General features: G+C 61.5%; 104 protein-coding genes and 2 pseudogenes (2 of these 106 only partly in view). 52 read left to right on the top strand and 54 right to left on the bottom strand.

Annotated elements, in window-relative coordinates:
• From BM132_RS01785 to BM132_RS01770, 4 genes are all read right to left on the bottom strand, one after another.
• Positions 1 to 831, bottom strand: partial view of an MFS transporter gene (locus BM132_RS01785; protein ID WP_092452699.1) — the 5' portion only. The gene continues 372 nt to the left of window position 1, outside the view; the window shows 831 of its 1,203 coding nt (coding positions 1–831); the start codon lies at positions 829 to 831; the stop codon falls past the left edge of the window.
• Positions 824 to 1,777, bottom strand: coding sequence for a diiron oxygenase (locus BM132_RS01780; protein ID WP_092452693.1), 954 nt, complete (start codon positions 1,775 to 1,777; stop codon positions 824 to 826). Before BM132_RS01780 ends, BM132_RS01785 begins: the two co-directional genes overlap by 8 nt.
• Entirely contained in the window at positions 1,774 to 2,856 is a 1,083-nt protein-coding gene (locus BM132_RS01775; protein WP_092452690.1) for a SagB family peptide dehydrogenase, read from the bottom strand. The genes BM132_RS01780 and BM132_RS01775 overlap by 4 nt, the downstream gene beginning before the upstream one ends.
• Positions 2,857 to 3,295: 439 nt before the next feature.
• Positions 3,296 to 4,492, bottom strand: coding sequence for a class I SAM-dependent rRNA methyltransferase (locus tag BM132_RS01770; protein WP_092395418.1), 1,197 nt, complete (start codon positions 4,490 to 4,492; stop codon positions 3,296 to 3,298).
• A gap of 199 nt (positions 4,493 to 4,691) precedes the next feature.
• On the opposite strand from BM132_RS01770, the gene BM132_RS01765 reads away from it, so the two are divergent.
• Genes BM132_RS01765 through BM132_RS01755 form a run of 3 tightly spaced genes read left to right on the top strand, consistent with a single transcriptional unit; the run spans position 4,692 to position 6,736 of the window.
• Positions 4,692 to 5,507 carry an HDOD domain-containing protein gene (locus BM132_RS01765; protein ID WP_177193308.1) on the top strand — a complete coding sequence of 272 codons (816 nt, stop codon included), beginning with the start codon at positions 4,692 to 4,694 and terminating at the stop codon, positions 5,505 to 5,507.
• A gap of 44 nt (positions 5,508 to 5,551) precedes the next feature.
• The gene (gene mutM, locus BM132_RS01760; RefSeq protein WP_047226033.1) at positions 5,552 to 6,364 is read left to right on the top strand and encodes a bifunctional DNA-formamidopyrimidine glycosylase/DNA-(apurinic or apyrimidinic site) lyase; all 813 of its coding nucleotides are present in this window, start codon (positions 5,552 to 5,554) and stop codon (positions 6,362 to 6,364) included.
• Between the two features lie 54 nt (positions 6,365 to 6,418).
• On the top strand, positions 6,419 to 6,736 hold the full coding sequence (locus tag BM132_RS01755) for a multidrug transporter (protein ID WP_092452687.1): 318 nt from the start codon (positions 6,419 to 6,421) through the stop codon (positions 6,734 to 6,736).
• Positions 6,737 to 6,882: 146 nt separating this feature from the next.
• Here BM132_RS01755 and BM132_RS01750 read toward each other — a convergent pair whose 3' ends face one another.
• From BM132_RS01750 to BM132_RS01730, 5 genes are all read right to left on the bottom strand, one after another.
• A complete protein-coding gene (locus tag BM132_RS01750; protein ID WP_003206534.1) occupies positions 6,883 to 7,134 on the bottom strand; it encodes a YfhL family 4Fe-4S dicluster ferredoxin in 252 nt (83 codons plus the stop codon).
• Positions 7,135 to 7,266: 132 nt separating this feature from the next.
• Positions 7,267 to 7,746: a pantetheine-phosphate adenylyltransferase gene (gene coaD / locus BM132_RS01745; protein WP_007897855.1), complete on the bottom strand. Its 480-nt coding sequence runs from the start codon at positions 7,744 to 7,746 to the stop codon at positions 7,267 to 7,269.
• A 115-nt stretch (positions 7,747 to 7,861) separates the two neighbouring features.
• A complete protein-coding gene (locus BM132_RS01740; RefSeq protein ID WP_092452685.1) occupies positions 7,862 to 9,457 on the bottom strand; it encodes a GMC family oxidoreductase in 1,596 nt (531 codons plus the stop codon).
• 144 nt (positions 9,458 to 9,601) lie between these two features.
• Positions 9,602 to 10,147, bottom strand: coding sequence for a twin-arginine translocation pathway signal protein (locus BM132_RS01735; RefSeq protein WP_092452682.1), 546 nt, complete (start codon positions 10,145 to 10,147; stop codon positions 9,602 to 9,604).
• A gap of 27 nt (positions 10,148 to 10,174) precedes the next feature.
• Positions 10,175 to 11,605, bottom strand: coding sequence for a coniferyl aldehyde dehydrogenase (locus BM132_RS01730; RefSeq protein ID WP_092452679.1), 1,431 nt, complete (start codon positions 11,603 to 11,605; stop codon positions 10,175 to 10,177).
• Positions 11,606 to 11,753: 148 nt separating this feature from the next.
• Between BM132_RS01730 and BM132_RS01725 the strand changes: the two genes are divergently transcribed.
• Both BM132_RS01725 and BM132_RS01720 read left to right on the top strand, forming a co-directional pair.
• Positions 11,754 to 12,425: a TetR/AcrR family transcriptional regulator gene (locus BM132_RS01725; protein WP_047226027.1), complete on the top strand. Its 672-nt coding sequence runs from the start codon at positions 11,754 to 11,756 to the stop codon at positions 12,423 to 12,425.
• Positions 12,426 to 12,458: 33 nt separating this feature from the next.
• Positions 12,459 to 13,313: a sulfurtransferase gene (locus tag BM132_RS01720; protein ID WP_092452676.1), complete on the top strand. Its 855-nt coding sequence runs from the start codon at positions 12,459 to 12,461 to the stop codon at positions 13,311 to 13,313.
• A 130-nt stretch (positions 13,314 to 13,443) separates the two neighbouring features.
• Here the strand turns inward: BM132_RS01720 and BM132_RS01715 are convergent, their stop codons facing one another.
• Genes BM132_RS01715 through BM132_RS01700 form a run of 4 tightly spaced genes read right to left on the bottom strand, consistent with a single transcriptional unit; the run spans position 13,444 to position 17,921 of the window.
• Positions 13,444 to 14,442, bottom strand: coding sequence for a hydrolase (locus BM132_RS01715; RefSeq protein ID WP_092453079.1), 999 nt, complete (start codon positions 14,440 to 14,442; stop codon positions 13,444 to 13,446).
• A 29-nt stretch (positions 14,443 to 14,471) separates the two neighbouring features.
• The gene (gene rsmD / locus BM132_RS01710; protein WP_092395432.1) at positions 14,472 to 15,083 is read right to left on the bottom strand and encodes a 16S rRNA (guanine(966)-N(2))-methyltransferase RsmD; all 612 of its coding nucleotides are present in this window, start codon (positions 15,081 to 15,083) and stop codon (positions 14,472 to 14,474) included.
• Positions 15,083 to 16,573, bottom strand: coding sequence for a M16 family metallopeptidase (locus BM132_RS01705; protein ID WP_092452673.1), 1,491 nt, complete (start codon positions 16,571 to 16,573; stop codon positions 15,083 to 15,085). Before BM132_RS01705 ends, rsmD begins: the two co-directional genes overlap by 1 nt.
• The gene (locus BM132_RS01700) at positions 16,566 to 17,921 is read right to left on the bottom strand and encodes a M16 family metallopeptidase (RefSeq protein ID WP_092395436.1); all 1,356 of its coding nucleotides are present in this window, start codon (positions 17,919 to 17,921) and stop codon (positions 16,566 to 16,568) included. The genes BM132_RS01705 and BM132_RS01700 overlap by 8 nt, the downstream gene beginning before the upstream one ends.
• Before the next feature lie 344 nt (positions 17,922 to 18,265).
• On the opposite strand from BM132_RS01700, the gene ftsY reads away from it, so the two are divergent.
• The 4 genes from ftsY to rpoH all read left to right on the top strand — a co-directional run bounded on the left by ftsY (position 18,266) and on the right by rpoH (position 22,363).
• Complete coding sequence (gene ftsY, locus BM132_RS01695; protein ID WP_092452670.1) at positions 18,266 to 19,708, top strand: signal recognition particle-docking protein FtsY; 1,443 nt, start codon at positions 18,266 to 18,268, stop codon at positions 19,706 to 19,708.
• On the top strand, positions 19,705 to 20,376 hold the full coding sequence (gene ftsE, locus BM132_RS01690) for a cell division ATP-binding protein FtsE (RefSeq protein WP_030137923.1): 672 nt from the start codon (positions 19,705 to 19,707) through the stop codon (positions 20,374 to 20,376). Before ftsY ends, ftsE begins: the two co-directional genes overlap by 4 nt.
• Positions 20,373 to 21,395: a permease-like cell division protein FtsX gene (gene ftsX / locus BM132_RS01685; protein ID WP_092395440.1), complete on the top strand. Its 1,023-nt coding sequence runs from the start codon at positions 20,373 to 20,375 to the stop codon at positions 21,393 to 21,395. Before ftsE ends, ftsX begins: the two co-directional genes overlap by 4 nt.
• 113 nt (positions 21,396 to 21,508) lie before the next feature.
• Entirely contained in the window at positions 21,509 to 22,363 is an 855-nt protein-coding gene (gene rpoH / locus BM132_RS01680; protein ID WP_092395442.1) for an RNA polymerase sigma factor RpoH, read from the top strand.
• Between the two features lie 182 nt (positions 22,364 to 22,545).
• On the opposite strand, the gene mtgA is transcribed toward rpoH, so the two are convergent.
• Entirely contained in the window at positions 22,546 to 23,268 is a 723-nt protein-coding gene (gene mtgA / locus BM132_RS01675) for a monofunctional biosynthetic peptidoglycan transglycosylase (RefSeq protein ID WP_092452667.1), read from the bottom strand.
• A gap of 73 nt (positions 23,269 to 23,341) precedes the next feature.
• Here mtgA and BM132_RS01670 point away from each other — a divergent pair, with 73 nt between their 5' ends.
• From BM132_RS01670 to trmB, 4 genes are all read left to right on the top strand, one after another.
• On the top strand, positions 23,342 to 23,713 hold the full coding sequence (locus BM132_RS01670; RefSeq protein WP_047226019.1) for a DUF423 domain-containing protein: 372 nt from the start codon (positions 23,342 to 23,344) through the stop codon (positions 23,711 to 23,713).
• Positions 23,714 to 23,803: 90 nt separating this feature from the next.
• A complete protein-coding gene (gene thiS / locus BM132_RS01665; RefSeq protein ID WP_160893822.1) occupies positions 23,804 to 24,004 on the top strand; it encodes a sulfur carrier protein ThiS in 201 nt (66 codons plus the stop codon).
• Between the two features lie 54 nt (positions 24,005 to 24,058).
• Positions 24,059 to 24,853, top strand: a complete 795-nt coding sequence (locus BM132_RS01660; RefSeq protein ID WP_003177480.1) for a thiazole synthase — start codon at positions 24,059 to 24,061, stop codon at positions 24,851 to 24,853.
• A 9-nt stretch (positions 24,854 to 24,862) separates the two neighbouring features.
• Positions 24,863 to 25,588 carry a tRNA (guanosine(46)-N7)-methyltransferase TrmB gene (gene trmB, locus BM132_RS01655; RefSeq protein ID WP_092452664.1) on the top strand — a complete coding sequence of 242 codons (726 nt, stop codon included), beginning with the start codon at positions 24,863 to 24,865 and terminating at the stop codon, positions 25,586 to 25,588.
• 144 nt (positions 25,589 to 25,732) lie between these two features.
• Here trmB and BM132_RS01650 read toward each other — a convergent pair whose 3' ends face one another.
• The 9 genes from BM132_RS01650 to BM132_RS01610 all read right to left on the bottom strand — a co-directional run bounded on the left by BM132_RS01650 (position 25,733) and on the right by BM132_RS01610 (position 32,477).
• On the bottom strand, positions 25,733 to 26,056 hold the full coding sequence (locus BM132_RS01650; RefSeq protein WP_092395450.1) for a DUF3392 domain-containing protein: 324 nt from the start codon (positions 26,054 to 26,056) through the stop codon (positions 25,733 to 25,735).
• Positions 26,057 to 26,073: 17 nt separating this feature from the next.
• Positions 26,074 to 27,273 carry a radical SAM family heme chaperone HemW gene (hemW, locus tag BM132_RS01645; RefSeq protein ID WP_092452660.1) on the bottom strand — a complete coding sequence of 400 codons (1,200 nt, stop codon included), beginning with the start codon at positions 27,271 to 27,273 and terminating at the stop codon, positions 26,074 to 26,076.
• A complete protein-coding gene (rdgB, locus tag BM132_RS01640) occupies positions 27,270 to 27,866 on the bottom strand; it encodes an RdgB/HAM1 family non-canonical purine NTP pyrophosphatase (protein ID WP_092452656.1) in 597 nt (198 codons plus the stop codon). The genes hemW and rdgB overlap by 4 nt, the downstream gene beginning before the upstream one ends.
• Entirely contained in the window at positions 27,863 to 28,297 is a 435-nt protein-coding gene (locus BM132_RS01635) for a DUF4426 domain-containing protein (protein ID WP_092452653.1), read from the bottom strand. The genes rdgB and BM132_RS01635 overlap by 4 nt, the downstream gene beginning before the upstream one ends.
• 25 nt (positions 28,298 to 28,322) lie before the next feature.
• Positions 28,323 to 28,943, bottom strand: coding sequence for a methionine biosynthesis protein MetW (gene metW, locus BM132_RS01630; protein WP_047226012.1), 621 nt, complete (start codon positions 28,941 to 28,943; stop codon positions 28,323 to 28,325).
• Between the two features lie 7 nt (positions 28,944 to 28,950).
• Positions 28,951 to 30,090 (bottom strand): homoserine O-succinyltransferase MetX, encoded by a 1,140-nt coding sequence (locus BM132_RS01625; protein ID WP_092452650.1) that lies wholly within the window; start codon positions 30,088 to 30,090, stop codon positions 28,951 to 28,953.
• A 238-nt stretch (positions 30,091 to 30,328) separates the two neighbouring features.
• Complete coding sequence (locus tag BM132_RS01620) at positions 30,329 to 30,919, bottom strand: YggT family protein (RefSeq protein ID WP_047226010.1); 591 nt, start codon at positions 30,917 to 30,919, stop codon at positions 30,329 to 30,331.
• A 10-nt stretch (positions 30,920 to 30,929) separates the two neighbouring features.
• On the bottom strand, positions 30,930 to 31,748 hold the full coding sequence (proC, locus tag BM132_RS01615; protein ID WP_092452647.1) for a pyrroline-5-carboxylate reductase: 819 nt from the start codon (positions 31,746 to 31,748) through the stop codon (positions 30,930 to 30,932).
• 42 nt (positions 31,749 to 31,790) lie between these two features.
• Complete coding sequence (locus tag BM132_RS01610; RefSeq protein WP_047226008.1) at positions 31,791 to 32,477, bottom strand: YggS family pyridoxal phosphate-dependent enzyme; 687 nt, start codon at positions 32,475 to 32,477, stop codon at positions 31,791 to 31,793.
• A 53-nt stretch (positions 32,478 to 32,530) separates the two neighbouring features.
• On the opposite strand from BM132_RS01610, the gene BM132_RS01605 reads away from it, so the two are divergent.
• Complete coding sequence (locus BM132_RS01605) at positions 32,531 to 33,565, top strand: type IV pilus twitching motility protein PilT (protein ID WP_092395464.1); 1,035 nt, start codon at positions 32,531 to 32,533, stop codon at positions 33,563 to 33,565.
• 155 nt (positions 33,566 to 33,720) lie between these two features.
• Here the strand turns inward: BM132_RS01605 and BM132_RS01600 are convergent, their stop codons facing one another.
• The gene (locus BM132_RS01600; RefSeq protein WP_092395466.1) at positions 33,721 to 34,332 is read right to left on the bottom strand and encodes a C40 family peptidase; all 612 of its coding nucleotides are present in this window, start codon (positions 34,330 to 34,332) and stop codon (positions 33,721 to 33,723) included.
• Positions 34,333 to 34,581: 249 nt separating this feature from the next.
• Here BM132_RS01600 and BM132_RS01595 point away from each other — a divergent pair, with 249 nt between their 5' ends.
• Positions 34,582 to 35,010: an NINE protein gene (locus BM132_RS01595; RefSeq protein WP_047226005.1), complete on the top strand. Its 429-nt coding sequence runs from the start codon at positions 34,582 to 34,584 to the stop codon at positions 35,008 to 35,010.
• A gap of 129 nt (positions 35,011 to 35,139) precedes the next feature.
• On the opposite strand, the gene BM132_RS01590 is transcribed toward BM132_RS01595, so the two are convergent.
• From BM132_RS01590 to gshB, 7 genes are all read right to left on the bottom strand, one after another.
• Positions 35,140 to 36,411 carry a dihydroorotase gene (locus BM132_RS01590; protein WP_092452644.1) on the bottom strand — a complete coding sequence of 424 codons (1,272 nt, stop codon included), beginning with the start codon at positions 36,409 to 36,411 and terminating at the stop codon, positions 35,140 to 35,142.
• Positions 36,408 to 37,412: an aspartate carbamoyltransferase catalytic subunit gene (locus tag BM132_RS01585; protein ID WP_092452641.1), complete on the bottom strand. Its 1,005-nt coding sequence runs from the start codon at positions 37,410 to 37,412 to the stop codon at positions 36,408 to 36,410. Before BM132_RS01585 ends, BM132_RS01590 begins: the two co-directional genes overlap by 4 nt.
• Before the next feature lie 24 nt (positions 37,413 to 37,436).
• Positions 37,437 to 37,943, bottom strand: coding sequence for a bifunctional pyr operon transcriptional regulator/uracil phosphoribosyltransferase PyrR (gene pyrR, locus BM132_RS01580; protein WP_047226002.1), 507 nt, complete (start codon positions 37,941 to 37,943; stop codon positions 37,437 to 37,439).
• Positions 37,944 to 38,028: 85 nt separating this feature from the next.
• Positions 38,029 to 38,466, bottom strand: a complete 438-nt coding sequence (gene ruvX / locus BM132_RS01575; protein WP_092395470.1) for a Holliday junction resolvase RuvX — start codon at positions 38,464 to 38,466, stop codon at positions 38,029 to 38,031.
• Positions 38,466 to 39,035: a YqgE/AlgH family protein gene (locus BM132_RS01570; protein ID WP_047226000.1), complete on the bottom strand. Its 570-nt coding sequence runs from the start codon at positions 39,033 to 39,035 to the stop codon at positions 38,466 to 38,468. Before BM132_RS01570 ends, ruvX begins: the two co-directional genes overlap by 1 nt.
• A 196-nt stretch (positions 39,036 to 39,231) precedes the next feature.
• Complete coding sequence (locus BM132_RS01565) at positions 39,232 to 40,128, bottom strand: energy transducer TonB (protein WP_047225999.1); 897 nt, start codon at positions 40,126 to 40,128, stop codon at positions 39,232 to 39,234.
• Between the two features lie 77 nt (positions 40,129 to 40,205).
• Positions 40,206 to 41,159, bottom strand: coding sequence for a glutathione synthase (gene gshB, locus BM132_RS01560; RefSeq protein WP_092452638.1), 954 nt, complete (start codon positions 41,157 to 41,159; stop codon positions 40,206 to 40,208).
• Between the two features lie 223 nt (positions 41,160 to 41,382).
• Here gshB and BM132_RS01555 point away from each other — a divergent pair, with 223 nt between their 5' ends.
• From BM132_RS01555 to BM132_RS01530, 6 genes are all read left to right on the top strand, one after another.
• A complete protein-coding gene (locus tag BM132_RS01555) occupies positions 41,383 to 41,811 on the top strand; it encodes a response regulator (RefSeq protein WP_092452635.1) in 429 nt (142 codons plus the stop codon).
• A 48-nt stretch (positions 41,812 to 41,859) separates the two neighbouring features.
• Entirely contained in the window at positions 41,860 to 42,225 is a 366-nt protein-coding gene (gene pilH / locus BM132_RS01550; RefSeq protein ID WP_047226188.1) for a twitching motility response regulator PilH, read from the top strand.
• 10 nt (positions 42,226 to 42,235) lie between these two features.
• On the top strand, positions 42,236 to 42,775 hold the full coding sequence (locus BM132_RS01545) for a chemotaxis protein CheW (protein WP_092452632.1): 540 nt from the start codon (positions 42,236 to 42,238) through the stop codon (positions 42,773 to 42,775).
• A 170-nt stretch (positions 42,776 to 42,945) separates the two neighbouring features.
• Complete coding sequence (locus BM132_RS01540; protein WP_092452629.1) at positions 42,946 to 45,006, top strand: methyl-accepting chemotaxis protein; 2,061 nt, start codon at positions 42,946 to 42,948, stop codon at positions 45,004 to 45,006.
• Between the two features lie 177 nt (positions 45,007 to 45,183).
• Positions 45,184 to 51,102, top strand: a complete 5,919-nt coding sequence (locus BM132_RS01535) for an Hpt domain-containing protein (protein ID WP_092452627.1) — start codon at positions 45,184 to 45,186, stop codon at positions 51,100 to 51,102.
• Positions 51,095 to 51,562 (top strand): chemotaxis protein CheW, encoded by a 468-nt coding sequence (locus BM132_RS01530; RefSeq protein WP_092452624.1) that lies wholly within the window; start codon positions 51,095 to 51,097, stop codon positions 51,560 to 51,562. Before BM132_RS01535 ends, BM132_RS01530 begins: the two co-directional genes overlap by 8 nt.
• A gap of 162 nt (positions 51,563 to 51,724) precedes the next feature.
• On the opposite strand, the gene BM132_RS01525 is transcribed toward BM132_RS01530, so the two are convergent.
• From BM132_RS01525 to ubiE, 10 genes and pseudogenes are all read right to left on the bottom strand, one after another.
• Positions 51,725 to 53,632 carry a methyl-accepting chemotaxis protein gene (locus BM132_RS01525; protein WP_371264089.1) on the bottom strand — a complete coding sequence of 636 codons (1,908 nt, stop codon included), beginning with the start codon at positions 53,630 to 53,632 and terminating at the stop codon, positions 51,725 to 51,727.
• 269 nt (positions 53,633 to 53,901) lie between these two features.
• A complete protein-coding gene (locus BM132_RS01520; RefSeq protein WP_092452622.1) occupies positions 53,902 to 54,609 on the bottom strand; it encodes a 16S rRNA (uracil(1498)-N(3))-methyltransferase in 708 nt (235 codons plus the stop codon).
• On the bottom strand, positions 54,606 to 55,400 hold the full coding sequence (gene tatC, locus BM132_RS01515) for a twin-arginine translocase subunit TatC (RefSeq protein WP_092395486.1): 795 nt from the start codon (positions 55,398 to 55,400) through the stop codon (positions 54,606 to 54,608). The genes BM132_RS01520 and tatC overlap by 4 nt, the downstream gene beginning before the upstream one ends.
• Entirely contained in the window at positions 55,397 to 55,816 is a 420-nt protein-coding gene (gene tatB / locus BM132_RS01510; RefSeq protein ID WP_092452619.1) for a Sec-independent protein translocase protein TatB, read from the bottom strand. Before tatB ends, tatC begins: the two co-directional genes overlap by 4 nt.
• Before the next feature lie 10 nt (positions 55,817 to 55,826).
• Entirely contained in the window at positions 55,827 to 56,114 is a 288-nt protein-coding gene (locus tag BM132_RS01505) for a twin-arginine translocase TatA/TatE family subunit (protein WP_047225988.1), read from the bottom strand.
• Positions 56,115 to 56,138: 24 nt separating this feature from the next.
• Positions 56,139 to 56,471, bottom strand: coding sequence for a phosphoribosyl-ATP diphosphatase (locus BM132_RS01500; RefSeq protein ID WP_003186671.1), 333 nt, complete (start codon positions 56,469 to 56,471; stop codon positions 56,139 to 56,141).
• Complete coding sequence (gene hisI, locus BM132_RS01495; protein WP_003196931.1) at positions 56,464 to 56,862, bottom strand: phosphoribosyl-AMP cyclohydrolase; 399 nt, start codon at positions 56,860 to 56,862, stop codon at positions 56,464 to 56,466. The genes BM132_RS01500 and hisI overlap by 8 nt, the downstream gene beginning before the upstream one ends.
• A 131-nt stretch (positions 56,863 to 56,993) precedes the next feature.
• Positions 56,994 to 58,598 (bottom strand): ubiquinone biosynthesis regulatory protein kinase UbiB, encoded by a 1,605-nt coding sequence (gene ubiB / locus BM132_RS01490; RefSeq protein ID WP_092452617.1) that lies wholly within the window; start codon positions 58,596 to 58,598, stop codon positions 56,994 to 56,996.
• A pseudogene (locus BM132_RS01485) lies at positions 58,595 to 59,219 on the bottom strand (SCP2 domain-containing protein). Before BM132_RS01485 ends, ubiB begins: the two are co-directional and overlap by 4 nt.
• Positions 59,219 to 59,989, bottom strand: coding sequence for a bifunctional demethylmenaquinone methyltransferase/2-methoxy-6-polyprenyl-1,4-benzoquinol methylase UbiE (ubiE, locus tag BM132_RS01480; RefSeq protein ID WP_047225985.1), 771 nt, complete (start codon positions 59,987 to 59,989; stop codon positions 59,219 to 59,221). Before ubiE ends, BM132_RS01485 begins: the two are co-directional and overlap by 1 nt.
• A gap of 155 nt (positions 59,990 to 60,144) precedes the next feature.
• On the opposite strand from ubiE, the gene BM132_RS01475 reads away from it, so the two are divergent.
• From BM132_RS01475 to BM132_RS01465, 3 genes are all read left to right on the top strand, one after another.
• Positions 60,145 to 60,420: a polyhydroxyalkanoic acid system family protein gene (locus BM132_RS01475; protein ID WP_092395494.1), complete on the top strand. Its 276-nt coding sequence runs from the start codon at positions 60,145 to 60,147 to the stop codon at positions 60,418 to 60,420.
• A gap of 203 nt (positions 60,421 to 60,623) precedes the next feature.
• Positions 60,624 to 61,046, top strand: coding sequence for a phasin family protein (locus BM132_RS01470; RefSeq protein ID WP_092395496.1), 423 nt, complete (start codon positions 60,624 to 60,626; stop codon positions 61,044 to 61,046).
• A gap of 10 nt (positions 61,047 to 61,056) precedes the next feature.
• Complete coding sequence (locus BM132_RS01465; protein ID WP_092452611.1) at positions 61,057 to 61,929, top strand: phasin family protein; 873 nt, start codon at positions 61,057 to 61,059, stop codon at positions 61,927 to 61,929.
• 142 nt (positions 61,930 to 62,071) lie between these two features.
• Here the strand turns inward: BM132_RS01465 and BM132_RS01460 are convergent, their stop codons facing one another.
• The 10 genes from BM132_RS01460 to BM132_RS01410 all read right to left on the bottom strand — a co-directional run bounded on the left by BM132_RS01460 (position 62,072) and on the right by BM132_RS01410 (position 75,275).
• Positions 62,072 to 62,689, bottom strand: coding sequence for a TetR/AcrR family transcriptional regulator (locus BM132_RS01460; RefSeq protein ID WP_092452608.1), 618 nt, complete (start codon positions 62,687 to 62,689; stop codon positions 62,072 to 62,074).
• A gap of 60 nt (positions 62,690 to 62,749) precedes the next feature.
• Positions 62,750 to 64,432, bottom strand: coding sequence for a class II poly(R)-hydroxyalkanoic acid synthase (gene phaC / locus BM132_RS01455; protein WP_092452605.1), 1,683 nt, complete (start codon positions 64,430 to 64,432; stop codon positions 62,750 to 62,752).
• Between the two features lie 112 nt (positions 64,433 to 64,544).
• Positions 64,545 to 65,402 carry a poly(3-hydroxyalkanoate) depolymerase gene (phaZ, locus tag BM132_RS01450; protein WP_092452602.1) on the bottom strand — a complete coding sequence of 286 codons (858 nt, stop codon included), beginning with the start codon at positions 65,400 to 65,402 and terminating at the stop codon, positions 64,545 to 64,547.
• Positions 65,403 to 65,660: 258 nt separating this feature from the next.
• Positions 65,661 to 67,340 carry a class II poly(R)-hydroxyalkanoic acid synthase gene (phaC, locus tag BM132_RS01440; protein ID WP_092452596.1) on the bottom strand — a complete coding sequence of 560 codons (1,680 nt, stop codon included), beginning with the start codon at positions 67,338 to 67,340 and terminating at the stop codon, positions 65,661 to 65,663.
• A 275-nt stretch (positions 67,341 to 67,615) separates the two neighbouring features.
• Positions 67,616 to 67,993, bottom strand: a complete 378-nt coding sequence (locus BM132_RS01435; RefSeq protein ID WP_092395506.1) for a gamma-butyrobetaine hydroxylase family protein — start codon at positions 67,991 to 67,993, stop codon at positions 67,616 to 67,618.
• Between the two features lie 228 nt (positions 67,994 to 68,221).
• Entirely contained in the window at positions 68,222 to 69,559 is a 1,338-nt protein-coding gene (hslU, locus tag BM132_RS01430) for an ATP-dependent protease ATPase subunit HslU (RefSeq protein ID WP_092395508.1), read from the bottom strand.
• A gap of 37 nt (positions 69,560 to 69,596) precedes the next feature.
• Positions 69,597 to 70,127, bottom strand: a complete 531-nt coding sequence (gene hslV / locus BM132_RS01425; RefSeq protein WP_003186641.1) for an ATP-dependent protease subunit HslV — start codon at positions 70,125 to 70,127, stop codon at positions 69,597 to 69,599.
• A 285-nt stretch (positions 70,128 to 70,412) separates the two neighbouring features.
• Positions 70,413 to 71,108 carry an SPOR domain-containing protein gene (locus tag BM132_RS01420; RefSeq protein WP_092395510.1) on the bottom strand — a complete coding sequence of 232 codons (696 nt, stop codon included), beginning with the start codon at positions 71,106 to 71,108 and terminating at the stop codon, positions 70,413 to 70,415.
• A gap of 1 nt (position 71,109) precedes the next feature.
• Positions 71,110 to 72,846, bottom strand: coding sequence for an arginine--tRNA ligase (gene argS / locus BM132_RS01415; RefSeq protein WP_092453076.1), 1,737 nt, complete (start codon positions 72,844 to 72,846; stop codon positions 71,110 to 71,112).
• Between the two features lie 209 nt (positions 72,847 to 73,055).
• Positions 73,056 to 75,275, bottom strand: coding sequence for a primosomal protein N' (locus BM132_RS01410; protein ID WP_092452593.1), 2,220 nt, complete (start codon positions 75,273 to 75,275; stop codon positions 73,056 to 73,058).
• Positions 75,276 to 75,564: 289 nt separating this feature from the next.
• On the opposite strand from BM132_RS01410, the gene rpmE reads away from it, so the two are divergent.
• From rpmE to BM132_RS01395, 3 genes and pseudogenes are all read left to right on the top strand, one after another.
• Positions 75,565 to 75,786 carry a 50S ribosomal protein L31 gene (gene rpmE / locus BM132_RS01405; RefSeq protein ID WP_092395516.1) on the top strand — a complete coding sequence of 74 codons (222 nt, stop codon included), beginning with the start codon at positions 75,565 to 75,567 and terminating at the stop codon, positions 75,784 to 75,786.
• Between the two features lie 41 nt (positions 75,787 to 75,827).
• Positions 75,828 to 76,612: pseudogene (locus BM132_RS01400) on the top strand (thermonuclease family protein).
• Positions 76,613 to 76,793: 181 nt separating this feature from the next.
• On the top strand, positions 76,794 to 78,062 hold the full coding sequence (locus BM132_RS01395; RefSeq protein WP_092395520.1) for a malic enzyme-like NAD(P)-binding protein: 1,269 nt from the start codon (positions 76,794 to 76,796) through the stop codon (positions 78,060 to 78,062).
• A 258-nt stretch (positions 78,063 to 78,320) separates the two neighbouring features.
• On the opposite strand, the gene BM132_RS01390 is transcribed toward BM132_RS01395, so the two are convergent.
• The gene (locus tag BM132_RS01390) at positions 78,321 to 80,765 is read right to left on the bottom strand and encodes a penicillin-binding protein 1A (protein ID WP_177218130.1); all 2,445 of its coding nucleotides are present in this window, start codon (positions 80,763 to 80,765) and stop codon (positions 78,321 to 78,323) included.
• A gap of 207 nt (positions 80,766 to 80,972) precedes the next feature.
• Here BM132_RS01390 and BM132_RS01385 point away from each other — a divergent pair, with 207 nt between their 5' ends.
• The 23 genes from BM132_RS01385 to gspM all read left to right on the top strand — a co-directional run bounded on the left by BM132_RS01385 (position 80,973) and on the right by gspM (position 107,974).
• Positions 80,973 to 82,037: a pilus assembly protein PilM gene (locus BM132_RS01385; protein WP_047225968.1), complete on the top strand. Its 1,065-nt coding sequence runs from the start codon at positions 80,973 to 80,975 to the stop codon at positions 82,035 to 82,037.
• Positions 82,037 to 82,603, top strand: coding sequence for a PilN domain-containing protein (locus tag BM132_RS01380; protein WP_092395524.1), 567 nt, complete (start codon positions 82,037 to 82,039; stop codon positions 82,601 to 82,603). Before BM132_RS01385 ends, BM132_RS01380 begins: the two co-directional genes overlap by 1 nt.
• Entirely contained in the window at positions 82,600 to 83,223 is a 624-nt protein-coding gene (gene pilO / locus BM132_RS01375; RefSeq protein WP_092395526.1) for a type 4a pilus biogenesis protein PilO, read from the top strand. Before BM132_RS01380 ends, pilO begins: the two co-directional genes overlap by 4 nt.
• Positions 83,220 to 83,765: a pilus assembly protein PilP gene (locus BM132_RS01370; RefSeq protein WP_092452587.1), complete on the top strand. Its 546-nt coding sequence runs from the start codon at positions 83,220 to 83,222 to the stop codon at positions 83,763 to 83,765. Before pilO ends, BM132_RS01370 begins: the two co-directional genes overlap by 4 nt.
• On the top strand, positions 83,762 to 85,831 hold the full coding sequence (gene pilQ, locus BM132_RS01365; protein ID WP_092452584.1) for a type IV pilus secretin PilQ: 2,070 nt from the start codon (positions 83,762 to 83,764) through the stop codon (positions 85,829 to 85,831). The genes BM132_RS01370 and pilQ overlap by 4 nt, the downstream gene beginning before the upstream one ends.
• A 4-nt stretch (positions 85,832 to 85,835) precedes the next feature.
• Positions 85,836 to 86,354 carry a shikimate kinase AroK gene (aroK, locus tag BM132_RS01360; protein ID WP_003196983.1) on the top strand — a complete coding sequence of 173 codons (519 nt, stop codon included), beginning with the start codon at positions 85,836 to 85,838 and terminating at the stop codon, positions 86,352 to 86,354.
• A gap of 147 nt (positions 86,355 to 86,501) precedes the next feature.
• The gene (gene aroB, locus BM132_RS01355) at positions 86,502 to 87,602 is read left to right on the top strand and encodes a 3-dehydroquinate synthase (RefSeq protein ID WP_092395532.1); all 1,101 of its coding nucleotides are present in this window, start codon (positions 86,502 to 86,504) and stop codon (positions 87,600 to 87,602) included.
• Positions 87,603 to 87,612: 10 nt separating this feature from the next.
• Positions 87,613 to 89,169 (top strand): AAA family ATPase, encoded by a 1,557-nt coding sequence (locus BM132_RS01350; protein WP_092395534.1) that lies wholly within the window; start codon positions 87,613 to 87,615, stop codon positions 89,167 to 89,169.
• 349 nt (positions 89,170 to 89,518) lie between these two features.
• Entirely contained in the window at positions 89,519 to 93,967 is a 4,449-nt protein-coding gene (gene gltB, locus BM132_RS01340) for a glutamate synthase large subunit (protein WP_092452581.1), read from the top strand.
• 33 nt (positions 93,968 to 94,000) lie between these two features.
• Positions 94,001 to 95,419: an FAD-dependent oxidoreductase gene (locus BM132_RS01335; RefSeq protein ID WP_092452578.1), complete on the top strand. Its 1,419-nt coding sequence runs from the start codon at positions 94,001 to 94,003 to the stop codon at positions 95,417 to 95,419.
• A gap of 277 nt (positions 95,420 to 95,696) precedes the next feature.
• Positions 95,697 to 96,764 carry a uroporphyrinogen decarboxylase gene (hemE, locus tag BM132_RS01330; RefSeq protein WP_092395540.1) on the top strand — a complete coding sequence of 356 codons (1,068 nt, stop codon included), beginning with the start codon at positions 95,697 to 95,699 and terminating at the stop codon, positions 96,762 to 96,764.
• Positions 96,765 to 97,099: 335 nt separating this feature from the next.
• Entirely contained in the window at positions 97,100 to 98,566 is a 1,467-nt protein-coding gene (gene gbpA, locus BM132_RS01325) for an N-acetylglucosamine-binding protein GbpA (protein WP_092452575.1), read from the top strand.
• 56 nt (positions 98,567 to 98,622) lie between these two features.
• Positions 98,623 to 99,150 (top strand): type II secretion system protein N, encoded by a 528-nt coding sequence (locus BM132_RS01320; RefSeq protein WP_092452572.1) that lies wholly within the window; start codon positions 98,623 to 98,625, stop codon positions 99,148 to 99,150.
• Between the two features lie 9 nt (positions 99,151 to 99,159).
• Positions 99,160 to 101,079, top strand: coding sequence for a type II secretion system secretin GspD (gene gspD, locus BM132_RS01315; RefSeq protein WP_092452569.1), 1,920 nt, complete (start codon positions 99,160 to 99,162; stop codon positions 101,077 to 101,079).
• On the top strand, positions 101,076 to 102,548 hold the full coding sequence (gspE, locus tag BM132_RS01310; protein WP_092452566.1) for a type II secretion system ATPase GspE: 1,473 nt from the start codon (positions 101,076 to 101,078) through the stop codon (positions 102,546 to 102,548). The genes gspD and gspE overlap by 4 nt, the downstream gene beginning before the upstream one ends.
• 4 nt (positions 102,549 to 102,552) lie before the next feature.
• Positions 102,553 to 103,761 carry a type II secretion system inner membrane protein GspF gene (gene gspF, locus BM132_RS01305; RefSeq protein WP_092452563.1) on the top strand — a complete coding sequence of 403 codons (1,209 nt, stop codon included), beginning with the start codon at positions 102,553 to 102,555 and terminating at the stop codon, positions 103,759 to 103,761.
• A gap of 3 nt (positions 103,762 to 103,764) precedes the next feature.
• Positions 103,765 to 104,220, top strand: a complete 456-nt coding sequence (gene gspG / locus BM132_RS01300; protein ID WP_092452560.1) for a type II secretion system major pseudopilin GspG — start codon at positions 103,765 to 103,767, stop codon at positions 104,218 to 104,220.
• Positions 104,217 to 104,690 (top strand): type II secretion system minor pseudopilin GspH, encoded by a 474-nt coding sequence (gene gspH, locus BM132_RS01295; RefSeq protein WP_371264086.1) that lies wholly within the window; start codon positions 104,217 to 104,219, stop codon positions 104,688 to 104,690. Before gspG ends, gspH begins: the two co-directional genes overlap by 4 nt.
• The gene (gspI, locus tag BM132_RS01290) at positions 104,683 to 105,054 is read left to right on the top strand and encodes a type II secretion system minor pseudopilin GspI (protein ID WP_092395556.1); all 372 of its coding nucleotides are present in this window, start codon (positions 104,683 to 104,685) and stop codon (positions 105,052 to 105,054) included. Before gspH ends, gspI begins: the two co-directional genes overlap by 8 nt.
• Positions 105,047 to 105,580, top strand: a complete 534-nt coding sequence (locus tag BM132_RS01285) for a type II secretion system protein GspJ (protein ID WP_092395558.1) — start codon at positions 105,047 to 105,049, stop codon at positions 105,578 to 105,580. Before gspI ends, BM132_RS01285 begins: the two co-directional genes overlap by 8 nt.
• Positions 105,577 to 106,419, top strand: coding sequence for a type II secretion system protein GspK (locus BM132_RS01280; RefSeq protein WP_092452554.1), 843 nt, complete (start codon positions 105,577 to 105,579; stop codon positions 106,417 to 106,419). The genes BM132_RS01285 and BM132_RS01280 overlap by 4 nt, the downstream gene beginning before the upstream one ends.
• Entirely contained in the window at positions 106,419 to 107,522 is a 1,104-nt protein-coding gene (gene gspL / locus BM132_RS01275) for a type II secretion system protein GspL (RefSeq protein ID WP_092452551.1), read from the top strand. Before BM132_RS01280 ends, gspL begins: the two co-directional genes overlap by 1 nt.
• Positions 107,522 to 107,974, top strand: a complete 453-nt coding sequence (gspM, locus tag BM132_RS01270; protein WP_092452548.1) for a type II secretion system protein GspM — start codon at positions 107,522 to 107,524, stop codon at positions 107,972 to 107,974. Before gspL ends, gspM begins: the two co-directional genes overlap by 1 nt.
• Before the next feature lie 35 nt (positions 107,975 to 108,009).
• Here gspM and BM132_RS01265 read toward each other — a convergent pair whose 3' ends face one another.
• The gene (locus BM132_RS01265) at positions 108,010 to 109,284 is read right to left on the bottom strand and encodes an MFS transporter (protein WP_092452545.1); all 1,275 of its coding nucleotides are present in this window, start codon (positions 109,282 to 109,284) and stop codon (positions 108,010 to 108,012) included.
• A 119-nt stretch (positions 109,285 to 109,403) separates the two neighbouring features.
• Here BM132_RS01265 and BM132_RS01260 point away from each other — a divergent pair, with 119 nt between their 5' ends.
• Entirely contained in the window at positions 109,404 to 110,315 is a 912-nt protein-coding gene (locus tag BM132_RS01260) for a LysR family transcriptional regulator (RefSeq protein ID WP_092452542.1), read from the top strand.
• Positions 110,316 to 110,374: 59 nt separating this feature from the next.
• The gene (locus BM132_RS01255; RefSeq protein WP_092452539.1) at positions 110,375 to 110,818 is read left to right on the top strand and encodes a DUF2846 domain-containing protein; all 444 of its coding nucleotides are present in this window, start codon (positions 110,375 to 110,377) and stop codon (positions 110,816 to 110,818) included.
• Between the two features lie 120 nt (positions 110,819 to 110,938).
• Here BM132_RS01255 and BM132_RS01250 read toward each other — a convergent pair whose 3' ends face one another.
• Positions 110,939 to 113,256 carry the 3' portion of a dermonecrotic toxin domain-containing protein gene (locus tag BM132_RS01250; protein ID WP_092452536.1) on the bottom strand. 1,750 nt of this gene lie beyond the right edge of the window, so the window shows 2,318 of its 4,068 coding nt (coding positions 1,751–4,068); the start codon falls outside the window, past its right edge; the stop codon is at positions 110,939 to 110,941.

Raw genomic sequence — 113,256 nt, 5'->3', positions numbered from 1 at the left:
TGGGTCGATCCTGTTGCTCAGCACGGTCGCGACCGCGCCACCGCCGATATAGGCCAGCCCGTAACCGAGCATCGACAGCGCAAATGCCTCGGGCGACAGCTGCAACTGATCGATGAGAACCAGCGGCGAGATGACGATGAAAGAAAAATGGCAGGAAAAAGCCAGCGCCGACGTCAGCCAGTACGCCATGAAGTTGAAGTCACTGCATACCTTCCGGTAGGACGCAATGAAGTCCGGGCGCCTGGGTTGGCTATCCGCTGGCAAAGGCTTGAGTAGAAGGCTGGCGCTCAAGAACACACTGACAGCCAGGGCAATGAATACCAGGAAGCTGCCGCGCCAGCCCATCCAGCTTTGCAGGCCGGTGCCGGCCAAGGGCGAAACGGAAATGAAAATGCCGCCGCAGGTGACCAGGAAAATTCGTAATCGCTGCTGCTCCTGACCTGTAAACAGGTCTTGGATCAGTGCCTGAGAGAGCACGAAACAGCCGCATCCCACGGCTTGGATGACCCGGAAAAGCAGGAAGGACCAGTAATCATTGGCAATGACGCACCCGGTTGCGCCAATGGCCGAGACGATGATTCCGATCAGCAGCAGGTTCTTTCGGCCCATGGCGTCGGAAAGCGGGCCGACCAGCAGTTGGGATACTGCGATCCCCACTGCGAACAGGCTGATGGACAAGGCAATATCGGACGAAGGACGCTCGAAGTGTTCGGACATTGCCGGAAACGAGGGAAGCACCACATCGATGGGAAATACGCCGAGCAAGGTCAGCGTCAACAGTAAACCGACAGTGGCCGCTTTGCGTGTGGCGAGATCGTGAGTGTCAGTCATCGATAAACCCTGCCTGAAAGAACATCTGCCGATTGGCGCCGTCGTCGAAGAAACCTGCCTGCTGCATGGCCGTGAAGGTCGATACTGCCCCCGAGCGAACCCGTCGGGCGTGAGCGTCCGGTTGCAGGAGGTTTGCAACGATCTTCAAAGCGTCCTGTTCGTCGAAGCTGACGCTGGCGAGGCTGCGCATTAACCAGGGGATGTCGGGCTCGAAGTAAAGGCCGATGATGTCCAGCAGCAACCTTGCGGCCAGGGCGCGCTGCTCAGGGGCCAGGGCGGACCACAGATACTGGAACACCTCGCTGAAGTAGCGACTATGGCGTGCCTCATCCTCGAGATGATTCCTGAGCATCTGGTAAACCGTAGAAACCAGGGTCTCGCGGGTAATGGACAGCAGCTCCTTGGCGATGATCGTTTCGGAGACGAACCCCAGCAGAAACCAGGCCAGGGGGCGATCCGCAAGGCTTGTGGCGTCGATCACGCCCAGTAGTCGGTCGATGCGCCTGGGCAGCGACCGGTCGCGGATGTCGTACAGGACGACGATCTGTTCGGCCACTTCATTGGAAAACAGCGCGTGATAACCCTCGTCGGTGTAGAGCTGCAGGGCGGCGGTTTTCATCTGGCCGGGGATGGGGACGGCCAATTCGCCATGGACGATGGTTTCCACTGCGCGATTGACCACTTGGTGTTCGAGCAAGGTGGTGTAGTCGAGGAAGTACACCAGGTGATTGGCCGCCAGGCGTTGGGCAATGGCGCGCCCCGCCTTATCGATCAGTGGATGTTCGATATAGGGTATGAAGGCTGGCGCAAACCAGTTCCGAGTGGCGAGTTGCTGCTCCAGATCGTCGGGTAGGCGGTAGTCGTTTTTGCGCACGCGCACCGCAGCTTTGTTATCCCAGTCGCCCAAGGTGTAGCGAGGCCTCTGAGTGAAGGTCGGGCCGGTCATGGTGCAGAGTCCTGGCCATTGACCAGCGCCATCAGTTCCTGGCAGTGAACCTGCCCATCGCCATGACCGCAGCCGACAAAAAACAATGGCTGTTCGGGAGTGTCTTCAAGGTCAAGCAGCCGTTCTACCTGGCGGTCGCTCAATGCCCCGGTCAGCCAGGTCTTGAGGCCCAGCGCAGTCGCCACCATTAAAAAGGTCTGGGACACGTGGCCTGTTTCGACAAAAGCCATTCGATAGGCGCGCGAGTGTTCGTACTTCCACCAGAGCTTGTCGAAGCGCGAAGTGATGAATAGCCCGAACGGCAACGGATTGATGAAATGCTGTCCGGCTAGCAATTGGCCCAGGGGTTCATCCGGAAGCGACCGGATCAGGCTCAAGGCATGTTCGGCCGGATGGTAGGCGTAGATTCCCGGTTCCAGCCCGGCAACGTGACGCACGTACAGGTAGCCTTCGCAGGCATTCAGGCCGCCGCCCGAGGGGCTACTGCGTCGCGCGCCCAGCGTATCGGGATGACCGGTCTCGTGAGTCAAAGGGCGCTCGTTCAGGTAACCCAGGGTCAGGTAGAGGAGGGTGCTGACCTGCTCGATTGAAATGGCTCGTTCGCTGAATGAGCGAGAGGTGCTTCGACTCACAAGCGCCTGTCCCAGCGAAACGTCCTCGATGTCGACCAGGGCGCAGGGCGTCAAGGCAATCCGATCAACCGGGCACGGTTTTATGCGGCAGGCCGGCGGCGGTGATGATAGAACCTCTTGGCAATGCTGCAGATACAGGGTTGCCCATTCATCAACATCTTGGGGAACACTTTCGCAAGGAATATTTTTTGTGCCGATGTGAAATATTCTGGATAACTCGTCCCACCGCCATTCGAGGGCTTTTTTGGGTTCTGCAGTCAATATGCCGGCATTCAGGAATTCAATGTCGATGGGGTTGCAAGTGTCGAAGTGTGAAGGGTTGTGAATAAGTTGTGCCAGTCGCGTTGAATAATGTAGGTCGAGCTCGAACTGCGTGTGCTGCTCATAGTTCCATACAATCTGGTGCGGCGGGCGCGCAAGTATGAAAACGCACGGATTTATATGCATTAAGGTTTTTCCGCTGAAGGGGCGAGCATGGATGGGCTGAGGCGCCGGCACTCCTCAGCACCACCCTTTACTTACTTAGCGGCCTGTTGGAACGATCAGACCGGCCAGGTTTGCGATTTTGTTTGCTTCCAGATGGATTGCTTTCATGATGCAGCTCCTTTGCTTGAACAGTTGGATTGAGTAAGTGTTGTATTTTTCGATAATCATCACTTGCGAAGTGACAGTTCAATCATAGTTTTTAATGAGTGCTTGGCAAGAGGATATTGAGTAGGAAAGTTCCAGTAATAATGTGGGATGGCTCATACAAAAAAGTTGTTTTGTAGGCTTTTGCTTAAGCGTTTGGTAACTTTTCGCACGTGCAAAAAAAACGCAGCCAGGGCTGCGTTTAATAAAGGTCCGTGTGCGGGGCAGGAGCCTTGGCTCCAGCCCTGCAAATGATTCAGCTGTTGGGCAACAACCGGCAGGTGATGCTCTTGATATAGCGGGTTTCGGCGATGGCAGGGTGTACCGGATGATCCGGTCCCTGGCCCCCGCGTTCGAGCAGCTGGATGTTGCGGTCCAGGTGCCGGGCGCTGGTCAGCAGGATGTTTTGCAGGTCGTCTTCGGGCAGGTGCATCGAGCACGAAGCGCTGACCAGGATGCCATCCTTGCTGAGCAGGCGCATGGCCTGTTCGTTGAGGCGGCGATAGGCGCCTTCACCGTTTTTCAGGTCTTTCTTGCGTTTGATGAACGCTGGCGGGTCAGCAACGATGACATCGAAACGTTCCTCGCTGGCCTTGAGTTCTTTCAGGGCTTCGAACACGTCGCCTTCAATGCAGGTCAGCTTTTCAGCAAAGCCATTCAGCGCCGCGTTGCGCTCTACGCCATCGAGGGCGAAGGCGGAGGCGTCGACGCAGAATACTTCGCTGGCACCGAACGCCGCGGCTTGCACGCCCCAACCGCCGATGTAGCTGAACAGGTCCAGTACGCGCTTGCCCTTGGCATACGGCGCCAGGCGTGCGCGGTTCATGCGGTGGTCGTAGAACCAGCCGGTTTTCTGACCGGCCATGACTGGAGCTTCGAACTTCACGCCGTTCTCTTCCAGGGCGACCCACTCCGGTACGAGGCCGAACACCGTCTCGACGTAGCGGTTCAGGCCCTCGGCGTCGCGGGCGGCGGAATCGTTCTTGAACAGAATGCCGCTGGGCTTGAGGACCTGGGTCAGGGCGGCGATCACGTCTTCTTTATGGGCTTCCATGGTGGCGGAGGCGATCTGCACCACCAGAATGTCGCCAAAACGGTCGACCACCAGGCCGGGCAACAGGTCGGAGTCGCCGTAGACCAGGCGATAGAACGGCTTGTCGAACAGGCGTTCACGCAACGACAACGCCACGTTGAGACGATGCACCAGCAGGGATTTGTCCAATGGCAGCTTCACGTCACGGGACAACAGGCGGGCGCAGATCAGGTTGTTGGGGCTCATCGCGACGATGCCCAACGGCTTGCCGCCAGCGGCTTCGAGGATGGCCTGGTCGCCGGCCTTGAAGCCGTGCAGCGGGGTAGCGGCTACATCGATTTCGTTGCTGTAGACCCACAGGTGGCCGGCGCGCAGGCGACGGTCGGCGTTGGCTTTGAGGCGCAGGCTGGGCAGGGACATGACGTCGCTCCGGAAAAAAGAGCGGGAGTATAGCGTGTTGCAGCCCGTGCGGGGCTTGTGATGGACATGTGGCGTGATTTGCCCAACGGTGTATCGGATCCATCTTTAAGGGTTAGAATCGCCGCCTGACCCAGAGTGTATGCCCATGTCCCAAGAGCTTTCCGCCGAACAGATCCAACAGTCCCTGCAAGGCATCAGTGTGCCGCCCCAGCCGCAGATCATGGTGGATCTGCAGATGGAGCAGTACATGCCTGATCCGGACCTGGAGACCATTGCCAAGCTGATCTCCCATGACCCGGGCCTCTCGGGTGCGCTGCTCAAGATCGTCAATTCGCCGTACTACGGCCTGCGCAACAAGATCACTTCGATCCAGCGCGCGGTGAACCTGCTGGGCAGCCGTTCGATCATCAACCTGATCAACGCGCAGTCGATCAAGGGCGAGTTGCACGATGATGCCATCGTCACCCTCAATCGCTTCTGGGATACGGCCCAGGACGTGGCGATGACCTGCCTGACCCTGGCCAAGCGTGTCGGCCTGGAAAACGGTGATGAAGCCTACGCTTTGGGGCTGTTCCACGATTGTGGCGTGCCGTTGATGCTCAAGCAGTTCCCCAACTACATGAGTGTGCTGGAGCAGGCCTACGCCAATGCCAGCGCCGAGTGCCGGGTGGTGGACACCGAGAACCGCGAATTCAACACCAACCATGCGGTGGTCGGGTATTACACTTCAAAATCCTGGCGCCTGCCGGACCATGTCAGTCAGGCCATTGCCAACCACCACAACGCCCTGGCGATTTTCAGCGATGAGACGTCACGCAACAACAGTCAGTTGAAGAACCTGCTGGCGATCCTGAAGATGTCCGAAAACATCTGCGCATCGCACCGGGTCCTGGGCAATCAGCCGATCGATCATGAGTGGGCCTGTGTCGGCGCTCTGGTGCTCGATTACATCGGTTTGTCGGAATACGATTTCCAGACCCAGAAACAGGAAATTCGCGACCTCGCCACGCGCTAGGCATCGAAAACCAGCACCAGGCCTTCACCTTATTCGAGAACCCCATGCCAGAACTGCCGGAAGTCGAAACCACCCGCCGCGGAATTGCGCCCCACTTGGAAGGGCAGCGTGTCAGCCGCGTGGTCGTGCGCGACCGGCGCTTGCGCTGGCCGATTCCCGAAGACCTTGACGTGCGACTGTCGGGGCAGCGGATCGTGTTGGTGGAACGACGGGCCAAGTACCTGCTGATCAACGCCGAAGTCGGCACCTTGATCAGCCACTTGGGTATGTCCGGTAACCTGCGCTTGGTGGAAGTCGGCATGCCCGCCGCCAAACATGAGCATGTGGACATCGAGCTGGAATCCGGCCTGGCCTTGCGCTACACCGACCCGCGCCGCTTCGGGGCGATGCTCTGGAGCCTCGACCCGCTCAACCACGAACTGCTGATTCGCCTCGGGCCGGAACCGTTGACCGATCTCTTCGATGGCGAGCGTCTGTTCCAGCTTTCGCGAGGGCGCAGCATGGCGGTCAAGCCGTTCATCATGGATAACGCGGTGGTGGTCGGGGTGGGCAATATTTATGCGACCGAAGCGCTGTTCGCTGCCGGGATCGACCCGCGTCGCGAGGCCGGGGGCATTTCCCGGGCGCGCTACCTGAAACTGGCGATCGAGATCAAACGCATCCTTGCCCATGCCATCGAGCGCGGCGGTACAACGCTGCGTGATTTCATCGGGGGAGACGGTCAGCCGGGTTACTTCCAGCAGGAACTGTTCGTGTATGGCCGGGGCGGTGAGTCCTGTAAGGTCTGCGGCACGGGGCTGCGGGAAATCCGCCTGGGTCAGCGAGCCAGCGTCTGGTGCCCACGCTGCCAGAGCTGATCCGTCCTACGGTCTATAGTCAGTAGTCATACTGCTAGCCCGAAGGATCGCCCCATGAATCTGCTTCGACCTGTCGTCCTCGCGCTGCTGTTGTGTCTCGGTTTGCCTGCCCAGGCAAACAGCGGCAGCGGCGACCCGCGCTACACCATCCAGAATCCGCCTGCCTACGCCATGATCGGCGACCTGCTGATCGCCCGCCCATTGCTGCTCGCCGCCACGGTGATCGGTACCGGGGCATTTGTGCTGTCGTTACCCTTCACTGCGTTGGGCGGTGGCGTCGGTGATGCGGGGAAGGCGTTGGTGGTGGACCCGGCGAAGGCCACGTTTGTGCGGTGCCTGGGATGCGTTGGCGAGGGGTTTGAGCAGGAGTGATTTCGCTGTAGCTGGTGGCCTCATCGCGAGCAGGCTCGCTCCCACAGAGATCTGTTGTGACTACAAAATTTGTGTCCTAAGCAGATCCCTGTGGGAGCGAGCCTGCTCGCGATGAGGTCGGCACAGGCGCGACAAAACCCTCTGGCTCAAGCCTTGCCAGTAATCTTGCGATACTTCGCCATCAACTGTTCTTCCGTTTCCGGATGGGCCTCGTCCAGCGGAATGCAATCCACCGGGCAGACCTGCTGGCACTGGGGTTCGTCGTAGTGGCCGACGCACTGGGTGCACAGGTTCGGGTCGATAACGTAGATCTCTTCGCCTTGGGAGATGGCCTCGTTCGGGCACTCAGGTTCGCAGACGTCGCAATTGATGCAGTCGTCGGTGATGATCAGGGACATGCAGGCTCCTGCCGGGGCATTGAGCCCGGGCATCTGAAAACGAATGCGCAATTGTGCCGCATTGGCGAGCGCAGTGCACGCGGGTGCGATGGACTGCGCCTGTGTCAGCTGCGACGGATCGCAGCCGGCGGGTTATTTCTTGAAGCGTAGGGTCAAGGCATCGGCCACGGCTGGGTGGACGAACTTGGTGATATCACCGCCCAGGGCGGCAATTTCCCGCACCAGGGTCGAGGAAATGAAGGAGTAGCGCTCCGATGGCGTCAGGAACAGGCTCTCGACGTCCGGCGCCAACTGGCGGTTCATGTTGGCCAGTTGGAACTCGTATTCGAAGTCCGAGACCGCACGCAGGCCACGCAGGAACACATTGGCGTTCTTTTCCTTGGCAAAGTGCGCCAGCAGCGTCGAAAAGCCGACCACTTCCACGTTGGGCAGATGTTTGGTGACCTCGCGGGCCAGCTCAACACGTTGCTCCAGCGGGAACAGCGGGTTTTTCTTCGGGCTGGCGGCGACGGCGATGATCACATGGTCGAACAGGCGCGAGGCGCGTTCGACCAGATCGCCATGGCCCTTGGTAATAGGGTCGAAGGTACCTGGGTACAACACTCGGTTCATCGCGTCGTCCTGGCGGGTGTCCGTTGGGGAGTCGGATGGTATCGCAGCCTACTCGGTCGGCCAAGTCGGCTGTAAGGTAAGTAAGCACTATAGACAGTGCGAATAATCCATATCTTCATGATTTTTTCAGACGTTCGGCCAGCGCTGTCGCCAGTTGAGCGGTCAGGCCGTACACCGATAACTGGGGGTTGGCGCCGATGCTGGTGGGAAACAGCGAGCCGTCATGGATGGAAAGATTGCTCAATTGATGATGGCGCCCAAGGCTGTCGGTGACGGCGCTTTTCGGATCTTCGCCCATGGCGCAACCACCCATCACGTGGGCGCTGCCCAGGCGTGTGCGGTACAGGGCGAGGTCCAGGCCGTCGATCAGCGTACGGGCCTGGGCCAGGGTTTTCACGTAACCGGCGTCGCTGTGCATCGGCATGACCGCTCTGGCGCCGCCAGCAAACTGAATCTCGGCCATGCTGTGAAACGCTCGGCGCAAACCGTCCCAGGCGTAGGGCGACACTGCGTAGTCGAGCACAGGCGTGCCGTCGCTGCGCAACTGAACGTTGCCGCCGCTGCTGTCCGGGTGAAAACCGTCACGCATCAGCGCCAGCATGGCGTGGGTGTGGGGCAGTTGCGCCATATGTTCGGCATTCTCGCTGCCAAACCCGCCCAGTAGCGCGGCGGCGAGGGCCGGGTGCAGGGGTGGGACTTCCAGTTTGTAGGACATCTTGCCGGTGGCACCGTCCTGCCACTGGAAATGATCTGAATAAATCGATTGTGGTGCGCCGTAGAACGGATTGATCACTTCGTCGAATTGCCCGGCCGACATGTTCACCAGGTGCAGGAAGGTGCGTTTCCCCAGGCGCTCGTGCGGGTCCGGCGCTTCGGAGCGCAACAGCAAGGCCGGGCTGTTGATGCCGCCGCCGGCCAGCACGTAATGCCGCGCCTTGACTGTGACGTGTCGCCCTGTCGGCGCCACGCAGCGCTCGTCCATGGCCAGGCATTCCAGGCTGACAACCGCATCGTTTTTGATCATTAACCGTTCGGCCCGTGCCAGGTAAAGCAGCGCGCCGCCCTTGTCCAACGTGGTCGGAATGGTGGTGACCAGCATCGACTGCTTGGCGTTGGTCGGGCAGCCCATGCCGCAATAGCCCAGGTTCCAGCAACCGCGCACATTGCGCGGGATGACGTGCCAGCTATAGCCCAACTGTTCGCAGCCTTTGCGGATCACGTCGTTGTTGGCATTGGGCGGGACCAGCCAGGGCGCCACACCCAGGCGTCGCTCCATCTGTTCAAACCAAGGCGCCATTTCTGCGGGGCTGTGACCCTTGACGTTGTGCTCGGTCGCCCAGTGGTCGAGGGTCTGGTTGGGCGTGCGGAAGCAGGAGGTCCAGTTGATCAATGTCGTGCCACCCACCGCGCGACCCTGGAGAATGGTGATGGCACCGTCCTTGCTCATGCGTCCGAGGCCTTCCTGGTACAGGCTGGTATAGGCCTGGTCCTCAAGCAGCTTGAAGTCATGGCTGGTCTTGAGCGGACCCTCCTCGATCAACACCACCTTGTAGCCGGCGGCGCTGAGGATTTCGGCCGTGGTGCCCCCGCCGGCGCCGCTGCCGATGATCGCAACGTCCGCTTCCAGGGTCAGGTCCTGGGTCAACTGCGCACCGTTGTAGGTGGTCCAGCCGCGGGCCAGGCCTTCGCGGAAGGGGTCGAGTACGGGCATGTTCGGGTTCTCTTGTTGTTATGAGTATGTGATGCCCCCCGGTGGGAGCGAGCCTGCTCGCGATAGAAGTGTGCCAGTCAACTTCAATGCTGCTGATCCACCGCAATCGCGAGCAGGCTCGCTCCCACAGGGTTTGGATGACTGTTAAACCGTTGGCGGCCCTGGGTATCCGCAATGCGCCCAGGCCTCGGCCCGGCTGTACCACGCCATCATGACCATTTGCAGTAGTGAGCTGTGGCCCTGGCGGAGCAGATCCAGCGAGCTGTTTTCCCACCGACCGAGAAATTTCTGGATGTCATCGGCGCTGGCGTTTTCCCACGAGCTCCAGATTCCGGTTAGTGGCCCACGGGTAACGCCCAGCGTGAGCACGTCGAATAGCTGGTGCGTGAGCTTGAGCATGGGCGGGGACAGATGAGCCAGGGTCGTGTCCAGGCTTTTCAAGGTCGCTTCAGCGGCGCCAGGAAGCTGTTCAGCGACCACGGAGCCGTCCAGCATCACGGGAATGACGGCGCGCAAAAACGGCAGGTCGTTGTCACGCAAGGCTACAAGACCGCTGGCCGAACGGCTGGGGCCGCAACCGCTCAGGCTGGCACCCAACCCGACGGTGACCAGAAAGGCGCTGGCGCCGAGGCTGAACTGCAACAGGCCGCGTCGTGACAGGGTAGGAATATCGGTCAGGCTTGGGTTCATTATTGTTATTACCCGGAAAGACTGCGGCTAACGGACAAACAACTTCTGGATCAGTTTCTGGAGTGGCTTGCCGTAAGGTGGATAAATCAGTTTCGCCGCGTTGAACCGCTGTTTGCTCAGTACGCCCTTGGCCTTGCTGAACGTCAGGAAGCCTTCGTGACCGTGGTAGTGCCCCATCCCCGAGGCGCCAATGCCGCCGAAGGGCAGGTCATCCTGGGCGACGTGCAGCAGGGTGTCGTTCAGGCAAACACCACCGGAATGGGTCTCGTTGAGCACGCGATAGTGTTCGGCCTTGTTGTAGCCAAAGTAGTAGAGCGCCAGCGGGCGAGGCCGCTGATTGATGTAGGCAAATGCCTGGTCCAGGTCCTGATAGGGCACGATGGGCAACAGCGGGCCGAAGATTTCGTCCTGCATGACGGTCATGTCATCGCTGACGTTGAGCAACAGGCTGTGGGCCATGCGTCGCCCCTGACCTCGATCGAACAACTCGATCAGCAATGCGCCCTTGCTGGTGGCATCGCCTATGTAGCCGTTGAGTCGCGCCAATTGTCGCTCGTTGATGATCGCGGTGTAGTCCGGATTGTCAGTCAGGGTCGGATAAAACCCGCGAACCGCTTCGCGATACGCTTCAACGAATTCCCCGACACGGTTCTGCGGCACCAGTACGTAGTCCGGTGCGACACAGGTTTGTCCGGCATTCAGGGTTTTGCCGAATGCAATGCGCTCGGCGGCGTCCTTGAGGGGCACGTCCGCGGACACGATGGCGGGCGATTTGCCTCCCAGTTCGAGCGTGACCGGGGTCAGGTTCTCGGCGGCGGCGCGCATCACGTGCTTGCCAATGCTGGTGGCGCCGGTGAACAGCAAGTGGTCGAAGGGCAACCTGGAAAACGCCATGCCGACCTCAGCCTCGCCGAGCACCACGCACACCAGATCCTGAGGGAAAATGCGCGCCAGCAGTTGTTTGAGCAGCAACCCGGTGGCAGGGGTCGATTCGCTCAGCTTGAGCATCACCCTGTTGCCCGCCGACAATGCACCCACCAGCGGCCCGATGGCCAGGAACAGTGGGTAGTTCCAAGGCACGATGACCCCGACCACGCCCAGCGGTTGGTACACCACTTTGGCTGACGCCGGCTGGAAGGCCACGCCCACCTTGCGGCGGGAAGGTTTCATCCAGCCCTTGAGGTGTCGGCTGGCGTAATGGATGCCGTGCAGGCTCGGCATGAGCTCGGCCAGCAGCGTTTCGTCCGCGCTGCGATGGCTGAAGTCCTGGCTGATGGCGTCGATCAGTGCTTGTCGCTCGTTGCTCAGTAACTCGCGCAACGCCTTGAGCCATTGCCGCCGCTGCTCGGCAGGTGGCATGGGGTGGGCGGCATAGGCTTGGCGCTGGGTGTCGAAAAGCGCTTGCAGTTCGCCCAGGTGCTGTTGAGATTCGCACAGGTAAGCAACGTCGGCAGGCATGGGCGGGCACCGATAGTATTGGAGTGAGTGTTTTCTAGAGCTTGTGCTCTAAAAAGTCAACCGACATCCGTGACGCCTTTGGGTTTGTCCCGTGACCGATAGGTCGTAAGATGCCATTCAATGCTTTCGTCGAATTAAAGCTCAAGCCATGGCCATACGAATAAAAACCAGCGAGCGCATCGTGCAAAACAGCCTTGAGCTGTTCAATCAGCAGGGTGAGCGTAGCGTCAGCACCAACCATATCGCCGCCCACATGGACATGTCCCCGGGCAATCTCTACTACCACTTCCCCAACAAGCAGGCGATCATCGCCGTATTGTTCAGTGAGTACGAAAACCTGGTGGACAGTTTCCTGCGTCCGCCCCAAGGCCGTGCGGCCACTGTCGAAGACAAGCGCTTCTATCTGCAGGAGTTGCTCTCGGCGATGTGGCGCTACCGCTTCCTGCACCGCGACCTGGAGCATCTGCTGGACAGCGACCCGGACCTTGCCGCGCGCTATCGTCGGTTTTCCCAGCGTAGCCTGATTCACGGCACGGCTATCTACGAGGGCTTTGTGGCCGCCGGTATCCTCAAAATGGACCGGGTGCAAATCGAGTCCCTGACCCTCAATGCCTGGATCATTCTCACGTCCTGGGTCCGTTTCCTCTGCACCACACGGGAAAATTCCAACCACTTGAGCGAGCAGGCCATCAAGCGAGGGGTCTATCAAGTGCTGGTGCTGGAGGCCGGTTTCGTGACTGAGCAGGCCCGCGAAGCGGTGGATGCTCTGTTCAAAGAGTTCTATGTCCCCCTGGCCCAGACCCTGGAAGAAGGGGCGTAGGATTCAAATTCGATCGAGCCACAGGAGCCCGTTATGCCCATTGCGCAACTCATCAGTCCTCAAGCCCTGGAACACAGGCGGTCGCAGCCCGGACTGGTGATCCTTGATTGTCGTTTTGCCCTGGAGGACCCGGACTACGGCCAGCGCAGTTACGCCGAAGGCCATATTGCCGGGGCATCCTTCGCTGACCTCGAACGGGACCTGAGTGGGCCAGTCACCAAAGGCGTGACCGGCCGCCATCCTCTGCCGGAGCCTGAGGCCTTGATGAAGCGTTTGCGGGCCTGGGGGATCGGCAACGACAGCGACATCGTTCTGTACGATGACGGCCCTGGCGCCTATGCCGCCCGGGCCTGGTGGTTGCTGGCCTGGCTGGGTAAGCGCGATGGCGTTTTCATCCTCGATGGCGGGCTCAAGGCTTGGCATGCTGCCGGTTTGCCCTTGAGTCTCGATCCACCGGTCAACGGCCCCGGGACCTTCAGTGGTTCTCCCGACGCGACCCTGCTGCTGAGTGCCGAGGCGCTTGAGCAGCGTCTCGGTGAGCCGGACATGACCCTGCTCGATGCCCGGGCGTTGCCGCGTTTCAAGGGCGAAGTCGAACCGATCGATCCGGTGGCCGGACATATTCCGGGCGCACAGTGCGCAGCGTTCACCGAGAACCTGGGTGCTGACGGGCGCTTCCTGCCAGTCGACCAGCTCAAGCAGCGCTTTGCCAAGAAATTGGGAGAGCGCTCGCCGACGGAACTGGTGGCCTATTGCGGTTCCGGCGTGACGGCATGCCATAACCTGTTTGCCTTGTGCCTGGCGGGATATCCGTTGGGGAGGTTGTACGCCGGTTCGTGGAGTGAGTGGATCACCGATCCGCAGCGGGGCGTGGCGAAGGGCGAATAGCGGTCAGTCCTGAGTCAATGTGGGAGCGAGCCTGCTCGCGATTGCGGTGGGTCAGCTTGCATCGATGCCAAATGTTCCACCGTAATCGCGAGCAGGCTCGCTCCCACAGGGATTTGGTGTTTAACCACAGTCATCCCTGGCCCAGGCTGGCCAGCCAGTGGGGAATCCGCCGCTCCAGGTAATACCCCGGACGGCGCAAGCTCCCGTCGACAAAACCCACATGCCCGCCTTGTGCATGCAGTTCCAGCAGGGTAGAGGCTGACAACTCGCCAGGTTCGGGCAAGCTGTGGGGAAACACGAAAGGGTCGTCGGCGGCTTGGATGACCAGGGTCGGCGTGCTGATCTCGCCAAGAAAGTAACGACTGGAGGCGCGACGGTAATAGTCGGCGGCGTCAGAGAAGCCGTGCAGCGGCGCCGTCACCCGCCCATCGAAGTCCCAGAAGGTGCGCATGTTTTCCAGAGGGCCCAGTGCCGTGAGGGTCGCCAGCCCTTCGTGGCGTCCGTCGTGCTGGAACTGGCGTTGCTTGTTGCGCACGTAGGCCACCATCTCGCGCATGAAATGGGCCTGATAGAACTTGGAAAAGCCCTGTCCGATGCGATCGGCACACTGGTCGAGGCGAAACGGTACCGACACCGCGACCGCTCCTTGCAACCGACTGTCGCCACCCGTTTCCCCCAGGTGCTTGAGCAGCACGTTGCCGCCCAGTGAGTAGCCCACCGCAAACAGCGGTGCCAAGGGGCGGCGGGCCCGCAGATGGGTGATGGCGGCGGCGAGGTCTTCGCTGGCCCCCGAGTGATAGCTGCGGGGTAACAGGTTGGGTTCTCCCGAGCAACCACGCCAGTTCAGCGCCACGCTGGCCCAGCCCTGTCTGCCAAGAGCCTGTTGCAGGCCGGCCACGTAGGGCGAGTTGGAAGAACCGGTCAGCCCGTGAAGTACCAGCACCAGTGGCGCATCGACTCGGTGGGGGCCATGCCAGTCGAGATCGAGAAAGTCGCCGTCTTCCAACCACAGACGCTCACGTTCCCGAGCGATGTGCAAGGTCTTGCGCCACAGCGGTCCCCACAAGGTTTGCAAGTGCGGGTTGCCAAGGCCCAGGGCCGGGACGAAGCGTTCAGTTGCAACAGACACGATCATTTCTCACTGCACTGGCCAGCCGTTCAGCCAACGGCCTCTGCCACACGTTGCCACAACGCGTAATACACCCGTCCGGATTTCTGCTCGCGATGCAGGCGCCAGTTGCCCGGCAACCCCAGGGTGGACGGGGCGGCTTCGCTTTCAGTGTAGACCCAGGCATCGTCGGCCAGCCAATGACGTTCTTCGAGCAAGGTGCAAACGGCTGGCAGCAGGTTCTGGTTGAACGGTGGGTCGAGGAACACCAGGTCGAAGGGGGTCGCCGGCTGGCTGTCCAGGTAGCGCAACGCGTCGGCGGTCTGCACCTGACCGACGGTGCAACGCAGTGTGCCCAGGTGCTCTTTCAGGCTGGAGACCGCCAGGCTGCTGGCGTCCAGCGCCTGGCCCATGGCGGCGCCACGGGACAACGCCTCAAGAAACAATGCCCCGCTGCCGGCAAACGGGTCGAGTACCCGAGCGCCGGCCACGTAGGGCGCGAGCCAGTTGAACAGGGTTTCGCGCACCCGGTCCGGGGTTGGGCGCAGGCCCGGCGCGTCGGGGAAGCTCAAGCGCCGGCTGCGCCATTCGCCGCCGATGATGCGCAACTGGTTCACACCGTTGTGCACGGGTTTCTTGCTGGAATTGGATGGGCGGGCCATTAGTGCTCCGGAACCCCGAGCGGTTGCTCGGCAGGTTTTTCAGTGGGGGCCGGCAGCGGCTGCTGCGGCACGGTCGGGCCGGCGGTGACGATGACCATTTTATCCGTGCTCAGGTGTTTGTTCAGCGCGGTCTTGACCTGTTCGACGGTCAGTTCCTGGGACTGACGCATGAAGTCTTCCAGGTAGCTGAGCGGCAAGTCATAGAAACCCATGGCGCCGAGTTGGCCGACAATGTCCTCGTTGCTGGCGGTGGACAGCGGGAAACTGCCGGCCAGCTCACGCTTGGCATCATCGAGTTCTTTTTGGGTCGGGCCGTTCTTCAGATAATCGGCGAACACATCCTGCACCAGTTTCAGCGTGCCTTCGCTCATTTCGGCGCGTGTCTGCAGGTTGATCATGAACGGGCCACGGGCCTGCATCGGCGAGAAGCCGGAATACACGCCGTAGGTCAGGCCACGCTTTTCCCGGACTTCGGTCATCAACCGCGTGCCGAAACCGCCGCCGCCGAGGATCTGGTTACCCAGGGACACGGCCGCATAGTCCGGGTCGTCCCGATCGATGCCCAGTTGCGCAAGCATCAGGTTGGTCTGCTTGGACGGGAACTCGATGTGACCGATGCTCGCCTTCGGTTCAACCGGTTGCACGGTCTTCGCCAGCGCTGGGCCCTTCGGCAGCGCGGCGGACACCTGATTGGCAATGGCTTCGGCTTCGGCACGGGACAGGTCCCCTACCAGCGCAATCACCGCGTTGCCGGCGGCATAGGCCCTGGCGTGGAAAGCCTGGACCTGGGCCAGCGTGATCGGTGGAATGCTTTGGGCGGTACCGTCACTGGAATGGGCATACGGATGATCACCGTACAGGCGCTTCATCAGTTCCAGCCCCGCCAGCTTGCCGGGGTTCTGTTTCTGGTATTCGAAACCGGCCAGCAACTGGTTCTTGATGCGCGCAAAGGAATCGACGGGGAAGGTCGGTTTGCCAACGACGTCGGCGAACAGCTTCAGCGCCGGCTCACGCTTGTCCACCGCGCTGAGGCTGCGCAGTGACGCCAGGGCCATGTCCCGCAGGGCACCGTTGCCAAAATCGGCGCCGAGGCTTTCGAACCCTTGGGCAATCGCGCTGACATCCTTACCGGCTACGCCCTCATTGAGCATGGCGTTGGTCAACAGCGCCAGACCGGGTGTATCGCCGTCCTGGCTGCTGCCAGCGGCGAAAGTCAGGCGCAGGTCGAACATCGGTAATTCCCGGGCTTCGACGAACAACACCTTGGCGCCGTCAGCGGTTGTCCAGGTTTTTACGTCGAGCTGGCGACGGCTGGGTGCCTTGCCGTCCAGCTCGGCCAAAGATTGCAGCTTGTTGCTGGCCTTGGCTTTGTCCAGCGCCTGGCTGGCGTTGGTGTCATTGGATGGCGACAGGTAAAAGGCCAAGGCGCTGACCAGGGCGATCAACACCACACCGATCAGCACCAGACGCGGTGATTTGCGCTCACTCATGAGCTTTCTCCTCGGGCAGGACGTGCGCGACGCTCAGGCGCGAGCGGGTGAAATACAGCTGGGCTGCCTTCTGGATATCTTGCGGGGTCACGCTTTGCAGTTCGGCGAGTTCGGTGTCCATCAGTTTCCAGGACAAGCCGACCGTTTCCAGTTGGCCGATGGCGGTGGCCTGGCTGGTGATCGAATCGCGCTCGTACACCAGGCCGGCGATGACCTGGGCGCGGACGCGCTCCAGTTCCTCGGCGGTCGGGGCGGTGGTTTTCAACTGTTCGAGCAAGCGCCACAAACCGGCTTCGGCCTGGGCCATGGTTTTGTTTTTCTGGGTGTTGGGCGTGGCCGACAGGGTGAACAGCGTGTCGCCACGGGTAAAGGCGTCGTAGCTCGACGAACCGCCGGACACCAGCTCTTCGCCGCGCTCCAACTGGGTCGGGATCCGCCCGCTATAGCCGCCGTCCAGCAAGGCCGAGATCAGCCGAAGGGCATTGACCGAGCGTTTGTCGGTCGCGGTGGCGATACTCGGCACGTTGAAGGCCAGCATCAGGCTTGGCAGTTGGGTCTGCACATGCAGGGTAATCTGCCGCTCGCCAGGTTCGGCCAGTTCCAGGGGGATCTTCGCCGGCGGCACGTCGCGCCGGGCAACCGGGCCAAAGTAACGCTGGGCCAACGTCTTGACCTCGTCGGGCGTGACATCGCCGACCACCACCAGGGTTGCGTTATTCGGCGCGTACCAGGATTCGTACCAGTGGCGCAGTTCCTGGACTTTCATCCGCTCCAGGTCGGCCATCCAGCCGATGGTCGGGGTGTGGTAGCCGCTGGCCGGGTAAGCCATGGCCTTGAAGCGCTCATAAGCCTTGGACATCGGCTTGTCGTCGGTGCGCATGCGGCGCTCTTCCTTGATCACCTCGATCTCGCGACTGAACTCCTCCGGTGGCAGGCGCAGGCTGGCCATGCGGTCGGCTTCCAGTTCGAAGGCCACGCCCAGGCGATCGCGGGCCAGTACCTGGTAGTAAGCGGTAAAGTCATCGCTGGTGAAGGCGTTTTCTTCGGCGCCAAGGTCGCGCAGGATCAGCGAAGCTTCGCCGGGGCCGACTTTCGAGCTGCCCTTGAACATCATGTGTTCCAGAGCGTGGGACAAACCGGTCTGGCCCGGGGTTTCATAACTGGAGCCAACCTTGTACCAAACCTGGGACACCACCACCGGTGCGCGATGATCTTCGCGCACCACGACCTTCAGGCCGTTGTCGAGGGTAAATTCATGGGTGGGTTGTGGATCGGCAGCCAAGGCTGAAAAAGGCAGACAAACTGTGCTGAGCAGCAGGCCTGCAGCACGGCGGGCAAGAGCATTCATTCGTGTTTAAACCTGTTGGGCTGCCCGCTAGGTCTTAGCGTCGGCGGGCGAGAGGGTGCTAGGATACTGATCCGTTTTACTGGCGGCCACGCCTATCGGGCCTTTTCGCGGTCCGGGGTTGTTTGGGTTCTCGGAAGAAACCCTGGGTTTGTTCGTTGATCCCAGCGTTTTCGCCGATGATGTCGCGCCAGTCCTTCGAAAAAATCGACCTTGAGCTGTCCTGGGGACAACTCGACAAAATGTTGCGCGTGAACAAGCTGGGTGAAACGCAGTCTGTTCAGCATCGAATATTTATCACCGAGGCGCCCTGGTGGCGCGTCGCTACCGTGAGATAGCCGTCCTCCATGTTTGGTTCCAACGACGACAAGAAGACCCCAGCTGCGGCTGGCGAGAAAAAAGGCCTGTTCGGATGGCTGCGCAAGAAGCCGCAGGAAACCGTCGTCGAACAGCCGCAACCGCTGCCTGAGCCGGACGCCGAGGCGGTGGCCGAAGAAGCTGCCCCCATTCTCCTGCCGATTGCCGAGCCGGTGTTGCAACCGGCCGAGCCTGCGCCTGACTCGGCCGCGGAGCCGGTGGCCGAGCAACCGCTGACCCCGCCCGAAGGGCAAAGCCCCTGGCTGACCTTGCCCGTGGCGGAAGAACCGGTAGCGTTGGTGGAAGACGCACAGGCGTCGCAGGTCGCTCCGCCGATTCCGGCACTCACCCCATCCGTCGCGGCCCCGGCCGTGGAGCCGACCGTCGAAGTGCCGGTGCCTGCCATCACGCCTGTCGCAGCCCCAGCCGCCCCTGAACCGGAGCCCGTTGCAGTTGAGTTGCCAGCTCTCGCAGAGCCCGCGCCTGCCGCCGAAGAGAACAAGGTCGGTTTCTTCGCCCGCCTCAAGCAAGGCCTGTCCAAGACCAGCGCCAGCATCGGCGAAGGCATGGCCAGCCTGTTCCTGGGCAAGAAAGTCATCGACGACGAATTGCTGGAAGACATCGAAACCCGCTTGCTGACCGCCGATGTGGGCGTCGAGGCGACGTCGGTGATCATCCAGAGCCTGACTCAAAAGGTGGCGCGCAAGCAGCTCACCGACGCCGACGCTTTGTACAAGTCTTTGCAGGGCGAGTTGACCAACATGCTCAAGCCGGTGGAACAGCCGCTGGTAATTGCCGCGCAGAACAAGCCGTTCGTGATCCTGGTGGTGGGCGTCAACGGCGCCGGCAAGACCACGACCATCGGCAAACTGGCGAAGAAGCTGCAGTTGGAGGGCAAGAAAGTCATGCTCGCCGCCGGCGACACCTTCCGCGCCGCTGCGGTCGAACAGCTGCAAGTGTGGGGCGAGCGCAACAAGATTCCGGTAATCGCCCAGCACACCGGCGCCGACTCCGCTTCAGTGATTTTCGACGCCGTGCAGGCCGCCAAGGCCCGTGGCATCGATGTGCTGATTGCCGACACGGCCGGTCGCCTGCACACCAAAGACAACCTGATGGAAGAGTTGAAGAAGGTTCGCCGGGTGATCGGCAAGCTCGATGCCGACGCGCCCCATGAGGTGCTGTTGGTGCTGGACGCCGGCACCGGCCAGAACGCTATCAACCAGGCCAAGCAGTTCAACCAGACCGTCCAACTGACCGGACTGGCCCTGACCAAGCTCGACGGGACCGCCAAGGGCGGGGTGATTTTCGCCTTGGCCAAGCAGTTCGGTCTGCCGATTCGCTACATTGGCGTGGGTGAAGGCATCGACGATCTGCGCACCTTTGAAGCCGAGCCCTTTGTCCAGGCACTGTTTGCCGAGCGGGAGCACTCATGATTCGTTTCGAACAGGTCGGTAAACGCTATCCGAACGGACACGTCGGCTTGCATGAGCTGAGCTTTCGGGTCCGTCGTGGCGAGTTTCTGTTTGTCACCGGCCATTCTGGCGCCGGTAAAAGTACCTTGCTGCGCCTGCTGCTGGCGATGGAGCGGCCCACCACCGGCAAACTGCTGTTGGCCGGCCAGGACCTGAGCACCATCAGCAATGCCCAGATTCCTTTTTTGCGTCGGCAGATCGGCGTGGTGTTCCAGAATCACCAGTTGCTGTTCGATCGCACGGTGTTCAACAACGTGGCGTTGCCCTTGCAGATCCTTGGCCTGTCCAAGGCCGAGATCAACAAGCGCGTGGATTCGGCCCTGGAGCGTGTGGCGCTGTCGGACAAGACCGATCTGTACCCCGGCGACCTGTCCACCGGCCAGCAACAGCGCGTGGGCATCGCCCGCGCCATCGTTCATCGCCCGGCCTTGCTGCTGGCGGATGAACCTACCGGTAACCTGGACCCGCGTCTGGCGGCGGAAATCATGGGCGTATTCGAAGACATCAATCGCTTGGGCACCAGCGTGCTGATTGCCAGTCACGACCTGGCCCTGATCGCGCGCATGCGTCACCGCATGCTCACCTTGCAGCGCGGTCGACTGATCGGTGACGGGGAGGCTGGCGTATGAGTGCGACCCGCAGCCCCAAGGTGGCCGAGCGCGTGGCTCCGAAAGCCTCCGATCCGCAGCCGCCAAAGAAGAAGCGCGACGATGACGACGGCCCGGATTTCGCGACACTGTTTCACGCCTGGGTCGAAAGCCATCGCGCCAGCCTGCTGGACAGTCTGAAGCGCCTGGGCAAGCAGCCGATCGGCAGCTTTTTTACCTGCATGGTGATGGCGGTGGCCCTGAGTTTGCCCATGGGCCTGTCATTATTGCTAAGTAATGTGGAGCGCTTGGGTGGCTCCTGGCAGCGTGCGGCGCAGATTTCCCTGTATTTGCAGCTGGAAGCGAGCCCTGCCGAAGGCCAGGCGTTGCGCGAGCAGATCAAGGCCATGCCGGGCGTGGCCGACGCCGAATACATTGGTCGCGAACAGGCGCTGGAAGAGTTCCAGCAGCAGTCCGGCCTGGGCGATGCCCTCAAGGAACTGCCGGAAAATCCGCTGCCGGGTGTGGTACTGGTGACACCCGAGGAAGTCGACAAGCCAACCCTTGAAGCATTAAGACAAAGACTTTCCGAGTTGCCGAAGGTACAACAGGCGCAACTTGATCTAGTCTGGGTCGAGCGTCTTGCGGCGATCCTCAAGCTTGGCGACCGGTTTGTCTTCGGTCTGACGGTGCTTCTGGTTTCTGCATTACTTTTGGTGATAGGCAATACCATTCGTCTTCATATTGAAAACCGCCGCACCGAGATAGAAGTGATTAAACTCGTCGGCGGTACGGACAGTTATGTGCGCAGGCCCTTCCTTTACATGGGGGCGCTATATGGCTTCGGTGCCGGGATTCTGTCCTGGGGCGTATTGGCATTTGGCCTGGACTGGCTGAATGACGCGGTGGTGGGGCTGGCTGGTTTGTACGGCAGTGATTTTTCCCTGGCCGGAGTGCCAGCCGCCGACGGTCTGTCGCTCTTGCTTGGCGCGGTGCTGTTGGGTTATATCGGTGCATGGATTGCGGTAGCACGCCACTTGCGTGAGCTTGCTCCAAAATAGTGTTTTTTGCGCGTATTGACCTTTCGGTTTTTGTGGGAACTTGTCCTACGGTTCCCGGTCAATTTTCGCAGTGCTGAACTGCACGAGTTATGTGAGTCGGAGGTTTTTTTCGTATGACCACTTCTTTGCAACCTGCTTATGCTCTGGTCCCGGGTGCGAACCTGGAGGCCTATGTGCACACGGTGAACAGCATCCCTTTGCTGACGCCCGAGCAGGAGCGTGAACTGGCCGAGAGTCTCTATTATGAGCAGGATCTTGAGGCGGCTCGGCAGATGGTGCTCGCCCACCTGCGTTTTGTTGTACATATCGCCCGCAGCTATTCCGGCTACGGGCTGGCCCAGGCCGACCTGATCCAGGAAGGCAACGTCGGCCTGATGAAGGCGGTCAAGCGTTTCAACCCGGAAATGGGTGTGCGCCTGGTGTCGTTTGCAGTGCACTGGATCAAGGCGGAAATCCACGAGTTCATCCTGCGCAACTGGCGCATCGTGAAAGTCGCGACCACCAAGGCCCAGCGCAAGCTGTTCTTCAACCTGCGCAGCCAGAAGAAACGTCTGGCCTGGCTGAACAATGAAGAAGTCCATCGCGTGGCCGAGAGCCTGGGCGTCGAGCCGCGGGAAGTGCGCGAGATGGAAAGTCGTCTGACCGGCCATGACATGGCCTTCGACCCGGCCGCCGAAGCGGACGACGACAGCGCTTTCCAGTCGCCGGCCAACTATCTGGAAGACCACCGGTACGACCCGGCGCGTCAACTGGAAGACGCCGACTGGAGTGACAACTCCAACACCAACCTGCACGAAGCCCTGGAAGTGCTGGACGAGCGCAGTCGTGACATTCTCTACCAGCGCTGGCTGGCCGAGGAAAAAGCCACGTTGCACGACCTGGCACAGAAGTACAACGTGTCGGCCGAGCGAATTCGCCAGCTTGAGAAAAGCGCGATGAACAAGCTCAAGACGTCGATTGCTGCCTGACCTGCGCAACAGCCATAAAAAACGCCCCGATCAGTGATGATTGGGGCGTTTTTGTTCGGGCGGGCAAAATCCCTGTGGGAGCGGGCTTGCTCGCGAATGCGGTGTACCGGATACATTGATGTGGACTGACACACCGCATTCGCGAGCAAGCCCGCTCCCACAGGGGGTGTTCAGTGTCTTGGTTACTGCGCCCAAGGCGCCCGTCGCGAGTCATTGAGCCCCAGCAGGTAGCTGTCGCCCCCCAACTGGCTCATCTGTCGGCGAATCCAGTTCGCGCGCCGCAGTACATAAGGGCTCGGGCGTGCGGCGCTCCATACCCGGGGATTGGGCAGGACCGCCGCCAGCAGGCTGGCCTGTTGCCGGGACAATGCATCGGCGCCTACCCGAAAGTGATGCCGCGCCGCGGCTTCGGCGCCGAACACACCGTCATCCCACTCGACACTGTTGAGGTACACCTCGAGAATCCGCTGCTTGGGCCAGAGTATTTCGATCAGCGCGGTAAACCAGGCTTCCAGGCCCTTGCGCAGCCAACTGCGGCCCGGCCACAGGAAGAGGTTCTTGGATACTTGCTGGCTGAGGGTGCTCGCGCCGCGAATCGAGCCGCCACGTCCGTTATGGGTAAGCGCGGCCTGGATCGCACCGAAGTCGAAGCCCCAGTGCTCAGGAAATTTCTGGTCCTCGCCCGCGATTACCGCGATTTTGAGGTTGTCGGAAATCTGATCCCAGGGTTGCCAGGTACGCTGCAGGTCGATCGGCTCGCCACCGAACCAGGATTCAACCTTGCGCTCGATCATCAGCGCGGTGAACGGCGGCGGCACCACGCGAAACAGCAGTACCAGCACGACGCTGCCGACGGCGAACCAGAGCAGGGCTTTAACGAATCGTCGAAACAATGAACGCAACATAGAGATGGCTTGGCCGAACCCGTCGAGCGGGCCATTATACAGACCCTGTCCACCGAGTCTGACTGGAGTTCTCATGCTGCGTAGTTTTCTGATGCTGGCTGCTTTTTTCGGCTTCACCGGCGTGGCACTGGGAGCGTTTGCCGCCCACGGCCTGAAAAACCGTCTGAGCGCCGATTACCTGGCGATCTTTCATACCGGCGTCACCTATCAGTTGGTGCACACCCTGGCATTGCTGGGCGTCGCGCTGCTGGCCACGCACATCCCCGGTCGCATCGTCACCTGGGCCGGGATTTCGTTTGTCATCGGTATCCTGCTGTTCTCCGGGAGTCTTTATCTGCTGACGCTCACGGGGATCAGCAAACTGGGCATTATCACGCCGTTCGGTGGCGTAGCGTTTCTGATCGGTTGGCTGTGCCTGGGGCTTGCCGCCTGGCGGTTGGGCTGACCGCACGGTCCAATTCATGACGAATGGCTTGGGTCACCCAGACTGATCGGGCTAGAATGCCAGCCCCTAAAAATGATGGCGGCATCCGGCATGCGCATTCAGTTGAACGGCGAACCCCTTGATCTGCCTGACGGTGAAACCGTTGCGGCCCTGCTGACCCGTCTGGAACTAACCGGACGCCGCGTCGCGGTGGAGCTCAATCTGGATATCGTCCCGCGCAGCCAGCACGCCGACACCACGTTGAACGACGGCGACAGCGTCGAAGTGGTCCACGCCATCGGCGGCGGCTAGTCCCTGCGGTTTTACAGTATTTCGCAAGAACCTCACCCCAACAGAGGATTTCCCATGAGCATCGTTCGTAGCGACAAGCCCTTCGTCCTGGCCGGTCGTACCTACCAGTCGCGTTTGCTGGTTGGCACCGGCAAATACCGCGACATGGAAGAAACCCGCCTGGCCATCGAAGCCTCGGGCGCTGAAATCGTGACCGTTGCCGTGCGCCGCACCAACATCGGCCAGAACCCGGGCGAACCGAACCTGCTGGATATCCTGCCGCCAGATCGCTACACGATCCTGCCCAACACCGCCGGTTGCTTCGACGCCATCGAGGCCGTGCGCACCTGCCGCCTGGCCCGTGAGCTGCTCGACGGCCACAACCTGGTGAAACTGGAAGTGCTGGCGGACCAGAAAACCCTGTTCCCCAACGTGATCGAAACCCTCAAGGCCGCCGAAACCCTGGTCAAGGAAGGTTTCGACGTGATGGTCTACACCAGCGATGACCCGATCATCGCCCGTCAACTGGCGGAAATTGGCTGCATCGCGGTGATGCCGCTGGCCGGCCTGATCGGCACAGGCCTGGGGATCTGCAACCCGTACAACCTGCAGATCATCCTGGAAGAGGCCAAGATTCCGGTGTTGGTGGATGCCGGTGTCGGCACTGCGTCCGACGCCACTATCGCCATGGAACTGGGCTGTGAAGCCGTGCTGATGAACTCCGCTATTGCCCATGCCCAGCAACCGATCCTGATGGCCGAAGCCATGAAGCACGCCATTGTCGCTGGGCGTCTGGCGTACCTCGCCGGCCGCATGCCGAAAAAACTTTACGCCAGCGCCTCTTCGCCGCTGGATGGTCTGATCAAGTAAGAGCCATTGATGACTGAATCGAACGACACGCCTGTCCTGCCGGAAGAGGGCGAAGAGCGCCAGCACCGCCGCATCAAGAGTTTTGTGATGCGCGCCGGGCGCATGACCGAAGGCCAGCAACGTGGTCTTGAGCAGGGCGCACCGCGGTTCGTCCTGCCCCTGGCCGATGCGCCGGTGGATTTTGACCAGGTGTTCGGCCGCTCGGCGCCGCGCTCGCTGGAAATCGGCTTCGGCATGGGCCACTCGCTGCTGGAAATGGCCGCCGCGGCGCCGGAGCAGGATTTCATCGGTGTGGAAGTTCATCGTCCCGGTGTGGGCGCGCTGCTCAACGGCGTGTTGACCCAAGGGCTGACCAACCTGCGGGTCTACGACTGCGACGCCATCGAAGTGCTTAACCGCTGCGTGGCCGACAACAGTCTCGACCGGCTGATGCTGTTCTTCCCGGACCCATGGCACAAAAGCCGTCACCACAAGCGCCGCATCGTCCAGGCGTCGTTCGCTGAGCTGGTGCGCAGCAAGCTGAAGGTCGGCGGTGTGTTGCACATGGCCACCGACTGGGAGCCTTACGCCGAATACATGCTGGAAGTGATGAACGTCGCCCCGGGCTACCGCAACCTGGCCGAAGACGGCAAGTGCGTGCCGCGCCCGGCCGAACGACCGATCACCAAGTTCGAACGCCGTGGCGAACGCTTGGGGCATGGGGTTTGGGATTTGAAGTTCGAGAAGGTGGCGTAAGCACCCGAAGATCCTGTTGAAATGGGATCCCCTGTGGGAGCGAGCCTGCTCGCGAAGAGGGTGTGTCAGACGATGTTTCGTTGATTGACACACCGCATTCGCGAGCAGGCTCGCTCCCACATTTGTTTTGTGGTGTCTGTGGGATCAGCGACGATCCGCCACCACGCCAATCAACACCAGCACCACCAGCAGCACCGGCGCCAGGCTGTAGTTGTTGAACTGGCTCAAGCCCCGGACAATCCACGGCGTGGCGTAGATCAGCGCCGCGCCGCTGCCGATCATGCACAGCAGAGCGATCAGCGGGACGCGCAAGGCGCCGGCGATATTGCCAAGGCGTTGTTCGACCCAACCCTTGATGTCGGCACCAAACAGCACCAGCAGACACCCTACCAATGCCAGAGAGATTTCCGACAGGTTGCTGCGGCTCCAGCGGGACACGGTGGCGAGCAGGTCGAGTACCAGATCCATGGGGTTTCCTTGTGTGATTAGCTCAAAAATTTCTGCAACAGGTCATTGAGAAACAACTGTCCGCGCTCGGTGGCTGCCAGACGTGCCGGTTCGACCTGCAACAACCCGCTTTGTTCGGCCTCGCGTCGGCCTTCAGCCAGGCTTTGCAAGGGCAAGCCGGTGCGCTCGGGGTAAAGCTGCGCTTCCACGCCTTCGGTCAGGCGCAGCGCGTTCATCAGGAACTCGAAGGGCAGCTCTTCATTGCTCAGGGTCTTCTCGCCGGCCAGGAAGCGTTTGGCTGGGTTGAGGTAGTCCTTGGGCAGGCGGGTTTTCCAGGTGCGCACAATACGCCCGTCCGGATGGCTGAGCTTGCCGTGGGCACCGGCGCCGATGCCGATGAAGTCGCCGAAACCCCAGTAGTTGAGGTTATGCCGCGCCGGCCGGCCGGGTTGGGCGTAGGCCGAGACTTCGTATTGGCTGTAGCCATGTTCGGCCAGCAACGCTTGCCCGGCTTCCTGGATGTCCCACAGCGTGTCGTCTTCCGGCAAGGTCGGCGGCTGGTTCCAGAACACCGTGTTTGGCTCCAGGGTCAACTGATACCAGGACAGATGCGTGGGCTTCAACGCAATGGCTTGGCGCAAATCGCTCAAGGCGTCGTCCAGGGACTGATCGGGCAGGCCGTGCATCAGGTCCAGGTTGAAGTTGTCGAACCCGGCCTGACGAGCCATGCCGGCGGCACGCACAGCTTCGTCGCCGTTATGGATCCGGCCCAAAGCCTTGAGTTTGTCTTGCTGGAAGCTCTGGATGCCAATGGACAGGCGATTGATGCCCAGCGCCCGGTAAGCGACAAATTTCTCTTGTTCGAACGTCCCCGGGTTGGCTTCCAGGGTGATTTCAATGTCATGGGCGAAGGGTATTCGCGCTTCGACACCCTTGAGCAACCGGCCCAGGGCCTGGGCGCTGAACAGGCTTGGCGTGCCGCCGCCGAAAAAGATCGAGCTCAGTTCCCGGCCATGAACCCCGTGCAGGTCCTGATCGAGATCGGCCAACAAAGCGTCGACGTATTCCTCTTCGGGCAGCTGCGGGCTGGCGGTATGGGAGTTGAAATCGCAATAAGGGCATTTGCGTACACACCACGGAATGTGAATGTACAACGCCAGGGGCGGCAGCACTGGCAGCGGCGCCCGAGGCGTTTGCGCACCGCCATGGATCAGGGGTGCAGGGGACTCATCGATCATTGCAGACCCAGGCGTTGACGCAGCAGCGCCATGGCGCGGGCGCGATGGCTCAACTGGTTCTTTTCCACCGGGCCCAGCTCGGCGCTGGAGCAGTTGCGCTCCGGCACCCAGAACAGCGGATCGTAGCCAAAGCCGTGTTCGCCGCTGGCTTCAGTGAGAATGCGCCCGTGCCACAAGCCCTCGCAGAGGATCGGCAGTGGATCGTCGGCATGACGGACCAGGGCCAGCACGCAAACGAACTGCGCGCCGCGCTCGGCTTCGGGCACATCTCTGAGGGCCTCGAGCAGCTTGGCGTTGTTCGCCGCGTCGCCTTTGCCATCTGCGTAGCGGGCTGAATAGATGCCCGGTGCACCGCCGAGAACGTCCACCGCCAGCCCGGAATCGTCGGCCAACGCCGGCAGGCCCGAAATGCGCGCGGCGTTGCGGGCCTTGAGGATGGCGTTCTCGACGAACGACAGGCCGGTTTCTTCAGGTTCAACCTGACTGAACTCGCCAATCGAGCGCAACTGCACCGAGCCACCGAGCATGGCCTGGAGTTCCTTGAGTTTGCCGGCGTTGTGGCTGGCCAATACGAGTTGGGTGAAATTCATCATTGACCGGGGAACAGTTCCTGGTTGAAGTTGAGGGTGTTGATCTTGTCGCCTGTTTTTACCGTGATCTTGAAGGTACGGACTTCCTTCTGCTTCACCGGATATTGGGCGACGTAATAGGTTGCGTTTTGTTCGGGCACTTCCTTGAAGTTCAGTGTGACGCTGCTGCTGGTAAGGTCTGTGATTGACCCGCTGACCTGAGCCTTCAAAGGCTGGCTGTCCTTTATTGCCGAGATGATGATCACGCCCTGGTTCTTGTCGCGAGTCAGCCCGGCAGCCTTGGCGTTGTCCGGCGTCAGGAAGGTGGAGTTGAAGGTGTTGTAGTGCACGGTGATGTCACCGAACACTTCCTTGCGCTCGGCCTTGATGACGTCGGCGGCCATGGCGCCGGCGCTCAGGCAGGCGGTGATGAGAAACAACGCTAGACGTTTCATGTCGTGCTCCTGGTAAGGCCGGGGTTCACACCGCGACCTGATGATCGGCAAGGCCTGGGCTGCTGACCCGATAAATGCCTATTTCACCTAACAGATTAGGCCATAGCTTGCTGGCCCACCCGTGGCGGTGCTGCTGGTCCACCGCCAGGCGATCGATGACCTTGGCTTGGCGCTCGCGGCACAGCGCCTCGAAATCCTCGAAGGTGCAGAAGTGGATGTTCGGCGTGTTGTACCAGGTATAGGGCAGGAACTCCGACACCGGCATGCGGCCCTTGCTCGCCAGGTACCAGCGGCAGCGCCAGTGCCCGAAGTTGGGGAAGGTGATGATGCACTGGCGCCCGACCCGCAGCATTTCGTCGAGGATCTTGTCCGGGTAGTGCACCGCTTGCAGCGCCTGGGTCATGACCACGATGTCGAAGCTGTTGCTGGCGAAGTTGCCCAGGCCCTTGTCCAGGTCCTGCTCGATCACGTTGATGCCCTTGGCCACGCACTCGGCGATGTTGTCCGGGTCGTTTTCCAGGCCGTAGCCGGTGACTTGCTTGTGGTCGCGCAGCCAGGTCAGCAGTTCGCCGTTGCCACAGCCCAGGTCGAGCACGCGGCTGCCGGCGGGGATCCATTCCTGGATGATGTCCAGATCGGCTCTCATGGCGTCCTCACAGCGTTATACGGTTCATGTAGTTGCCGAACGCCTGCAGGTAGCGCGGGATCGGGATCAAAAAGGCGTCGTGACCCTGGGGCGCGTCGATTTCCAGGTAGCAGACGTCCTTGCGGGCAGCCATCAGCGCGTCCACCAGCTCCCGAGAGCGGGCCGGGGAGAAACGCCAGTCGGTGGTGAATGACATCACGCAGAACCTGGCGGTGGCGCCTGCAAAGGTTTTTGCCAGGTCATCGTCGAAGTTCGCCGCCGGATCGAAGTAGTCCAGGGCTTTCGTCATCAACAGGTAGGTGTTGGCATCGAAGCGTCCGGAGAATTCTTCGCCCTGGTAGCGCAGGTAGCTTTCCACCTGGAATTCGACGCTGTGGAAGTCGTAGTTGAGCTTTTCGCTCTTGAGACCGCGACCAAATTTCTCACCCATGGAATCATCGGACAGGTAGGTGATATGCCCGACCATCCGCGCCAGCATCAGCCCGCGCTTGGGGATCACGCCGTGTTCCTGGAACGAACCGCCGTGGAATTCCGGATCGGTGAGAATCGCCTGGCGCGCCACTTCGTTGAAGGCGATGTTCTGCGCCGACAGCTTGGGGGCCGAGGCGATTGCCAGGCAGTGGCGCACGCGGTCCGGGTAAGTGATGGTCCATTGCAGGGCTTGCATGCCGCCCAAGCTGCCGCCGATCACTGCGGCCCACTGGGTGATACCGAGGCGGTCCGCCAGGCGTGCCTGACTGTGGACCCAGTCTTCCACGGTCAGCACCGGAAAGTCAGCGCCGAAGGGTTTGCCGGTGTCTGGATTGACGCTGCTGGGGCCGGTGGAGCCATTGCAACCACCGAGGTTGTTCAGGCTGACCACGAAGAACTTGTTGGTGTCGATGGGCTTGCCCGGGCCGATGCAACTGTCCCACCAGCCCGGCTTGCGGTCGTCGACACTGTGATAGCCGGCGGCGTGGTGATGCCCCGACAGGGCGTGGCAAATCAGCACGGCATTGCTCGCCGTGGCATTGAGGGTGCCGTAGGTTTCGAAAATCAGGTCATAGGCTGGCAACGAACGGCCGCAGGCCAGGGCCAGGGGCTCGCTGAAATGCGCCATTTGTGGCGTCACCAGACCAACGGAATCGGGGGGGAAGGCAGCTGGCATCGACCCTGCTCTCGTTGAAATGAGGCGTAAGTCTAAAGACCGCTGTGGCAAGCGGCAAGCAAAGGCCGGAGCTGATTGTCCACCCGCTGCAAACCCTGTGGGAGCAAGGCTTGCCCGCGATGAGGACGATGCGGTCCTGTAGGAGCTGTCGAGTGCAACGAGGCTGCGATCTTTCCCCGGACAATTGAGTCGCAAGCGAAAGATCAAAAGATCGCAGCCTTCGGCAGCTCCTACAGGGTTAGATCAGCAGCCGCAGGATTTCCGGCATCATGGTCATCGCCGCGAGGTTGTTGATCACCAGCATGTCGATCAGCTTGAGCACCAGGAACGCCAGGATCGGCGAGATATCCAGGCCCCCCAGGTTCGGCACGATGCGGCGGAACGGTGCCAGCGCCGGCTCGCAGATCTGGTTCACCAGCTCGGCGCCCGGGTTGTGGCTGCCGGGAGCGACCCAGGACAGGATTACGCTGATGATCAGGGCGAAGAAGAAAATCTTCAGGAACAGCGCAGTCACGCCAATGATCGACCAGATCAGCAGTTGCAGCGGGTTGCCGGTGGTGCCGTAGGTCAGCAGCAGGGTCAGGGCCATCAGCGCCAGTTGCACGATGATCGCCAGTACCAGCGACGACATGTCCAGGCCGAACACGCTCGGAATGATCCGGCGCAATGGCTTGAGCAATGGCTGGGTGGCCTTGACGATGAACTGGCACAGCGGGTTGTAGAAGTTGGCGCGCACCAGTTGCAACACAAAGCGCAGCAGTACGATCAGCAGGTACAGGCTGCCGAGGGTTTGCAGCACGTAGACCGCTGCAGTGTTCAATCCGATCATGAATGGCTCCTTATTGGCCCAGTTGTTCGGCCATTTCGGCCGAGCGGTGCGCGGCGGCGCCGAGTGCTTTTTCTACCAGGGCTTCGAAGCCCCCGGCCTGGAACGATTTAATGGCGGCTTCCGTGGTGCCGGCTGGCGAGGTCACCCGGCGACGCAGTTCGGCCGCATCGACATCGCTGGACACGGCCATGTGCGCGGCGCCCAGGGCGGTCTGCAACGTCAGCTTGGCGGCGGTTTCGCGCGGCAGGCCGAGTTTTTCACCGGCGGCGGTCATGGCTTCGATCAGCAGGAAGAAGTAGGCCGGGCCCGAGCCGGACACGGCCGTCACCGCATCCAGTTGCTGCTCGGTTTCCAGCCACAGTGCCAGGCCGACGGCCGATAGCAGTTGTTCGGCCTGCTGGCGCTGTTCGGCGCTCACGTGTGCGGTCGCGAACAGCCCACTGACGCCCTGGCGCAGCAGCGCCGGAGTATTGGGCATGCAACGCACGATTGGCTGGGCACCGAGCCAGTTATTCATGCTGGCGCAGGTGATGCCGGCGGCGATCGACACTACCAGTTGATGGGGTTTGAGGCTCGGGCGAAGGGCTTCGCACACGGCTTTCATCGCCTGTGGCTTGACCGCCAGCACGACGACGTCCGCGCCCTCGATGGCCTGGGCGTTGTCGGCGAACGTGTCGATGCCGTGCTCTGTGCTCACCCGGGCGCGGGTCTCGGCCCCCGGATCGCTGGCGCGGATCTGCGAAGCGTCCAGACCCTTGGCCCGCAGGCCGCCGATCAGGCTGGCGGCCATGTTGCCGGCGCCGATGAAGGCAATACGTGTGTTGCTCATGACAGGTCCTTGATTAGAGAGTTGAGTCAGCATGGCTTACGGCTAGCTACGGCTATAGTCGCGCGCGCCAAACAGCGCTGTACCGATCCGCACCCAGGTGGCGCCCTGGGCAATGGCCGACTCGAGGTCGTGGCTCATGCCCATGGAAAGGGTGTCCAGCGGTAGCTTCAGATCGGCTTGCAAGCGTTGAACTGCTGCGAAGGCGGCATCTTGGGCGGCACGCTCCTCGGTGGGTTCGGGAATCGCCATCAACCCACGCAGCTTCAGGCGTGGCAACGCGCTGATGGCGCTGGCCAGAGCGGGCAGGTCCGCCGCGGTGCAGCCGGATTTGCTGTCTTCACCGCTGACGTTGACCTGGATGCAGATGTTCAGCGGCGGCAGGTCGGCCGGGCGCTGCTCGGACAGGCGTTGTGCAATTTTCAAACGATCCACGGAATGCACCCAGTCGAAATGTTCGGCGATAGCGCGCGTCTTGTTCGATTGAATGGGGCCGATGAAGTGCCAGATCAAGGGCAGGTCGGTCAGTTCGGCCTGTTTGCCCAGCGCCTCCTGCAGATAGTTCTCGCCAAAATCCCGCAGGCCGGCGGCATAGGCTTCACGCAGGGCCTGGGCGGGCTTGGTCTTGCTCACCGCCAGCAGCTGCACGCTGTGTTCGTCGCGGTGGGCGGCTTGTTCGGCTGCGCGGATACGCGATCTAACCTGAGCAATGTTGTCTGCTATCGTGGACATAAAGAAGCGCCAGCGGTGAGGTTCGCGGCATTCTACTGGAATTGAGGAGCGCTATGGATATCACTGAGTTACTGGCGTTCAGCGCCAAACAGGGCGCATCGGACCTGCACTTGTCCGCCGGGCTGCCGCCGATGATCCGTGTCGATGGCGATGTGAGGCGGATCAACCTGCCGGCCCTGGACCACAAGCAGGTTCATGAGCTGATCTACGACATCATGAACGACCGGCAGCGGGTGGATTACGAGAAGTTTCTGGAAACCGACTTTTCCTTCGACGTGCCGGGCGTCGCACGGTTCCGGGTCAATGCGTTCAACCAGAATCGCGGTGCAGGTGCGGTGTTCCGAACCATCCCGTCGAAAGTCCTGACCATGGAAGACCTAGGGATGGGCGATGTGTTTCGCAAAGTGACCGAGGCGCCTCGCGGGCTGGTGTTGGTGACTGGGCCGACCGGCTCCGGCAAGTCCACCACCCTGGCGGCGATGATCGACTACCTCAACACCCACAAACACCATCACATCCTCACCATCGAAGACCCCATCGAGTTTGTCCACGAGCCGCGCAAATGCCTGATCAACCAGCGCGAAGTGCACCGCGACACCCAAAGTTTCTCCACGGCCCTACGCTCAGCCCTGCGCGAAGACCCGGACGTGATTCTGGTGGGAGAGATGCGTGACCTGGAGACCATCCGCCTGGCCCTGACCGCCGCCGAAACCGGTCACCTGGTGTTCGGCACCTTGCACACCACCTCGGCGGCCAAGACCATCGACCGGGTGGTGGACGTGTTCCCGGGGGATGAGAAATCCATGGTCCGTTCGATGTTGTCCGAGTCCTTGCAGGCGGTGATCTCACAGACGCTGGTCAAGAAGATCGGCGGCGGCCGGGTCGCGGCGCATGAAATCATGCTGGGAACGTCGGCGATCCGTAACCTGATCCGCGAAGACAAAATCGCCCAGATGTACTCGTCGATCCAGACCGGTGGCTCGCTAGGGATGCAGACGCTGGATATGTGTTTGAAGGATCTGGTGAGCAAAGGCTTGATCAGCCGCGAGCATGCGCGGGAGAAGGCGCGTACGCCGGATAACTTCTGAGAAGAAATTTCTGTGGCGTTTTCGAGGGCCTCTTCGCGAGCAAGCCCGCTCCCACATTGGGTCCGAGGTGTTCACAAGTTATGTGATCACTGGAGATCCAATGTGGGAGCGGGCTTGCTCGCGAAGGGGTAATCAGCCGCGACACAAATACTGGATCAGCGCTGAACCACCTGCATCCCTTTCGGCTCTTTGGGCTGAACCCGTTTGGCAACCACGTAATGTTTGTTCCAGTACGGCTTGTTCAACGTGTCGATAGAGACCGACTTTCCACGACGTGGAGCGTGGATGAAGCGGTCGTTGCCCAGGTAGATGGCCACGTGGTTGACCCGGCGGCTCTTGAGCTTGAAGAAAATCAGGTCGCCGGGCTTGAGGTCCTTGCGATCGACTTTCTGCCCATGACCGCTGGCCATTGCATTGGAGGTGCGCGGCAGGTCGAAGGAGGCATCGTTAAAGGCGTACTTCACCAGGCCGCTGCAATCGAAACCTTTGCTTGGGCTGCTGCCGCCCCAACGGTAAGGTGTGCCCAGGACATTCACGGCACGACTCAACACATTGCTGGTCGCTTTCGTCGCCATGGGCGGAACCAGCTTGCTGTTGGCAGTGCGCACGCGCTGGGCGTATTGCTTGTTCTTGCTCGAAGGAGCAGAAACATGGGATTTAGGGGTGTAGCCGTTGACGTTGGGAAGACGTTGCTCACGATTGGTGGCGTGGGCGGCCAAGGGCAATAATAGGCAAATGGTTAGCCATGTCTTGAAAAATGGACGCATTAGGCAGGGCTCTTGAAGGTAAGCGCGCAACTTTATAACAGCTTTTTTTACGGTTCCGAGGCCGTTTGTCGAATCGCAACGTGGGGTGAAACCCGCATATTTGCGACAAATTGCCCTGATTGTCCGACAGAACCCCGACAGTACGGGGGTTTCCCGGGTTCCGGATGCTCGGGACCGCTTGTCGGCAATCCATAAAAAAGTCACAAATAATCCGAACAAATTTATCTATCGAGGCAAAAGAGGCGATTCATGAACAGCTATCAGCAGGACGCTTTACGCGATACCCACAGCAAAGTGATCGGCTATCTCTTGTGGATTTTCGGCTTTACCGGCGCCCACCGCTTCTATTACGGCAAGCCGGTCACCGGCACGATCTGGTTTTTCACCTTTGGCTTGTTGGGCATCGGCTGGCTGATCGACCTGTTCCTGATTCCAGCCATGGATCGGGAGGCCGATCTGCGCTTCACCCCGGGTCCCCTCGAGTACAGCGTGGCGTGGATTCTGCTGACGTTTCTCGGTGTGCTGGGTGTGCACCGCATGTACCAGGGCAAATGGCTCACCGGCATCCTCTACCTGCTGACCGGCGGGGTGTTTTTCCTGGGGGTGCTGTATGACTTCTGGACGCTGAATGATCAGGTCTCGATTCGTAATGCGCAGAAGCGCGGGGCTTTTCACTAAGTCAATTAGACCGAGTCGCCTTCATCGCGAGCAGGCTCGCTCCCACATTGGATCGAGGTGTTCACAGGTTATGTGTTCACCGAAGATCCCTGTGGGAGCGAGCCTGCTCGCGATAAGGGCGACGCGGTGTCAGGCCTGGTGAGTCATCCGCCCATCCATCAGCGTATAACGCACCACCCCCGGCAAACTGTGGCCAAGGAACGGGCAGTTGTCGCCCTTGGAGCGCCAGGCTTCACCCGCCACCGTGGACGCCGCCGGGTCGAACAGCACCAGGTCCGCCGCCGCGCCCACCGCCAGTTTACCCACCGGTAGTTGCAGCGCCTCGGCCGGGCCGTTGCTCAGGCGTGCGAGCAAGGTCGGCAGGTCCAGCAATCCGTCTTCCACCAGCGTCATGGCCAGCGGCAGCAACAGCTCGACGCTGCTGATGCCCGGTTCCGTGGCACCGAAGGGTGCCAGCTTGGCATCGCGCTCGTGGGGCTGGTGATGGCTGGAAATGGCCGAGATCACCCCGGATTTCACGGCTTCGCGCAAGCCATCGCGGTCGGCGCGGGTGCGCAGCGGCGGCTGGACGTGATAGACGCTGTTGAAGTCGATCAGCGCTTCGTCGGTCAGGATCAGTTGGTACAGCGCTACATCGGCGGTGACGGGCAGGCCGCGGGCCTGGGCCTGGGCGATCAGTGCGGCGCCGCGGGCGCTGGTCAGCTGGCTGAAGTGTGCGCGCACGCCGCTTTGTTCCACCAGCAGCAGGTCCCGGGCCAGGGCCACGGTTTCGGCGGTTTCCGGAATGCCCGGCAGGCCGAGGAAACTGGCGGTCGGGCCTTCGTGGGCCAGCCCACCTTCAGCCAGATCGTGATCCTGGGAGTTGAAGATCACCGTCAGGCCGAAGGTCGCCGCGTATTCCAGGGCGCGGCACAGGGTGCGGGTATTTCGAAAGCTGTTCAGGCCATTGCCGAACGCCACGCAACCGGCGTCGCGTAGCGCAATGAGTTCCGCCAGTTGCTCGCCATCGAGGCCTTTGCTCAAGGCGCCGATCGGGAAAACCTTGGTGTTGCCGGCTTCGCGGGCGCGATCGAGGATCAGCTCGGCCACGGCCGAGGTGTCCAGTACCGGCTTGGTCTGCGGCGGGCAGCACAAGCTGGTCACGCCACCGGCGGCGGCGGCCCGGGTTTCGCTGACGATACTGCCTTTGCGGCTGTAACCGGGTTCGCGCAGGGCGACGTTCAGGTCCACCAGCCCCGGAGCGGCCACCAGACCTTGGGCGTTAAGGGTGTCGACGGCAGTAAAGCCGGCCGGAGCGGCGCCAAGGGCGACAATTTTGCAGGCGTCGATATGGATGTCAGTCACTTGATCCAGGCCGCTGGCCGGATCGATCACGCGTGCGCCGAGAATGCTGAGCTTCACTGGGCGTTCTCCTGGTCGAATTGGCGCTGGGCCGTTTGCCCGCTCATGGCCATGGACAGCACGGCCATGCGGATGGCGATGCCGTAGGTCACTTGGTTGAGGATCACCGAATGTGGCCCGTCAGCCACTGCCGACTCGATCTCCACCCCGCGGTTGATCGGCCCCGGGTGCATGACGATGGCGTCCGGCTTGGCCCCGGCCAGGCGCGCGGTGGTCAGGCCGAACAGGCGGTAGAACTCGCCTTCGCTGGGCAGCAGGCCGCCGGTCATGCGTTCGCGCTGCAGGCGCAGCATGATCACCACGTCCACGTCCTTGAGACCTTCGGTCATGTCGGTGTAGACCTTCACCCCGTATTGCTCTACGCCAATGGGTAGCAGGGTTTTCGGCGCGATCACGCGGATGTCCGGGCAGCCGAGGGTCTTGAGGGCCAGCATGTTCGAGCGGGCCACCCGCGAGTGCAGGATGTCGCCGACGATGGCCACCGAGAGGTTCTCGAAGCTGCCCTTGTGCCGACGGATGGTCAGCATGTCCAGCATGCCCTGGGTCGGGTGGGCGTGACGGCCGTCGCCGCCGTTGATAATTGCCACTTGCGGGCACACATGCTCGGCAATGAAATGCGCGGCGCCGGAATCACCGTGACGCACGACGAACATGTCGGCCGCCATGGCCTCGAGGTTGCGCAAGGTGTCGAGCAGGGTTTCGCCCTTGCTCGCCGAGGAGGTGGAGACGTTCAGGGTGATCACGTCCGCCGACAGGCGCTGGGCTGCCAATTCGAAGGTGGTGCGGGTGCGCGTGGAGTTTTCGAAGAACACGTTGCACACGGTCTTGCCGCGCAGCAACGGGACTTTCTTCACCGCCCGGGCCCCGACTTCGAGGAATGAGTCGGCGGTGTCGAGGATTTCCGTCAGCAGCTCGCGGCGCAGGCCGTCGAGGGACAGGAAGTGCCGCAGCTGGCCCTGATCGTTGAGCTGTAGCGCTCGCTTGGTTTCGAGAGACGTCATCGCAATGGACTCTTACAAGGGCAGTTAAAGGGCAAGGTCTTGCAGTTCGAGTTGCAGCGGCGCGGGGCCGGACAGCTTGACTCGCTCGTGGGCGGCCAGCGTCAGCGTCGCGCCGACCACGTTCGGGCGGATCGGCAGCTCGGCGGCGTCCAGGTCCAGCAGGCACACCAGGGTCACGCTGGCGGGGCGGCCATAATCGAACAGTTCGTTCATGGCGGCGCGGATGGTCCGGCCGCTCATCAGCACATCGTCGATCAATACCAGATGCTGGCCTTCAATCTCGAATGGCAGGGCCGAAGGGCGTACTTGCGGGTGCAGGCCGTTCTGGCTGAAGTCGTCGCGGTAGAACGACACATCGAGGGTGCCCAGCGGGGCATCGCTGCCCAGTTCTTCGAGCAAGGCCTGGGCGACCCAGACGCCACCGGTGCGAATGCCGATGTAGCGCGGTTCGCTGATGCCGCGTTGTTCCAGGTGCGCCGTGAGACGAATCGCCATCTGGCTGATCAGTTCGGCGGGATTGGGCAGGCTCATGCTGGCTCCTTCAGGTTCCCGGGCCGGTGGTCAGAGGCCCGGTTTATCGCTAAAAGAAAGCGCCCTGGCGGCGCTTTCAAAAAAATCAGGTTTCGAACAGGGCGGCGTTGGCGTCGAGCCAGCCTTGCAGCAGCAGGGCGGCCGCGATGGCGTCCACCGGGTTGTCGCGGTAACTGCCTTTCTGCCCGCCACGCACCAGGCGTTCGCCCTTGGCCTCGAACGTGGTCAGACGTTCGTCGTGGGTATAGAAAGGCAGGTTGTAGCGGCCGTTGAGCCTGCGGGCGAATTTCTCTGCACGAACGCACATGTCGCTGGGCGTGCCGTCCATGTTCAGCGGCAGGCCGACCACCACGGCGTCGGGTTTCCACTCCTTGATCAGCGCTTCGACCTGGTTCCAGTCGGGAACGCCGTTCTGCGCCTTCAGGGTGCACAGTTCGCGGGCCTGGCCGGTAATCACCTGGCCGACCGCCACGCCGATCTGTTTGGTGCCGTAATCGAAGCCCAGCAGCAAGCGCAGGGCCATCAGGCGTGTCCTGCCTGGCTGGTGAGCAGGCTGAGGTTGACCCCCAGCCGGCTGGCCGCCGCTTCCAGGCGCAGTTCGCTGCTGGTATTGAACAGAATGTCGGCGTCAAACGGGCAGGTCAGCCAGGCGTTATCGGCCAGCTCGGCTTCCAGTTGCCCGGCTTCCCAACCGGCATAGCCGAGGGCGATCAGGCTTTTTTCCGGGCCTACGCCGTCGGCGATGGCGAACAGTACGTCCTGGGAGGTGGACAGCGATACGCCATCCAGGTCCACGGTGGCCTGGTAGGACGGCCCCGTCGGGTGGAGCACGAAGCCTCGGTCGGTCTGCACCGGGCCGCCGATGAAAATCGGGACGTGCTGGCACAAGAGTGGCGGTTCTACATCCGGGCGCAACTGCTCAAGAATGTCCGCCAGGTTCAGTTCCTGCGGCCGATTGATCACCAGCCCCATGGCCCCATTGGCCGTGTGCTCGACGATGTAGGTCAAGGTGTGGGCAAAGTTCGGATCGGCCATGTGCGGCATGGCAATCAGGAAATGATGCTTGAGGTAGGTGGGGCTGACGTTTTTCATAGGCGCTAGTGTGGCGGCGCAGGGGCGAACTGACAAGCTGGGGATGTGCAGCAAGTGCCTCGAACTGGCTGGTGACACCGATCAAATGTGGGAGCGGGCTTGCTCGCGAAGGGGGCAGTACATCCGACAGATCTCTTGTGGCAGGACTGCCGTCTTCGCGAGCAAGCCCGCTCCCACCAGGGATTTGGGTGGGGAATCAGTTGCTGGAGAGGCGATCGCCCCGGGCGAACTTCCAGGTGCGGATGATTTCCAGGCGGTCGATGTCCGAAAGGTCCCCGGTAAACGGTGCGAACGGCGCGGCCAGGCGCACGATCCGCTGGGCGGCCTGGTCCAGCAACGGCTGGCCGGAGGACTCCAGCACCAGCACCTCATACAACGAGCCGTCGCGGTTGATCGAGACCAGCAGCCGCAGGTTGCCATAGATCTGCTTGCGCCGGGCTTCGTCGGGGTAGTTGAGATTGCCGATGCGCTCGACCTTCTTGCGCCACTCGTCTTTGTACCAGGCGCCCTTGTCGCGCATGGTCGAGGCGGCGCTCAGGCGGTGGATACGCGGGCGTTTGGCATATAGCTGCTGTTCCTGGGCCAGCTCGGCTTCCAGGCTGGCGATGTCGCTGGACAGTTGGGCGCTGTCGAAGGTGGGCACCGGGGCCTTGGGTTTGGGGTCGGGCCTGACCTCTTCTTTAACCGGGGCTTTTTTCGGCTTCGGCGCCACGGTGGTTACGGCTGCCTTGGGCGCCGTCTCCCGGACCTCGGGCTTGGCCGCTGGCGGCGGTGTGACCTTCTGCACTTTATTGTCCTGGAACGGCGCGATCTGGGTGGTCTTGGGCGTCGCCTTTTTTTCCAGGGTGCCACTGCCTTGCTGGTTTTCTTGGGCGAGGAAGTCCGCTTTCTGTGGCTTGGCTTCGCTTTTGAAGGTGGCCAGGGTGATTTCCAGGGTCTGACTGATCTGTTTGGGTTCTACCGTGGCAAACCCGACGCCCAGCAGCAGTGCCAAGTGGATCAATGCCGCCAGGAACAGGGTAAAACCGAGACGATCAGCCGGGCGCACGCCGCGATGGGCGAGCTCTTGGGGCAGATCGGACGGGAGGGTCATGGCAAGGAAACCAACATCGCGTTTTTTTCAGGCCGGGCATGATAACGCAATGTGGGTTTCCTTCAGCAGGATCTGGATCAACGAGCCTTGAGCTTCTGATCGATGGCATCCATCAGCATCGCGCCGATATCGGTGCCGAAGGCGTTGTCGATCTCGCGGATGCAGGTCGGGCTGGTGACGTTGATTTCCGTCAGGTGCTCGCCGATCACGTCCAGGCCGACGAACAACAGGCCCTTCTCGCGCAGGGTCGGGCCGACTTGGGCGGCGATCCAACGGTCCTTCTCAGTCAACGGACGCGCCTCGCCACGCCCGCCGGCCGCCAGGTTGCCGCGGGTTTCGCCGGCCGCGGGAATGCGCGCCAGGCAATAGTCCACCGGTTCGCCGTCGATCATCAGGATGCGCTTGTCGCCATCGACGATGGCCGGCAGGTAACCCTGGATCATGATCTGCTGCTGACCGTGCAAGGTCAGGGTTTCCAGGATCACCGACAGGTTGGGGTGCCCGGCGGTGTGACGGAAAATCGAGGAGCCGCCCATGCCGTCCAGGGGCTTGAGGATCACGTCGCCGTGGTGGTCGGCGAACTCACGCAGCACGTCCGGACGACGGCTGACGATAGTGGGCGGTGTGCACTGCGGGAACAGCGTGGCGAACAGCTTTTCGTTGCAGTCGCGCAGGCTCTGGGGTTTGTTGACCACCAGCACACCGGCGCTTTCGGCCTGCTCCAGCAGGTAGGTGGAATACACGAACTCCATGTCGAAGGGCGGATCCTTGCGCATGAGGATCACGTCCAGGTCGCTGAGCAGCGCATCGCGTTCGGCGCCCAGCTCAAACCATTTTTCGGGATTGGCGAAGACGTTCAGCGGCTTCATCCGCGCCCGTGCCTGCCCTTCGGCCTGGTAGAGGTCGCGCTGCTCCATGTAGAACAGCTCCCAGCCGCGCTTCTGAGCGGCCAGCAGCATGGCCAGCGAGCTATCCTTTTTATAGGAAATGCTGGCGATAGGGTCCATGACAATGCCGACGCGTACGCTCATGGCTTGGTTCCTCGAAAATTGATGGGCACAAATGGTGTGAAAAAGTGGCGTCAGAGTGGCGCCCGGAAGATTGGCGGTCAAGGAAAAACCACTGTACCGAGCGGCCGATAGATCGGCGATGGAGACTGTGCTAAAAAGGCTGGCATGTGACGTGCGGGCCTTGAACATCAAGGGTTTGCGCTGTCGTTCACACTTACGCGTTAAAAACCGGTTTGCAGTGGCAATGGCAGAGCATCTTACGCAGCAGCAACCCAGCGCCTTGAAGGTCATGGTCATCGACGACTCGAAGACCATCCGCCGCACCGCCGAGACCTTGTTGCGCAACGTGGGTTGCGAGGTCATCACGGCTGTCGACGGCTTCGATGCCCTGGCCAAGATCGCCGACTATCATCCGGGCATTATCTTTGTCGACATCATGATGCCGCGCCTGGACGGTTACCAGACTTGTGCCCTGATCAAGAACAACAGCGTTTTCAAGGCTACGCCGGTGATCATGTTGTCGTCTCGGGACGGTTTGTTCGACAAGGCCAAGGGGCGCATCGTCGGCTCCGATCAGTTTTTGACCAAGCCTTTCAGCAAGGAAGAACTGCTGGGCGCGATACGGGCTCATGTTCCGGGCTTTGCCGCTGTCCAGCCGCACCAGGCACATTAATGACACTCGGCCATCGGGCCTGGGGTCAACGAAAAAATGGGGAACACCATGGCACGAATTCTGATCGTCGATGATTCGCCGACCGAAATGTACAAACTGACTGGCATGCTGGAAAAGCACGGCCACCAGGTCCTGAAGGCCGAAAACGGCGCCGACGGCGTGGCCCTGGCTCGCCAGGAAAAACCCGACGCGGTCCTGATGGATATCGTCATGCCCGGCCTCAACGGTTTCCAGGCCACACGCCAGCTGACCAAGGATCCGGACACCGGGCACATCCCGGTGATCATCATCACCACCAAGGACCAGGACACCGACAAGGTCTGGGGCACTCGCCAAGGCGCGAAGGACTACCTGACCAAACCGGTGGACGAAGAAACCCTGATCAAGACCCTGAACAACGTGCTGGCGGGTTGATGACGCGGCCATGAGCCAATCCCTGACCGCTTTCGAACTGCTCCTGCAGATCGACCGGCGTTGCCGGCTGCTGGGGGCGGACCTGCCGTCACAGCCGACCCACGGTGACAGCTGGAGCGGCATCGGTTTTCGCCTCGGCGAACACTGGTACGTGGCGCCCATGGGCGAAGTCAGCGAAGTGCTGCACGAGCCGCGCTACACACATTTGCCCGGGGTCAAGCCGTGGGTTCGTGGTGTGGCTAATCTGCGCGGGCGCTTATTGCCGTTGATGGATTTGTGCGGTTTCTTCGGCCATGAGCTGTCGAGCGTGCGCAAGCAGCGGCGGGTGCTGGTGGTGGATCACGACGAGGTCTTTACCGGGTTGTTGGTGGATGAAGTCCTCGGGTTGCAGCATTTTGCCCAGGACAGCCTGGAGCCGACGCTGATGGACGACCTTGACGGCCCGGAGTCGGCCTTCGTCAAGGGCCGGTTTCGCGGCGAACGGCAGTGGCAGGTGTTCAGCCCGTTTGCGCTGACGCGCTCACCGGGTTTTATGGATGTGGCGATTTAGGTGACTGCACAACTCAGGGTAGGAGCTGCCGAAGGCTGCGATCTTTTGATCTTTCCAACAGACAGCTTGCTTTGACATAAGACCCTGATCAAAAGATCGCAGCCTGCGGCAGCTCCTACAGGGAATCCGGTCGGGCTTGGAATTGTGGATAGCAGTACAGGCGAAAATCGATGATCAAAGCAAAAACAGGCAAGCCTCTGGAAGCGTCGCGCAGTCGTTCGCAGATCATCGTGCTGTTCGTCGCGCTGATTGTCTTCATCATGCTGCTGTTCGCCAACTTCGCTTACCTCAACACCCAGTCCAACTACGACAAGCAGTACATCGGCCACGCCGGTGAGTTGCGGGTGCTGTCCCAGCGCATTGCCAAGAACGCCACCGAGGCGGCCGCCGGCAAGGCCGCGGCGTTCAAGTTGCTGAGCGAGGCGCGCAATGATTTCGCCCAGCGTTGGGGCTACCTGAAGCAAGGCAACCCGGTGACCGGCCTGCCACCGGCACCTGCTGCCCTGCGCCCGCAGATGCGTGCCGTACAGCTGGACTGGGAACGCCTGCTCAAGAACACCGATGCCATCCTGTCCAGCGAACAGACTGTGCTGTCGCTGCATCAGGTGGCGGCGACCCTCGCCGAAACCGTACCGCAATTGCAGGTCGAGTACGAAAAAGTCGTCGAAATTCTCCTGCAGCGCGGCGCGCCCGCCGCACAGGTCGCCATGGCCCAGCGCCAGTCGTTGCTGGCCGAACGGATTCTCGGGGCGGTGAACACCGTGCTGGCGGGGGATGAAAACGCCAGTCAGGCCGCCGATACCTTTGGCCGCGATGCCGCACGTTTTGGTCAGGTGCTCAATGGCATGTCGCAAGGTGACTCGGCCTTGAAGATCTCCCAAGTACAGGACCGCGATGCCCGGGCCCGCTTGAGTGAGATCAGCGAACTCTTCGAATTCGTCTCCGGCTCGGTGGACGAAATCCTCGAAACCTCCCCTGAGCTGTTCAAGGTCCGCGAGTCGGCAGGCAACATCTTCAACCTGTCGCAAACCTTGCTGGATGAAGCTTCGCACCTGGCCACCGCGTTCGAAAACCTGGCCGGCGGCCGTTCCGCAAACGCCATCGGTGGTTATGTGCTGGGCCTGTTGGCGCTGATGTCGATCATCCTGATCGGGCTGGTGATGGTCCGCGAAACCAACCGTCAGTTGCGTGAAACCGCAGAAAAGAATGAGCGTAACCAGAACGCGATCATGCGTCTGCTGGACGAGATCGAAGACCTGGCCGATGGCGACCTGACCGTGACCGCCTCGGTGACCGAAGAATTCACCGGCACCATCGCCGATTCCATCAACTACTCGGTGGACCAATTGCGTGACCTTGTGGCCACCATCAACCTCACCGCCGGCCAGGTCGCCGCTGCGGTGCAGGAAACCCAGGCTACGGCCATGCATCTGGCGCAGGCTTCCGAGCATCAGGCCCAGCAGATATCCGAAGCTTCGACTTCAATCAATGAAATGGCCCAGTCCATCGATCAGGTCTCGGCCAATGCCGCCGAGTCGTCGGCGGTGGCCGAGCGCTCCGTGGAGATCGCCAACAAAGGCAACGAGGTGGTGCACAACACCATTCATGGCATGGACAACATTCGCGAGCAGATCCAGGACACCGCCAAGCGCATCAAGCGCCTGGGTGAGTCGTCCCAGGAAATCGGCGACATTGTCAGCCTGATCGATGACATTGCCGACCAGACCAATATTCTGGCCCTCAACGCCGCCATTCAGGCGTCCATGGCCGGTGACGCCGGGCGCGGGTTCGCGGTGGTGGCCGATGAAGTGCAGCGGTTGGCGGAGCGCTCTTCGGCGGCGACCCGGCAGATCGAGACCTTGGTGCGGGCGATCCAGGCTGACACCAACGAAGCGGTGATTTCCATGGAGCAGACCACCACCGAAGTGGTACGCGGCGCCCGACTGGCCCAGGATGCCGGGGTGGCCCTGGAGGAGATCGAAGGCGTGTCCAAGACCCTGGCGGCGCTGATCCAGAGCATCTCCAATGCGGCGCAGCAACAGACCACCTCGGCGGGGCAGATTTCCTTGACCATGAACGTGATCCAGCAAATCACCACGCAAACCTCTTCCGGCTCCACCGCCACCGCCGAGAGCATCGGCAACCTGGCGAAAATGGCCAGTCAACTGCGTCGTTCGGTGTCGGGGTTTACTTTGCCGGCGGCGGCTGTGGCGGATGAGGAAAAAGGGTGACGGGTTTGACTTGTCTGGCGCTGAAGACTCTTTGTGGCGAGGGGATTTATCCCCGCTGGACTGCGAAGCAGTCCCAAAATAGCCAGTCAGGGGCATAAATGTTGGATTCAGCATTTTTGGGGGCCGCTTCGCGCCCCAGCGGGGATAAATCCCCTCGCCACAGGATTTGGAGTGGTTATGGGTGATCGGCACGACTATGTGGCCCTGGAGTGGGTCAAGGGCGAGATTGCCGAAACGCTGAAGCAGGCCCATCTGGCGCTCAATCGCCTAGTGGACGACCCGCAGGCGGCGGATGCCCTCGCGCATTGCCTGGCGTGCATTCATCAGGTGCACGGCGGCCTGCAGATGGTCGAGTTCTATGGTGCTGCGCTGCTGGCCGAGGAGATGGAGCAGCTGTGCGTCGCCCTGCAGGACAACCGTATCGCCCATCGCGACGAAGCCATCAGTCTGTTGAGCCAGGCCCTTGGGCAGTTGCCGATCTATCTGGACCGCATACAAGGCGCCCGCCGCGACCTGCCGTTGGTGGTGCTGCCATTGATCAATGATTTGCGCAGCGCCCGGGGCGAGAGTCTGTTGTCGGAGACCAGCCTGTTCAGTCCTGAGTTACCGCTGATCGCGCCGGTCAGTGACGAGGCCTTGAAGCGACTCGAACCGCCTGACCTGGCAAACACCTTGCGCAAACTGCGCCAGACCCTGCAAGTGGCCCTCGTGGGGCTGTTGCGCGAACAGGACGACGCCACCCATCTCGGTTATCTGGCCAAAGTCTTCCACCGCCTGGAAGGGCTGTGCGCCGCAGCACCGCTCAATGCGTTGTGGCAGGTGGCGTCGGCCCTGGTCGAAGGCATGCGCGAGGGGCGTATCGCCAATAGCCCGGCGCTGCGCAGCCTGTTCAAGGAAGCGGACAAGGAACTCAAGCGACTGTTGGACCAGGGCCTGCAGGGCATCAATCAACCGGCGCCGCCACAGTTGCTGACGAGTTTGTTGTTCTATATTGCCAAGGCCGAACATCCCAGCGGGCAGATGCAGATCATGAAAGAACGCTACTCACTGGACGACGCGCTGCCCGACAGCGCCATGGTCGACGAAGAACGTGCACGCCTGGCCGGACCGGACCGCGATGCCATGCGCTCGGTGCTCGCCGCACTCTGCGAAGAGCTGGTGCGGGTCAAGGAGCGGCTCGACCTGTTCGTGCGCAGTGACCGCCAGCACGCCTCGGAGCTGGACAGCCTGCTGGCGCCCCTGCGACAGATCGCCGACACCCTGGCGGTGCTCGGCTTCGGTCAGCCGCGAAAAGTGATCATCGATCAATTGGCGGTGGTCCTGAGCCTCGCCCAAGGTCATCGCGAGCCGGATGACGCGACGCTCATGGATGTCGCCGGGGCCTTGCTCTACGTCGAGGCTACCCTTGCCGGCATGGTCGGCACTGTCGAGCCCGAGAGCCCTGAAGACAGTCACCTGCCCACCACAGACCTGACCCAGATCCACCAGATCGTCATCAAGGAAGCCCACACCTGCCTGCAACAGGCCAAGGACATGATCGTCGATTACATCGACGCCGACTGGAACAGCGAGCAACTGCAAGCGCTACCGGCGTTGCTGACCCAGGTGCGCGGTGCCCTGGCGATGATCCCCTTGAGCCGCGCCGCCAGCCTTGTGGAGGCGTGCAATGGTTTCATTAGCGAGCATCTGCTGTTGGAGCGCGCCCAGCCGGGCTGGGAAGAACTCGATCACCTGGCCGACGTAATCACCGGCCTCGAATACTATTTGGAGCGTTTGAGCGAAGACCCGGAAACGCCCGGCGAACCCTTGTTGGACGTGGTCGAGCGCAGCCTGGGTGCCCTCGGTTATTTCCCCGACGAAGCCCGGGTGCCGTTGCTTGACGATGTGCTGAGCCCTAACGAGGCTCAGGTCATGCAAGACTTGCAGGAGCTCGATGACCCGCAGACCGTGCAGTCCTTGGCCCAAGTGCTGGCCAGCCCGGTCTCGGCGGTCAACCCGCCGGCCCGGAGCACGCCGGGTAGCCTGCTGCCGCCGCCGCTGGACGAGCATCCGGTGGACGACGAGCTGCGCGAGGTCTTCCTTGAAGAAGCCGACGAGGTGCTCGACGTTCTGCGCGAATACCTGCCGCGCTGGGCCGCTCACCCTGACGACCATGGCGCCCTGGCCGAACTGCGCAGGGCCTTCCATACCCTCAAGGGCAGCGGTCGGATGGTGCGGGCGTTGGTCTTGGGTGAGCTGGCCTGGGCCGTGGAAAACCTGCTTAACCGGGTGCTGGAGCGCAGTGTTGAGCCGGGTGCTGCGGTCCGGCAGTTGCTCGATGACACGGTGCAGTTGCTACCGGCCCTGGTGAGCGAGTTTGCAGACAACCGTCAGCGTCAGCGCGACGATGTCGACCGTCTGGCCGCCCGTGCCCATGCACTGGCAAAGGGCGTCGATGAGGATGAAGACGCCCAGGATGTCGCCGCCCTCGACCCGTTGTTGCTGAAGATATTCGACAACGAAGCCCAGGGTCACCTTGCCAGCCTCAATCGCTTTCTCGATCAGGCCGCCGAACACTTGCCGCTGCAGGCCAACGACGAATTGCAGCGAGCCTTGCATACCCTCAAAGGCAGCGCATCAATGGCCGGCGTGTTGCCGATTGCCGAGCTGGCCGGCGCGATGGACCAGTTGGCCCGGGAATACAAGGCGCACCTGATCGCCCTCGATCTTGATGAAATTGAATTGCTGCTGGAGGCCGAGGGTCTGTTGCGTCTGGGTTTGCGTCAGTTGCACGGTGACCCCCTGGCGCCGATTCCCGGCGCCGAAGCGCTGATCCAGCGAACCCAAACGCTGCTGACCGAGCGCCTGCAAACGGCCCTCAGTGCACCGGACAAAGGCTTGCGGACCAAGAGAGATCCACAACTGATCAACAACTTCCTCGCACAGGGCATGGATATCCTGCTCGACGCCGAAAACCTGTTGCGCCGTTGGCAGCAGCACCCCGGCGAAGGCCAGGAACTCAGTGCACTGCTGGACGAGCTGACCACCCTCGGCGAAGGCGCGCACCTGGCCGACTTGCACCCGGTGGACGAGCTCTGTGAGGCCTTGCTCGACCTCTACGGTGCAGTGGAAGAAAGCAGCCTGGCAGTCAGCGACGTGTTTTTCCAGGAAGCGCAGCGCGCCCATGAAGCCTTGATCGACATGCTCGATGAACTGGCCGCCGGGCAACATGTGCATTCACAGCCCGAACGGGTGCAGGCCCTGCGCGGCTTGCTCCAGGAGAGCCTGGACCCATCCGCCACCGGACTGATCCGCAGCGACGGCAGCCGCACCCTGAGCATCCGCGAACTGGGTAACGCGACAGCTGAACTGCAGCGCAGCGCCCCTGCTGAGACCTCAGTGGACGACGACATTGCCTCGATCTTCCTCGAAGAGGCACAGGACATCCTCGAAAGCGCCGCCCAAGCCCTGCAACGATGGCTGTCCGACCCGGACAACGCGGCGCCACTGTCTTCGTTACAACGGGACTTGCACACCCTCAAGGGCGGCGCACGAATGGCCGATATCCGGCCGGTGAGCGACCTGGCCCAGGAGCTGGAAAATCTCTACGAAGGGCTGGTGGACCGCCGTTACAGCCACAGCGAGGAACTCGAGCAACTGCTCAGCAGCAGTCACGAACGCCTCGACCTGCTGCTCGGGCAGTTGCAGCAGGGCCAGCCGTTGGGCGATCCCGTTGCGCTGATCGACGCCATTCGCCGGTTCCGTCAGGACAAGCCGAACGCAATCGAAACGGGCGGTTCGCCCTCCGGCGACGTGGCCGGGCATGATCCTGAATTACTGGAAATCTTCCTCGAAGAAGGTTTCGACATTCTCGACAGCGCAGGCTCAGCGCTGCTGCGCTGGCAGGACGAACCGTCGAACCGCCAGGCCCTGGAAACGCTGTTGCGCGATTTGCACACCCTCAAGGGTGGTGCGCGGATGGTGGAAATCGTACCCATCGGCGACCTGGCCCATGAGCTGGAAAATCTTTATGAAGGCTTGTCGGCGGGGCTGCTCCAACCGACGCCAGCGCTGTTCGCCTTGTTGCAAAGCAGCCATGACCGGCTGGCGCAGATGCTCGATGCGGTACGCGCCGGCCACCCATGCCCCCTTGCCGACCGGCTGATCGCGCAGATCCAGGCGGTGAATCATCCGCAGGACAGCGAGGCGCCCAAAGTCGTCTCCGCGCCGGAACCGGCCCCGACCCCACCGCCTGCCCCCACAAGGCCTGAGGCTGGCACCCCGAGCGACGGCGCGGACATGGTCAAGGTCTCCGCCGAACTGCTCGACGATCTGGTGAACCTGGCTGGGGAAACCTCGATTTTCCGTGGGCGTATCGAACAGCAGGTCAACGACGCGCGCGTGGCCTTGGGCGAAATGGAAACCACCATCGAGCGCATGCGCGACCAGTTACGCCGTCTTGATACCGAAACCCAGGGCCGGATCCTCAGTCGCCAGCAGGTCGAGGCCGAGCGCCTGGGCTACGAAGAGTTCGACCCGCTGGAGATGGACCGGCATTCCCAGTTGCAGCAATTGTCCCGGGCGCTGTTCGAATCGGCCTCGGACTTGCTCGATCTCAAGGAAACCCTCGAACGCAGTAATCACGACGCTGAGAACCTGCTGCAACAGCAGGGGCGCGTCAACACCGTCCTCCAGGAAGGTCTGATGCGCACGCGCATGGTGCCGTTCGAGCGTATGTTGCCGCGCCTCAAGCGCATCGTGCGGCAAGTGGCGCAGGAGTTGGGCAAGGACGTGGAGTTCGTGGTTGGCAATGCTGAAGGCGAAATGGACCGTAGCGTGCTGGAGCGCATGGTCGCGCCCTTGGAGCACATGCTGCGCAACGCCGTCGACCACGGCCTGGAGCCGGCCGACGTGCGCATCGCTGCCGGCAAACCGGCCCGGGGGCGCATCAGCCTAGACCTGTCCCGGGAAGGTAGCGACATCATTTTCGACATTCGCGACGACGGCGCCGGCGTGCCTCTGGATGCGGTGCGTAGCAAAGCGATCAAGCGTGGCCTGCTGGCACCGGACAGCGACATCAGCGACCGCGACGTACTGCAATTCATCTTGCAGCCGGGCTTTTCCACCGCCGAAAAAATCACCCAGATTTCCGGGCGCGGCGTCGGCATGGACGTGGTCCATGAAGAGGTACGGCAACTGGGCGGCAGCATGGTCATCGACTCCACGCCAGGGCAGGGCGTGCATTTCCGCATTCGCCTGCCGCTTACCGTGGCGGTGAACCGGGCGTTGATGGTGCAATGTCATGAAGACCAGTACGCGATCCCACTGAACACCATCGAAAGTATCGTCCGGGTGTTGCCCGCTGAACTGGATGGCTATTACCAGCTCGACCCGCCGACCTACACCTACGCCGGGCAACGCTATGAGCTGTGCTACCTGGGTGAGCTATTGAAAACCGGCGCTCGCCCGAAACTGTTGGGTCAGAGCCAACCGTTGCCGGTGCTGCTGATGCAATGCAACGAGCGGCATATCGCGGTGCAAGTGGACGCTACCGCCGGGACCCGGGAGATCGTGGTCAAGAGCCTCGGCCCGCAATTTTCGGCGGTGCAGGGCTTGTCGGGGGCGACGATCCTGGGCGATGGCCGGGTGGTGTTGATTCTCGACTTGTTGGCGCCGATCCGCGCCTTGCCTCATCAGGTCCCACGCCGCCCGGCAGCGGCGCAAGACGAGGGCGAGCACTCGCGACCATTGCTGGTGCTGGTGGTGGACGATTCGGTGACGGTCCGCAAGGTCACCAGTCGCCTGCTGGAGCGCCACGGCATGCACGTGCTCACCGCCAAGGACGGCGTGGATGCCATGGCGCTGCTGGCCGAACACTCCCCCGATCTGATGTTGCTGGACATCGAAATGCCGCGCATGGACGGCTTCGAAGTGGCCACGCAAGTACGCAATGACCCGCGCCTGGCCCACCTGCCGATCATCATGATCACCTCCCGCACGGGCCAGAAACACCGCGACCGCGCCATGGCCATCGGCGTCAACGACTACCTGGGCAAGCCGTACCAGGAATCGGTGCTGCTCGACAGCATCGCCCGCTGGAGCAAAACCCATGCATGACCTTCACCCGCGCACCGGGCACATCACCGGGCTGCTGCTGCCCCTGGCCGACCGGCACCTGATTTTGCCCAACGTGGCCGTGGCCGAGCTGATCGACTACCAGAGCAGCGCGTTCGATATCGACACTCCGCCGTGGTTTCTGGGTTGGGTGAGCTGGCGCGAACGGCAAATCCCGTTGCTGAGCTTCGAGTCGGCCTGCGGCCAGAAAACCGTGATCGGCGAGCGTGCGCGCATCGTCGTGCTCAATGCCCTGGGTGGGCGCCCGGAGTTGCGTTTCATTGCGTTGCTGGTCCAGGGTATCCCGCGTTCCTACAAACTCGACACCCAACTGAGCTACGTCGATGTACCGCTGTGTGGACTGGAACAGGCGGCGGTGCAAGTGGGCGAGCATGTGGCGAAGGTGCCGGACTTGTTGGCGTTGGAAGAGTTGGTCGTGGCCTCTGGATTGGCAAAAAACTAGGTCAGACAGGGTACTTGTGGGGGCGGGCTTGCTCGCGAAGTCGGCCTGATAGCCGGCCAGGGTTTTGTTGACTGAGTACATATCCATTGCTGCGGAACCGTCAGCAACCGTTACCGCAGCAACGGATATACACACAAAACTTAAGTAAGCAGCCCCAAGGCATTAAACCCTGAACCGCCCCACCAACGTCTGTAAATGAACCCCCAACCGCGCCAGTTCAGCGCTCGAAGCGGCCGTCTCTTCACTGGACGACGCAGTTTGCTCCGACACATCGCGCACATTCAGAACACTGCGGTTGATCTCTTCGGCCACGGCACTCTGCTGCTCGGCCGCAGCGGCGATCTGCTGGTTCATCGACTGAATGGCCGAGACCGTGCGGGTGATGTTTTCCAGGGATCCACCGGCGCGGCGGGTCAGTTCGACGCTGTTGTCGGTCAGGCTGCGGCTGTTGTCCATGATGGTCGCGACCTGCTCGGTGCCCGACTGCAGGCCGACGATCAGTTCTTCAATTTCTTCAGTGGACTTCTGAGTGCGCTGGGCCAGGCTACGGACCTCGTCAGCCACCACCGCGAAGCCACGCCCAGCCTCGCCTGCACGGGCCGCTTCGATGGCTGCGTTGAGGGCCAGCAGGTTGGTTTGCTGGGCTACGGATTTGATCACGTCCAGCACGCTGCCGATCTTGTCGCTCTCACGCTTGAGGTCGCCCATGGCTGCGGTGGAGTTACCCACTTCGAGGGCCAGGCGTTCGATCTGGGCGATGGCTTCACCGACCACTTTTTCACCCTCGCGTGCCTGCTGGTCAGCCGCGACGGCCGCTTCGGAGGCTTCCTCGGCATTGCGCGCCACTTCCTGCACCGTGGCGGTCATTTCGTGCATGGCGGTGGCGACCTGGTCGGTTTCCACTTTCTGGCTGTTGACCCCGGCGCTGGTCTGTTCGGTCACGGCCGAGAGTTGTTCGGCGGCGCTGGCGATTTGCGTCACGCCGTCGCTGATGCCGCCGATCAATTGCCGCAGGCCCACGGTCATGCTCTGCATGGCGCGCTGTAGCTGGCCCAGTTCGTCGCGGCGCTCGGAGGTGAGGTTGTGGGTCAGGTCGCCCGCGGCAATGCGCTCGGCGACTTTGAGGGTCTGGTCCAGCGGGCCGACGATCTGCCGGGTGATGACCAATGCGGCGATCACGCCGAACAACATCGCCAGCACGGCAGCCGATACCAGGACAGTCTTGGCCTGGGCGGCGTCGTGGTCGCGCACGGCGGTCTGGGACACGGTCAGGCTTTTGCTGGACTCAAGCAATACTTCGCCCTGCTCGGTCATGCGCTTGAGTGCCGCGGCGGTATCAAGCTGCGAATCGCGGAACTGGCTGACCGCTGAACGGTAGGCGTTGATCGAATCGCTGGCCTGCTGCAGGTTGGCGGAGTGCTCCTCAGGCAACTGCGCCGGCAGGCGTGCGAGAAGTTTGAGGGCATCGGTAATGGCGTCAAGGGCCGGTTGCTGGGCTTCGTTCTTGCCGCTGTAGGTGTAGCCGCGAACCTGATAGCGCGCTTGCTGAATCGCCTTGCTCAGGGAGACCACGTTGTTGAATTGGGCGATGTTCTCGCTTTGCAGCATCGCTTTTTCCACGTCGGCGATCCGTGCCACGGCGTTGTCGGCACTGGCGCCGAGTTTGCTGCGGGCATCTTCGCGGCTGACGGTGGCATTGGCCATCTCGGCGAAGGCGCTCTTGTACTCGGCCACTGCGGCCAGTTGTTTGTCGATCAGCGCCACGTCGGCCGGCTGCTCGATCATCTGGCGAGCGGCAGTCAGGCCTGCCTCGAGTTTGGCGAGCAGATCGTTGACTTCCTGCGGACCGTTCTCGCCCCGCGTGGTGTAGTAGTCCAGGCGCGCCAGGCGCAGGTCCTTGCTCAATTCGTTCAGGCTGGAAATGTAGCCCAGCTTGTCGCCACGGCTGATGACATTGCCCAGGCCGCTCCAGCCGGTGAAAGCGATCATCAAGGTTAGAAATAGCACCAGACCGAAGCCGAAGCCGAGTTTGCGATTGACGCTTACGTTTCCCAGACCCTGGGTAAGCATTCGGAACATGCTGATTTTCTCCCTTGCTGTGTTGAATTGGTTTTATGGGAGCTGTATCGGCGGGACGGGAGGGATCTATAGAAAATAGGAGTCGTTGGGTCGGCGTGGCGAGGGAGCTTGCTCCCGCTCGGCTGTAGGCGCTGTCGAGTGCAACGAGGCTGCGATCGTGTTCCGGACAGTTAAGTCGCAAGCGAACGATTAAATCAAAAGATCGTCCGAACGCGGCCCGAGGCTTCGCCAGCTCCTACCAAGCGCCCTCGCCACAGGCCTCAGAACAGCCGGGCAAGCAACGCGGTGACGGCGGTTTCGACGCGCAGGATACGTTCGCCCAGTTGTACCGGTTGCAGTCCGGCCTTGGCCAGCAGGTCAATTTCGTAAGGAATCCAGCCGCCTTCGGGGCCGATGGCCAAGGTCACGGGTTCGTTCAGCGCGCGAGGGCAGGGGGGGTAGTTCCCTGGATGACCGACCAGACCGCGGGTGCCGTTCGCCATGGCCGGCAGGCGGTCTTCAACGAAGGGCTTGAAACGCTTTTCGATGATGATCTCTGGCAGCACGCTGTCGCGCGCCTGCTCCAGGCCAAGGATCAGTTGTTCGCGAATCGCCTCGGGCTCCAGGAACGGGGTCTGCCAGAAGCTCTTTTCCACGCGGTAGCTGTTGACCAGCACCACGCGCGGCACGCCCATGCTGGCGATGGTCTGGAACACCCGCCGGAGCATCTTCGGTCGAGGCAGGGCCAGCACCAGTGTCAGCGGCAGCTTGGCCGGCGCAGGTTGGTCGAGTGTCACTTGCAGTTCGGCTTCGCGGGCTTCCAGGCGCAGTACCTGGGCCGTGCCCATCAACCCGCCGATACGCCCGACCCGCAGGCTGTCACCGACGGCGCTGCGGTGCACTTGCTGCATGTGGGTCAAGCGGCGATCGCTCAGCACGACGCGGCCAGGCCCGATGAAGTCGGCCTCTTCAAGCAGCAGCAGGTTCACGCTTGGGTCGCTGGCGGCTGGTCGTTATGGTCGTCGACCGGCTGATCGTCTGCGTCTTCCCGGCGCTTGCGCACCAGACCGCCGAACAGGATGCCGATCTCGAACAGCAGCCACATCGGCACGGCCAGCAGGGTCTGGGAGAAGATGTCCGGCGGGGTCAGGATCATGCCGACCACGAAGCAGCCGATGATCACGTACGGACGGATTTTCTTCAGGTACGCAACGTTGACCACGCCGATCCACACCAGCAGCACCACCGCCACCGGGATCTCGAACGCCACGCCGAAGGCGAAGAACAGCGTCATGACGAAATCCAGGTAGCTGGCGATGTCGGTCATCATTTCCACGCCTGCGGGAGTAGCGGCGGCAAAGAACTTGAAGATCAACGGGAATACGAAGAAGTAGGCGAAAGCCATGCCGGTGTAGAACAGCAGAATGCTGGACACCAGCAGCGGCACGGCGATGCGTTTTTCATGCTTGTACAGGCCTGGCGCGATGAAGCCCCAGATCTGGTGCAGGATCACCGGGATCGCCAGGAACAACGAGACCATCATCGTCAGCTTGAGCGGCGTCAGGAACGGTGACGACACGTCGGTGGCGATCATCGTCGCGCCTTCCGGCAGGTACTGGCGCAGCGGTGTGGAAACGAAGGTGTAGATCTGTTGGGTGAAGGCAAACAGCCCGGCGAAGATGACGAAAATCGCCGCCACGCAACGCAACAGGCGGGTGCGCAACTCGGTGAGGTGCGATACCAGCGGCATCGGCTGGTCGTTTTCAGGAATATCGCTCATGGGGCTCGCGGCGGCAAAGTAGGGTCGTTAGGAACGGCTGGTGCTGCCACTGTCGGGCCGGGCTCCACGGGTTCTGCGGGCACGGATGCCACAGACGACGTGTTATCCACTGGTGCCTGTGGGGCAATCGTCGGCTCGACCGCCGGCTGAACCGGTGTCGGCTCCTGCTGGGTCGGGGTGAAGATTTTCCGCGCTTCCTGCTCCAAAGACAGAATGTGTTCGTTGTGCAGTTGCCGACGAATGTCGTCGGCCCCGATTTCACGTTCAACTTCCTGTTTGATCGCATTGAAGCTGCGCTTGAGCCGCCCGACCCAAAGGCCGGCGGTGCGCGCAGCGCCCGGCAGCCGCTCGGGGCCCAGCACCAGCAGGGCGACGAGGCCGACGAGCAGCAGTTCAGTGAAGCTGATCCCAAACATTAGTCAGTGCTCACGAGTCTTTGCGGGCCGGCTCTTCGACTTTCTGTGCCTGCACATCGATGGTGTGCGGGGCATTCACAGGTTGAGTGGCCTGTGGGTGTACCGGTTGGCTCGGCTGCGCTGGTTGAGCGGGCGTCGCTGCCGGGTCGGCGGGTTTTTCGTCGTCATTCATGGCCTTGCGGAAGCCCTTGATCGACTCGCCAACATCAGTGCCCAGGTTCTTGAGTTTCTTGGTGCCGAATACCAGTACCACGACCACCAGAATGACGACCCAGTGTTTCCAGTCAAAAATACCCATGTGGCTATTCCTCTCGTAAGTTGATCAGGCGGACGGACGCGAGGCTTTCTCGACGTGCCCGGACAGACCGAAGCGACGGTCCAGTTCATCCAATACAGCCTGCGGGTGCTGCCCCAGCTGGGCAAGCATGACCAGGCTATGGAACCACAGGTCGGCGGTCTCGTAGATCACGTCACTGCAGTCACCGCTGATGGCGGCGTCCTTGGCGGCGATGATGGTCTCGACCGACTCTTCACCGACCTTTTCCAGAATCTTGTTCAAACCCTTGTGGTACAGGCTGGCGACATAGGAGCTGTCGGCCGCTGCGCCTTTGCGCTCTTCCAGCACCTGGGCCAGGCGGGTCAGGGTGTCACTCATGGGTATGTCCTGAATAAATGGCATGCGGGTCCTTGAGCACCGGGTCGACGGTTTTCCAGTCGCCGTTCTCGAAGACGCGATAGAAGCAGCTTTGACGGCCGGTGTGGCAGGCGATCTCACCGACCTGCTCGACCATCAGGATGATGACGTCGCCGTCGCAGTCCAGGCGCATCTCGTGCAGGTGCTGCACGTGCCCGGACTCTTCACCCTTGCGCCACAGCTTGCCACGGGAACGTGACCAATAGATGGCGCGGTTCTCGGCGGCGGTCAGGGCCAGCGCTTCGCGGTTCATCCAGGCCATCATCAGCACGCGCCCGGTCTTGTGATCCTGGGCGATGGCCGGCACCAGGCCGTCCGCGTCCCATTTGATCTCGTCCTGCCAGTTTTTCATCTTGGGTCCTGGAGCAGCGGCAAGCTGTGAGCTTCAAGCTGCAAGTAAAAGCAATTTCTGTGTTGTGTTGCGTTGATAGGTTCAACCCATGAACTTGCGGCTTGCAGCTTATCGCTTGTGGCTGATTCCTGCTATCGACGGACGACCAGATACAAACCAACAATGACCATGACACCGGCGGGCCAGTGACCCAGTTGGCTCAGCGGGCCCCCGCTCGCCAGCACTGCACCACCCCCCAGGTGAGCGGCGCCGAGCAGGCGCAGGAACCAGTCGTCTTTGCGCTGCTTCCACGGTGGCGCGGGGTCGTGGGCGTGAGGTTGGGACATGCGTTCGAGCAGGTCGCGGGTCATGTTGGCCAGGTGCGGGATCTGCTCGAACTGGCTCTGCACGTTGCCCAGCAGGGTCTTGGGGCTCACGCGTTCGCGCATCCAGCGTTCGAGGAACGGCTGGGCGGTGTTCCACAGGTCCAGGTCCGGGTACAGCTGGCGACCGAGGCCTTCGATGTTCAGCAAGGTTTTCTGCAACAGTACCAGCTGCGGCTGAACCTCCATGTTGAAGCGACGCGCGGTCTGGAACAGGCGCATCAGCACCTGGCCGAAAGAAATATCTTTTAACGGTTTTTCGAAGATCGGTTCGCATACAGTGCGGATCGCCGCTTCGAATTCGTTGAGTTTGGTCTCGGCCGGCACCCAGCCGGAGTCGATGTGCAGTTGCGCGACGCGGCGGTAGTCGCGCTTGAAGAAGGCGAACAGGTTGCGGGCCAGATAGTCCTGGTCTTCGGGAGTCAGGCTGCCGACGATGCCGCAGTCGATGGCAATGTATTGCGGGCTCCACGGTTGCACGGTGCTGACGAAAATGTTGCCCGGGTGCATGTCGGCGTGGAAGAAGCTGTCGCGGAACACTTGGGTGAAGAAAATCTCCACGCCCCGTTCGGCTAGCAGTTTCATGTCGGTGCGCTGGTCGGCCAGGGTGTCCAGGTCGGTCACCTGGATGCCGTAGATGCGCTCCATCACCAACACTTTCGGACGGCACCAGTCCCAATAGACTTGCGGCACGTAGAGCAGCGGCGAGCCTTCGAAGTTACGCCGCAGTTGGCTGGCGTTGGCGGCTTCGCGCAGCAGGTCGAGTTCGTCATAAATGGTTTTTTCGTAATCCAGGACCACGTCAACCGGGTGCAACAGGCGCGCATCGGCCGACAGCCGCTCGGCGGCCCGGGCGAGAATGAACAGCCACGCCAGGTCCTGGGCAATGATTGGCTTGAGACCCGGGCGGATAACTTTCACCACCACTTCTTCGCCACTCTTGAGCTGCGCAGCGTGAACCTGGGCCACGGAGGCCGAGGCCAACGGCTCGACGTCGAAACGGCTGAACACTTCGCTGATCTTCTTGCCCAGTTGTTCTTCGATCAGGGCCACCGACACCTTGGAATCGAACGGCGGCACGCGGTCTTGAAGCCTCATCAATTCATCGGCGATGTCTTCGGGCAGCAGATCGCGACGAGTCGAGAGGATCTGCCCGAACTTGATGAAGATCGGTCCCAGGTCCTGCAAAGCCAGGCGCAGGCGCGCGCCGCGACTCAGGTCCAGCGTTCGCCGGGGAAACCAGCGCCACGGCAGCACGAAGCGCAGCGCCAGCAAAAACCAGGGCAGCGGCAGGGCGAACAGCAGGTCATCGAGGCGATAGCGGATCACGACGCGCTGGATGCGCAACAAACGGCGGACGGCAAGCAGCTTCATGCGTTATCGCTTGGTTTCAAGGGAGCGGGAAAGGCGCTCGAAACGCGCCTCGAGACGTTCCAGGTCAAGTTTGATCTGGTCCAGTTCTTTAAAGCGGGCTTCGGCTTCGCGTTGGCCGACGAGCGTACGCGATTCCTCGGCCAGGTATTCACTCAGATTCTGCCCCAGGCTGGCGAAGCCTTGGCGATACCAGCGAGTGCGGCTGCGCAGATGGCCACTGAGTAGCTGAGTGGCCACCGGACCGAGCCAGCGGGAGACTTCATATTCCCAGTCCAGCTCCAGGTCCTGGAGAATCGCCGCCAGCTCCAGCAGCACGCCGCTGTCGCCGTCCAGTTCCACCTCAGGCCCATGCAGCACGGCGGTCTTGTCCTTGCTCAGGGCCAGGTTCACCAGGCTCGATGCCGGGGCGCGCAGGGTGCAGTGTGCCTCGGCTTCCCAGTGTGCGGCGAGCATCAGGCCTTCGTCGCTGGGCAGGATGAATAGCCGCAACGCCGGGCTGCGGCAATCCACAGCAATCACCTTGCCGCTCAAGTGCGCCAGGCGTGCAAGCGCCGTACTGTCCAGGCGCAGGACGCGATTGACGCCGAGTTCGACGCTGGCGAGCAGGCCGGTGAGCAGCATCAGGGTTTGATACCGCGGTGCAGGGCCACGATGCCCGAGGTCATGTTGTGGTAGGTCACACGATCGAAGCCCGCTTCGACCATCATCGACTTCAGGGTTTCCTGATCCGGGTGCATGCGGATCGATTCGGCCAGGTAGCGATAGCTTTCCGAGTCGTTGGTGATCAGCTTGCCCATCAGCGGCATGAAGGCGAACGAGTAGGCGTCGTAGGCCTTGGACATCAGCGCGTTGGTCGGTTTGGAGAATTCCAGCACCAGCAGGCGGCCGCCGGGCTTGAGTACGCGTAGCATCGAGCGCAGGGCGTCTTCCTTGTGGGTGACGTTGCGCAGGCCGAAGGCGATGGTGACGCAGTCGAAATGGTTGTCAGGGAAGGGCAGCTTCTCGGCGTCGGCCTGGACGAACTCGACATTGCCGGCCACACCCAGGTCCAGCAGGCGGTCCCGCCCGACTTTGAGCATGGACTCGTTGATGTCGGCGAGCACCACCTGACCGGTCGGCCCGACAATGTGGGAGAACTTCTTCGTCAGGTCGCCCGTACCGCCGGCGATGTCCAGCACCCGATTGCCGCTGCGCACACCCGACAGTTCGATCGCGAAACGCTTCCACAGACGGTGCATGCCACCCGAGAGCAGATCGTTCATCAAGTCATATTTGGCGGCTACCGAGTGGAAAACCTCAGCGACTTTTTCCGCCTTCTGGCTTTCCGGCACGTTCTTGAAGCCGAAGTGAGTGGTGGGTTCGGCATCGCTGCCTTTGCGCTGATCAGTCATATCGCTGTCACCAAAAAAGAATGCGGGACATTCTAATCCCGGTGGAGGGCTTTGTCTTGGCAAGCCTGAAGGTAAGATGAGCGACCGCCGGGACGTTTTGACGCAGCCAGGGTCAGAAACGTGCAGGCAAGTCCCGATAAAACAGGAGTCATCAGATGGCCCGTATAACAGTTGAGCGTGCCCATGGCCTGGGCAAGGAAGCGGCCCGCGCGAAAGCCGACCAGTTGGCGCAGAAACTGTCCGACAGCTATGGCCTGGAGCCGCAGTGGTCGGGCGACACGCTGAAGCTCAAGCGCTCCGGGGTCAAAGGCGAGGTGCATGTGGGCGAGGACTCGATCCGCGTCGATGTCGAACTGGGCCTGTTGATGTCGGCCATGAGCGGCACGATCAAGACGGAAATCGAAAAGGCGCTGGATAAGGCGTTGGCCTGAACTTAAAAGATCGCAGCCTGCGGCAGCTCCTACAGATGTACTCATTCCAATGTAGGAGCTGCCGCAGGCTGCGATCTTTCCCCAAGGCATCGCCGATTCATGTCAGTTGTTAGGGTGCCGTTTCTAATTATTGTCACTACTTTGTGCCTGAGCCCGACCGTGTACGGGCAGTTCCTCAAACCTGTTATCGAGTGAGGTGCACCATGGCCAAAGTTATTTTGAAGAAAAAAACCGACGTTGAATCTTCCACGCTCAGCGAGGTGAAAACGTACGCGCGCAAGATCTGGCTGGCGGGCCTGGGCGCCTACACCAAGGTCGGCCAGGAAGGCAGCGAGTACTTCCAGGAGTTGGTAAAAGCCGGTGAAGTTATTGAAACCAAAGGCAAAAAGAACATTGCCGGGAAACTTGAAGCGGCCAACAGCGAACTGATTGAAGCCAAGACCGACGTCAATACTTTCAAGGCGCGGGTTGAAGTACAACTCGATAAAGTCGAGAAGGTATTCGACGCCCGTGTTGCAAGTGCCTTGAATCGTATCGGCATTCCGTCTAAACATGACGTTGAGACACTCTCTGCTAAGCTCGATGAGCTGACGGCATTGCTTGAACGTGTCGCGCGTAAACATTAAGGAGAACGGGATGGCTGGCAAAAAAATCACCGAAAAAGAAGGCAGCTCGTGGGCCGGGAAGATTGAAAAATACTCCCGCAAAATCTGGCTTGCTGGTTTAGGCGTGTACTCGAAGATTGACACTGACGGCAGCAAACTCTTCGAGTCCCTGGTTAAGGACGGCGAGAAGGCCGAAAAACTCACCAAGACGGCGGTCGGCAAACAAGTCGATGCTGCCAAGGGCTCTGCCGAGTCCGCCAAGTCGCGAATCGGCGGCGTAAAAGATCGGGCGATGGGCAAATGGGACGAGCTGGAAGGGGCTTTCGACAAGCGCCTGAACAGCGCGATCTCTCGTCTGGGCGTGCCGAGCCGCAATGAAGTCAAGGCGCTGCACAGCAAGGTCGACACCCTGACCAAGCAGATCGAAAAACTCACCGGCGCTAAGGTCGCGCCAGTGGCGGCCAAGACGGCGGCAGCCAAACCTGCCACCAAGACGGCAGCCAAGCCATTGGTCAAGGCCGCGGCGAAAGCCGTCGCTAAACCTGCGGCAAAAGCAGCGGCCAAGCCGGCGGCGAAAACCGCGGCTGCCAAACCTGCCGCCAAGGCAGCGGCCAAGCCGGTAGCGGCCAAACCCGCGACAAAAGCAGCGGCCAAGCCGGCTGCCAAAACCGCGGCCGCCAAACCTGCTGCCAAGCCTGCGGCAAAAGCGGCGGCCAAACCCGCCGCGGCGAAAAAGCCAGCGGTGAAAAAACCGGCCGCGGCAAAAGCTACCGCACCGAAGGCACCGACTGCTGCCGCCAAACCGGCCACCCCGACGAGCCCAGCGAACTCCGCTTCGGCTCCGACCCCGGCGGTGACCCCGACCGCTGCGCCGGCTCCATCGACACCTACCACCCAGTCCTGATTTTGGAGGACATGCAAAAACGCCCGGCCTGTGAAGGTCGGGCGTTTTTGTTTGGAAGCAGAAAAGATCGCAGCCTTCGGCAGCTCCTACAGGGGATCGTCTAGCACCTGTAGGAGCTGCCGAAGGCTGCGATCTTTTGATCTTAATGCTCTTCCAGGTAGCGCAACGCCAGTTGCTCGGTCGCAACCTTTGCCGCCGGCGGCAGGTGCGGGGCCACCAGCATCATGACCTGATAGACCACCAGTCGAACTTCACCCTCGCGGTCGAGGATGCGCTGATAGTCCAGCGAGAACAGTAAGGTCATGGTGATCTGTTCCACCAGTTGCCCCAATGCCCGGGTGTCGCTGACCAGCATCCCCTGGGCCTTGAGTTGCGCCAGCAACGACGCCAGGGTTCGCTTCAGGGCATTGAGCAACTGGCGGATGCCCTTGGCCAGTTTTGGCAGGCGTCCGGCCAGGTTCGACAGGTCCTGGAACAGAAACCGGTATTGAGCCAGCCGTTCGACGATCAGGTGCAGGAACAGCCAATAATCTTCCGGTGCCAGTTGTACATCTGCCGGTGGGTCCAGCAGCGGTGCCAGTTCGCCCTGGAAGCGCTCGAACAATCCGAGGATCAGGGGCTCCTTGCCATGAAAGTGGTAATAGAGATTGCCTGGGCTGATGCCTATTTCGTTGGCGACTTCCATGGTGGAAACGTTCGGTTCGCCCTTCTCATTGAACAACTGCAGGGCGCATTCAAGAATGCGGTCGCGGGTCTTCATCCGGTCTTCTTAGTGATGGAAATCGTGCCACGGCCCAGTGCCTGGCCGTGGAGTGAACGTTCAGCGCACGCGCACATAGGTTCCCGGCGCCGCGTCCAGAGGCGGGTAGTTTGCGTTGCCCAGGGTCATCTGTGTTTCGCGTTGGGCGCCGGAGCGTTCCTGGACCCAATTCAGCCACGGGGCCCACCAACTGCCCTCGACGTGCTTGGCGTCGTAATACCAGGCTCGTGGGTCGCTGCTCAGTTTCGGGTTTTCAACGTAATTGGCCTTGGGGTTGCCCGGCGGGTTGAGAATGCTCTGGACGTGGCCGCTGTTGGATAGCACGAAGCGTCGTTCACCCCCGAGCAACAGCGTTGAGCGATAGACCGCATCCCATGGCGTGATGTGGTCATTGATGCCCGCCACGCTGAAGCTGTCGACCGTCACTTTGCGCAGGTCGATCGGCGTACCGCAGACTTCCAGGCCGCCGGGGTGAGTCAGGGGGTTGTGCTTGAAAAAGTCCAGCAGGTCGCCGTGGAAAGCTGCCGGCAGTCGGGTGCAGTCGTTGTTCCAGTAGAGGATGTCGAACGCCGGCGGCTCCTTGCCCAGCAGGTAGTTATTGATGAAATAAGTCCAGATCAGGTCGTTGGGGCGCATCCAGGCAAACACCCGGGCCATGTCGCGACCATCGAGGATGCCTTTCTGGTAGGAACGGCGCTTGGCGGCTTCCAGGGTCTGTTCGTCCGTGAACAGCGTGGCGGGGCTGTCTATCTGGCTGTCCATCAGGCTCACCAGGTACGTGGCGCTGGCGACCCGGCGCAGTTGGCGCTTGGCCTGCAGATGGCCTTGCAGGGCCGCGATGGTCATGCCGCCGGCGCAGGCCCCCATCAGGTTGACCTCACGGGCGCCGGTGATCGCCCGGCAGACGTTCATGGCTTCTTCCGTCGCCTCGACATAGCTGGACAGGCCCCATTCGCGGTGACGCACGTCGGGGTTGCGCCAACTGATGATGAACACCTGCAAACCGTTTTTCAGGGCGTACTGGACGAAGCTGTTGGAGGGGCTCAGGTCGAAGATGTAGAACTTGTTGATCTGCGGCGGCACGATCAGCAACGGCTTGGCATATTGCTTTTCGCTCATGGATTTGTACTGGATCAGCTCCAGCATTTCGTTGCGAAACACCACCGCGCCCGGTGTGGTCGCCAGGGTCTTGCCGACCTCGAAGGCATGGGGTGTGACTTGCCGCGGCAACCCGTCGTTGTGCAGCAGGTCGTCCAGCAGGTGGCTGATGCCCCGAAGCAGGCTGGTACCGCCGGAGTTGAACAGCTCTTTGACCGCCAGTGGGTTGAGCAAGGTATTGGAAGGCGATACGGCGTCGTTGAGCAGGGCGAAAGCGAAGTGTGCCCGGGCACGGTCATCCGGACTCATGTCGCATTCGTCAATCCAGCTCCTCATCTGTTTCTGCCAGCTCAGGTAGGCCTGCAGGCTACGACGATAGAACGGATTGAGCTCCCAGGTGGGATCGGCGAAGCGCTTGTCGTTGGGGTTGGTAGGGTGCAGGGTTTCCCCTAGCAGCACGCGGCCCAACTGGCTGCCCAGTTTCAACGCATGCCGGGCGCTGTGCACCGGATTGCGCAAGCCGTGTGCGGCAACGCTGCGCAAGGTGGAAAGCAGGTCCCTGCCCCGCAGGCCGGTGACCGCACTTTGTGCGTTGATGAAGTTGGCAGGGGCGGGCATGGAACCCTTCGCCGGTTTGTCGCGCATGAGTCAACTCCTTCGTCATCAGGCTAAAAACAAACACACCGAACCAGACAACATAGTCGCTGTTTCGGGTTGCTGCGCGCTCCGGCGTCCTGCCAGGCGCTTTTGGGCGGTGTCAGCCGCCACCCAGCGGCGCGGGATGCGGGTGCATGACCGCGCGCTGACGTTCTTCCTCCAGAAACTTCATGATGATCGGCGCCACCGCCTCGGCTCGGGTAATCAGGAACAGATGGCCGTCGTCGATGATGTGCAACTGGGCGTTGGGGATGCGCCAGGCCAGCATGCGCATGTTGATCAACGGGATCAGTGGATCGTCGTCGCCGGCCAGCACCAGGGTCGGCTGGTGGATCTTGTGCAGCCAGTGGATGCTGGTCCAGCCCAGGCCGGCGAACAGTTGCCAGTAATAACCCAGCTTGCCAGCCGAACGCACCTTGGCCGCATGACTGGCCGCCAGGCTGGGGTCGCGACGGAACGAGCCGCCGTAGATCAGCGGGGCGATACGCATCACGTGGGACGGCTGCACGTAGCGCCGGGGGCTTGCCATCATCCACAGCACTTTCGGTTTGCCCGGCACCATTACCGCGCCGGCGGCGGTGGCCGCCAGCACCAGCTTTTTGCAGCGCTCAGGGTAGTCATGGGCAAATTGCTGGGCCAGGGCGCCGCCCCAGGACACGCCGATCACGTTGACCTGCCCGTAATCGAGGTAATCGAGCATTCGCGCGGTGAGTCTTGCCAGGCCGGGAAAGCGATACGGCCGGCTGGGCGTCGACGAGCCACCGACGCCGGGAACGTCAAAGGCGATGACTTCCAGGTCCGGGTCCAGGGCCTGGATGAACGGGAATACCAGCTCAAGGTTGGCGCCGATGCCGTTGAAAATCAGCAGGGGCGTCAAATGAGGCTTGCCGGGGCGTACCGCGGTGCGCAAGGTCTGGCCATCCAGATCGACGGTACGGAAGATGTACGGTTGCGGCATGCTTCAAGCCCTGTGGGTTGGGTCGCTGTCTTTCATTTTTCCCCCGATCCCTGTGGGAGCGAGCCTGCTCGCGATGAGGCCGTTGCATTCAACATCACTGTTGCCTGACGCACCGCTATCGCGAGCGGGCTCGCTCCCACATTGGATCTGCTGTGAACGCAAGTTTGCGTTCACCAGCGGCGTGGGCCTTGCATTAATGTCGGCTGTTGACGTGCTTTCGTGAGTAACCTCACGGCCGCAACAGACGAGTTGCATCAGTTACCGCTCATGTACATACGTGCCCGGCGCCGCTTCTCCCGCCGGATAGGTCTTGTTGCCCAGGACTGTGGGTGCCTTTTTCAGTTTGCCCGAGCGCTCTGCCTGCCACGCCTGCCAATGCAGCCACCAGGAATCGGTGTGCTTGGTGGAGTTTTCCTGCCAGTCCTCGGCCTTGGCCGGCATGTCCTCGCTGGTCATGTAGCGCGACTTGGGGTTGCCCGGCGGGTTGAGGATGCTTTGGATGTGACCGCTGCTCGACAGCACGAATTCCACCTTGCCGCCAAACAGCTGTGCGGATTTGTAGCAGGACTTCCAAGGGGTGATGTGGTCGTTGGTGCCGGCCAGGGAGAAGATGTCGGCGGTGACCTGCTTGAGGTCGATCGGTGTACCGCACACTTCCAGTGCATTGGGCCGGATCAGCGGGTTGTTCTTGAACATCTCGATGAGGTCGCCGTGGAACGCCGCCGGTAGCCGGGTGGTGTCGTTGTTCCAGAACAGGATGTCGAACACTGGCGGCTCGTTGCCCAGCAGATAGTTGTTGACCCAGTAGTTCCAGATCAGGTCGTTGGGGCGCATCCAGGCGAAGACCTTGGCCATGTCGCGACCTTCAAGCACGCCGGCCTGGTAGGAGTGACGCTTGGCCGCCTCCAGGGTCTGCTCGTCGACGAACAGCGCTACGTCGGTGTCCAGGGTGGTGTCGAGCACGCTCACCAGCAGGGTCAGGGCGTTGACCTTCTTCTCGCCCAGGGCGGCGTAGTGCCCCAGCAGCGCGGTGCAGGTGATGCCGCCCGAGCAGGCGCCGAGCATGTTCACATCCTTGCTGCCGGTGATGGCCGTGACCACGTCCACCGCTTCCTTGAGCGCCTCGATGTAGGTCGACAGGCCCCACTCGCGCTGCTCCTTGGTGGGGTTGCGCCAGCTGACAATGAACGTCTGCACATTGCTGCGCAGGCAGAAGCGCGCCAGGCTCTTGTCCGGGCTCAGGTCGAAGACGTAGAACTTGTTGATCTGCGGCGGCACCACCAGCAGTGGGCGCTCGTAAACCTGTTCGGTGATGGGTCGGTACTGGATCAACTCCAGCACGTCGTTGCGAAACACCACAGCGCCTTCCGTCACGCCCAGGCTCTTACCGACTTCGAAGGCACCCATGTCGACCTGACTTGGCATCCCGCCGTTGTTCACCAGGTCCTTGGCCAGATGGGAAAGGCCATCCAGCAGGCTCTTGCCGCCGGTTTCGAAAAAGCGTTTGACCGCCGCCGGGTTGGCTGCCGAATTGGTCGGGGCCATGGCTTCGGTCATCAGGTTGATCACGAAATGACCGCGACTGATGTCCTGGGGCGAGAGGCTGCTGTCGTCGATCCAGGCGTGCAGCTCCTTGCGCCACGCCAGGTAGGTTTGCAGATAGCGTTTGTAGAGCGGGTTCTGGCTCCAGGCCGGGTCGTTGAAGCGGCGGTCATCGCCGGCAGGTTGCAGCTCGGATCTGCCGAACAGGACGTTCTTGAGTTCGACGCCGAAATGGGCGACGTGCTTGACGCTGTGCAGCGGTTGTTTGATGGCCTGGGTCAGCACCATTCGGGCAGAGGCCAGCAGATCTTTTCTGCGCAAGCCGACGACAGGATTCAACCCCAGGGTATTTTCCGAGGCCTGGTACTTCAGGTCATCGTTGTTCTTGTTGCTCATCTACGACGCTCCATTGTCCTTCAGACGAGTACCTGGGCCATGCCAGAAAGCCCACAGCCAATGCCAGGTACGCTGCTCGGGTTACCGTTGATTCCGCATCGAGGCAATGAGGAAACGTGTGCAAGGAACTCGGCGATTCCTTTGCAGGGAACTTGCCAGCTCCATTGGTTACCCGAGTTTAATTTTTTTCGCAAGCAGGCCAGTCATTGACGTTGCCGCGGGGGCATTCAAGCAGATGAGTCTAGAAAATTCGCCCTAAAGCGCCAGCCCTTGAGTTAGAGCATCAGCTTGACGACCGACTCGTTCGGGTCGCGGGTTTTTCCGGCCGCCTTGAGTTCGGCAAGATAATCGTTCCACAGGTCCTCCTGGCGTACCGCCAGTTGGTACAGATAGTCCCAAGTGAACAGTCCGCTGTCGTGGCCATCGTCGAAGGTCAATTTCAGTGCGTACTGGCCGGCTGGTTCGACCTTGGTCAGGCCGACGCCGAGCTTTCCATGTTGCAGGATCGGTTTGCCGTGGCCCTGGACCTCGGCGGACGGCGAGTGCACCCGGAGGAATTCGGCGGGCAGGTGATATTCCTCGTCCGGCGCGTATTTGAGCGTCAGGGTCTTGGAGGCTTTGTGCAGGTTGATGGCGCTGGGGAGTTTGGTCATGGGGTTGTCAGTCTCTTGCAGCCTTGCGTGAACGATATGTGGCGAGGGAGCTTGCTTCCGCTGGATTCTGTAGGAGCTGTCGAGCGAAGCGAGGCTGCGATCTTTCCGCTGCCAATTGAGTCGAGAGCAAAAGGCCAAGATTAAAAGATCGCAGGCTTCGCCAGCTCCTACAGAGCCCAGCGGGAGCAAGCTCCCTCGCCACAGGAGCCCACTCACATAGCGTGTGGCTTACAGGATATACCGCGACAGGTCTTCGTTCTCTGCCAGTTCACCCAGGTGGCTGTTGACGTACTCGGCATCGATGAGGATCGGTGCTTCGTTGTGGGCGCTGGCCAGGTCGCCGGCGCTGAACGACACCTCTTCGAGCAGGCGTTCGAGCAGGGTGTGCAGGCGACGGGCACCGATGTTCTCGGTCTTCTCGTTGACCTGCCAGGCGATCTGCGCCAGGCGCTTGATGCCCTCTGGCGCGAACTCGATGTTCAGCCCTTCGGTCTTGAGCAGGGCGCAATACTGTTCGGTCAGGGACGCGTGGGGTTCGCTCAGGATGCGTTCGAAGTCTTCCGGCGTCAGGGCCTTGAGCTCGACACGGATCGGCAGGCGACCCTGCAGCTCGGGCACCAGGTCGCTGGGTTTGCTCAGGTGGAACGCGCCGGAGGCGATGAACAGGATGTGGTCGGTCTTGACCATGCCCAGCTTGGTGTTGACGGTGCAGCCTTCGATCAGCGGCAGCAGGTCGCGTTGCACGCCTTCGCGGGACACATCGGCGCCGCCGACATTGCCGCGCTTGGCGACCTTGTCGATTTCGTCGATGAACACAATGCCGTGCTGCTCGACGGCCTCCAGGGCCTTGGCCTTCAACTCCTCTTCGTTGACCAGGCGGCTGGCTTCTTCATCGCGAACCAGCTTCAGCGCTTCCTTGACCTTGAGCTTGCGGTTTTTCTTTTTGCCCTTGCCCATGTTGGCGAACAAGCTTTGCAACTGGTTGGTCATTTCTTCCATGCCGGGCGGCGCGGAGATGTCGACGCCGGCCATTTCGGCCACTTCGATCTCGATTTCCTTGTCGTCCAGCTGGCCTTCGCGCAGGCGCTTGCGGAATAGTTGGCGGGTGTTGGAATCCTGGGTCGCAGCGGATTCGGCGTTGAAACCCATGCGCGCTGGCGGCAGCAGCGCGTCGAGGATGCGCTCTTCGGCGGCATCTTCGGCGCGGTGGCGGACCTTGGTGATTTCCTGTTCGCGCAGCAACTTGATGGCGGCATCGGCCAGGTCGCGGATGATCGACTCGACGTCGCGACCGACATAACCGACTTCGGTGAACTTGGTGGCTTCGACCTTGATGAATGGCGCGTTGGCCAGTTTGGCCAGGCGACGGGCGATCTCGGTTTTACCGACACCGGTCGGGCCGATCATCAGAATGTTCTTGGGGGTCACTTCGACGCGCAGCTCTTCAGGCAGCTGCATCCGACGCCAGCGGTTACGCAGGGCGATGGCGACGGCGCGCTTGGCATCGTCCTGGCCGATGATATGACGGTTGAGTTCGTGGACGATTTCGCGGGGAGTCATGGACATAATAATTGGCGGTCCTCAAGCAAGAATGAGCCGTGGCTTATTCCGCGAGATCCTGCTCCTCAATGGTTTGGGTGTGGTTGGTGAAGACGCAGATGTCGCCGGCGATGCCCAAGGCAGTCTCGACGATTTCGCGGGCCGACAGATCGGTCTTTTTCAACAGGGCACTGGCCGCGGCCTGGGCGTAGGCGCCACCGGAACCCATGGCGATCAGGCCGTCCTCGGGCTCAACGACATCACCGTTGCCGGTGATGATCAGCGAGGCGTCCTTGTTGGCGACCGCGAGCATGGCTTCGAGGCGACTCAGGGAGCGGTCGGTGCGCCATTCCTTGGCCAGCTCCACGGCGGCACGCACCAGATGGCCCTGATGTTTCTCAAGCTGGCCTTCAAAACGTTCGAACAGGGTGAAGGCATCGGCAGTGGCCCCGGCGAAGCCGGCAATGACTTGGCCGTGGTACAGGCGGCGGACTTTCTTCGCGTTGCCTTTCATCACGGTGTTGCCCAGTGAAACCTGGCCGTCGCCGCCCATGACGACTTTGCCATGACGGCGGACTGAAACGATGGTGGTCAAGGGAAGAGTCTCCACGCAGCGGGGCGAAAATGCCCGGATGGAACTCATATGGGGGTGGCGTGGTTTTTTTCAACTGCGGGGTGGGAGAGGGGACGAGTGGTGCGAGGCGCGTAGGAGCTGTCGAGCGGAGCGAGGCTGCGATCTTTTGATCTTTCGCTTGAGACTCAATTGTCTGGGGAAAGATCAAAGATCGTAGCCTCGCTCCGCTCGACAGCTCCTACAGGCCCAGCGGGAGCAAGCTCCCTCGCCACAAAAGCCCCACAGGCACAGGTGTTCTTGACGAGATCAGCGATTCTGGCGTTGTTGTAACAACAGGTTGCTGAAACCGCTGCCGGCCAGTTGTTTTTGGGCCTTGGTCAGTTCTTCGCGGTTGCTGAACGGACCGACCAGCACCCGATACCAGGTTTCTTCCTTCACCGTGCCGGACTCCACCGCCACGGACTGGCCCAGCAGAATGATCTGCGCCCGTACCTTGTCGGCGTCGGCTTCCTTGCGGAACGAGCCGGCCTGCAGGAAGAACTTCGTCACCGGAGCGGCTTTCTGCACGGGCGGTGCCGGCGGCGGCGTGATGCCGGCCAGGGCTGCCTGAGCGCGAGCGGTGTCGATCTTCGCCGCTTCGGCCGGAGTGACCGGCGTGGTGGGGACCTGTGGCGTCGGCAGGGTTTTCTCCGGCACGGCATCGGGCGGCACGATGACTTCCGATTCCGGCAGCAGGGTGTAGAAGTCGTACTTGGGCTTGACCGGTTGCGTCGGGCTCGGCGGGGTCTTGTTGGCCTCGGCGATGCGTGTGGCTTTCTGTTGCTCTTGGCGCACGCGCTTGACGTCATCGCCCTGGCCCGGCTCCAGTTTCATCAGAAACACAATGAAAGCGCCGACGGTCAGGCCGATAGCCATCCACAACCAGCCGGGAATCGGCTGTTTGGCTGGGGGTTGGTAACGACTGGCGCCGCGTTTGGGTGCAGGTTTTTTCTTGGCGGCCAACTTACATGCGCTCCAGCGTTTCCAGGCCCAGCAGTTCCAGGCCTTGCTTGAGGGTGCGCCCGGTCAGTGCGGCGAGGCGCAGGCGACTCTGCATTTGCTCTGGCGTTTGTGCGTTGAGGATCGGGCAGTTCTCGTAGAAGCTGGAGAACAGACCGGCCACATCGTACAGGTACGCGCACAGGGTGTGGGGGGTGCCTTTGTCAGCGACGTTGTTCAGCACTTCGCCGAACTGCGCCAGTTTCGCCGCCAGCTCGTGTTCTTGAGCGGCTTCAAGGACGATCTGCCCGTCCACCTCATCGAAGCCCTTGCCGAGTTTGCGGAACACCCCGGCCACGCGGGTGTAGGCGTACAACAGGTACGGCGCGGTGTTGCCCTCGAAATTGAGCATCAGGTCGAAGTTGAAGCTGTAGTCGCTGGTGCGGTGCTTGGACAGGTCGGCGTATTTCACTGCGTCGATGCCCACCACCTTGGCGATCTGGCGCAGTTCGTCTTCGGCCAGGTCCGGGTTCTTGCCCTTGACCAGGGTGTAGGCGCGGTCCTGGGCTTCGCTCAGCAGGTCGATGAGCTTGACCGTGCCGCCGTCGCGGGTCTTGAACGGCCGGCCGTCGGCGCCGTTCATGGTGCCGAAGCCCATGTGCTCCATCTCCATCGGATGGGTCACGAAACCGGCCAGGCGCGCCACTTCGAACACTTGCTGGAAGTGCAGGGCCTGGCGCTGGTCGACAAAATAAAGAACCCGGTCCGCCTTGAGCACGCTGTTGCGGTAGCGCACGGCCGCCAGGTCGGTGGTGGCGTAGAGGTAGCCGCCGTCAGCCTTGACGATGATCACCGGCAGCGGCTCGCCGTCAGCGGTCTTGAACTGCTCGAGGAACACGCACTGGGCGCCGTTGCTTTCCACCAGCATGCCCTTGGCCTTCAGGTCGTTGACCACGTTGATCAGGTCGTCGTTGTAGGCGCTTTCGCCCATCACGTCGGCCATGGTCAATTTGACGTTCAGCAACTCGTAGATTTTCTGGCAGTGGGACAGGGAGATGTCCTTGAACTTGGTCCACAGCGCCAGGCACTCGGCATCGCCGGCCTGCAGCTTGACCACCAGGCCGCGGGCGCGGTCAGCGAATTCGGGTGATTCGTCGAAGCGTTGCTTGGCGGCGCGGTAGAAGTTCTCCAGATCCGACAGTTCGTCGCTGGTGACCGGGTTTTCCTGCAAATAGGCCATCAGCATGCCGAACTGGGTGCCCCAGTCGCCGACGTGGTTCTGGCGGATCACCGTGTCGCCGAGAAACTCCAGGACCCGGGCCACGCCGTCGCCGATGATGGTCGAGCGCAGGTGGCCGACGTGCATTTCCTTGGCGAGGTTGGGGGCCGACAGGTCAACCACGGTGCGTTGCAACGGGCCGGCCTTGCGCACGCCGATACGTTCGTCAGCCAGGGCCGCGTCCAGACGCGAGGCCAAGGCCTGGGTGTTCTGGAAGAAGTTGATGAAACCTGGGCCGGCAATGTCAGCCTTGCTGACGTTTTCGTCAGACGGCAGCGCGGCGATGATTTTTTCGGCCAGGTCCCGCGGTTTCATGCCGGCCGGCTTGGCGAGCATCATTGCGATGTTGCTGGCGAAGTCGCCGTGGGTCTTGTCACGGGTATTTTCGACCTGAATCGCCGGCGACAGGCCTTCTGGCAGCACACCTTCTGTGACGAGTTGGGCGATGGCTTGCTGGATGAGCTGGCGAATGGTGTCTTTCATGGTCTTCTCTTTCAACCGCAGGCGCGGCGGCGCTTCGATGCGCTGGTGGAAAAACTGGGCATTATCCGTGGCCCGGACGAGCTTGCCAACTGTAGCGGGTCGGTTGGGGATATGTGGTGAGTATTCGGGCGCCATCGCGAGCAGGCTCGCTTCCACAGGAAATTGCATTCAATGTGGGAGCGAGCCTGCTCGCGATGGCGATCTCACATTCAATACAAATCCACCGGATCCACATCCAGCGACCAGCGCACCGCCCGCCCGCTGGGCATCTGCTCCAGCGCCAGCAACCAGGCACTTAATAGCCGATGCAACGGGGCTCGGGCATTGGCCTGTAACAGCAGTTGAGCCCTATAACGTCCTGCCCGCCGTTCCATCGGAGCCGGCACCGGGCCCAAGAGTTCGATCCCGGTGAGGTTCTGTTGCCCCAGCAAGTGCTCGGCTTCGCTGCAGGCTTCGTCAAGGAATGCTTCGGCCTGCCCGGGTTTATGGGCTTCGGCCCGCAACAACGCCAGGTGAGCAAACGGCGGCAGGCCGGCGCTGCGACGTTCGCTCAAGGCCTGCTCGGCGAAGGCGAAGTAACCTTGTTCGGTCAGCTGTATCAGCAGCGGATGGTCGGCCAGGTGGGTCTGGATAATGACCTTGCCCGGTTCCTCGGCCCGTCCGGCCCGGCCTGCGACTTGAACGATCAACTGCGCCATGCGCTCGCTGGCACGAAAGTCACCGGAGAACAGTCCGCCATCGGCATCCAGGATCGACACCAGCGTGACCCGGGGAAAGTGATGCCCCTTGGCGAGCATCTGCGTGCCCACCAGGATGCACGGCTGGCCTTTCTGAATCGTGGCGAACAACTGATTCATCGCGTCCTTGCGCGAAGTGCTGTCGCGATCGACTCGCAGTACCGGGTAATCGGGAAACAGGATGCCCAGCCGTTCTTCGGCGCGTTCGGTGCCGGCCCCCACCGGGCGCAAGTCCACTTTGCCGCACTGCGGGCAGTGCCTCGGCACTCGTTCGGCATGGCCGCAATGATGGCAGCGCAGCTCGCCGTGGCGTTGGTGCACGGTCATGCGTGCGTCGCAGCGTTCGCAGCCCGACATCCAGCCGCAGTCATGGCACAGCAGGGTCGGGGCGAAACCCCGGCGGTTGAGGAACACCAAGACCTGTTGCCCGGCGGCCAGGGTCTGGCCGATGGCTTGTTGCATGGGCCCGGAAATGCCGCTGTCCAGCGGACGACTTTTCACATCCAGGCGCAGAAAGCGCGGCTGCTTGGCGCCGCCGGCCCGTTCGTTCAGGCGCAGGAGCCCGTAACGTCCGGTGTAGGCGTTATGCAGGCTTTCCAGGGACGGTGTGGCTGAACCCAGAACAATGGGAATGTTTTCCTGGCGCGCCCGCACCAGTGCCAGATCGCGGGCGTGGTAGCGCAGACCTTCCTGCTGTTTATAAGAGCCGTCATGTTCTTCGTCGATGATGATCAGGCCGGGGTTTTTCATCGGTGTGAACAGGGCCGAACGAGTGCCGATGATGATGTCCGCCTCACCGTCCCGCGCGGCGAGCCAGGCTTCCAGGCGTTCACGGTCGTTGACCGCCGAATGCACCAGGGCGATTCGCGCGTTGAAGCGTTGTTCGAAGCGCGCCAGGGTCTGTGGCCCAAGGTTGATTTCCGGAATCAGCACCAGGGCCTGTTTGCCGGCTTCCAGGGTCTGGCGGATCAGTTGCAGATAGACCTCGGTCTTGCCGCTGCCGGTGACGCCGGCCAGCAAGAAGGCGTGATAGCTGTCGAAACCGGCGCGAATCGCCTCGCAGGCGGCCCGTTGTTCGGTATTGAGCGGCAGTTCCGGCTGGGCCAGCCAATGCTCATGGCGAACACCCGGAGCGTGCCGGCGGATGTCTACCTGGACCAGGTCCTTGGCCAGCAGCAGGTCGAGGCTGTCCTTGCTGAGCATCAGTTTGCTCAATAGCTGATGGGCCACGCCGTGGGGATGCTGGGCCAGGGTCGCCAGGGCCTCACGCTGACGCGGGGCGCGGGCGATGCGCGGGTCGTCCAGCGAGGCGCCCGGTGTTACCGACCAGAACCGCTCCTGGCGTGCCTCGGCCGGTTCGCCCTGGCGCAACAATACCGGCAGCGCCCAGCTCAGGGTGTCGCCGAGGCTGTGTTGATAGTACTGGGAGGTCCACAGACACAGCTTGAACAGCGGGGCAGGCAGCGGCGGCGTCGCATCGAGCAAGGCCAGGGCTGGCTTCAGCTTGTCGGCCGGGACTTCGCTGTGGTCGGCGACCTCCACCAGAATCCCGATCATCTCCCGTCGGCCGAACGGCACCCGCAGGCGCATGCCCGGATGCAACTGCTCACGCAGGACCCCGGCCGGGGCCCGGTAGTCGAACAGGCGGCGCAGAGGCGAAGGCAGGGCGAGGCGCAGGATGGCGTCGGGCACGCGGGAGGGTCTCGATAAATGGACAAGTTCAGAAACTTGAGCGCAGCCCTTGTGGGAGCGAGCCTGCTCGCGATGGCGGTGGATCAGCCGCATGAGTATTGGCTGACACGCCGCCATCGCGAGCAGGCTCGCTCCCACAGGGATTGTGCTTGAGGGCGCGAGCCTAGCAGACGGTTGGTACAAGTCATAGCTTGCGTGATTGATGTTGTCTGGTAGAATCCGCGGCCTAATTACGTGCGGTATTCAACAATAGTGTTGGGTGGCGGCACGCTAGCCTGAGGAAAACACCATGAAAACCGATATCCATCCGGAATACCCAGCAATTGCCGTGACCTGCAGCTGCGGCAATAAGTTCGAAACTCGTTCGACCTACGGCAAAGCCCTGTCGATCGACGTTTGCAACGAATGCCACCCGTTCTACACCGGTAAGCAAAAGACTCTGGATACCGGCGGCCGCGTTCAGAAGTTCGCCGATCGTTTCGGTGCTTTTGGCGCTACCAAAAAAGCCTGAGGCTAATCATTTTGGAAGGTCGTTTCGGCTGCTCCAGATTGATGAAGAAGGCGTCCCTTGCGGGCGCCTTTTTTGTGTCCGCGATTTGGCTGAGCGGCGCCCAGGCCTTCTGCCCGGCGCCATCTGATCTGGCCCAGGTGACGGTCCAGCGGGTGGTGGACGGCGTACCTTGCGCCTGGCTGATGGCCGCAGCGTGCGCATGATCGGTCTCAACAGTCCTGAACTGGGTCGTCGGGGGCGTTCCGATGAGCCGTTCGCCGTCGCTGCACGCCGGCGCCTTGAGGCATTGGTGGACGCCAGTGCGGGACGTGTGGGGTTGGTGCCTGGCAAGGAAGGCAAGGATCGCTACGGTCGCACGCTGGCCCATCTCTACAGCGCCGACGGTCGGAATCTGGAAGCGCAGTTGCTCGCCGAGGGCTTGGGATTTCACGTGGTGGTCGCGCCGAATGTCGATCTGGCGCATTGTCAGCGCGCTGCCGAACGCCAGGCGCGGGAAGCGGGCGTCGGGGTGTGGAAGCGTTCGCCTGTGCTTGAGGCACACAATATCAAGGCATCAGGCTTTGCCGTGCTCACTGGCCGCGTGATCGACGTCTCGCGCAATCGCGGCGGTATTTGGCTCCAGTTGGAGGGGCCGGTTGTATTGCGCGTTGCCCCCAATCTGGTGAGTCGCTTCGATATGGCGTCGATCGAGAGGCATAAAGGCAAGCGGATCGAAGCGCGTGGCTGGGTGGTCGACCGTTCGCGTCGCGCTGGGCTTGAGCCGGGGCAGGCGCGCTGGTTATTGCCGTTGACCGATCCGGGGATGCTGAGTCGCGTGTCTCGATAAAAAATTGTAGACATTTATCCTTCGGATTGTATGCATGTAGGCCTTGTGTTCTGCGGCTCTTGGCCCAAAGTTGTAGGGCGGTGCGCTTGACAGGGGTGACTGGTCAGTCTTGTAGGGACTTTGCGAGGCGCGTATCCTCGGCGGTCCGTCTGTCCAACACAGTAAAAAGCGGAATGCCCACATGTCTGATCTGAAAACTGCCGCTCTCGAATATCACGCTAATCCTCGTCCAGGGAAGCTGAGTGTCGAGCTCACCAAGGCCACCGCTACTGCCCGCGATCTGTCGCTGGCCTACAGCCCCGGCGTAGCCGAACCGGTACGCGAAATTGCTCGCGACCCTGAACTGGCCTACAAATACACCGGCAAGGGCAACCTGGTGGCAGTCATTTCCGACGGCACCGCGATTCTCGGCCTGGGCAACCTCGGCCCATTGGCCTCCAAGCCGGTCATGGAAGGCAAGGGCGTTTTGTTCAAGCGTTTCGCCGGTATTGACGTGTTCGACATCGAAGTCGACTCCGAAAGCCCGCAAGCCTTCATCGACACCGTCAAGCGTATCTCCATTACCTTCGGTGGCATCAACCTGGAAGACATCAAGGCACCTGAGTGCTTTGAGATCGAACGTGCCCTGATCGAGCAGTGCGACATTCCAGTGTTCCACGATGACCAGCACGGCACCGCGATCGTGACCGCGGCCGGCATGATCAATGCCCTGGAAATCGCTGGCAAAACCCTGCCGCAAGCCAAGATCGTCTGCCTGGGTGCCGGCGCTGCGGCCATCTCCTGCATGAAGTTGCTGGTGAGCATGGGCGCCAAGATCGAAAACATCTTCATGGTTGACCGTACCGGCGTGATCCATTCTGGGCGTGACGACCTGAACCAGTACAAGGCCGTGTTTGCCCACGCCACTGACAAGCGCTCCCTGGCCGACGCGCTGGACGGTGCCGACGTATTCGTTGGTCTGTCGGGTCCGAACCTGCTGAGCCCGGAAAACCTGCTGCGCATGGCGCCGAACCCGATCGTGTTCGCGTGCTCGAACCCGGACCCGGAAATTTCCCCGGAGCTGGCCCACGCCACTCGCAACGATGTGATCATGGCCACTGGCCGTTCGGACTACCCGAACCAGGTCAACAACGTACTGGGCTTCCCGTTCATTTTCCGTGGTGCCCTGGACGTTCGCGCCAAGCGCATCAACGAAGAAATGAAAGTCGCGGCCGCCAACGCCCTGCGCGAACTGGCCAAGCTGCCAGTGCCTCAGGAAGTGTGCGATGCCTACGGCGGCATCAAGCTGGAATTTGGTCGTGAGTACATCATTCCCAAGCCAATGGACGCCCGCCTGATCACCCTGATCTCCGACGCCGTGGCCAAGGCCGCGATCGAGACCGGCGTGGCAACCCTGCCGTATCCGAAGAACTACCCGCTCAAGAGCGTGGATGACGTGTTCAACGGTTAAGCCGTTGTAGCGTTTAATAAAAAGCCCCGGCTCTCTTTGAGTCGGGGCTTTTTTGTACCTGCCGATTTTGTGTGACCACCGCAAATCCCTGTGGGAGCCGAGCTGGCGCGCGATTGCAGCCTGGTACTCAACATGGATTCAAGCTGACCCACCGCCATCGCGAGCAAGCTCGGCTCCCACAGGGATATGTGTAATTTGAGGGTCTGAAAAAAAGCCCCGCGCTTCTTTCAAAGGCGGGGCTTTTTGCGCGATGCCCGGTCAGAACAAATCGATCGGCGCCGCCTCATCCGCCGGTAGCGGGCTGCCTGGCGCTACGCCGTTGCCCAGCTCGTTGACTGACGGTGGGGTGTCTTCGCTCTTGAACAGCTCGAAGTACGCTCCAGGAGTGCCTGGGGTGGCTGCGCGGCCGCTGACCGGGTCAATCCGCAGGCTGAGGATGCCTTCGGGTTCCGGTTGGGTGTGTGGCGGTTTGTCCTTGAGGGCAGCGCCCATGAAACTCATCCAGATCGGCAGCGCCACGGTGCCGCCGTATTCGCGCCGGCCCAGGCTTTCAGGCTGGTCGAACCCGGTCCAGACGGTAGTGACATAATCGCCGTTGTAGCCCGAGAACCAGGCGTCCTTGGATTCGTTGGTGGTGCCGGTCTTGCCGGCCAGGTCGGTACGGCCCAGGGCCAGGGCGCGGCGGCCGGTGCCGAGCTTGATCACGTCCTGCAGCATGCTGTTGAGAATGTAGGTGGTACGGCCATCGATGATGCGCTCGGCAATGACCGGCGCTTGTGGCACGGCTGGCGCTGTCGTGGCTTCACCCGGTGTTGCCTCTACCGTGAACGTCTCGCTGGCCGGTGCGGCGACGCCGTCGCTGGCCTGCTCGCCTGAAGGCACCCGTGGCGGGTTGGCGAGGAACAACGTGTCGCCGTTGCGGCTTTCGATCTTGTCGATGAGGTACGGGGTGACTTTGTATCCGCCATTGGCGAATGTGCTCCAGCCCGTGGCGATTTCCATCGGGGTCAGGGTTGCCGTGCCCAGGGCCAGGGACAGATTGCGCGGCAAGTCCTGCTTGTTGAAGCCGAACTTGCTGATGTAGTCGATGGTGCGGTCCACACCCAGCGCCTGCAGCAAGCGGATCGATACCAGGTTGCGCGACTTGTACAGCGCTTCGCGCATGCGGATCGGACCCAGGAAGGTATTGGTGTCGTTCTTCGGGCGCCAGACCTTGTCCAGGTATTCGTCGACAAACACGATCGGTGCGTCGTTCACCAGGCTGGCGGCGGTGTAGCCGTTATCCAGGGCGGCGCTGTACACGAACGGTTTGAAGCTTGAACCCGGCTGGCGCTTGGCCTGCATCGCGCGATTGTAATTGCTCTGCTCGAAGGCGAAGCCACCGACCAGGGAACGGATGGCGCCGTCCTGCGGGTCAAGAGACACCAGGGCGCCTTGGGCGGCCGGGATCTGGCTGAACTTGAGGGTGTTGTCCGGTTGGCGCTGTACCCGGATCAGATCGCCCACTTGAGCGACGTCCGATGGTTGTCGGGGGTTGGCGCCCATGCTGTTGGTGTTGAGGAATGGGCGGGCCCATTTCATGGTCTCCCAACTCACGTGTTCTTCCTGCTCGCCATTGCGAGTCAGCACCATGATGCCGTCTTTGTCCACCTGGGTGACGATCGCCGGTTCCAGGCTGCTGATGGTGCGTTGCTTGGTCAATTCCTCGGCCCAGGCTTCTTTGGTCTTGCCTGGCAGGCGCGATTCAGGCCCGCGGTAGCCGTGGCGCTGATCGTAGGTGATCAGGCCCTCATGCAACGCGGTGTTGGCCATCTCCTGCAGATTGCTCGGCACCGTGGTGACCACGCGGAAACCCTCGGTGTAGGCGTCGCTGCCATAACGCCCGACCATCTCGGCACGGGCCATTTCGGCAATGTACGGCGCGTTCACCTCGGGGGTCGGCACGTGGTAACTGGCGTTCAGAGGCTCGTTGATCGCGGCGGTGTATTCGGCCTCGCTGATCTTGCCCAGCTTGTACATACGCCCCAGGATCCAGTCGCGACGTTCCTTGCTGCGCGCCGGGTTGGCCAGTGGATTGAAGCGTGACGGTGCCTTGGGCAGGCCGGCGATCATCGCCATTTGCGCCAGGCTCACATCACGAATCGACTTGCCGTAATACACCTGCGCTGCCGCCTCGATACCGTAGGCACGGTTGCCCAGGTAGATCTTGTTGACGTACAGCTCGAGGATCTCGTCCTTGGTCAGCTGTCGCTCGATTTGCAGGGCCAGGAGGATCTCGGTGGTCTTGCGCGAGAAGCTGCGTTCACTGGTCAGGAAGAAGTTTTTCGCCACCTGCATGGTGATGGTGCTGCCACCGGACTGGATGTGGCCGCTTTTGATCAGTTGGCTCGCCGCCCGCATCAGGCTGCCCGGATCGACGCCGTAGTGATTGGCGAAGTTGTCGTCTTCAGCACTTAGTAACGCATTGATGAAGTTGGGGGGGATGTCGGCGAAACGGATCGGCGTGCGGCGCATTTCGCCAAACTCTGCGATCAACTTGTCGTCGCTGCTGTACACCCGCAGCGGAATCTGCAACTGAATACTTCTCAGCGCCTCCACGGACGGCAATCCCGGACTAAGGTAAAGAAACGCACCGCTCAGACCCAGGAGCAGTCCGCAGAAAACGGCGAGGATGGACCATCCGAAAAATTTCAGCAGACGAATCAAGGCTTTTGGATATCCAGGCAAAGAATGAAAAGGCGCCAGGTGCAGGGAAGGACCCGTGCTTGCAACAAAGCGAAAAAAAACGCTGGGCATTATAAGCATTTTTTTTCGTCGGTAACGCCACCCGGACGTCCGTCGGGCCGGAGTGATTGAACGCAACGCACATTAGAGAGTCCGTAACTCACGGATAGTCATAGGGAATTGGTAGTGCTACGACTCTTCAATAAAAAAGCCCATACGCTTTTGGGGATAGACATCAGTTCCACGTCGGTGAAGCTGCTCGAGTTGAGCCGCCAGGGTGACCGCTACCGTGTCGAGTCTTACGCGGTCGAGCCGTTGCCGGCCAACGCCGTGGTCGAAAAGAACATCGCCGAGCTCGAGGGCGTGGGCCAGGCATTGTCACGGGTGCTCGCCAAGGCCAGAACACCCTTGCGCAACGTGGCGGTGGCTGTAGCGGGGTCGGCGGTGATCACCAAGACCATCGAGATGGACGCCGGACTTTCCGACGACGACATGGAAAACCAGCTCAAGATCGAAGCCGATCAATACATTCCTTATCCGCTGGACGAGGTGGCCATCGACTTCGAGGTTCTGGGCGTTTCACCGCGCAGCGCCGAGCGGGTCGAGGTCCTGTTGGCCGCCTGTCGCAAGGAAAACGTCGAAGTTCGCGAGGCTGCGCTGGCGCTCGCCGGGCTGACGGCCAAGGTGGTCGATGTGGAGGCCTACGCGCTGGAGCGCGCCTTTGGCCTGCTCGCGACGCAACTGGCCGCGTCCCAGGAGCGGTTGACGGTGGCGGTGATCGACATCGGCGCCACCATGACCACCCTGAGCGTGCTGCATAACGGGCGCATCATCTATACCCGCGAGCAGTTGTTCGGCGGTCGCCAGCTCACCGAGGAAATCCAGCGCCGCTATGGCCTGTCACCCGAGCAGGCCGGGCAGGCCAAGAAACAGGGTGGCCTGCCGGATGATTACCTCGGTGAGGTCCTGCAACCTTTTCGCGAGGCCCTGGTGCAACAGGTATCGCGGTCCTTGCAGTTTTTCTTCGCCTCGGGCCAGTACAGTGCGGTGGACCACATCCTTTTGGCCGGAGGCACCGCGTCGGTCGCGGGCCTGGACCGGCTGATCGAACAGCGCCTGGGCACCCCAACCCAGGTGGCCAATCCGTTTTCCAACATGGCCCTGGGCAGCAAGGTCAATGCCGGTGCCCTGGCCAGTGACGCACCGGCCTTGATGATTGCCTGCGGGCTGGCCCTCAGGAGCTTTGACTGATGGCGCGGATCAACCTTCTTCCCTGGCGAGAGGAACTGCGTGAGGAGCGGCGCAAACGCTTTTTGCTGGCATTGGTAGGCGCATTGGTCGGTGCGACGGGCCTGACGCTGATTGCGGTCCGCTACCTGGACAGTGCCATTGACCACCAGGTGGCCCGCAACAGTCATATCAGCGAGCAGATTGCCGTGCTGGACGAGCGCATCAAGCAGATCAGCGAACTCAAGGCCCGCCGCCAGCAACTGCTGGAGCGCATGCGCATCATCCAGGACTTGCAGGGTAACCGGCCGGTGAGTGGGCGCATCTTCGATCAACTGGCCCGCACCCTACCTGATGGGGTGTATTTCACCGAAGTGAAGATGGAAGACAAGACCCTCTCCATCAAGGGCGCGGCGGAGTCGAACAACCGGGTCTCGGACCTGATGCGTAACCTGGACTCATCGGACCTGTTCGATGCGCCCAGCCTGACGGAAGTCAAGGCCACCACGGCCGGTCAGCTCGATCAGGCCAACGTCTTCCAGCTGACGGTTCGCCAGACCCGTCCGGCCACTGTCGAGGACGCCCAATGAAGCCGGGAGAGTGGTTCGAAGCGCTGCGCAAGATCGACATCAGTGACCTGGATACCAACAACATTGGCTCCTGGCCGATGCCGGTCAAATGGTTGACCGGCATCCTGCTGGTCATCCTGGTGTTGGGGTTGGGCTATAACTTTGCCTTGAGTGACCTGGAGAACCAGCTGCAACAAGTACGCGGGGAAGAAAGTACCCTCAAGGCACAGTTTGCGGGCAAAGCTCACATGGCCGCTAACCTGGAGCGTTACACCGAACAAATGAAGCAGATGGAAGCCTCCTTCGGCGTGCTGTTGCGGCAATTGCCCAGTGACACCGAAGTGCCAGGCCTGCTGGAGGACATCACCCGCACCGGTCTGGGCAGTGGCCTGGAGTTCGAGGAGATCAAGCTGTTACCGGAGGTCACCCAGCCGTTTTACATTGAACTGCCGATCCAGATCACCGTGACCGGCGACTACCATGACCTGGCAACCTTCGTCAGCGGCGTTGCCGGATTGCCACGGATCGTCACGCTGCACGATTTCGACATCGCCCCGATGGAGCCCGACGCAGGGGCGAAACTGCGCATGAGCATCCAGGCCAAGACCTACCGGTACAACGAGCAGGAGGTGCAGCCATGAACCCGGCCTGTCGCATTTTCCTGCTGGCAGGGCTGGTCGTGCTGGCGGGCTGCAACAACGATAACGGCTTCGGTGACCTGGACGCCTACATGAACGAAGTGCGGCTGCGCCCGCCCGGCAAGATAGAGCCAACGCCGACGTTCCGGCCCTACGAAACCTTCACTTACCGCGCCGCGGACCTGCGCAGCCCGTTTTCACGGCAGGTCAGGGTGGATCAGGCCGGTCGCCAGAAGGGCACACGCAACGTCCGGCCCGACCCGACCCGGGTCAAGCAATACCTGGAAGGCTTCAACATTGAGCAGTTTGAAATGGTCGGGACGATTTCCAACGTCAGCGGCTCCTTCGCGCTGCTGCGCGGCGCGGGCGGGGTGCATCGGCTCAAGGTCGGTGACTATCTGGGACGCAACGACGGGCGGATCGTCGGCATTAGCGCCACCCAGGTCGATGTGGTCGAAATCGTTCCTGATGGCGAGGGCGCCTGGCTGGAACGGCCACGGACCATTCCTCTGAAAGAGCACTCAATAGTGGAACTCGAACAATGAACAGGTTTTTTTCAGCCCTCGGTATTTCGCTATGGATAGCGCTGCTGTCGCCGATGGTTCATGCGGCCAATCTGAAAACGCTGGATGTCGCGGCGCTGCCGGGGGACCGCATCGAGTTGAAACTCACCTTCGACGGGCCGCCCCCCGCGCCTCGGGGCTACACGACCGAGCAGCCGGCCCGGATCGCTCTGGATCTGCCGGGGGTGACCAGCCAGTTGGCCCGCAAGAGGCATGATCTTGGTGCTGGCAATGCGCGAAGCGCCACGGTGGTCGAGGCGGCTGATCGTACCCGTCTGATCATTGGCCTTACCCAGCTTGCGCCCTATACCGCGCGGGTCGAGGGCAACAGCCTGCTCGTGGTGGTCGGCAAGGGAGCTGTTGCCAGCGCTACTGCCCAGGCGCCACGCCCGGCGGCTCCCAGCGCTGTGCCCGCCAGAGCCAGTGCACCGGTGGGCAAGGCGATCCGCGGGGTAGATTTCCAGCGCGGCACCCAGGGCGAAGGCAACGTGGTGATCGATCTGTCGGACCCCTCGATCGCCCCCGACATCCAGGAGCGTGAAGGCAAGATCATCCTCAACTTCGTCAAGACCCAGTTACCCGAACCGCTGCGAGTGCGCCTGGACGTCAAGGACTTCGCCACCCCGGTGCAGTTCGTCAATGCCAGTGCCGGCGCCGACCGGGCCACCATCAGCATCGAACCCAGCGGTACTTTCGATTACTCCACCTATCAGACGGACAACAAACTGACCGTCAGTGTCCGCCCCATGACTGTCGAGGATCTGCAAAAACGCGATGCCAGCCGCGAGGCCTACAGCGGTGAAAAGCTGTCCCTCAACTTTCAGGACATCGAGGTGCGCTCGGTCCTGCAACTGATTGCCGATTTCACCAATCTCAACCTGGTGGCCAGTGACACCGTGCAGGGCGGCATTACCCTGCGCCTGCAAAATGTGCCTTGGGACCAGGCGCTGGACCTGGTGCTCAAGACCAAGGGGCTGGACAAGCGCAAGGTCGGCAATGTGCTGCTGGTCGCCCCCGCCGACGAAATCGCAGCCCGTGAGCGCCAGGAACTCGAATCCCAGAAGCAGATTGCCGACCTGGCGCCGCTACGGCGTGAGCTGTTGCAGGTCAACTATGCGAAGGCTGCGGACATTGCCAAGCTGTTCCAGTCGGTGACCAGTGCCGAAGCCAAGGCCGATGAGCGCGGCACGATCACGGTGGATGAGCGAACCAACAACATCATTGCCTATCAGACCCAGGACCGGCTCGACGAACTGCGCCGGATCGTGGCGCAGTTGGATATCCCGGTGCGGCAGGTCATGATCGAGGCGCGGATTGTCGAGGCCAACGTCGACTACGACAAGAGCCTGGGCGTGCGCTGGGGTGGGTCGATACAGAAGGGCAACTGGAACTCCTCCGGGGTCACCAGCGGCGACTCCACCACCATCGGCACGCCGGGCAGCACCAGCACCAACCAGCCGTTTGTCGATCTGGGCGCGTCGGGCAATACCTCCGGCATCGGCATCGCCTTCATCACCGACAATGTACTGCTGGACCTGGAATTGACGGCCATGGAGAAAACCGGCAACGGGGAAATCGTCTCCCAGCCCAAGGTGGTGACGTCCGACAAAGAGACGGCAAAAATCCTCAAGGGCACGGAGATTCCCTATCAGGAAGCCAGTTCCAGTGGTGCCACCTCGGTGTCGTTCAAGGAAGCCTCGCTGTCCCTGGAGGTGACCCCGCAGATCACGCCGGACAACCGCATCATCATGGAGGTCAAGGTCACCAAGGATGAGCCGGACTACCTGAACAAGGTGCAGGATGTGCCGCCGATCAAGAAAAACGAAGTCAACGCCAAGGTGCTGGTCAATGATGGTGAGACCATTGTGATTGGCGGGGTTTTCTCAAATACTCAGAGCAAGGTCGTAGATAAGGTGCCATTTCTTGGCGATGTGCCGTATCTTGGCCGCCTTTTCCGGCGTGATGTGGTTTCGGAGAAAAAATCCGAGCTGCTGGTGTTCCTCACTCCGCGTATCATGAATAACCAGGCGATTGCTGTGAGTCGTTGATTCTGTGCGAAATTTGATTCTTGTTGGGCCGATGGGCGCTGGAAAAAGCACCATCGGCCGTTTGCTGGCCAAAGAGCTGCGCCTGCCATTCAAAGATTCCGACAAGGAAATTGAATTGCGCACGGGTGCCAATATCCCATGGATCTTCGATAAGGAAGGCGAGCCCGGCTTTCGTGACCGCGAGCAGGCGATGATCGCCGAATTGTGCGCGTTCGACGGTGTGGTGCTGGCCACCGGTGGCGGCGCGGTGATGCGCGAGGCCAATCGTCGGGCATTGCATGCCGGTGGACGAGTGGTCTATCTGCATGCCTCCGTCGAGCAGCAGGTGGGTCGCACCGCCCGGGATCGTAACCGTCCGCTGTTGCGCACCGCCGACCCGGCCAAGACCCTGCGCGACCTGCTGGAGCTGCGTGACCCGCTGTACCGGGAGATCGCTGATCTGGTGGTGGAAACCGACGAGCGGCCGCCGCGGATGGTGGTGCTTGACATTCTTGATCGCCTCCAGCAACTGCCACCCCGTTAATGCGTCGCGGGAAATGCGCTATCCTCGGCGTCCCGTCATGGCCCGCCGGGACGTGGCCGATGGCCATCGATTGACATCACAACAGGCACCGTGGACTTTCGTTAATTGCAGGCAGGACGCCTGATTCCATCTTCACTGTGGGGACACATGCAGACACTTAAGGTCGACCTGGGCGAGCGCAGCTACCCGATTCACATTGGCGAAGGTTTGCTGGACCGGCCCGACTTGCTGGCGCCGCATATCGCCGGACGGCAAGTGGCGATTATCTCCAACGAAACCGTCGCACCTTTGTATCTGGAGCGTCTGACCCGCAGCCTGTCGGCTTTCTCGGTCATTTCCGTGGTGCTGCCTGACGGCGAAGCCTTCAAGAATTGGGAAACCCTGCAGCTTATTTTCGATGGCCTGCTGACCGCGCGGCACGACCGTCGCACCACGGTGGTGGCCCTGGGCGGCGGGGTGATCGGCGACATGGCCGGTTTCGCCGCCGCTTGCTATCAGCGCGGTGTTGATTTCATCCAGATCCCCACAACCCTGTTGTCGCAGGTGGACTCGTCGGTGGGCGGCAAGACCGGGATCAACCATCCGCTGGGCAAAAACATGGTGGGGGCTTTCTACCAGCCCAACGTGGTGCTGATCGATACCGCGACCCTCAATACATTGCCCGCCCGCGAGCTGTCTGCTGGGCTGGCTGAAGTCATCAAGTACGGGCTGATCTGCGACGAACCGTTCCTGGGCTGGCTGGAAGAAAACGTCGACCGCCTGCGTGGGCTGGATCAGGCTGCGCTGACCTACGCCATCGAACGTTCCTGTGCGGCCAAGGCTGCGGTGGTCGGTGCCGATGAGCGCGAGTCGGGCGTGCGCGCCACGCTCAACCTGGGCCATACCTTTGGCCACGCCATCGAAACCCACATGGGCTATGGTGTCTGGCTCCATGGCGAAGCGGTTGCGGCCGGTACGGTCATGGCCCTGGAGATGTCCGCGCGTTTGGGCTGGATCAGTGAACAGGAGCGCGATCGCGGTATTGCTCTGTTCCAGCGCGCCGGGTTGCCGGTGATCCCGCCCGAAGAAATGACCGAAGCCGATTTTCTCGAACACATGGCAATCGACAAAAAAGTGATCGACGGTCGCCTGCGTCTGGTGCTGCTGCGCCGCATGGGCGAAGCTGTGGTGACCGACGATTATCCGAAAGAGGTTCTACAGGCCACGCTGGGAGCGGATTATCGCGCCCTGGCTCAGCTTAAAGGTTAATAAGATTCCGATGACTAGTTTGCATGCCGACGAGGCTTTCCTCGGCCATTTCCAGTTGAGTCATGACCCTTTCGCGCCACGGGTTCCAGGCTTCAAGTTTTTTCCCGCCCAACGCAAACCGGTTCTGGGCCAGTTGCATCACCTGGCGCGTTACAGCCAGTTGTTGCTGGTGGTCACCGGCCCGCAAGGCAGCGGCAAGACCTTGCTGCGCCAGGCCTTGGTAGCCAGCACCAACAAACAGTCGGTGCAAAGCGTGGTGGTGTCGGCCCGCGGCGCCGGTGATGCAGCCGGTGTGTTGCGTCAGGTGGCCCAGGCACTGAATGTCGCCCAGGCTGAAGTCGGTGCGATTCTGGATCAGATCGTGCAACTGGCGCTGACCGGGCAGGAAGTTTATCTGCTGGTGGACGATGCCGAGCAACTCGACGAGTCGGCCCTGGAAGCCTTGCTGGCCCTGGCTGCCGGTGCGCCGGAAGGTCGTCCCCACGTCTTCCTGTTTGGTGAGTCGTCGCTGATCGCCGATCTGGAGCAGCTGAATCTTGAGCAAGAGCGCTTCCACGTCATTGAGCTGGCGCCCTACACCGAAGAAGAAACCCGTGAATACCTGGCCCAACGTCTTGAAGGCGCCGGTCGGGGCATCGAACTTTTCACCGCGGATCAGATCTCTGAGATTCACGAAAGCTCCGATGGCTGGCCTGGAAATATTAACCAGGTGGCCCGCGACGCTCTCATCGAAGTCATGATTGCCAGCCGCTCAGCGGTAAAGCGTCCAAGTATGGGGTTCAACATGCCGAAGAAACACGTATTGGCGATTTCCGCCGTCGTCGTGGTCGCGATTGCCGCCGCCTGGCTGATGCCGGGTCGCAGCAAGGCGCCGACCACCGGCGCACCCGCTAACGAGCAGGCACAACTGCCTCTGGGCCAGGACGCAGCGCAGCCCAATGGCGGCGCTCCGGAGGTGGAGTTCGCCGGTAACACCCAGCCGATGCCGCTGCCGCTGGTCGGCCAGTCGCAACCGGTCATGCGCAGTCCCTTGGCGGAGGCCGCTGGCGGTATCACCGAGGGTGACGACGGCGCGCCACCACCGATCGATGACACCAGCGATACGCCGCCAACCGTGACCACCAGCGCCCCACCGGCGGGTGTGCCGGCTGGCCCGGCACCAACTCCAGCGCCAACCCCGGCGCCCGCTCCGGCTGCCAAGCCTGCGCCGGCCCCCGCCCAGGTGGCCACGGCCAAGCCTGCTCCAGCCCCGGCAACCAAGCCGGCGACCCAGGCCGCTGGCGGTAGCTGGTACGCCGGTCAGGCTCCAGGCAGCTACGTGGTACAGATTCTCGGCACCAGCTCCGAAGCGTCTGCGCAAAAATTCGTCAAGGAGCAGGGCGGCGAGTACCGTTATTTCAAGAAAATGCTTAACGGCAAACCGCTTTATGTCATCACCTACGGCAATTTCGCCAACCGTGATGCAGCCGTTTCCGCCATCAAGGCCTTGCCAGCGAAGGTTCAGGCTGGTAAACCTTGGCCTCGCACTGTCGCCAGCGTCCAACAGGAACTGGCAGCAACTCGCTGAAGATTCGGCGGCCTTACCCAGGCCGCCTCTCCCGGCACCTCAAAATTTCCGCAAGGGCGAGCGACCTTTCAGGCCGCGCGCCTTGTGGTGTCTGCGTCACAGTAGCGTTTGAGTCGCAGCGGTCGAACCCAAAAAAGTTTTGACTAGCACAGCGTATAGCTTTAAACCTTTCACAAATGCGACATGGATTTGCGACGTTTCGTCGTCAAATTTGTGAGCCCTTGTGTCGGTGTGTACAATGACCTCCCTTTTGCCCCCGCAAAGCTGGCGTACGTTCGGCGCGGCACGCAACTGGCTGAATTGAAAAGAAATTTGCCTCGATAAGAGGCAGCCTGGTGAGAAAGTGTCTATGAAAGCAGGTCTGTACCAACCAGATGAATTCAAGGATAACTGCGGTTTCGGCCTGATTGCTCATATGCAGGGCGAACCCAGCCATACCCTTTTACAAACGGCCATTGAGGCCCTGACCTGCATGACCCACCGCGGTGGGATCAACGCCGACGGCAAGACCGGTGACGGTTGTGGCTTGCTGATTCAAAAGCCTGACGAGTTCCTGCGTGCCGTTGCCCAGGAAACGTTTGGTGTGACCCTGCCCAAGCAGTACGCGGTGGGCATGGTGTTCTTCAATCAGGACCCGGTGAAGGCCCAAGCGGCTCGCGAAAACATGAATCGCGAGATCCTGGCCGCCGGCCTGCAATTGGTGGGCTGGCGCAAGGTGCCGATCGACACCAGCGTCCTCGGCCGCCTGGCCCTTGAGCGTCTGCCGCAGATCGAACAAGTGTTCATCGCGGGCGAAGGCCTGAGCGATCAGGACATGTCGATCAAGCTGTTCAGCTCCCGTCGTCGTTCGTCCGTGGCCAACGCCGCCGACACCGATCACTACATCTGCAGCTTTTCCCACAAGACCATCATTTATAAAGGCCTGATGATGCCGGCGGACCTGACCGCCTTCTATCCGGACCTGAGCGACGAGCGCCTGAAAACCGCGATCTGCGTGTTCCACCAGCGCTTCTCCACCAACACCCTGCCGAAATGGCCGCTGGCCCAGCCATTCCGCTTCCTCGCCCACAACGGCGAGATCAACACCATCACCGGCAACCGCAACTGGGCGCTGGCCCGTCGCACCAAGTTCGCCAACGATCTGATGCCGGATCTGGAAGAGCTCGGCCCGCTGGTCAACCGTGTGGGCTCGGACTCCTCAAGCATGGACAACATGCTGGAACTGATGGTCACCGGTGGCATCGACCTGTTCCGTGGCGTGCGCATGCTGGTGCCGCCGGCCTGGCAGAACGTCGAGACCATGGACCCGGACCTGCGTGCGTTTTACGAATACAACTCCATGCACATGGAACCGTGGGACGGCCCGGCCGGTATCGTCATGACCGACGGCCGCTACGCCGTGTGCCTGCTCGACCGTAACGGTCTGCGTCCGGCGCGCTGGGTGACCACCACCAACGGGTTCATCACCCTGGCTTCGGAAATCGGTGTCTGGAACTACCAGCCCGAAGACGTTATCGCCAAGGGCCGCGTGGGCCCGGGCCAGATCTTTGCCGTGGACACCGAAACCGGCCAGATCCTCGACACCGACGCCATCGACAACCGTCTCAAGTCTCGTCATCCGTACAAGCAATGGCTGCGCAAGAACGCCCTGCGCATTCAGGCGACCATGGAGGACAACGATCACGGTTCGGCTTTTTACGACGTCGATCAGCTCAAGCAGTACATGAAGATGTACCAGGTGACGTTCGAAGAGCGTGACCAGGTGCTGCGTCCGTTGGGTGAGCAGGGCTACGAAGCGGTCGGCTCCATGGGCGACGACACGCCGATGGCCGTGCTGTCCCAGCGCGTGCGCACACCGTATGACTATTTCCGCCAGCAGTTCGCTCAGGTGACCAACCCTCCGATCGACCCGCTGCGCGAAGCGATCGTGATGTCCCTGGAAATCTGCCTCGGTGCCGAGCGCAACATCTTCCAGGAGTCGCCGGAACACGCCTCGCGCGTGATCCTCAGTTCGCCGGTCATTTCCCCGGCCAAATGGCGTTCGCTGACCAACCTCGACCGCCCGGGCTTCCAGCGTCAGGTCATTGACCTGAACTACGACGAAAGCGTCGGTCTTGAAGCGGCGATCCGCAACGTGGCCGATCAGGCTGAAGAAGCCGCGCGCGCCGGTCGCACCCAGATCGTGCTGACCGACCGTCACATTGCCCCGGGCAAGTTGCCGATCCACGCTTCGCTGGCCACCGGTGCGGTGCACCATCGCCTGACCGAAAAAGGCCTGCGTTGCGACTCCAACATCCTGGTGGAAACCGCCACCGCTCGCGATCCGCATCACTTTGCGGTGCTGATCGGTTTCGGTGCCTCGGCGGTGTATCCGTTCCTGGCCTATGAAGTGCTGGGTGACCTGATCCGTACCGGTGAAGTGCTGGGCGACCTCTATGAGGTGTTCAAGAACTACCGCAAAGGTATCACCAAGGGCCTGCTCAAGATCCTCTCGAAGATGGGAATCTCGACCATCGCTTCGTACCGCGGTGCGCAACTGTTCGAGGCCATCGGCCTGTCCGAAGAAGTCTGCGAGCTGAGCTTCCGTGGCGTGCCGAGCCGCATCAAGGGTGCGCGTTTCGTCGACATCGAAGCCGAACAGAAAGCCCTGGCGGCCGAAGCCTGGAGCCCGCGCAAGCCGATCCAGCAGGGCGGCCTGCTGAAGTTCGTCCACGGTGGCGAATACCACGCCTATAACCCGGACGTGGTCAACACCTTGCAAGCCGCCGTGCAGCAGGGCGACTACGGCAAGTTCAAGGAATACACCTCGCTGGTGGACAACCGTCCGGTGTCGATGATTCGCGACCTGCTCAAGGTCAAGACCCTGGATACGCCGCTGGACATCAGCGAAATCGAGCCGCTGGAATCGGTGCTCAAACGCTTCGATTCCGCCGGTATCTCCTTGGGCGCCCTGTCTCCGGAAGCCCATGAAGCCCTGGCTGAAGCCATGAACCGCCTCGGCGCGCGTTCCAACTCCGGCGAAGGTGGCGAAGACCCGGCGCGCTACGGCACCATCAAGAGTTCGAAAATCAAGCAGGTGGCCACCGGTCGCTTCGGTGTGACGCCGGAGTACCTGGTCAACGCCGAAGTGCTGCAGATCAAGGTTGCCCAAGGCGCCAAGCCCGGCGAAGGCGGTCAACTGCCCGGCGGCAAGGTCAACGGCCTGATCGCCAAACTGCGCTACGCAGTACCCGGCGTGACTCTGATCTCACCGCCGCCTCACCACGACATCTACTCGATCGAAGACTTGTCGCAACTGATCTTCGACCTCAAGCAGGTGAACCCGAAGGCGCTGGTCTCGGTGAAACTGGTGGCAGAAGCCGGCGTTGGCACCATCGCCGCCGGTGTGGCCAAGGCCTATGCCGACCTGATCACCATCTCCGGCTATGACGGTGGCACTGGTGCATCGCCGCTGACCTCGATCAAATACGCCGGCGCGCCGTGGGAACTGGGCCTGGCCGAGACCCACCAGACCCTGCGCGGTAACGACCTGCGCGGCAAAGTCCGGGTACAGACCGATGGCGGCCTGAAAACCGGCCTGGACGTGATCAAGGCGGCCATCCTCGGCGCCGAGAGCTTCGGCTTCGGCACCGCGCCGATGATCGCCCTGGGTTGCAAGTACCTGCGTATCTGCCACCTGAACAACTGCGCTACCGGCGTGGCGACCCAGAACGAAAAGCTGCGCAAGGACCACTACATCGGCACCGTCGACATGGTGGTGAACTTCTTCACCTACGTCGCCGAGGAAACCCGCGAGTGGCTGGCGAAGCTGGGCGTGCGCTCGCTCGAAGAGCTGATCGGCCGTACCGACCTGCTGGAAGTGCTCGAGGGCCAGACCACCAAGCAGCATCATCTGGACCTGACGCCGTTGCTGGGTAGCGATCTCATCCCAGCGGACAAACCACAGTTCTGCCAGGTTGATCGCAACCCACCGTTCGACAAGGGCGAGCTGGCCGAGAAGATGGTCGATATGGCCATTTCGGCGATCAACGACCTGAGCGGTGCCGAGTTCGATCTGGCTATCTGCAACTGCGACCGTTCCATCGGCGCGCGGATCTCCGGTGAAATCGCGCGCAAGCACGGCAACCAGGGCATGGCCAAGGCGCCGATCACTTTCCGCTTCAAGGGCACTGCAGGCCAAAGCTTCGGCGTCTGGAACGCCGGTGGCCTGAACATGTACCTGGAAGGCGATGCCAACGACTACGTGGGCAAGGGCATGACCGGCGGCAAACTGGTCATTGTTCCGCCCAAGGCCAGTGTCTACAAGACTCAGGACAGTGCCATCATCGGCAACACCTGCCTGTACGGCGCCACCGGTGGCAAGCTGTTCGCCGCTGGCACCGCGGGCGAGCGTTTCGCCGTGCGTAACTCCGGGGCCCACACTGTGGTGGAAGGCACCGGTGATCATTGCTGCGAGTACATGACCGGTGGTTTCGTCTGTGTCTTGGGCAAGACCGGTTACAACTTCGGCTCTGGCATGACCGGCGGTTTCGCCTACGTGCTCGACCAGGACAACACCTTCGTTGACCGGGTCAATCACGAACTGGTGGAAATCCAGCGGATCAGCGGCGAGGCGATGGAAGCCTACCGCAGCCACTTGCAGCGAGTGCTGGACGAATACGTCGAGGAAACTGACAGCGAGTGGGGTCGTGAACTCGCCGAAAACCTCGATGACTATCTGCGCCGTTTCTGGCTGGTCAAGCCCAAGGCTGCCAACCTGAAGTCGTTGCTTTCCAGCACCCGTGCCAACCCGCAGTGATATGCGCCTGAAGAGTTTGATGAGGTTTTAACAATGGCTGAACGTCTGAGTAACGACTTCCAGTTCATCGATGTCGGGCGCAAGGATCCGAAGAAGAAACTGTTGCGTCAACGCAAGAAAGAGTTCGTGGAAATCTACGAGCCTTTCAAACCCCAGCAGTCGGCCGATCAGGCCCACCGCTGCCTGGGTTGCGGTAACCCATACTGCGAATGGAAGTGCCCGGTGCACAACTTCATTCCCAACTGGCTGAAGCTGGTGGCCGAGGGCAACATCCTCCAGGCCGCCGAGTTGTCCCACCAGACCAACACCCTGCCGGAAGTCTGCGGCCGGGTGTGCCCACAGGATCGCCTGTGTGAAGGTGCATGCACCCTCAACGACGGTTTTGGTGCGGTGACCATCGGTTCGGTGGAGAAATACATCACCGACACCGCGTTCGCCATGGGCTGGCGCCCGGACATGTCCAAGGTCAAGCCGACCGGCAAGCGTGTCGCCATCATCGGCGCCGGCCCGGCGGGCCTGGGCTGCGCCGATGTGCTGGTGCGTGGCGGTGTAACCCCGGTGGTGTTCGACAAGAACCCGGAAATCGGTGGCCTGCTGACCTTCGGTATCCCCGAGTTCAAGCTGGAAAAGAGCGTGCTGAGCAATCGTCGCGAAGTCTTCACCGGCATGGGCATCGAGTTTCGCCTGAACACCGAAGTGGGCAAGGACGTGACCATGGAGCAACTGCTCGAAGAGTACGATGCCGTATTCATGGGCATGGGCACCTACACCTACATGAAGGGCGGCTTTGCCGGCGAGGACCTGCCGGGCGTCTACGACGCGCTGGACTTCCTGATCGCCAACGTCAACCGAAACCTGGGCTTTGAAAAGTCGCCGGAAGATTTCGTCGACATGAAAGGCAAGAAGGTCGTGGTGCTCGGCGGCGGTGACACGGCGATGGACTGCAACCGCACTTCGATTCGCCAGGGCGCCAAGTCGGTGACCTGCGCCTACCGTCGTGACGAAGCGAACATGCCCGGCTCGCGCAAAGAAGTGAAGAACGCCAAGGAAGAGGGCGTGAAGTTCCTCTACAACCGCCAGCCGATCGCCATTGTCGGTGAAGACAAGGTCGAGGGCGTGAAGGTGGTCGAGACCCGTCTCGGCGAACCGGACGCCCGCGGTCGTCGCAGCCCCGAGCCGATCCCGGGTTCCGAAGAGATCATCCCGGCCGATGCCGTGGTCATCGCCTTCGGCTTCCGCCCAAGCCCGGCGCCGTGGTTCGAGCAGTTCAGCATCCAGACCGACAGCCAGGGCCGCGTCGTGGCCCCGGAACAGGGCCAGTACAAGCACCAGACCAGCAACCCGAAGATCTTCGCCGGCGGCGACATGGTCCGAGGTTCCGATCTGGTGGTGACGGCGATCTTCGAAGGCCGCAATGCGGCTGAGGGGATTCTGGATTACCTGCAAGTCTGACTCGGTCCCGAGCTGAAATGCGGTAAAAATGTGGGAGCGGGCTTTGTGGGAGCAAAGCTTGCTCGCGATTCAGGCGCCTCGGTACCTAAGAGACCGCAGTGTTTTCATCGCGGGCAAGCCTTGCTCCCACAAAATGGCTCCCACAGTTGTTTTGTAGTGTCGGGGAGGCTGTGCTGCACCGCGACAAATTGCCCCGATAGATAAAAGGCACGGCTCTTGCCGTGCCTTTTGCGTCGCGCTCTGAGAAAATGCCCGCACTTTTTTTCCGGATGCCGACATGACTGCCCTGAAGAACGACCGTTTCCTCCGCGCCCTGCTCAAGCAACCCGTAGACGTCACCCCCGTGTGGATGATGCGTCAGGCCGGTCGCTACCTGCCGGAATACCGCGCCAGTCGAGCCAAGGCCGGCGACTTCATGAGCCTGTGCATGAATCCCCAGTTTGCCTGCGAAGTCACGATGCAGCCGCTGGATCGTTACCCGCAGCTGGACGCGGCGATTCTGTTTTCCGACATTCTCACCATTCCCGACGCCATGGGCCAGGGTCTGTACTTCGAGACAGGCGAAGGCCCGCGCTTCAAGAAAGTCGTCAGCACCCTGGCCGACATCGAAGCCCTGCCGATTCCCGATCCGCAGAAGGATCTGGGTTATGTCATGGACGCGGTCAGCACCATCCGTCGAGAACTCAACGGTCGCGTGCCGCTGATCGGCTTCTCCGGCAGCCCCTGGACCCTGGCCACCTACATGGTCGAAGGCGGCTCGTCGAAAGACTTCCGCAAGACCAAGGCGATGCTCTACGACAACCCGCAAGCCATGCACCTGTTGCTGGACAAGCTGGCCCAGTCGGTGACGTCCTATCTCAACGGGCAGATCCTGGCCGGCGCGCAAGCTGTACAGATCTTCGACACCTGGGGCGGCAACCTCTCGGCGGCGGCGTACCAGGAGTTCTCCCTGGCCTACATGCGCAAGATTGTCAGCGGCCTGATCCGCGAACATGAAGGTCGCAAAGTCCCGGTGATCCTGTTCACCAAGAACGGCGGCCTGTGGCTGGAAAGTATCGCCGATGCCGGTGCCGACGCTTTGGGCCTGGACTGGACCTGCGACATTGGCAACGCCCGCGAGCGTGTTGGCAGCAAAGTCGCGCTGCAAGGCAACATGGACCCGACCGTGCTTTACGCCAAGCCCGAGGCCATCCGCACCGAAGTCGGGCGCATCCTCGCCAGCTATGGCAAGGGCAGCGGTCATGTGTTCAACCTCGGCCATGGCATTACGCCGGAAGTCGATCCGGAACACGCCGGTGCTTTCCTGCGCGCGGTGCATGAGTTGTCGGCGCAATACCACGACTGATCGTAGCTCGCTCATCCAGCCTGTCGGGATTCGTTCCAGACAGGCTTTTTTTTGCCTGCTAATTATTCAATGAAACAAGTTGGCTATCTTTATCGGTTTGCCTGTTTTCTTTTGTTTAATAACTAACTTTGCCTGTAAGAAGTTTTTCTTCTGAGCTCGGAAAAATAGATTCAGGGATTGTTCCTTCTATTTTGAGAGATTTTCCCTACATAGCGATTGCCCAAGTTTCCATTAATGTTTCGGCGCTTGCCAGGTACAGCGCTGTGCGATCCAGTGCGCCTTCCAAGATGAAGTTTGTTAAATCTCCCAATCTCGATGAGTAGTCTGGAATTTATATGAAAACCAACTTCCACCAGCACAAGGTGCTGACGGGTTTTGCTTGCTCGTTAGTTATGCTGTCCACCGTGGGGACATCCCAGGGTGCATTTGCCCATGGTTATCTTGAAGTACCGCCCTCACGTGCCTTGTTGTGCCAGCGAGGTGAAAACAAGAACTGTGGCGGCGCGCAATACGAGCCCCAGAGCACGGGCGAAACCTTCCAGGGGTTCCCCAATGGCGCAGGCGGTGCGCCCCTCCAGGGCCCCGTCGATGGCAAGATCGCCAGCGGTGGTAACCCCTTGTTTTCCGCCCTCGATGCCCAGTCGGCTACGCGCTGGAACCTGACTGAACTCAGGGAACGCAACATCGCTTTTCAATGGCAATACACCGCTGCGCATCCGGCGACCAGGCATGAGTACTTCATTACCCGCGATGATTGGAAGCCCAACGAACCGCTCAAGCGCGCGTCGTTCGATAGCACGCCATTCTGTACGGTAGAGGGCGCCCATCAGCTTCCGGAGGCAGGCGCCAAGCACCATTGCGTGATTCCCGACAGCAAGTCGGGCCATCACGTCATCCTGGCGGTGTGGACGGTTGGCGACACCGATAACGCGTTCTATGACCCGGCGGATGTGAACATCCTCGCCGAAGCGGCCTTGCCGGGTGGCTGGTTACCAGTGGGCAGCATTGCCCCCGCCGCGCCGTTGCTGGTGGGCGACAAGGTCAAGGCCCGAGCCTTTTCAGCCGCTGGTGAGAATGCTGAGTACAGCGTGGAGATCAGCATCGATCACGCTGAAGAAGGTCGACCGGAAAACTGGTCGTTCAAGCTGGCCGATGCCATCAACCGGGCCCATACCCTGGTTCGTGCCGGTATCCGCGATGAGCAGGGCGACATCACCCCGATCAAAGGCATCAACAAATTGTATGCCCAGCAAGAGACCGGCGTGAGCCGGTATGAAGTGCAGTTGCAAATGCAGGAAGACCCTGACGCCAGCATGACCATCTCCTCTTTGCAGCCGGAGTATGTGCTCGACAAGGGCCGGGTCGACATGACGTTCACGGTGTCGACCAACCGCAGGATGAACCTTGAAGCCACCCTGTTCGATGAAAAGAACAAGCCGGTCGGCGTCGTAACCCAGGCAGTGGGCGAAGGCAGCAGTGGCCTGAGCATGGCGGTCCGTAGCGCGCCGGGTGCCCATACCCTGACGCTGGTGGGCACCACCGCGGACGGCAGGACCACACGCCAGGAAACCCGGCAGGTCCCCCTGACCGGTGAAGGCGCGGGGATCGAGTACGACTTCGTATTTCCCGAAGGCATCAGTGACTACGCCGCCGGTACGAAGGTATTGCAGCCCAAGACGGATGAAGTCTTCCAGTGCAAACCATTCCCCGCGTCTGGCTATTGCAAGCAATACAGCCCTTCGGCGAACGGTTACGAGCCTGGCATCGGTGCCCATTGGCACATGGCCTGGGAAAAGCTCTAAGACATGAGGCTCAGGGCTTCAGGCCATCCTGGGGCCCTGCAAGGGTGAGCAGGCAAATGAAGGCTTTTTTCCGGGCCGGCGGTGGCCTGCCGAAGGCGGTACTGGTGTCGGTGACTTTGCTCTACGGGATTTTCCTGGCGGGGCAGGAGTGGCGTTTTCGGCAGGAGCTCAGGCGCGAAGTGCCAATGAGTGCGGCGCCGGTCGTGGTTCAGGGCGGCGCTGTGCTCAACGTCCAGGCGGTGGCCAGTGTGCTCGGCCTGGCCGCTCGAGAGGCCACGGCCCTCAGCGCCGAACCGATCACCCTGCAGGCCAGCTTCGTCAACGGCGCAGGATTGTCACGGGCATTGCTGGCCGATGCCACAGGGTCGCGCATTTATCAGGTCGGTGAGCGCCTGCCCGGCGGCAGCGTGTTGCGCCGGGTCGATGCGACTCATGTGGTGTTGTGGCGCAACGGACGGGAGGAGCGGGTGGCCTTGCAGCGCACGGGCGAGTCGTTCCTGCGTCGACTGTCTCCTGGAACCGGGGGGCAGCCTCCGTCTGGTTCCTCGCAATACCTACACCCGGTCGCCGGGTTATCAGAGTGATTAGAATCGATGAATAGTTTGATCCGGGGCCGTGCGTTGCGCGCCCTGTTGTGTCTCGGCCTGTTTGCCGCGCGGGTGCCGTCGTGGGCGCAGGAGGCTCAATGGCAGTTGGCGATGAACAATGCGGAACTGCGCGATGTCGTCGAGGAGATGTCGGCGATTCTCGGCCAGACCGTGGTACTCGACCCGCGTGTCTCGGGACGCATCACGGTCATGTCCCGCCAGGCGCTGGATCGCGAGGGCGTGCGGCGGCTGTTCTATTCGGTGCTCGATGCGCACAACTTCACCGTGATCGACGAAGGCGAACGGATCCTGATCACGCCGGTCGCCGATGCGAGGACGCGTGCCGGTCTCGACGACGCCAAGGACACCACGCCGTCCCAGTACGTCACCCGGGTTCTCGAGTTGCAATCGAGTATCGCCGCCGATATCGCCGGGTTGGTTCGGCCCCTGGTGTCGAGCAATGGTTACATCGGCCCTTCGGTCTCTTCCAACGCCTTGGTGGTGACCGACACGGCCGCCAATGTGCGACGTATCGCCCAAGTGGTGCGTCAGTTGGACTCGGGACGCAACCGCAGTCATGTCGTGCTGCGCTTGCGTCATGCCCAGGCCGGGGATATCGCGCCGGTCCTGGAAGCATCCGGCGGCAAGCGCGAGGGGGATGCGGCGGGTTCCGTGATTGCCGATCCCCGCAGTAACCACCTGGTGATCATCGGTGCGCCGGTGGTGCGCCAGCGCCTGCTCGATCTGGCCCGGGCGCTGGATGTTCCGGCGGCTGCCTTCCAGGATAACGCGCGGGTCATTCGCCTTCACCACAGCGATGCCAGGCAGCTGGCCGAGGTGCTGGAAGCCGTCGGGCAAGAGAAAAGAACCACCGCGTCCCTGGGCGGCCAACGGGATACCGGTGTCGCCAACCCGTTCATGATCAAGGCTGACGAAAGCCAGAACGCCTTGGTGCTGATCGCCGAGCCCGCCCAGGTGCGTACCGTCGAGAGCATCGTTCGCGAACTCGATCAGCCTCGTGCCCAGGTACTGATCCACGCGGCCATCGTCGAGATTTCCGGGGATACCGCCGAAGCGCTGGGGGTGCAGTGGAATCTTAATACCGGCAACGCCTCAGGGTTCATCAATTTTCCGGGAACCAACATTCCGATCATGGGTGGGCTGGACGCCAATGCCCTGAAAAACGAAGCGCAAGGCGCGGTCCTGCGACTCGGAGGCGACCGCTTCAGTGCGTTGGTCTCGGCATTGGCGAGCAATACCCGCAGCAATCTGCTGTCCACGCCCAGCCTGTTGACGCTGGATAACCAGGAAGCGGAAATCATCGTGGGCCAGAACGTCCCGTTCAAGACGGGCTCCTACGCCACCAACAGCAGTGGCGCGGACAACCCGTTCACCACCGTGGAGCGCAAGGACGTCGGCATCAGCCTCAGGATCAAGCCCTACATCAATGAAGGTTCCACCCTGCGCCTCGATGTCCAGCAGGAAGTCTCGGACATTGCGCCGGCTGTCTCCGGCGTGGATTCCTCGGACCTGATTACCAACAAGCGTGCCCTCAAGAGCACGATCCTGGCGGACGATGGTGAGATCATCGTGATCGGTGGCCTGATTCGCGACAGTGTCCGTACCCAGGAAAGCGGCGTGCCGCTGTTGCGCAGCATTCCCTACCTGGGCGCGCTGTTTCGCTGGACCCGTGATACCCAGACCAAAAGCAACCTGATGGTATTCCTGCGCCCGACCATCGTGCGCAGCAAGGAAGGCCTGGCCGATGTGAGCCGTCAGCGCTACGACGCGCTTCGAGAGCTGAGCAAACCCGGTTCACGGAAAAATAATTCGCTGTTGCTGCCTCGGGACGCCCGCGAGTTGTTCGAACCGTCCGCCGACGCGCCGCTGGCAGAGCCGCGTCAACAGAATCCGGGGGCCCTGTGAGTGATCCACAGGCCCCGTTGCCCTTTGGTTTCGCCCGACGCCTGGGCGTGCTGCTGGAAGGCGAGGGCCCGACCTTGCGTCTGGTGATGCGCCGCGACACGCCGTTGACCGCGCTGGCCGAGGTTTGGCGCTGGTGTGGTCGGGAGTTGCCCATCCAGGTGCTGGAGCCGGCGCAGTTCGCTACGCGCCTGGCTTGCGTTTATCGCCAGGGCCAGAGCGCCGCCGAGCAGGTTGCCCAAGGACTGGACGAGGAGCTGGACCTGCTCAGCCTGGCCGATCAAGTGCCGCAGACCACCGACTTGCTGGAACAGCAGGGCGATGCGCCGATCATCCGGTTGATCAATGCCCTGCTCAGCGAAGCGGTTCGCGAACACGCCTCGGATGTGCATCTGGAAACGTTCGAGCAATACCTGTCGGTGCGCATGCGCATCGACGGCCAGTTGCAGGAAATGCTACGCCCGCGCCGGGAGCTGGCGAGCCTTTTGGTGTCGCGGATCAAGGTCATGGCGCGCCTGGACATCGCCGAAAAACGTGTGCCCCAGGACGGGCGCATGGCGTTGCGGCTGGCCGGGCATGAGGTCGATGTGCGGGTCTCGACCCTGCCTTCAGCCCATGGCGAGAGAGTGGTGTTGCGCCTGCTCGACAAGCAGGCCGGGCGCTTGGATCTGATCCGCCTGGGCCTACCTGATGACACGCTGGCAAACCTGCGTCAGTTGCTCGGCAAACCCCATGGCATCGTGCTGGTGACCGGCCCCACGGGCTCGGGGAAAACCACCAGCCTGTACGCGGCGCTGAGCAGCATCAACGATCAGAGCCGAAACATCCTCACCGTCGAAGACCCGATCGAGTATCACCTGCCGGGTATCGGCCAGATGCCGGTCAATCCGAAAGTCGACATGACCTTTGCCCGTGGCTTGCGAGCGATTTTGCGTCAGGACCCGGATGTGGTGATGGTGGGCGAGATCCGCGATCGCGAGACCGCCGAAATCGCGGTGCAGGCGTCCCTGACCGGTCATCTGGTGCTCTCGACCCTGCACACCAACACTGCCGTAGGCGCGGTAACGCGACTGAGGGACATGGGCCTGGACGCCTATCTGCTGGCCTCGTCCCTGGCGGGCATTGTGGCCCAGCGCTTGTTGCGCACCTTGTGTCCATCCTGCAAGACGCCCTATGTGGCCGACGCTGCAACGTGTCGTCGCCTTGGGCTCGACGCCGACGCCGCGCCACGGTTGTTCAAGGCCCAGGGCTGCGAGCAATGCCAGAAAGGTTTTCGCGGGCGTATTGGCATCTATGAACTGGTGAGTGTCAGCACCACGTTGTCGCAACTGATTCATCAGGGCGCCCCTGAGCAGGCGCTGACCCTTGAGGCGCGCAAAACCTCCCGCAGCCTGTTTCAGGACGGGTGCCGGCGGGTTCTGGAAGGCCTGACCAGTGTCGATGAACTGCTGCGCATCACCCAGGAGGATTAGCCCCATGCCGACCTTCGACTATCGAGCAGAGGATGCCCGGGGCCGACGCTGCAAAGGCCGCGTGGAAGCCGACAACCCTCGTCATGCCCGTCAGTTGCTGCGCGAGCGCGGCTTGCTGCCCAGCGAACTGCACGAAGTGAAGACGCAACGAACCCTGGGCACCCGGCCCGCTGGGGGGCGCTTGAGCCCGGCGGATCTGGCGTTGCTGACGTTGCAGCTGTCCACCTTGATTCAGGCCGGCCTGCCCCTCGAAGAGGCCCTCGGCGCCGTCGCCCAACAAAGCCAGAAGCGGCGGGTTGCCAGCCTGCTGTCGGCGGTACGCGGTCGTGTGATGGAAGGTCACGCCCTGGCCACGGCGCTGGCGGCGTTTCCCCAGGCGTTTCCCGAGTTGTTCTGCGCCACGGTTGCCGCCGGCGAACAGTCCGGCCACTTGGGTCTGGTGCTGGAGCAGTTGGCGGCCTACACCCAGGCACGCCAGGCATCGCGCCAGCGGATTCAACTGGCTTTGGTGTATCCGCTGATTCTGATGCTGGCCTGCGTCGCGATTGTCGCCTTCCTGTTGGGTTACGTGGTTCCGGATGTGGTGAAGATATTCGTCGACAGCGGCCAATCGTTGCCCTGGCTGACCGAGGCGCTGATCGTCCTGAGTGACGGATTGCGACGCTATGGCTTGTCGCTGCTCGGGTTGCTGGTCGGGTTGCTCGGGTTGTGGCGCTGGAGCCTGCGCCAACCTGCGTGGCGCCTGCGCTGGCATCGTCTGTTGCTCAAGCTGCCTGTGTTGGGTGAGGTGCTGCGGGCGATGGAAGCGGCCCGATTCGCCAGCACCCTGGCGATCCTGAGCAAAAGTGCCGTGCCGCTGGTGGATGCCCTGCGCATCGCCGCGCAGGTGATCGGCAACCTGACCATCCGCGCCCGCATGGCTGACGTCGCCCGTTCGGTCCGCGAGGGCGGGACGCTGACCCGTGGCCTGGAGCTTGGTGGGGATATTCCGCCACTGATGCTGCACATGATCGCCAGTGGCGAACGGGCCGGCGAGCTCGACAGCATGTTGGCCCGGGCCGCCGAACAACAGGAGGCCAGCCTCGCGGCGCGTATCGCGCTGGTGGTGAGCCTTTTCGAACCGGCCATGCTGGTGCTGATGGGCGGCGTCGTGCTGCTGATCGTCATGGCCATTCTGCTACCGATCCTGAGCCTCAACCAATTGGTGAATTGACCCATGAAACTTCAGCACAACCGACCTGCACGCCTTCAGCGCGGCTTTACCCTGATCGAAATCATGGTGGTGGTGGTCATCATCGGCGTCTTGGGCGCCATTGTGGTGCCACAGTTCATGAGCCGGCCCGACCAAGCCAAGGCCACGGCCGCGCGAACCGATATCCAGGCGATTGCCACGGCCCTGGAGATGTACCGCCTGGACAACTATCACTATCCATCGACCCAACAGGGCCTGGAGGCGTTGAGCAAGCGTCCCTCCGGCACACCCGCGGCCAGTAACTGGAACCCCCAGGGTTATCTGAAAAACCTGCCGGTCGATCCCTGGGGCACGCCCTATCAATACCTCAACCCGGGCCTCAAAGCGACCGATGGCAGCTATGACCTGTACTCCCTGGGCGCCGATGGCTTGTCGGGAGGGGAGGGGATGGCGGCCGACATAGGCAATTGGGCGCCATGAAAATGGGACGAGATTGTCGCGGATTCACCTTGCTGGAGCTGATGATTGTCATCGTCCTGATCGGAATGCTGGCGGGCATGGTCAGCCTGGCCAGCGGTCCGAGCCCGGCGCGCCAGGCCCGACAGCAGGCCGAAGATTTCATCCGCGTGGTGCAGCAACTGCGCGAACGGGCGGTGCTGGATGCCCGTGAATATGGCCTGCGCCTGCAGTCTCGCGCCTACCAGGCAGTACGGCTCGAAGACCGGGGCTGGACGGCGGTGATGTCTTTGCATCGGCTGCCGGAAAACCTGACGCTTGGGCTTGAGCAAGATGGCCAGATCCTGCCGCTCGACGATGTCCGGGACACACCGCAACTGCTGATGCTCAGCAGTGACGAAATCAGTCCGTTCAGGCTGTTCATCAAGGTTACCGGCCAGACCTTGTTGCAGGTGTCGAGCGATGGCGTGGCGGAGCCGTTCGTTCATGAATAGCACCGATTGCCGAGGGTTCACGCTGCTGGAAGTCATGATTGCGCTGGCGGTTTTCGCAACGATGGCGGCGGCGATGCTGTCGGCCAGCCAGTTTGTGCTCAAGCAAAGCGTCGTGCTTGAGGAACGTCTGTTCGGTGCCTGGCTGGCGGACAACCAACTGAGCGAGCTGCGCCTGCAAACGGCGACGCCAAAGGGGCAGCAGCGTTTGAGTCGAGACCTGGGCCAGCGCAACTGGATCCTGCAGCAACATATCGTCCCGGCCCGCGATCCGCGCCTGCTCAAGGTCGAGATCCAGGTCAGCCGTGCCGGCAGTTCGTCCGTTGCCCACCGCACCACCGGATGGATTGGCAACCGTCATGAATGAACAGTCGGGTTTCACGTTATTGGAGCTGGTTATCGCCATCGCGCTGTTTGCCTTGCTCGGCCTGGCGGGTTGGCGTCTGTTCGAGGGTGTCGTGCGTACACAGCAGGGAACCGGCCAGCATGAGCGCGACATCAGGAGCCTGCAGCGTGCCGTGGGGGTGATTGAGCGAGATGCCTGGCAGGCGGTCGCCGGCTCTGTCGAACTCGCGTCGGGGCGCCTGCAATTGCACCGTAGCCATTGGCGCAATCCACTGGACTTGCCGCGCAGTGAACGGCAAGTCGTGCAGTATCGACTCGAGGGGGCCGCGTTATGGCGCGACAGTCGCGGCGAAGGCCCGGCTGGCCTGCAGCAGCAGAAACTGTTGGATGACGTACGCAGCCTGAGCTGGCGACTGTTCGACCCGGAACAGGGCTGGTACACCGAAACGCGGAACGAGCAATCGCCTCTGGCGTTGGAACTGGTCGTTTCGACGGGGCGTTTCGAACAGATTCGTCGAGTGCTGCTATTGCCGGGCGCCTTGCCATGAGTCGACAACGCGGCGCGGCGCTGATCAGTGTGCTGCTGGTGCTCAGCCTGGCGTTGCTCCTCACCGCTGGCATGCTACGCAGTCATCGCCTGCTGTTGCAGGGCAGTGCGCAGCAGTTGCATCAGGTTCAGTTGCGTCAACTGGGGCTGGCCGGTGAAGCCTGGGCCCGCAGCGTCCTGCAAGACAGTGCCAACGCGCCATCTGGGCAGGTGGACTTGAGCCAGGAGTGGGCCCGGCAAAAGCCGGCGTTCGAAGAAGAGGCCGATATCCGCGTCGAGATCCAAGACCTCTCCGGGCGCCTGAACCTCAACGCATTGACCACCCAGGGACAGATCGATCAGCTCACGCTGGACCGCTGGCCGCGATTGCTGGCCTTACTGGATCTGCCCGAACTGTCCTTGCCCCAGGTCGGATTGATACAGGAGTTGAGTCAGTTGCGCCTGTTGCCGGGCATGGACGGCCAGACACTGCGGCGCCTGGAACCCTGGGTGGCGGTACTGCCCCGGGAAGCTCGGCTGAACGTCAATACCGCGCCGCGACTGTTGTTGATGACCCTGAACGGTATGGAACAGGCGTCGGCCGACGCGCTGATCAACCAGCGTCCTCACACGCCGTACCACAGTGTGCCGGCATTCACGAATGACCCTTTGCTGGCCGGCCTGGGCATCCGCGGCCATGGGCTGGGCGTGAGCAGCCGCTGGTTCCGGGTCAGGGTGGACGTGGCCTTCGCAGACCGTCACCTGCGGCTGGTCTCGGACATCGAGCGCCACCCTGATACCGGTCGTTGGACTGTGCTTCAGCGTCGTTTCCAATCCCTGCTTCCCAGCGAGTTCCATTGATGAAAACCTGGCTTTACCTCACCGTCGAAGGCATGGACGCCCTCAGTCCCGATTGGCCGTGCTGTGTCTGGTCGGTCGCGGCCGAGCGCCGCTGCCTGCCCCTGCACGAAGCTGCCCAGGCGTTGCGCGGGCGAGTCGTCGACGTGCTGCTGCCGATGGAGATGTGCAGTTGGTTCCAAAGCGATCCATGGCCTTCCCGACGCCAGCCAAAACCCCAGGCACTCGCGTTCGCCATCGAAGAACAACTGAGCGAGAACCTGGAAGCGTTGCACATCTGTGCCAGTGTTCGAGACCGTCGGCAGCGTTACGCGGTGATGGTGACTCAACGGGCCAGGTTTCAGGCGCTGCTGGCGTTGCTCGCGGCGCAGCAAGTGGATATGCGCGCCATGCATGTCGATGCCGATCTGTTGCCCAATGATGCGGCCTTTGGCGTGCGCTGGTTTGGTCGCTGGTTGCTGGGTGGCGCCCTCGCGGCACGCCTGTCGCTGTCGGCCCGGGCCCTTGCCACGCTCAAGCCTGACCTGCCCGAGGACATCCATTGGCTGGACGAGGAGCGGGACCGCCCGGGTATCGATGAGTGGTTGCTGGCCGCTGATGGGAATCCCATCGACTTGTTGCAGGGGGAGTTCCGTCAACGCCGACAGCGTCTGCCATGGCGGGGCATGGCGGCTGGTGCGTTGGGATTATGCTTGGTGACCTGGGGCGCCAGCGAAGCTCGCATCGGATTTCTTGAACACGAAGCCCGGATTTTTCAGGTCCAGAGCGAGCAGCGATTCCGGTTGCTGTATCCCGATCAAGAACGGATTGTCGACCTGGCGGCGCAGCTCCAGGCGTTGCAGAGTCGTCGCGAGCAAAGACGGGAGACCCGGGTCGCGCGTCTGGTCCAACTGACGGAACAGGTCATCGGCGCCAGCGACGTCGAAGTACTGCGCATCGATTTTCGGATCGATGATGGCTGGAAAATCCGACTGTCCGCTAACAGCTTCGTCGAGCTGGAGCAACTGCGCGAACGTGGGCTTAAAAGCGGACTGCCCCTCACCCTGGTCAACGCCAGCAAGCAGAGCGATCGGGTTCAGGCCACCCTCGCACTGGAGAGCAATTGATGGGTTTCAAGGAATGGCAGCGCTGCAAACAGGTCTGGGAAAGTATGTCGCACCGTGAGCAACGGTTGCTGTCGGGGCTTGTCGGACTTGTGTTGGTAATCGTGAGTTACACCTCGATCTGGCAGCCCACCCGACATCGGCTCGACCTGGCCGAGCGTCAGTATTGGCAGCAGGCCGAACTCGCTGCCCGGATCCAGCGCCTGGAGCCCACCGGCGCTACGACCGCCACGAGCTCTTTGTCCGTCAGGATCAACGACAGTGCGACGGCAGCGGGGCTGGAGCTGGCGGAGCTGGAGATCGACGGTGATTCGTTGCAGCTTGCCGTCAGTGGCGATGCCAATCGACTGCTCGACTGGCTGGACCGGCACGAGCGGAACGGCGCCACCTTGCAGGTGCTGAGCCTGGAAGTGCGCAACGGTGTCCTGGACGCCCGGATGGTGTTGGGGCAATGACTTGAACGGCGGGCCAGCGCCTGAACAGTGTCCGCTCAAACCTGAGCGTTGCCCGGCAACAACGGCAACTTCGCCAGTTTCACCGCCACCAGCAACGCCAGCACCAGCAAGCCGCCAATGAACAGGCCGACACCGTTCCATCCGCCCAGATGCCAGGCTACCCCGCCAGCCGTACCTGCGACGCTGGAGCCGGCGTAGTAGCTGAACAGGTACAACGACGAGGCCTGTCCCTTGGCCTTGATTGCGCGGCGACCGATCCAGCTGCTGGCGACCGAGTGCGCGCCGAAGAAGCCGAAGGTGAACACCAGCATGCCCAGGATCACCAACCACAGCGGCGTGGCCATGGTCAGTGCAAGACCGGCCAGCATCAGCGCGATAGTCGCCCAGAGCATTTTGCGACGGCCGTGTTTGTCGGCCAGTGCGCCGACTTTCGCCGAGCTGTAGATACCCGACAGGTAGACCACCGAGAGCAACCCGACGAAGGCCTGGTCCAAGTGATAAGGCCCGGCCAGCAGGCGATAGCCGATGTAGTTGAACAGCGTCACGAAGGCGCCCATCAATACGAAGGCTTCGAGAAACAACAGCGGCAACCCGGCGTCGCGAAAGTGCATGGTGAAACCGTCCAGCAAGCTGCGCGGATGCAGCGAGCGAGGGCGAAAATTGCGCGACTCGGGAAGCATCCTCCAGAACACCGCCGCCGCAATCACGGCCAGGCCACCGACCACCAGCATCGCGACATGCCAGCTGACGAAGTCAATCAGTACCCCGGCGATCAAACGGCCGCTCATGCCTCCGATAGCATTGCCGGCGATATACAGGCCCATCGCCAGGCCAATGTGCTTGGGATGGATTTCTTCGCCCAGATAAGTCATCGCCACCGCCGCCACGCCGCTGAGCGACAGCCCCACCAGAGCGCGTAGCACCAGCACACCCTGCCAGGTCGGCATCATCGCGCTGGCGATGGTGCACAACGCTGCGGCAAACAGTGCCGCAACCATCACTGACTTGCGGCCGATGCGATCGGAAATCGGGCCGGTGATCAGCAGCCCGACTGCGAGCAGGCCGGTCGCCACCGACAGGATCAGACTGCTCTGGGCGGCATTGATGGAAAACTCTTCGGAGAGCAGCGGCATCATCGGTTGCACGCAATACAACAGGGCGAAGGTCGCAAAACCGCCACAAAACAACGCCAGCACCGTACGCATGAACAACGGCGTGCCTTTTTCGATGTAGATGTCTTTGCGTCCGGGGATGCCATCATCGGCAAGCGGTGGAATTTCATGGGCCAGTGGGGCGACAGCAGTTTTCACGATGGACCTCGCAGGAGCACGGCCAGGCAGGCAATGGAAAAAGCATATAGGCGGTTAATGTTTGTATCCAATATATTGTTCGACCTGTTTAAGAGTTTTTACGACCTACTGGATGGCCCATGGAACTACGTCACCTGCGTTACTTCATTGCCGTTGCCGAAGAACTGCATTTCGGGCGCGCCGCGCTGGCGCTGGGCATCTCCCAGCCGCCCCTTAGTCAGCAGATCCAGGCGCTGGAGCAAGAGATTGGTGCGCGGCTGTTCAATCGCACCAATCGTCGCGTCGAACTGAGTGAAGCCGGACGTTTGTTTCTCGAAGAGGCTCGACAGGTGCTGGCCCAGGTCGACAAGGCCGCCGATGTCGCTCGCCGCGCACAGTTGGGCGAACTGGGCGAGCTGAAAATCGGCTTCACGTCATCGGCGCCTTTCAACTCCACCATCCCCCAGGCGATTTTCACGTTTCGCCAGCGCTTTCCCGCCGTCCACCTGAACCTGCGGGAAATGAGCAGCACCCAAGTGGCTGACGCCCTGGTGGACGAGGCAATCGAGGTGGGCATCATGCGCCCCTTGCCGCTGCCCGACTCTTTGCAGGAGATCGAATTGAGCCGCGAGCCGCTGGTAGCCGTGCTCAGTTCCAAGCATCCACTGGCTCAGGGCAGCGAAGACGGTCTGTTTCTCTCAGCGTTGGCCCACGAGCCATTCGTGTTCTTCCCCCGCAGCTACGGCAGTGGCCTGTACGCGCAACTCCTGACGCTGGCCCGCGACGCCGGCTTCAGCCCGCACTTCGCCCAGGAAGCCGGGGAGGCCATGACCATCATCGGCCTGGTGGCGGCCGGGGTCGGGGTGTCGGTCCTGCCGGCGTCCTACCAGCGCATGCGTATTGACGGCGTGGTCTATAGACCGCTGCTTGACCCGGCGGCGGTGTCGGCGGTGTGGCTGGTGCAGCGCAAGGATCAGCGTTCGCCGATGGCGAGGGCGTTTGTGGCGTTGTTGACTGATAGGGGTCAATCTCTCGCGCCGGAAGAAGCCTGAATATTTGAATGAATCGGCCGATAACCCGTTGTTCGACCAACAAACCATGGAGAAACAGGATGTTCAAGCAGTTGACCTTCACCGCTTTGCTGGCAGTTGCCGCGCTGACCACAGGCTGCGCTTCGGTAAAAATGGCGGATGACACTCAGGATGCTCAGGCAAAAACATTCCAGACTGCTCCCGACAAAGCCAACATTTACCTTTATCGCAACGAGAGCATGGGCGCCGGAGTAAAAATGCCGGTAACGCTCAACGGTAAACCTGTAGGCCAGACCGTCGCTAAGTCGTACTTGATGCTGTCAGTACCGGCTGGCCAGCAGACCTTGGTGTCATCAGCGGAAAACGACTCAGAGCTCAAGCTCAGCACAGAAGCCGGGAAAAACTATTTCGTCTGGCAGGAAGTGAAGGTGGGTTTCATCAAGGCACGTAACAACCTGCAGGTAGTTGATGAAGAAACCGGTCGCGCCGGGGTGGCTGAAAGCAAATTGATTCAAGCCCAGTAACTCGACTGGCTGCACCGAGCTGTTGTTGAAGGGCGCCCAATGGCGCCCTTCTTCGTTCATGGCCGCGGCATCGGCCCGGTACAAATCGGGCAGGAGAGTCGTCCACGAACAACGTTTTACTTAACCCTCCCAGACCGTCGCCGGCCTATTGACGTGATAGTCATAAAACCCTTGGAGGGTCCAGGTATCGCCCTTGCGTTCAAAGGCAGCGCGCCATGCGCCTCTGCCACCTCCGGGTGACAGTTGCGCCATGTCGTACCAGTAATACCGGTTGATGCGCTTGGTGGTGACTCGGCCCGCACGAATGTCAGCCATGATTTCCGTTATTTTTGCTTTGGCTGCTTCAGTAAAAGTGTCATATGACATCTGTGATTCTGCCAGCAGGCTTGTGCTTGTCGTAAATGGGTCTGTTGCAGCCGAGGCCTCGGGGAGAGCGGCAGACTCGGTAACAGCAGTCGGTTTGCCGGTCACTTTCTTCGACGGGACCCGGGTGACAATCTCGATATCAAACGCATCATAATGTGAGAGTTTTTTGGTGAAGTTTTTAACGTCCTCTTCGGTGATCAACATCGTTTTTCGCAGCGACTTGCCTTTGTTGACAATGAGATAGGGAATTTTGTTGTTCCTGATTTCCGTCAGGAGGCCGGGTTTGTGTCTTTTTTTCATCTCCTCCCGGAAAATCTCGAGCTTTTTGCTTTTGTACTGCGCAAAGTTTTCAGGCGTTTCCTTGAATTTTTCCCTGGCGGCTTCTACTTCCGGTCCCTCCCCTGGAAAGTCGCTCCCCAGTTCGGCCCAGACTCTGTTTTCGGCAGCGGCGACCACGTCATGGATATCATTCTGTATCTTGGTCATGGCGGCTTTCTTTTTTCCCTGTTCAGGGATGATCGTAATGAATAGCGCGCCGGTGAGATTGTCTGGCAGGGACGACATCATCATCTTGAAGTTGCCTTCGCTGTCGAAAAGTTCCCTTTTGAGCGGCAGGGTCATGTCGAAGATTTTTATTTTTTGGGCCGACGTGAAAGTTGTGCCTTGGGATTCGATATCTCGGGTGCAGAATTCTACCGCCTGCCATACGTTGTATTTGTACAGAAGATTTTCGTGTGGAACCTTATGTTGTGCGAGACCGTGCAGTCCTTTATTTATATAGTTCAGGCGTGATCGATAAGTGTCTATGTCACTTACGTTTATGTCATTCATGCTTTCGCGCAGGATGCGTCCGGCCAGTTCCTCGGGCATCGCGTTGATGACTTTCCTTGCCGTTCTGAGCACTTCGCGCGAGGGCCAGTGATGATTGACCAGGACGGCCTCCACCAATGCGTTATAGGTCCTCTGTTCCGGGGTTTCCGGGGTGCGGCCGAACAGACTTTCGACGATACCGCCCCCGCGCAACCGTCCCGGTTGTTCGACGTGCCAATGGCCATAGTTCCAAGTCATCCTTCGCTGATGGGTACGGTTGTCCGGGGCGTAGATGATCTGCTGGCCTTCTTGTACCGCAGTCTTGTAGTAACCGTTCCCCAGCTTCAGATACCCTTGCCCGCCAGCATCCCGATACCGGTCACGACCCTCGGGCACCAGCCCTTTGCCGTTGAAACCTTTGAGCAGGAACGGTTGCAGTGCCGGGTCCGGTATACGGGGGAGCGAAGACAACCTCGGACGCTCCATGCCCCGCCGCCGCGCCGCGCGAGCCATGATCAGATCTTGCCCGCCCTCTGCCAGTACCTCACCCAGCCCGCTGATAAAATCCCCTGCCCATTGGCTGAAGCTGCCGTCTTCATCCTTGATCGCCGACACCGCGGCGCCGCCGGCCATCGTCGGCAGGATCGTGCGTCCCAGGACCCCGCCCAGGCGGCCCGCATAGAACATTGCCATCGCGCCGGTCAGTAACATGACCCCGTTTCGGCGCCCTTGCTGCGCAGCCGTGCTGTCGCGCTCGGCATGGGTCACCGTCAGCGCGTCAGCCGTTTTTAGCGCGTGGGTTATTTGCGTCTCGTGCAGTGTTTTAAGCAGGTTTCCTTTAACCACGGGCGAATAGACACTGGATGCAAAATCGTCCTGGACCCTGTGTTTGATCCATGAGAAGGCCGGTTGCGTGATCTTCTTGATTTTCTCGTTGAATGTCAGGGTTTCCGACGCCGGTACCAGGCTGGCAAGCTGATCGGCCTGCTCCGACAGTGGCAATTGCGAGATCAGCCATCGGGTCATTTCCAGCGTGGTGGTGAGCGTCTGCACCAGGGCCGCTTCCAACTCCCGGTCGCTTCCTGCATCTACGTCCCGGAACGTTTTGCCGTCCGGCGCCCCAGGTGTGTACAGCGTCAATGAAGGCCGGCTCGCAAGTTTCTTTACCCCGAATGCCAGCATCTCTTTGAGCACGCTGTCGCCCCACTGTATTTGTCGGACTACGACCTCGTGCCCGTTGACAGTGCGACGCCCCTCGGACT

This window comes from Pseudomonas sp. NFACC45 (genome assembly GCF_900113505.1).
GTDB classification, from domain to species: Bacteria; Pseudomonadota; Gammaproteobacteria; order Pseudomonadales; family Pseudomonadaceae; genus Aquipseudomonas; species Aquipseudomonas tehranensis.
The sequence above is the reverse complement of the archived record's forward strand: the minus strand, read 5'-3'. Positions and strand labels throughout refer to the sequence as shown.

Excerpts from the sequence above, each read along its gene's own strand:
- BM132_RS01780 (WP_092452693.1), bottom strand. The coding sequence starts at position 1,777 with ATGACCGGCCCGACCTTCACTCAGAGGCCTCGCTACACCTTGGGCGAC.
- BM132_RS01775 (WP_092452690.1), bottom strand. The coding sequence starts at position 2,856 with ATGCATATAAATCCGTGCGTTTTCATACTTGCGCGCCCGCCGCACCAG.
- BM132_RS01770 (WP_092395418.1), bottom strand. The coding sequence starts at position 4,492 with ATGTCCCTGCCCAGCCTGCGCCTCAAAGCCAACGCCGACCGTCGCCTG.
- mutM (WP_047226033.1), top strand. The coding sequence starts at position 5,552 with ATGCCAGAACTGCCGGAAGTCGAAACCACCCGCCGCGGAATTGCGCCC.
- BM132_RS01755 (WP_092452687.1), top strand. The coding sequence starts at position 6,419 with ATGAATCTGCTTCGACCTGTCGTCCTCGCGCTGCTGTTGTGTCTCGGT.
- BM132_RS01750 (WP_003206534.1), bottom strand. The coding sequence starts at position 7,134 with ATGTCCCTGATCATCACCGACGACTGCATCAATTGCGACGTCTGCGAA.
- coaD (WP_007897855.1), bottom strand. The coding sequence starts at position 7,746 with ATGAACCGAGTGTTGTACCCAGGTACCTTCGACCCTATTACCAAGGGC.
- BM132_RS01740 (WP_092452685.1), bottom strand. The coding sequence starts at position 9,457 with ATGCCCGTACTCGACCCCTTCCGCGAAGGCCTGGCCCGCGGCTGGACC.
- BM132_RS01735 (WP_092452682.1), bottom strand. The coding sequence starts at position 10,147 with ATGAACCCAAGCCTGACCGATATTCCTACCCTGTCACGACGCGGCCTG.
- BM132_RS01730 (WP_092452679.1), bottom strand. The coding sequence starts at position 11,605 with ATGCCTGCCGACGTTGCTTACCTGTGCGAATCTCAACAGCACCTGGGC.
- BM132_RS01725 (WP_047226027.1), top strand. The coding sequence starts at position 11,754 with ATGGCCATACGAATAAAAACCAGCGAGCGCATCGTGCAAAACAGCCTT.
- BM132_RS01720 (WP_092452676.1), top strand. The coding sequence starts at position 12,459 with ATGCCCATTGCGCAACTCATCAGTCCTCAAGCCCTGGAACACAGGCGG.
- rsmD (WP_092395432.1), bottom strand. The coding sequence starts at position 15,083 with ATGGCCCGCCCATCCAATTCCAGCAAGAAACCCGTGCACAACGGTGTG.
- BM132_RS01705 (WP_092452673.1), bottom strand. The coding sequence starts at position 16,573 with ATGAGTGAGCGCAAATCACCGCGTCTGGTGCTGATCGGTGTGGTGTTG.
- BM132_RS01700 (WP_092395436.1), bottom strand. The coding sequence starts at position 17,921 with ATGAATGCTCTTGCCCGCCGTGCTGCAGGCCTGCTGCTCAGCACAGTT.
- ftsY (WP_092452670.1), top strand. The coding sequence starts at position 18,266 with ATGTTTGGTTCCAACGACGACAAGAAGACCCCAGCTGCGGCTGGCGAG.
- ftsE (WP_030137923.1), top strand. The coding sequence starts at position 19,705 with ATGATTCGTTTCGAACAGGTCGGTAAACGCTATCCGAACGGACACGTC.
- ftsX (WP_092395440.1), top strand. The coding sequence starts at position 20,373 with ATGAGTGCGACCCGCAGCCCCAAGGTGGCCGAGCGCGTGGCTCCGAAA.
- rpoH (WP_092395442.1), top strand. The coding sequence starts at position 21,509 with ATGACCACTTCTTTGCAACCTGCTTATGCTCTGGTCCCGGGTGCGAAC.
- mtgA (WP_092452667.1), bottom strand. The coding sequence starts at position 23,268 with ATGTTGCGTTCATTGTTTCGACGATTCGTTAAAGCCCTGCTCTGGTTC.
- BM132_RS01670 (WP_047226019.1), top strand. The coding sequence starts at position 23,342 with ATGCTGCGTAGTTTTCTGATGCTGGCTGCTTTTTTCGGCTTCACCGGC.
- thiS (WP_160893822.1), top strand. The coding sequence starts at position 23,804 with ATGCGCATTCAGTTGAACGGCGAACCCCTTGATCTGCCTGACGGTGAA.
- BM132_RS01660 (WP_003177480.1), top strand. The coding sequence starts at position 24,059 with ATGAGCATCGTTCGTAGCGACAAGCCCTTCGTCCTGGCCGGTCGTACC.
- trmB (WP_092452664.1), top strand. The coding sequence starts at position 24,863 with ATGACTGAATCGAACGACACGCCTGTCCTGCCGGAAGAGGGCGAAGAG.
- BM132_RS01650 (WP_092395450.1), bottom strand. The coding sequence starts at position 26,056 with ATGGATCTGGTACTCGACCTGCTCGCCACCGTGTCCCGCTGGAGCCGC.
- hemW (WP_092452660.1), bottom strand. The coding sequence starts at position 27,273 with ATGATCGATGAGTCCCCTGCACCCCTGATCCATGGCGGTGCGCAAACG.
- rdgB (WP_092452656.1), bottom strand. The coding sequence starts at position 27,866 with ATGATGAATTTCACCCAACTCGTATTGGCCAGCCACAACGCCGGCAAA.
- BM132_RS01635 (WP_092452653.1), bottom strand. The coding sequence starts at position 28,297 with ATGAAACGTCTAGCGTTGTTTCTCATCACCGCCTGCCTGAGCGCCGGC.
- metW (WP_047226012.1), bottom strand. The coding sequence starts at position 28,943 with ATGAGAGCCGATCTGGACATCATCCAGGAATGGATCCCCGCCGGCAGC.
- BM132_RS01625 (WP_092452650.1), bottom strand. The coding sequence starts at position 30,090 with ATGCCAGCTGCCTTCCCCCCCGATTCCGTTGGTCTGGTGACGCCACAA.
- BM132_RS01620 (WP_047226010.1), bottom strand. The coding sequence starts at position 30,919 with ATGATCGGATTGAACACTGCAGCGGTCTACGTGCTGCAAACCCTCGGC.
- proC (WP_092452647.1), bottom strand. The coding sequence starts at position 31,748 with ATGAGCAACACACGTATTGCCTTCATCGGCGCCGGCAACATGGCCGCC.
- BM132_RS01610 (WP_047226008.1), bottom strand. The coding sequence starts at position 32,477 with ATGTCCACGATAGCAGACAACATTGCTCAGGTTAGATCGCGTATCCGC.
- BM132_RS01605 (WP_092395464.1), top strand. The coding sequence starts at position 32,531 with ATGGATATCACTGAGTTACTGGCGTTCAGCGCCAAACAGGGCGCATCG.
- BM132_RS01600 (WP_092395466.1), bottom strand. The coding sequence starts at position 34,332 with ATGCGTCCATTTTTCAAGACATGGCTAACCATTTGCCTATTATTGCCC.
- BM132_RS01595 (WP_047226005.1), top strand. The coding sequence starts at position 34,582 with ATGAACAGCTATCAGCAGGACGCTTTACGCGATACCCACAGCAAAGTG.
- BM132_RS01585 (WP_092452641.1), bottom strand. The coding sequence starts at position 37,412 with ATGACGTCTCTCGAAACCAAGCGAGCGCTACAGCTCAACGATCAGGGC.
- pyrR (WP_047226002.1), bottom strand. The coding sequence starts at position 37,943 with ATGAGCCTGCCCAATCCCGCCGAACTGATCAGCCAGATGGCGATTCGT.
- ruvX (WP_092395470.1), bottom strand. The coding sequence starts at position 38,466 with ATGGCCCTGCGCTTGCTGCTGGGCTTCGATTACGGCACCAAACAGATC.
- BM132_RS01570 (WP_047226000.1), bottom strand. The coding sequence starts at position 39,035 with ATGAAAAACGTCAGCCCCACCTACCTCAAGCATCATTTCCTGATTGCC.
- BM132_RS01565 (WP_047225999.1), bottom strand. The coding sequence starts at position 40,128 with ATGACCCTCCCGTCCGATCTGCCCCAAGAGCTCGCCCATCGCGGCGTG.
- gshB (WP_092452638.1), bottom strand. The coding sequence starts at position 41,159 with ATGAGCGTACGCGTCGGCATTGTCATGGACCCTATCGCCAGCATTTCC.
- BM132_RS01555 (WP_092452635.1), top strand. The coding sequence starts at position 41,383 with ATGGCAGAGCATCTTACGCAGCAGCAACCCAGCGCCTTGAAGGTCATG.
- pilH (WP_047226188.1), top strand. The coding sequence starts at position 41,860 with ATGGCACGAATTCTGATCGTCGATGATTCGCCGACCGAAATGTACAAA.
- BM132_RS01545 (WP_092452632.1), top strand. The coding sequence starts at position 42,236 with ATGAGCCAATCCCTGACCGCTTTCGAACTGCTCCTGCAGATCGACCGG.
- BM132_RS01540 (WP_092452629.1), top strand. The coding sequence starts at position 42,946 with ATGATCAAAGCAAAAACAGGCAAGCCTCTGGAAGCGTCGCGCAGTCGT.
- BM132_RS01535 (WP_092452627.1), top strand. The coding sequence starts at position 45,184 with ATGGGTGATCGGCACGACTATGTGGCCCTGGAGTGGGTCAAGGGCGAG.
- BM132_RS01530 (WP_092452624.1), top strand. The coding sequence starts at position 51,095 with ATGCATGACCTTCACCCGCGCACCGGGCACATCACCGGGCTGCTGCTG.
- BM132_RS01525 (WP_371264089.1), bottom strand. The coding sequence starts at position 53,632 with ATGCTTACCCAGGGTCTGGGAAACGTAAGCGTCAATCGCAAACTCGGC.
- tatC (WP_092395486.1), bottom strand. The coding sequence starts at position 55,400 with ATGAGCGATATTCCTGAAAACGACCAGCCGATGCCGCTGGTATCGCAC.
- tatB (WP_092452619.1), bottom strand. The coding sequence starts at position 55,816 with ATGTTTGGGATCAGCTTCACTGAACTGCTGCTCGTCGGCCTCGTCGCC.
- BM132_RS01505 (WP_047225988.1), bottom strand. The coding sequence starts at position 56,114 with ATGGGTATTTTTGACTGGAAACACTGGGTCGTCATTCTGGTGGTCGTG.
- BM132_RS01500 (WP_003186671.1), bottom strand. The coding sequence starts at position 56,471 with ATGAGTGACACCCTGACCCGCCTGGCCCAGGTGCTGGAAGAGCGCAAA.
- hisI (WP_003196931.1), bottom strand. The coding sequence starts at position 56,862 with ATGAAAAACTGGCAGGACGAGATCAAATGGGACGCGGACGGCCTGGTG.
- ubiB (WP_092452617.1), bottom strand. The coding sequence starts at position 58,598 with ATGAAGCTGCTTGCCGTCCGCCGTTTGTTGCGCATCCAGCGCGTCGTG.
- ubiE (WP_047225985.1), bottom strand. The coding sequence starts at position 59,989 with ATGACTGATCAGCGCAAAGGCAGCGATGCCGAACCCACCACTCACTTC.
- BM132_RS01475 (WP_092395494.1), top strand. The coding sequence starts at position 60,145 with ATGGCCCGTATAACAGTTGAGCGTGCCCATGGCCTGGGCAAGGAAGCG.
- BM132_RS01470 (WP_092395496.1), top strand. The coding sequence starts at position 60,624 with ATGGCCAAAGTTATTTTGAAGAAAAAAACCGACGTTGAATCTTCCACG.
- BM132_RS01465 (WP_092452611.1), top strand. The coding sequence starts at position 61,057 with ATGGCTGGCAAAAAAATCACCGAAAAAGAAGGCAGCTCGTGGGCCGGG.
- BM132_RS01460 (WP_092452608.1), bottom strand. The coding sequence starts at position 62,689 with ATGAAGACCCGCGACCGCATTCTTGAATGCGCCCTGCAGTTGTTCAAT.
- phaC (WP_092452605.1), bottom strand. The coding sequence starts at position 64,432 with ATGCGCGACAAACCGGCGAAGGGTTCCATGCCCGCCCCTGCCAACTTC.
- phaZ (WP_092452602.1), bottom strand. The coding sequence starts at position 65,402 with ATGCCGCAACCGTACATCTTCCGTACCGTCGATCTGGATGGCCAGACC.
- phaC (WP_092452596.1), bottom strand. The coding sequence starts at position 67,340 with ATGAGCAACAAGAACAACGATGACCTGAAGTACCAGGCCTCGGAAAAT.
- BM132_RS01435 (WP_092395506.1), bottom strand. The coding sequence starts at position 67,993 with ATGACCAAACTCCCCAGCGCCATCAACCTGCACAAAGCCTCCAAGACC.
- hslU (WP_092395508.1), bottom strand. The coding sequence starts at position 69,559 with ATGTCCATGACTCCCCGCGAAATCGTCCACGAACTCAACCGTCATATC.
- argS (WP_092453076.1), bottom strand. The coding sequence starts at position 72,846 with ATGAAAGACACCATTCGCCAGCTCATCCAGCAAGCCATCGCCCAACTC.
- rpmE (WP_092395516.1), top strand. The coding sequence starts at position 75,565 with ATGAAAACCGATATCCATCCGGAATACCCAGCAATTGCCGTGACCTGC.
- BM132_RS01395 (WP_092395520.1), top strand. The coding sequence starts at position 76,794 with ATGTCTGATCTGAAAACTGCCGCTCTCGAATATCACGCTAATCCTCGT.
- BM132_RS01380 (WP_092395524.1), top strand. The coding sequence starts at position 82,037 with ATGGCGCGGATCAACCTTCTTCCCTGGCGAGAGGAACTGCGTGAGGAG.
- pilO (WP_092395526.1), top strand. The coding sequence starts at position 82,600 with ATGAAGCCGGGAGAGTGGTTCGAAGCGCTGCGCAAGATCGACATCAGT.
- BM132_RS01370 (WP_092452587.1), top strand. The coding sequence starts at position 83,220 with ATGAACCCGGCCTGTCGCATTTTCCTGCTGGCAGGGCTGGTCGTGCTG.
- pilQ (WP_092452584.1), top strand. The coding sequence starts at position 83,762 with ATGAACAGGTTTTTTTCAGCCCTCGGTATTTCGCTATGGATAGCGCTG.
- aroB (WP_092395532.1), top strand. The coding sequence starts at position 86,502 with ATGCAGACACTTAAGGTCGACCTGGGCGAGCGCAGCTACCCGATTCAC.
- BM132_RS01350 (WP_092395534.1), top strand. The coding sequence starts at position 87,613 with ATGACTAGTTTGCATGCCGACGAGGCTTTCCTCGGCCATTTCCAGTTG.
- gltB (WP_092452581.1), top strand. The coding sequence starts at position 89,519 with ATGAAAGCAGGTCTGTACCAACCAGATGAATTCAAGGATAACTGCGGT.
- BM132_RS01335 (WP_092452578.1), top strand. The coding sequence starts at position 94,001 with ATGGCTGAACGTCTGAGTAACGACTTCCAGTTCATCGATGTCGGGCGC.
- hemE (WP_092395540.1), top strand. The coding sequence starts at position 95,697 with ATGACTGCCCTGAAGAACGACCGTTTCCTCCGCGCCCTGCTCAAGCAA.
- gbpA (WP_092452575.1), top strand. The coding sequence starts at position 97,100 with ATGAAAACCAACTTCCACCAGCACAAGGTGCTGACGGGTTTTGCTTGC.
- BM132_RS01320 (WP_092452572.1), top strand. The coding sequence starts at position 98,623 with ATGAAGGCTTTTTTCCGGGCCGGCGGTGGCCTGCCGAAGGCGGTACTG.
- gspD (WP_092452569.1), top strand. The coding sequence starts at position 99,160 with ATGAATAGTTTGATCCGGGGCCGTGCGTTGCGCGCCCTGTTGTGTCTC.
- gspF (WP_092452563.1), top strand. The coding sequence starts at position 102,553 with ATGCCGACCTTCGACTATCGAGCAGAGGATGCCCGGGGCCGACGCTGC.
- gspG (WP_092452560.1), top strand. The coding sequence starts at position 103,765 with ATGAAACTTCAGCACAACCGACCTGCACGCCTTCAGCGCGGCTTTACC.
- gspH (WP_371264086.1), top strand. The coding sequence starts at position 104,217 with ATGAAAATGGGACGAGATTGTCGCGGATTCACCTTGCTGGAGCTGATG.
- gspI (WP_092395556.1), top strand. The coding sequence starts at position 104,683 with ATGAATAGCACCGATTGCCGAGGGTTCACGCTGCTGGAAGTCATGATT.
- BM132_RS01285 (WP_092395558.1), top strand. The coding sequence starts at position 105,047 with ATGAATGAACAGTCGGGTTTCACGTTATTGGAGCTGGTTATCGCCATC.
- BM132_RS01280 (WP_092452554.1), top strand. The coding sequence starts at position 105,577 with ATGAGTCGACAACGCGGCGCGGCGCTGATCAGTGTGCTGCTGGTGCTC.
- gspL (WP_092452551.1), top strand. The coding sequence starts at position 106,419 with ATGAAAACCTGGCTTTACCTCACCGTCGAAGGCATGGACGCCCTCAGT.
- gspM (WP_092452548.1), top strand. The coding sequence starts at position 107,522 with ATGGGTTTCAAGGAATGGCAGCGCTGCAAACAGGTCTGGGAAAGTATG.
- BM132_RS01260 (WP_092452542.1), top strand. The coding sequence starts at position 109,404 with ATGGAACTACGTCACCTGCGTTACTTCATTGCCGTTGCCGAAGAACTG.
- BM132_RS01255 (WP_092452539.1), top strand. The coding sequence starts at position 110,375 with ATGTTCAAGCAGTTGACCTTCACCGCTTTGCTGGCAGTTGCCGCGCTG.